Source organism: Streptomyces sp. NPDC001401 (genome assembly GCF_042895385.1).
Taxonomy (GTDB): domain Bacteria; phylum Actinomycetota; class Actinomycetes; order Streptomycetales; family Streptomycetaceae; genus Streptomyces.
Map to the genome: position 1 here is coordinate 57,672 of NZ_JBIAWI010000018.1, position 113,390 is coordinate 171,061.

At 69.6% G+C, this 113,390-nt stretch carries 103 protein-coding genes and 3 pseudogenes (2 of these 106 cut by a window edge); 51 read left to right on the forward strand and 55 right to left on the reverse strand.

Annotation, left to right across the window (positions count from 1 at the left end):
• From ACFY10_RS41775 to ACFY10_RS41795, 5 genes are all read right to left on the reverse strand, one after another.
• Positions 1–439: the 5' portion of an ATP/GTP-binding protein gene (locus tag ACFY10_RS41775; RefSeq protein ID WP_390670551.1), read on the reverse strand. The gene continues 167 nt to the left of window position 1, outside the view; only the first 439 of its 606 coding nucleotides appear in the window; the start codon lies at positions 437–439; the stop codon falls past the left edge of the window.
• A 96-nt stretch (positions 440–535) separates the two neighbouring features.
• Complete coding sequence (locus ACFY10_RS41780) at positions 536–949, reverse strand: DUF742 domain-containing protein (protein WP_390670552.1); 414 nt, start codon at positions 947–949, stop codon at positions 536–538.
• Positions 950–971: 22 nt separating this feature from the next.
• Positions 972–1,409: a roadblock/LC7 domain-containing protein gene (locus ACFY10_RS41785; RefSeq protein ID WP_390670553.1), complete on the reverse strand. Its 438-nt coding sequence runs from the start codon at positions 1,407–1,409 to the stop codon at positions 972–974.
• The gene (locus tag ACFY10_RS41790) at positions 1,406–3,928 is read right to left on the reverse strand and encodes a nitrate- and nitrite sensing domain-containing protein (protein WP_390670554.1); all 2,523 of its coding nucleotides are present in this window, start codon (positions 3,926–3,928) and stop codon (positions 1,406–1,408) included. The genes ACFY10_RS41785 and ACFY10_RS41790 overlap by 4 nt, the downstream gene beginning before the upstream one ends.
• 52 nt (positions 3,929–3,980) lie before the next feature.
• Positions 3,981–4,757, reverse strand: a complete 777-nt coding sequence (locus ACFY10_RS41795; RefSeq protein WP_390670555.1) for an MHYT domain-containing protein — start codon at positions 4,755–4,757, stop codon at positions 3,981–3,983.
• Positions 4,758–4,909: 152 nt separating this feature from the next.
• Between ACFY10_RS41795 and ACFY10_RS41800 the strand changes: the two genes are divergently transcribed.
• Positions 4,910–5,509 (forward strand): class I SAM-dependent methyltransferase, encoded by a 600-nt coding sequence (locus tag ACFY10_RS41800; protein WP_390670556.1) that lies wholly within the window; start codon positions 4,910–4,912, stop codon positions 5,507–5,509.
• A 4-nt stretch (positions 5,510–5,513) separates the two neighbouring features.
• On the opposite strand, the pseudogene ACFY10_RS41805 reads toward ACFY10_RS41800, so the two are convergent.
• Positions 5,514–6,160: pseudogene (locus ACFY10_RS41805) on the reverse strand (alpha/beta fold hydrolase).
• Between the two features lie 7 nt (positions 6,161–6,167).
• Positions 6,168–7,064 carry an oxygenase MpaB family protein gene (locus ACFY10_RS41810; RefSeq protein WP_390670557.1) on the reverse strand — a complete coding sequence of 299 codons (897 nt, stop codon included), beginning with the start codon at positions 7,062–7,064 and terminating at the stop codon, positions 6,168–6,170.
• Between the two features lie 99 nt (positions 7,065–7,163).
• Here ACFY10_RS41810 and ACFY10_RS41815 point away from each other — a divergent pair, with 99 nt between their 5' ends.
• The 3 genes from ACFY10_RS41815 to ACFY10_RS41825 all read left to right on the forward strand — a co-directional run bounded on the left by ACFY10_RS41815 (position 7,164) and on the right by ACFY10_RS41825 (position 10,295).
• Positions 7,164–7,460 carry a hypothetical protein gene (locus tag ACFY10_RS41815; RefSeq protein ID WP_390670558.1) on the forward strand — a complete coding sequence of 99 codons (297 nt, stop codon included), beginning with the start codon at positions 7,164–7,166 and terminating at the stop codon, positions 7,458–7,460.
• A 136-nt stretch (positions 7,461–7,596) separates the two neighbouring features.
• Positions 7,597–8,484, forward strand: a complete 888-nt coding sequence (locus ACFY10_RS41820; protein ID WP_390670559.1) for a hypothetical protein — start codon at positions 7,597–7,599, stop codon at positions 8,482–8,484.
• A 419-nt stretch (positions 8,485–8,903) separates the two neighbouring features.
• A complete protein-coding gene (locus ACFY10_RS41825; RefSeq protein WP_390670560.1) occupies positions 8,904–10,295 on the forward strand; it encodes a tannase/feruloyl esterase family alpha/beta hydrolase in 1,392 nt (463 codons plus the stop codon).
• 4 nt (positions 10,296–10,299) lie between these two features.
• Here ACFY10_RS41825 and ACFY10_RS41830 read toward each other — a convergent pair whose 3' ends face one another.
• Positions 10,300–10,482 carry a hypothetical protein gene (locus tag ACFY10_RS41830; protein WP_390670561.1) on the reverse strand — a complete coding sequence of 61 codons (183 nt, stop codon included), beginning with the start codon at positions 10,480–10,482 and terminating at the stop codon, positions 10,300–10,302.
• A 131-nt stretch (positions 10,483–10,613) separates the two neighbouring features.
• Positions 10,614–11,669: a fatty acid desaturase family protein gene (locus tag ACFY10_RS41835; protein ID WP_390670562.1), complete on the reverse strand. Its 1,056-nt coding sequence runs from the start codon at positions 11,667–11,669 to the stop codon at positions 10,614–10,616.
• 252 nt (positions 11,670–11,921) lie between these two features.
• Here ACFY10_RS41835 and ACFY10_RS41840 point away from each other — a divergent pair, with 252 nt between their 5' ends.
• Entirely contained in the window at positions 11,922–14,780 is a 2,859-nt protein-coding gene (locus ACFY10_RS41840) for a DEAD/DEAH box helicase (RefSeq protein WP_390670563.1), read from the forward strand.
• A complete protein-coding gene (locus ACFY10_RS41845) occupies positions 14,777–16,051 on the forward strand; it encodes an SWF or SNF family helicase (RefSeq protein WP_390670564.1) in 1,275 nt (424 codons plus the stop codon). The genes ACFY10_RS41840 and ACFY10_RS41845 overlap by 4 nt, the downstream gene beginning before the upstream one ends.
• A gap of 31 nt (positions 16,052–16,082) precedes the next feature.
• Here the strand turns inward: ACFY10_RS41845 and ACFY10_RS41850 are convergent, their stop codons facing one another.
• Positions 16,083–16,715, reverse strand: a complete 633-nt coding sequence (locus ACFY10_RS41850) for a class I SAM-dependent methyltransferase (RefSeq protein ID WP_390670565.1) — start codon at positions 16,713–16,715, stop codon at positions 16,083–16,085.
• A 162-nt stretch (positions 16,716–16,877) separates the two neighbouring features.
• On the opposite strand from ACFY10_RS41850, the gene ACFY10_RS41855 reads away from it, so the two are divergent.
• Positions 16,878–18,218 carry an esterase-like activity of phytase family protein gene (locus tag ACFY10_RS41855; protein ID WP_390670567.1) on the forward strand — a complete coding sequence of 447 codons (1,341 nt, stop codon included), beginning with the start codon at positions 16,878–16,880 and terminating at the stop codon, positions 18,216–18,218.
• A 7-nt stretch (positions 18,219–18,225) separates the two neighbouring features.
• Here ACFY10_RS41855 and ACFY10_RS41860 read toward each other — a convergent pair whose 3' ends face one another.
• Entirely contained in the window at positions 18,226–18,630 is a 405-nt protein-coding gene (locus tag ACFY10_RS41860; protein WP_390670568.1) for a hypothetical protein, read from the reverse strand.
• Between the two features lie 169 nt (positions 18,631–18,799).
• Entirely contained in the window at positions 18,800–19,966 is a 1,167-nt protein-coding gene (gene xylA, locus ACFY10_RS41865; protein ID WP_390670569.1) for a xylose isomerase, read from the reverse strand.
• 195 nt (positions 19,967–20,161) lie between these two features.
• On the opposite strand from xylA, the gene xylB reads away from it, so the two are divergent.
• From xylB to ACFY10_RS41905, 8 genes are all read left to right on the forward strand, one after another.
• Positions 20,162–21,604, forward strand: a complete 1,443-nt coding sequence (gene xylB / locus ACFY10_RS41870) for a xylulokinase (protein ID WP_390670570.1) — start codon at positions 20,162–20,164, stop codon at positions 21,602–21,604.
• Positions 21,605–21,614: 10 nt separating this feature from the next.
• Positions 21,615–22,823 carry an ROK family protein gene (locus ACFY10_RS41875; RefSeq protein WP_390670571.1) on the forward strand — a complete coding sequence of 403 codons (1,209 nt, stop codon included), beginning with the start codon at positions 21,615–21,617 and terminating at the stop codon, positions 22,821–22,823.
• A 95-nt stretch (positions 22,824–22,918) separates the two neighbouring features.
• A complete protein-coding gene (locus ACFY10_RS41880; protein ID WP_390670572.1) occupies positions 22,919–23,461 on the forward strand; it encodes an FABP family protein in 543 nt (180 codons plus the stop codon).
• 184 nt (positions 23,462–23,645) lie between these two features.
• Complete coding sequence (locus tag ACFY10_RS41885) at positions 23,646–25,145, forward strand: APC family permease (protein WP_390670573.1); 1,500 nt, start codon at positions 23,646–23,648, stop codon at positions 25,143–25,145.
• The gene (locus ACFY10_RS41890) at positions 25,142–26,155 is read left to right on the forward strand and encodes an acetamidase/formamidase family protein (protein ID WP_390670574.1); all 1,014 of its coding nucleotides are present in this window, start codon (positions 25,142–25,144) and stop codon (positions 26,153–26,155) included. The genes ACFY10_RS41885 and ACFY10_RS41890 overlap by 4 nt, the downstream gene beginning before the upstream one ends.
• Before the next feature lie 31 nt (positions 26,156–26,186).
• The gene (locus ACFY10_RS41895; RefSeq protein WP_390670575.1) at positions 26,187–26,786 is read left to right on the forward strand and encodes an N-acetylmuramoyl-L-alanine amidase; all 600 of its coding nucleotides are present in this window, start codon (positions 26,187–26,189) and stop codon (positions 26,784–26,786) included.
• A 127-nt stretch (positions 26,787–26,913) separates the two neighbouring features.
• Entirely contained in the window at positions 26,914–28,209 is a 1,296-nt protein-coding gene (locus ACFY10_RS41900; protein WP_390670576.1) for a GAF domain-containing protein, read from the forward strand.
• A gap of 115 nt (positions 28,210–28,324) precedes the next feature.
• On the forward strand, positions 28,325–29,848 hold the full coding sequence (locus ACFY10_RS41905) for an aldehyde dehydrogenase family protein (protein WP_390670577.1): 1,524 nt from the start codon (positions 28,325–28,327) through the stop codon (positions 29,846–29,848).
• Between the two features lie 200 nt (positions 29,849–30,048).
• Here ACFY10_RS41905 and ACFY10_RS41910 read toward each other — a convergent pair whose 3' ends face one another.
• From ACFY10_RS41910 to ACFY10_RS41920, 3 genes are all read right to left on the reverse strand, one after another.
• Complete coding sequence (locus ACFY10_RS41910; RefSeq protein ID WP_390670578.1) at positions 30,049–31,371, reverse strand: tyrosine-type recombinase/integrase; 1,323 nt, start codon at positions 31,369–31,371, stop codon at positions 30,049–30,051.
• Positions 31,372–31,420: 49 nt separating this feature from the next.
• Entirely contained in the window at positions 31,421–32,659 is a 1,239-nt protein-coding gene (locus ACFY10_RS41915) for an IS256 family transposase (RefSeq protein ID WP_390670579.1), read from the reverse strand.
• A 169-nt stretch (positions 32,660–32,828) separates the two neighbouring features.
• On the reverse strand, positions 32,829–33,026 hold the full coding sequence (locus ACFY10_RS41920; protein WP_390670580.1) for a helix-turn-helix transcriptional regulator: 198 nt from the start codon (positions 33,024–33,026) through the stop codon (positions 32,829–32,831).
• An 844-nt stretch (positions 33,027–33,870) separates the two neighbouring features.
• On the opposite strand from ACFY10_RS41920, the gene ACFY10_RS41925 reads away from it, so the two are divergent.
• A complete protein-coding gene (locus tag ACFY10_RS41925; protein WP_390670581.1) occupies positions 33,871–34,005 on the forward strand; it encodes a hypothetical protein in 135 nt (44 codons plus the stop codon).
• A 297-nt stretch (positions 34,006–34,302) separates the two neighbouring features.
• Here the strand turns inward: ACFY10_RS41925 and ACFY10_RS41930 are convergent, their stop codons facing one another.
• Positions 34,303–34,866, reverse strand: coding sequence for a GNAT family N-acetyltransferase (locus tag ACFY10_RS41930; RefSeq protein ID WP_390670582.1), 564 nt, complete (start codon positions 34,864–34,866; stop codon positions 34,303–34,305).
• A gap of 10 nt (positions 34,867–34,876) precedes the next feature.
• On the reverse strand, positions 34,877–35,755 hold the full coding sequence (locus ACFY10_RS41935; RefSeq protein WP_390670583.1) for a hypothetical protein: 879 nt from the start codon (positions 35,753–35,755) through the stop codon (positions 34,877–34,879).
• 67 nt (positions 35,756–35,822) lie between these two features.
• Between ACFY10_RS41935 and ACFY10_RS41940 the strand changes: the two genes are divergently transcribed.
• The 3 genes from ACFY10_RS41940 (at position 35,823) to ACFY10_RS41950 (ending at position 37,797) form a co-directional block, all read left to right on the forward strand.
• Positions 35,823–36,845 (forward strand): thiamine pyrophosphate-dependent enzyme, encoded by a 1,023-nt coding sequence (locus ACFY10_RS41940; protein WP_390670584.1) that lies wholly within the window; start codon positions 35,823–35,825, stop codon positions 36,843–36,845.
• A gap of 78 nt (positions 36,846–36,923) precedes the next feature.
• The gene (locus tag ACFY10_RS41945) at positions 36,924–37,514 is read left to right on the forward strand and encodes a nuclear transport factor 2 family protein (RefSeq protein ID WP_390670585.1); all 591 of its coding nucleotides are present in this window, start codon (positions 36,924–36,926) and stop codon (positions 37,512–37,514) included.
• Positions 37,515–37,629: 115 nt separating this feature from the next.
• Positions 37,630–37,797 carry a hypothetical protein gene (locus tag ACFY10_RS41950; protein ID WP_390670586.1) on the forward strand — a complete coding sequence of 56 codons (168 nt, stop codon included), beginning with the start codon at positions 37,630–37,632 and terminating at the stop codon, positions 37,795–37,797.
• 34 nt (positions 37,798–37,831) lie between these two features.
• Here the strand turns inward: ACFY10_RS41950 and ACFY10_RS41955 are convergent, their stop codons facing one another.
• Genes ACFY10_RS41955 through ACFY10_RS41970 form a run of 4 tightly spaced genes read right to left on the reverse strand, consistent with a single transcriptional unit; the run spans position 37,832 to position 41,902 of the window.
• Positions 37,832–38,599, reverse strand: coding sequence for an SDR family NAD(P)-dependent oxidoreductase (locus ACFY10_RS41955; RefSeq protein ID WP_390670587.1), 768 nt, complete (start codon positions 38,597–38,599; stop codon positions 37,832–37,834).
• A gap of 38 nt (positions 38,600–38,637) precedes the next feature.
• Positions 38,638–39,642 carry a transketolase family protein gene (locus ACFY10_RS41960; protein WP_390670588.1) on the reverse strand — a complete coding sequence of 335 codons (1,005 nt, stop codon included), beginning with the start codon at positions 39,640–39,642 and terminating at the stop codon, positions 38,638–38,640.
• Entirely contained in the window at positions 39,639–40,529 is an 891-nt protein-coding gene (locus tag ACFY10_RS41965; RefSeq protein WP_390670589.1) for a transketolase, read from the reverse strand. The genes ACFY10_RS41960 and ACFY10_RS41965 overlap by 4 nt, the downstream gene beginning before the upstream one ends.
• Before the next feature lie 20 nt (positions 40,530–40,549).
• A complete protein-coding gene (locus ACFY10_RS41970; protein ID WP_390670590.1) occupies positions 40,550–41,902 on the reverse strand; it encodes an MFS transporter in 1,353 nt (450 codons plus the stop codon).
• Positions 41,903–42,155: 253 nt separating this feature from the next.
• On the opposite strand from ACFY10_RS41970, the gene ACFY10_RS41975 reads away from it, so the two are divergent.
• Positions 42,156–42,785, forward strand: coding sequence for a GntR family transcriptional regulator (locus tag ACFY10_RS41975; protein WP_390670720.1), 630 nt, complete (start codon positions 42,156–42,158; stop codon positions 42,783–42,785).
• 237 nt (positions 42,786–43,022) lie between these two features.
• On the opposite strand, the gene ACFY10_RS41980 is transcribed toward ACFY10_RS41975, so the two are convergent.
• The 3 genes from ACFY10_RS41980 to ACFY10_RS41990 form a co-directional block, all read right to left on the reverse strand.
• Positions 43,023–43,724, reverse strand: coding sequence for a LuxR C-terminal-related transcriptional regulator (locus tag ACFY10_RS41980; protein WP_390670591.1), 702 nt, complete (start codon positions 43,722–43,724; stop codon positions 43,023–43,025).
• Between the two features lie 140 nt (positions 43,725–43,864).
• Positions 43,865–45,373, reverse strand: coding sequence for an MFS transporter (locus tag ACFY10_RS41985; protein WP_390670592.1), 1,509 nt, complete (start codon positions 45,371–45,373; stop codon positions 43,865–43,867).
• 101 nt (positions 45,374–45,474) lie between these two features.
• Complete coding sequence (locus ACFY10_RS41990; protein ID WP_390670593.1) at positions 45,475–46,521, reverse strand: lipocalin family protein; 1,047 nt, start codon at positions 46,519–46,521, stop codon at positions 45,475–45,477.
• A 229-nt stretch (positions 46,522–46,750) separates the two neighbouring features.
• Here ACFY10_RS41990 and ACFY10_RS41995 point away from each other — a divergent pair, with 229 nt between their 5' ends.
• Positions 46,751–47,419 (forward strand): TetR/AcrR family transcriptional regulator, encoded by a 669-nt coding sequence (locus tag ACFY10_RS41995; RefSeq protein WP_390670594.1) that lies wholly within the window; start codon positions 46,751–46,753, stop codon positions 47,417–47,419.
• An 89-nt stretch (positions 47,420–47,508) separates the two neighbouring features.
• Here the strand turns inward: ACFY10_RS41995 and ACFY10_RS42000 are convergent, their stop codons facing one another.
• On the reverse strand, positions 47,509–47,715 hold the full coding sequence (locus ACFY10_RS42000) for a hypothetical protein (RefSeq protein WP_390670595.1): 207 nt from the start codon (positions 47,713–47,715) through the stop codon (positions 47,509–47,511).
• Here ACFY10_RS42000 and ACFY10_RS42005 point away from each other — a divergent pair.
• Together ACFY10_RS42005 and ACFY10_RS42010 are read left to right on the forward strand one after the other, a co-directional pair.
• On the forward strand, positions 47,615–48,376 hold the full coding sequence (locus ACFY10_RS42005) for a fumarylacetoacetate hydrolase family protein (RefSeq protein ID WP_390670596.1): 762 nt from the start codon (positions 47,615–47,617) through the stop codon (positions 48,374–48,376). The genes ACFY10_RS42000 and ACFY10_RS42005 overlap by 101 nt on opposite strands.
• A gap of 601 nt (positions 48,377–48,977) precedes the next feature.
• Positions 48,978–49,751 (forward strand): IclR family transcriptional regulator, encoded by a 774-nt coding sequence (locus tag ACFY10_RS42010; protein WP_390670598.1) that lies wholly within the window; start codon positions 48,978–48,980, stop codon positions 49,749–49,751.
• Positions 49,752–50,191: 440 nt separating this feature from the next.
• On the opposite strand, the gene ACFY10_RS42015 is transcribed toward ACFY10_RS42010, so the two are convergent.
• From ACFY10_RS42015 to ACFY10_RS42035, 5 genes are all read right to left on the reverse strand, one after another.
• Positions 50,192–50,881, reverse strand: a complete 690-nt coding sequence (locus ACFY10_RS42015) for a type 1 glutamine amidotransferase domain-containing protein (RefSeq protein ID WP_390670599.1) — start codon at positions 50,879–50,881, stop codon at positions 50,192–50,194.
• A gap of 346 nt (positions 50,882–51,227) precedes the next feature.
• Entirely contained in the window at positions 51,228–51,977 is a 750-nt protein-coding gene (locus tag ACFY10_RS42020) for a TetR/AcrR family transcriptional regulator (RefSeq protein ID WP_390670600.1), read from the reverse strand.
• Between the two features lie 9 nt (positions 51,978–51,986).
• On the reverse strand, positions 51,987–54,326 hold the full coding sequence (locus ACFY10_RS42025; RefSeq protein ID WP_390670601.1) for a bifunctional 3-(3-hydroxy-phenyl)propionate/3-hydroxycinnamic acid hydroxylase: 2,340 nt from the start codon (positions 54,324–54,326) through the stop codon (positions 51,987–51,989).
• A gap of 148 nt (positions 54,327–54,474) precedes the next feature.
• The gene (locus ACFY10_RS42030) at positions 54,475–55,734 is read right to left on the reverse strand and encodes a DUF3500 domain-containing protein (RefSeq protein WP_390670602.1); all 1,260 of its coding nucleotides are present in this window, start codon (positions 55,732–55,734) and stop codon (positions 54,475–54,477) included.
• Between the two features lie 347 nt (positions 55,735–56,081).
• Positions 56,082–56,369, reverse strand: coding sequence for a putative quinol monooxygenase (locus ACFY10_RS42035; protein WP_390670721.1), 288 nt, complete (start codon positions 56,367–56,369; stop codon positions 56,082–56,084).
• Positions 56,370–57,273: 904 nt separating this feature from the next.
• On the opposite strand from ACFY10_RS42035, the gene ACFY10_RS42040 reads away from it, so the two are divergent.
• Genes ACFY10_RS42040 through ACFY10_RS42055 form a run of 4 tightly spaced genes read left to right on the forward strand, consistent with a single transcriptional unit; the run spans position 57,274 to position 61,174 of the window.
• A complete protein-coding gene (locus tag ACFY10_RS42040) occupies positions 57,274–58,569 on the forward strand; it encodes a CaiB/BaiF CoA transferase family protein (protein WP_390670603.1) in 1,296 nt (431 codons plus the stop codon).
• 17 nt (positions 58,570–58,586) lie between these two features.
• Positions 58,587–59,489 (forward strand): fumarylacetoacetate hydrolase family protein, encoded by a 903-nt coding sequence (locus tag ACFY10_RS42045; RefSeq protein ID WP_390670604.1) that lies wholly within the window; start codon positions 58,587–58,589, stop codon positions 59,487–59,489.
• Positions 59,486–60,301: an enoyl-CoA hydratase-related protein gene (locus tag ACFY10_RS42050; RefSeq protein WP_390670605.1), complete on the forward strand. Its 816-nt coding sequence runs from the start codon at positions 59,486–59,488 to the stop codon at positions 60,299–60,301. The genes ACFY10_RS42045 and ACFY10_RS42050 overlap by 4 nt, the downstream gene beginning before the upstream one ends.
• Positions 60,302–60,337: 36 nt before the next feature.
• The gene (locus ACFY10_RS42055) at positions 60,338–61,174 is read left to right on the forward strand and encodes an SDR family oxidoreductase (protein ID WP_390670606.1); all 837 of its coding nucleotides are present in this window, start codon (positions 60,338–60,340) and stop codon (positions 61,172–61,174) included.
• Positions 61,175–61,960: 786 nt separating this feature from the next.
• Here the strand turns inward: ACFY10_RS42055 and ACFY10_RS42060 are convergent.
• The 3 genes and pseudogenes from ACFY10_RS42060 to ACFY10_RS42070 all read right to left on the reverse strand — a co-directional run.
• Complete coding sequence (locus ACFY10_RS42060) at positions 61,961–63,031, reverse strand: lipocalin-like domain-containing protein (protein WP_390670607.1); 1,071 nt, start codon at positions 63,029–63,031, stop codon at positions 61,961–61,963.
• Between the two features lie 221 nt (positions 63,032–63,252).
• Complete coding sequence (locus tag ACFY10_RS42065; protein ID WP_390670608.1) at positions 63,253–64,026, reverse strand: SDR family NAD(P)-dependent oxidoreductase; 774 nt, start codon at positions 64,024–64,026, stop codon at positions 63,253–63,255.
• A gap of 391 nt (positions 64,027–64,417) precedes the next feature.
• A pseudogene (locus tag ACFY10_RS42070) lies at positions 64,418–64,570 on the reverse strand (response regulator transcription factor); the annotation flags it as partial.
• A gap of 719 nt (positions 64,571–65,289) precedes the next feature.
• Between ACFY10_RS42070 and ACFY10_RS42075 the strand changes: the two are divergent.
• Positions 65,290–66,780, forward strand: coding sequence for an MFS transporter (locus ACFY10_RS42075; RefSeq protein WP_390670609.1), 1,491 nt, complete (start codon positions 65,290–65,292; stop codon positions 66,778–66,780).
• Between the two features lie 252 nt (positions 66,781–67,032).
• Here ACFY10_RS42075 and ACFY10_RS42080 read toward each other — a convergent pair whose 3' ends face one another.
• The 8 genes from ACFY10_RS42080 to ACFY10_RS42115 all read right to left on the reverse strand — a co-directional run bounded on the left by ACFY10_RS42080 (position 67,033) and on the right by ACFY10_RS42115 (position 76,373).
• Entirely contained in the window at positions 67,033–67,734 is a 702-nt protein-coding gene (locus ACFY10_RS42080; RefSeq protein WP_390670610.1) for a GntR family transcriptional regulator, read from the reverse strand.
• Between the two features lie 210 nt (positions 67,735–67,944).
• A complete protein-coding gene (locus ACFY10_RS42085; protein ID WP_390670611.1) occupies positions 67,945–68,187 on the reverse strand; it encodes a hypothetical protein in 243 nt (80 codons plus the stop codon).
• 85 nt (positions 68,188–68,272) lie between these two features.
• Positions 68,273–69,490 (reverse strand): acyl-CoA dehydrogenase family protein, encoded by a 1,218-nt coding sequence (locus ACFY10_RS42090; RefSeq protein WP_390670612.1) that lies wholly within the window; start codon positions 69,488–69,490, stop codon positions 68,273–68,275.
• Between the two features lie 307 nt (positions 69,491–69,797).
• On the reverse strand, positions 69,798–71,051 hold the full coding sequence (locus ACFY10_RS42095) for a DUF3500 domain-containing protein (protein WP_390670613.1): 1,254 nt from the start codon (positions 71,049–71,051) through the stop codon (positions 69,798–69,800).
• A 634-nt stretch (positions 71,052–71,685) separates the two neighbouring features.
• The gene (locus ACFY10_RS42100) at positions 71,686–73,506 is read right to left on the reverse strand and encodes an acyl-CoA dehydrogenase (RefSeq protein WP_390670614.1); all 1,821 of its coding nucleotides are present in this window, start codon (positions 73,504–73,506) and stop codon (positions 71,686–71,688) included.
• 129 nt (positions 73,507–73,635) lie between these two features.
• On the reverse strand, positions 73,636–74,097 hold the full coding sequence (locus ACFY10_RS42105; protein ID WP_390670615.1) for an FAD-dependent monooxygenase: 462 nt from the start codon (positions 74,095–74,097) through the stop codon (positions 73,636–73,638).
• A 408-nt stretch (positions 74,098–74,505) separates the two neighbouring features.
• A complete protein-coding gene (locus ACFY10_RS42110; RefSeq protein ID WP_390670616.1) occupies positions 74,506–75,153 on the reverse strand; it encodes a response regulator in 648 nt (215 codons plus the stop codon).
• Positions 75,150–76,373, reverse strand: coding sequence for a sensor histidine kinase (locus tag ACFY10_RS42115; RefSeq protein ID WP_390670617.1), 1,224 nt, complete (start codon positions 76,371–76,373; stop codon positions 75,150–75,152). Before ACFY10_RS42115 ends, ACFY10_RS42110 begins: the two co-directional genes overlap by 4 nt.
• A gap of 179 nt (positions 76,374–76,552) precedes the next feature.
• On the opposite strand from ACFY10_RS42115, the gene lgt reads away from it, so the two are divergent.
• From lgt to ACFY10_RS42130, 3 genes are all read left to right on the forward strand, one after another.
• Entirely contained in the window at positions 76,553–77,419 is an 867-nt protein-coding gene (gene lgt, locus ACFY10_RS42120; protein WP_390670618.1) for a prolipoprotein diacylglyceryl transferase, read from the forward strand.
• Between the two features lie 217 nt (positions 77,420–77,636).
• Positions 77,637–77,870, forward strand: a complete 234-nt coding sequence (locus ACFY10_RS42125; RefSeq protein ID WP_390670619.1) for a DUF6069 family protein — start codon at positions 77,637–77,639, stop codon at positions 77,868–77,870.
• Positions 77,871–77,957: 87 nt separating this feature from the next.
• Entirely contained in the window at positions 77,958–78,647 is a 690-nt protein-coding gene (locus ACFY10_RS42130) for a siderophore-interacting protein (protein WP_390670620.1), read from the forward strand.
• A 30-nt stretch (positions 78,648–78,677) separates the two neighbouring features.
• Here the strand turns inward: ACFY10_RS42130 and ACFY10_RS42135 are convergent, their stop codons facing one another.
• Positions 78,678–78,860, reverse strand: a complete 183-nt coding sequence (locus tag ACFY10_RS42135; RefSeq protein ID WP_390670621.1) for a hypothetical protein — start codon at positions 78,858–78,860, stop codon at positions 78,678–78,680.
• 560 nt (positions 78,861–79,420) lie between these two features.
• Here ACFY10_RS42135 and ACFY10_RS42140 point away from each other — a divergent pair.
• From ACFY10_RS42140 to ACFY10_RS42160, 5 genes are all read left to right on the forward strand, one after another.
• The gene (locus ACFY10_RS42140; protein ID WP_390670622.1) at positions 79,421–80,356 is read left to right on the forward strand and encodes an ABC transporter ATP-binding protein; all 936 of its coding nucleotides are present in this window, start codon (positions 79,421–79,423) and stop codon (positions 80,354–80,356) included.
• On the forward strand, positions 80,353–81,207 hold the full coding sequence (locus tag ACFY10_RS42145; protein ID WP_390670623.1) for an ABC transporter permease: 855 nt from the start codon (positions 80,353–80,355) through the stop codon (positions 81,205–81,207). The genes ACFY10_RS42140 and ACFY10_RS42145 overlap by 4 nt, the downstream gene beginning before the upstream one ends.
• 87 nt (positions 81,208–81,294) lie before the next feature.
• Positions 81,295–82,641, forward strand: a complete 1,347-nt coding sequence (locus ACFY10_RS42150) for a sensor histidine kinase (protein WP_390670624.1) — start codon at positions 81,295–81,297, stop codon at positions 82,639–82,641.
• Positions 82,638–83,333: a response regulator gene (locus ACFY10_RS42155; RefSeq protein WP_390670625.1), complete on the forward strand. Its 696-nt coding sequence runs from the start codon at positions 82,638–82,640 to the stop codon at positions 83,331–83,333. The genes ACFY10_RS42150 and ACFY10_RS42155 overlap by 4 nt, the downstream gene beginning before the upstream one ends.
• A gap of 523 nt (positions 83,334–83,856) precedes the next feature.
• Positions 83,857–86,067: an MMPL family transporter gene (locus tag ACFY10_RS42160; RefSeq protein WP_390670626.1), complete on the forward strand. Its 2,211-nt coding sequence runs from the start codon at positions 83,857–83,859 to the stop codon at positions 86,065–86,067.
• Between the two features lie 271 nt (positions 86,068–86,338).
• Here ACFY10_RS42160 and ACFY10_RS42165 read toward each other — a convergent pair whose 3' ends face one another.
• Positions 86,339–86,752, reverse strand: a complete 414-nt coding sequence (locus tag ACFY10_RS42165) for a winged helix-turn-helix transcriptional regulator (RefSeq protein ID WP_390670627.1) — start codon at positions 86,750–86,752, stop codon at positions 86,339–86,341.
• A gap of 284 nt (positions 86,753–87,036) precedes the next feature.
• Here ACFY10_RS42165 and ACFY10_RS42170 point away from each other — a divergent pair, with 284 nt between their 5' ends.
• From ACFY10_RS42170 to ACFY10_RS42180, 3 genes are all read left to right on the forward strand, one after another.
• Positions 87,037–87,699 carry an NAD(P)-dependent oxidoreductase gene (locus tag ACFY10_RS42170; RefSeq protein ID WP_390670628.1) on the forward strand — a complete coding sequence of 221 codons (663 nt, stop codon included), beginning with the start codon at positions 87,037–87,039 and terminating at the stop codon, positions 87,697–87,699.
• A 211-nt stretch (positions 87,700–87,910) separates the two neighbouring features.
• A complete protein-coding gene (locus ACFY10_RS42175) occupies positions 87,911–88,264 on the forward strand; it encodes a hypothetical protein (protein WP_390670629.1) in 354 nt (117 codons plus the stop codon).
• A 138-nt stretch (positions 88,265–88,402) separates the two neighbouring features.
• Complete coding sequence (locus ACFY10_RS42180) at positions 88,403–88,777, forward strand: DoxX family protein (protein ID WP_390670630.1); 375 nt, start codon at positions 88,403–88,405, stop codon at positions 88,775–88,777.
• A 236-nt stretch (positions 88,778–89,013) separates the two neighbouring features.
• Here ACFY10_RS42180 and ACFY10_RS42185 read toward each other — a convergent pair whose 3' ends face one another.
• Positions 89,014–89,814, reverse strand: coding sequence for an IclR family transcriptional regulator (locus tag ACFY10_RS42185; RefSeq protein ID WP_390670631.1), 801 nt, complete (start codon positions 89,812–89,814; stop codon positions 89,014–89,016).
• Between the two features lie 173 nt (positions 89,815–89,987).
• Here ACFY10_RS42185 and ACFY10_RS42190 point away from each other — a divergent pair, with 173 nt between their 5' ends.
• The 6 genes from ACFY10_RS42190 to hmgA all read left to right on the forward strand — a co-directional run bounded on the left by ACFY10_RS42190 (position 89,988) and on the right by hmgA (position 96,871).
• Entirely contained in the window at positions 89,988–90,998 is a 1,011-nt protein-coding gene (locus ACFY10_RS42190) for a fumarylacetoacetate hydrolase family protein (protein ID WP_390670632.1), read from the forward strand.
• Complete coding sequence (locus tag ACFY10_RS42195) at positions 90,995–92,629, forward strand: bifunctional 3-(3-hydroxy-phenyl)propionate/3-hydroxycinnamic acid hydroxylase (RefSeq protein ID WP_390670633.1); 1,635 nt, start codon at positions 90,995–90,997, stop codon at positions 92,627–92,629. Before ACFY10_RS42190 ends, ACFY10_RS42195 begins: the two co-directional genes overlap by 4 nt.
• Positions 92,630–92,886: 257 nt before the next feature.
• On the forward strand, positions 92,887–93,600 hold the full coding sequence (locus tag ACFY10_RS42200) for a CoA transferase subunit A (RefSeq protein WP_390670634.1): 714 nt from the start codon (positions 92,887–92,889) through the stop codon (positions 93,598–93,600).
• Positions 93,601–93,655: 55 nt separating this feature from the next.
• Entirely contained in the window at positions 93,656–94,309 is a 654-nt protein-coding gene (locus ACFY10_RS42205; RefSeq protein WP_390670635.1) for a CoA transferase subunit B, read from the forward strand.
• The gene (locus tag ACFY10_RS42210; protein WP_390670636.1) at positions 94,309–95,496 is read left to right on the forward strand and encodes a thiolase domain-containing protein; all 1,188 of its coding nucleotides are present in this window, start codon (positions 94,309–94,311) and stop codon (positions 95,494–95,496) included. Before ACFY10_RS42205 ends, ACFY10_RS42210 begins: the two co-directional genes overlap by 1 nt.
• A 37-nt stretch (positions 95,497–95,533) precedes the next feature.
• On the forward strand, positions 95,534–96,871 hold the full coding sequence (hmgA, locus tag ACFY10_RS42215; protein ID WP_390670637.1) for a homogentisate 1,2-dioxygenase: 1,338 nt from the start codon (positions 95,534–95,536) through the stop codon (positions 96,869–96,871).
• A gap of 108 nt (positions 96,872–96,979) precedes the next feature.
• Here the strand turns inward: hmgA and ACFY10_RS42220 are convergent, their stop codons facing one another.
• From ACFY10_RS42220 to ACFY10_RS42230, 3 genes are read right to left on the reverse strand one after another with little or no spacing between them, the layout of a single operon-like run.
• Positions 96,980–97,714 carry a dimethylmenaquinone methyltransferase gene (locus ACFY10_RS42220; RefSeq protein WP_390670638.1) on the reverse strand — a complete coding sequence of 245 codons (735 nt, stop codon included), beginning with the start codon at positions 97,712–97,714 and terminating at the stop codon, positions 96,980–96,982.
• The gene (locus ACFY10_RS42225) at positions 97,711–98,496 is read right to left on the reverse strand and encodes an HpcH/HpaI aldolase/citrate lyase family protein (RefSeq protein ID WP_390670639.1); all 786 of its coding nucleotides are present in this window, start codon (positions 98,494–98,496) and stop codon (positions 97,711–97,713) included. Before ACFY10_RS42225 ends, ACFY10_RS42220 begins: the two co-directional genes overlap by 4 nt.
• The gene (locus ACFY10_RS42230; protein WP_390670640.1) at positions 98,481–99,266 is read right to left on the reverse strand and encodes a fumarylacetoacetate hydrolase family protein; all 786 of its coding nucleotides are present in this window, start codon (positions 99,264–99,266) and stop codon (positions 98,481–98,483) included. Before ACFY10_RS42230 ends, ACFY10_RS42225 begins: the two co-directional genes overlap by 16 nt.
• 136 nt (positions 99,267–99,402) lie before the next feature.
• Between ACFY10_RS42230 and ACFY10_RS42235 the strand changes: the two genes are divergently transcribed.
• The 3 genes from ACFY10_RS42235 (at position 99,403) to ACFY10_RS42245 (ending at position 102,112) form a co-directional block, all read left to right on the forward strand.
• Positions 99,403–100,173, forward strand: coding sequence for a fumarylacetoacetate hydrolase family protein (locus tag ACFY10_RS42235; protein ID WP_390670641.1), 771 nt, complete (start codon positions 99,403–99,405; stop codon positions 100,171–100,173).
• Between the two features lie 59 nt (positions 100,174–100,232).
• Positions 100,233–101,351, forward strand: a complete 1,119-nt coding sequence (locus ACFY10_RS42240) for a DUF3500 domain-containing protein (RefSeq protein ID WP_390670642.1) — start codon at positions 100,233–100,235, stop codon at positions 101,349–101,351.
• A gap of 86 nt (positions 101,352–101,437) precedes the next feature.
• Positions 101,438–102,112, forward strand: coding sequence for a GntR family transcriptional regulator (locus tag ACFY10_RS42245; RefSeq protein WP_390670643.1), 675 nt, complete (start codon positions 101,438–101,440; stop codon positions 102,110–102,112).
• Positions 102,113–102,121: 9 nt separating this feature from the next.
• On the opposite strand, the gene ACFY10_RS42250 is transcribed toward ACFY10_RS42245, so the two are convergent.
• The 5 genes and pseudogenes from ACFY10_RS42250 to ACFY10_RS42270 all read right to left on the reverse strand — a co-directional run bounded on the left by ACFY10_RS42250 (position 102,122) and on the right by ACFY10_RS42270 (position 106,515).
• On the reverse strand, positions 102,122–102,937 hold the full coding sequence (locus ACFY10_RS42250; protein WP_390670644.1) for an HpcH/HpaI aldolase/citrate lyase family protein: 816 nt from the start codon (positions 102,935–102,937) through the stop codon (positions 102,122–102,124).
• Positions 102,934–103,803 carry a hypothetical protein gene (locus ACFY10_RS42255; RefSeq protein ID WP_390670645.1) on the reverse strand — a complete coding sequence of 290 codons (870 nt, stop codon included), beginning with the start codon at positions 103,801–103,803 and terminating at the stop codon, positions 102,934–102,936. Before ACFY10_RS42255 ends, ACFY10_RS42250 begins: the two co-directional genes overlap by 4 nt.
• Positions 103,804–103,918: 115 nt before the next feature.
• Positions 103,919–104,503 (reverse strand): aldehyde dehydrogenase family protein, encoded by a 585-nt coding sequence (locus ACFY10_RS42260; protein ID WP_390670647.1) that lies wholly within the window; start codon positions 104,501–104,503, stop codon positions 103,919–103,921.
• Positions 104,460–105,386 (reverse strand): annotated as a pseudogene (locus ACFY10_RS42265) (aldehyde dehydrogenase family protein); the annotation flags it as partial. The gene ACFY10_RS42260 and the pseudogene ACFY10_RS42265, both read right to left, overlap by 44 nt.
• Positions 105,387–105,561: 175 nt before the next feature.
• Positions 105,562–106,515: a LysR family transcriptional regulator gene (locus ACFY10_RS42270; RefSeq protein ID WP_390670648.1), complete on the reverse strand. Its 954-nt coding sequence runs from the start codon at positions 106,513–106,515 to the stop codon at positions 105,562–105,564.
• A gap of 129 nt (positions 106,516–106,644) precedes the next feature.
• On the opposite strand from ACFY10_RS42270, the gene ACFY10_RS42275 reads away from it, so the two are divergent.
• From ACFY10_RS42275 to ACFY10_RS42285, 3 genes are all read left to right on the forward strand, one after another.
• Positions 106,645–107,844 carry a CaiB/BaiF CoA transferase family protein gene (locus ACFY10_RS42275; RefSeq protein WP_390670649.1) on the forward strand — a complete coding sequence of 400 codons (1,200 nt, stop codon included), beginning with the start codon at positions 106,645–106,647 and terminating at the stop codon, positions 107,842–107,844.
• A 43-nt stretch (positions 107,845–107,887) separates the two neighbouring features.
• On the forward strand, positions 107,888–109,057 hold the full coding sequence (locus ACFY10_RS42280) for an acyl-CoA dehydrogenase family protein (protein WP_390670650.1): 1,170 nt from the start codon (positions 107,888–107,890) through the stop codon (positions 109,055–109,057).
• Between the two features lie 236 nt (positions 109,058–109,293).
• The gene (locus ACFY10_RS42285; RefSeq protein ID WP_390670651.1) at positions 109,294–110,118 is read left to right on the forward strand and encodes an alpha/beta fold hydrolase; all 825 of its coding nucleotides are present in this window, start codon (positions 109,294–109,296) and stop codon (positions 110,116–110,118) included.
• 209 nt (positions 110,119–110,327) lie between these two features.
• On the opposite strand, the gene ACFY10_RS42290 is transcribed toward ACFY10_RS42285, so the two are convergent.
• From ACFY10_RS42290 to ACFY10_RS42300, 3 genes are all read right to left on the reverse strand, one after another.
• On the reverse strand, positions 110,328–111,518 hold the full coding sequence (locus ACFY10_RS42290) for a hypothetical protein (RefSeq protein WP_390670652.1): 1,191 nt from the start codon (positions 111,516–111,518) through the stop codon (positions 110,328–110,330).
• Positions 111,519–111,704: 186 nt separating this feature from the next.
• A complete protein-coding gene (locus tag ACFY10_RS42295; protein WP_390670653.1) occupies positions 111,705–112,592 on the reverse strand; it encodes an NADP-dependent oxidoreductase in 888 nt (295 codons plus the stop codon).
• A gap of 23 nt (positions 112,593–112,615) precedes the next feature.
• Positions 112,616–113,390: the 3' portion of an LLM class flavin-dependent oxidoreductase gene (locus ACFY10_RS42300; RefSeq protein WP_390670654.1), read on the reverse strand. It continues 284 nt past the right edge of the window; the window shows 775 of its 1,059 coding nt (coding positions 285–1,059); its start codon lies off the right edge, out of view; it ends in the stop codon at positions 112,616–112,618.

The window sequence follows — 113,390 nt, forward strand, 5'->3', positions numbered from 1 at the left end:
GGGCGCCCGTGAAGCAGTTGACGGCCACTACGAACGGGATGTGCCGGTGCTCGAAGTAGTCCACCGCGGGGAAGCAGTCCTCCAGGCGCCGGGTGTCGGCGAGGACCACGGCGCCGAGGGCCCCTTGCGACAGCTCGTCCCACAGGAACCAGAAGCGGTCCTGGCCCGGTGTGCCGAAAAGGTAGAGGGAGAGCCCGGACCTGATGGTGATGCGTCCGAAGTCCATGGCGACGGTCGTGGTGACCTTCTGGTCCACGCCGTCGGTGTCGTCCACCAACTGGCCGGCCTCGCTGAGCAGTTCCTCGGTGCGCAGCGGCCTGATCTCGCTGACCGCGCCCACCAGGGTGGTCTTGCCCACGCCGAATCCGCCAGCGACCAGAATCTTCAACGCCAGTGCGGCCGTCTCGCCGCCCTGCGCATCGGAGTGCTCGGAGACCATCGATCACTTCTCTCGGGAGTGCCGGTGTTCGCTCTTGATGTCCGGATGAGTACACGAGTCGGGGCTGTACGGGACCCGGTGCCGGTGAAGGTTCATCTACAACGCCCGCAGCCCCTCGATCACCTCGCGCAGAATCCGTTCGTCAGGAAGCTGCGCGGGCGGTACGGGACGGCTGACGGTGACGCAGCCGAGTTCCAGCAGGTCGCCGAGGAGGACCCGGACCACGCCCACGGGCAGGTCGGCTCCGGCGGCGAGTTCCGCGACCGACTGGGTCTCGGTGCGGCACAGGTCGATCAGGGCCCGATGTTCCGGCCCGAGCCCGGTGTCGTCGTCGACGCCGGGCGCGCCCTTGTCCAGGGTGACCAGCGCGATCAGGTCGAAGCGGACCCCGGTGGGGCCGGGCCTGGTGCGTCCGCCCGTCATGGCGTACGGGCGGACGAGGGGTCCGGCCTCGCTGTCGTACCACTGGCTGCCCGGCTCGAGCGGGGCGCCGGTGCTGTCCGCGTTCATGTGCGCACGCCGCCTTCACGCCTCATCGCGCGGCCGGTGGCCGCTCGGCGACGCGCGTCGGCGTGTACAGGTGCTCGCCGACACGCTTGACCAGTCGTGCCATCTCGTAGGCCACCAGGCCGATGTCGGCGGTGACGGCGGTGAGTACGGCGAGGCAGGAGCCGTCGCCCGCGGCGGCCACGAACAGGAAGCCGTCGTCCATCTCCACCATGGTCTGGCGCACACCGCCGGCGCCGAAGTGCCGCCCCGCGCCCTTGGCCAGGCTGTGGAAGCCGGAGGCCACGGCGGCGAGGTGTTCGGCGTCCTCGCGGCGCAGGTCGGTGGAGGCGCCCACGGCGAGTCCGTCGTTGGAGAGCACCACGGCGTGCCGTACTTCCCTCACGCGCAACACCAAGTCGTCCAGCAGCCAGTCGAGTTCGCCGGATCGCCGGTCGGCCCTCGTGCTCGGGTCCTGGATCATGCGCGGTCTCCTTCGCTGCTGTCGCTGCGCGATGCGGGATCCGGTCCCACACCGCGGCCGGGTTGCCTGCCGCCGCCGCGCGTCCAGCCGTCGCGGTAGGCCGCCATGCGATCCCGCACGATCTCGGGGGTGCGCCGCTCGTCGCCGGGGGAGGCCGGCGCGCGGGCGGGCTCCTCGGGGCGCTGTTCGCGCAGTTGGGGGGCGAGACTTGCCTGACGTACGCGGCGGGGCAGGTCGTCGGACTCTTCGGTGTCCTCCGCGGGACGGTGCAGACGCAAGGTGGTGACTCCGGGGGGTGGGGTGTCGGACGACGTCTCCACCGCGGCCGGTGCGTGGGCCACCAGCGCGGGCCGCTCGGCCGTTGCCGGGACGGACTCCTGGTGCGGGGCGGCGCCGGGCACGCGCGCGTATGCGCGTTCCGCCGGCCGCTGCGTGTCGGCGGCCTTGCCGGGGGAACGTTCCGCCGCGCCGCCGTGCAGCAGGGCGGTGGGCAGCAGGACGACCGCGGTGGTGCCGCCGTAGGGGGAGGTGCGCAGGTGCACCTTGATGCCGTGGCGGGCCGCGAGCCTGCTGACCACGAAGAGGCCGAGCCGGTCGCTGTCGAAGAGGTCGAGGGCCTCGGACTGTTCGATGCGGCGGTTGGCCTCGGCGAGGGTCTCCGTGCCCATGCCCAGGCCACGGTCCTCGACCTCGATGACATAGCCGTTGCCGACGGGCTCGCCGGTGATGCGCACGCGCGTGTGGGGCGGCGAGAACTGGGCCGCGTTCTCGACGATCTCGGCCAGGAGGTGCGTGAGGTCGGCGACGGCCGAGCCGATGACGGAGGCCTCGGGCAGCTGTCGCACCTCCACGCGCGCGTAGTCCTCGACTTCGGACACGGCCGCGCGCACCACGTTGGTCAGCGAGACCGGCATGCGCCAGGCCCGGCCGGGTGCCGCTCCGGAGAGGATGATCAGGCTCTCGGCGTGACGGCGCATGCGAGTGGTGAGGTGGTCGAGCCGGAAGAGGTCGCTGAGTTCGTTCGGGTCGTCGGAGCGGCGTTCCATGCTGTCGAGGAGGCTCAGTTGGCGGTGGACGAGGACCTGACTGCGACGGGCGAGGTTGACGAAGACCCCGGAGATGCCGCTGGCGAGTTCGGCGCGCTCGACGGCGGCCCGCAGGGCGGCACGGTGCACGGTGCCCAGGGCCTCGGCGACCTGTCCGGCCTCGTCCTCGGCGGGCGGTCCCGGCGGGGCCTCGGCCTGGATGTCGATCTCCTCGCCGGCGCGCAGCTTCCGCATGGCCTCGGGGAGGCCTCGGCGGGCGATCTCCAGGGCGCTGTTGCGCAGGCTGACCAGTTCAACGACGAGGCCGCGGCCGATGCGCACCGAGATGACCAGCGACGCGACCACCGCGGCCAGGCCGAGGAGCACCGCGGCGCCGGCCGGGGTGAGCAGGCCGCGGGTGAACGGGTCGGCGCGGTGCGCGACACCGCGCCCGGCACCCTGCTCGATCGTCCGCATGCCGTCCTGCACGCGCGTGTGCGCCGTGTTCCAGGTGGCGTCCGGTGCCGCGGCGATCGCCCGCCGGCCCGGGGCGGCGGCGAGCACCCGGTCCTCCGTGCTGCCCAGGGTGGCGTAGGCGCTGCCGTCGGCGAGATTGCGCCAGGCGGTGCGCTCGGGGCCGCTCAGGTCGGCGACGGCGGCCTCGGTGAGGGTGCGGCGGGTGTCGACGGCGCCGGTGAACAGCCGCAGCCGCTCGCCGCTGAGAGCACCGGCCAGGCGGGCGCCCGAGAGCACCGAGTCCTCCTGGGCCAAGGCCTCGCCCGCGCGGGAGAATTCGAGCAGCACGCGTGCGTCGGAGCCGAGGTCGGCGTCCTGGATGCCGGTGAGCGCGCCGCCCACCGCGAACGCGCCGTTGATGGTCTTGGTGTACTGCCCGTACGTCATGTCCCAGTCCGCGCGGCGGTCGAGCACGGCGGCGCGCAGGGAACGCAGCTGTTCGGTACCGGCGACGAAGGTCTTGAGCCGCTGGGCCACTCCGGAGGGCAGTTCCTCACTGTCGGCGACGGTGTTGTCGCCGCCGAGCCGCAGCTTTGCCACGGCCTGGTCGGTGCGGTCCGCGAGCCTCTTGTAGTCGCCGCTGCGCCCGGCCGACGGGGCGGTCGCACAGCGCACCGCGGCCGAGCGCTCGGCCTGCAGTGCGGCGACCGCCGTGGCGACCGGGGTGCGGATCTGGGAGTCGACGCGCTGCAACTGCCGTAGCCGGGAGACGTCCTGGGCGGTGCTGACGGTGGCGTACGCCCACAGGGCCAGCAGCGAGACGACCGGGACCATCAGCAGGCAGACGATCTTGGCGCGGACGGTGCGCGGCCGTATCCGCCAGCGGCCCCCGGGCGCCGGTGCGTCGCCCGGCACCGCGCCCTCGGGCTCGTCCGGGACCTCGTCGGCGGGCGGTCCGGCATGGGCGCGACGGCCGCGCGCGGCAGGCGGGGGCGGCGGCTCGGCGCCGGGGCTGGTGGTCCTACGGGGTGTACGCATGGCCTCCTCGCTCGGTCGGGAGTGAGTGGTTCGGGGGCGGGCCGGGCCGTCGTCAGCGGGCGACGGCGCTCTCGACCGGCCGCTGGGCCGAGGCAGATGCCTCGCGCTCCCCGGTCGTCGGCGACAGCGCAACGAAGGCCGAGGTCAAAAACAGGTAGGAGCCGAGGCCGACGGCGAGGGGGAAGATGAACTGCATCGCCGTGGCCCCGGGCAGGGCCTGGCCGGAAGGTGCGACGCGGACGCTCACCGCGAACATCGCGGTGTAGTGCATGCTGCTCACCGCGGCCCCCATGATCAGCGAGGCGATCGTGACGGCAATGGGCGACTTGATGTTGAGCCCCGCCCACAGGGCCGCCGTCGCCGCGACGACGGCGATCAGGACGGAGAGCGCGACGAGCGCCGGGTCGTAGCTGACGTGGCCGTGCAGCCGCACCGCCGCCATGCCCAGGTAGTGCATGCTCGCGACGCCGAGCCCGGTGGTGAGTCCGCCGAGGAGGAGCGCCCGGGTGCGGTCACGGCTGTAGCCGACGGCGAAGACGCCGACACAGACGACAATCATGGCGACGAGCAGGCTCACGATGGTGAGCGGCACGTCGTAGCGGATGTCGGTGCCGCTGACGCCGAAGCCGAGCATGGCCACGAAGTGCATCGTCCAGATGCCGGTGCCGATCGCGGAGGCCGCAGTGATGAGCCAGTTGCGGCGCGAGCGTCCGGTCGCTCCCAGCGCACGGACCGTGCAGCGCAGTCCCAACGCGGCGCCGATGCAGGCCATCACGTACGACAGCACGGGGGTCAGCCAGCCGAAGGTGGCGTGGTCCAGGTGTCCCATGGCCCCGGGACGCTAGTCCTGACAGGGGCGCGCAAAGGGCGCGCATTTCGAAACCTGTTGGAATATGACGCAGAGAGGTACCTGAACGATCGCGCCCCGCTCGAACATGTGCGCCGCAGCGTCATCCGTGTCGGTGAGGGATCATGCGGAACATGAGCGACGACCACACACATGTCCAGGAATTCTTCGGTGCCCGGGCCGCCGACTGGGACAGCCGGTTCCCCGACGACGGTCCCGCCTACGCCGCCGCGGTCGCCGAACTCGGGCTCCGCGAGGGCGACCGGGTGCTCGACGCGGGCTGCGGCACCGGGCGGGCCCTGACGCCGCTGCGCGCCGCCGTGGGGCCCTCAGGAGTGGTCGTCGGGGCCGATCTGACCCCGGCGATGCTCCAGGCCGCCGTACGGGCCGGAAGGGGTCGCGACGGGCAGCTGCTGCTCGCCGACGTCGCCGCACTGCCGCTGCGGTCCGAGGCGCTGGACGCCGTGTTCGCCGCCGGGCTCATCGCGCATCTGCCCCAGCCGGCCGAGAATCTGCGGGAGTTGGCCCGCGTGGTCCGCCCCGGCGGCACGCTGGCGCTGTTCCACCCCATCGGCCGGGCGGCACTGGCGGCACGCCAGGGACGCCGGATCACTCCGGACGACCTGCGCGCGGAGCCCAACCTCCGTCCGCTGCTGGCCGGTTCGGGCTGGCGGATGATCTCCTACGTCGACGAGGACGCCCGTTTCCTGGCAGTTGCCCTGCGGGAAGGCTGACGGCTCAGCGGCGGCCCGCGACCGCTGCCGCGAAGGCGTCGGGGTTGTCGAACGTGACGTTGTGCCCCCCGCCCCGGCCACGGTCACCACGCGCACACCCGCCGCCTCCAGGGCTTCCCTGCCCGCGAGTTCACCGCTCGGCTCGCCCTGCAGGTGGACGCGCTCGATCAGCAGCTGTTCGAGGATGCCGCGCATGACGGGCTCCGAGCCGCGCCGCAGGCTGATGGCCGAGCGGTGCAGGGCGCGCGGGTCGGCCAGCCGCATGGTCGCCGCCCACAGGGCGCCGACACTCTCCAGCACGCGCGCGTGGGCGCTGTCGACGAACGCGTCCTCCTCATGGGCGGCGATGCCGCTGCTGCCCGCGGTGGGCGGCGGGAAGGCGCCGAGGTTGGCCCCGGTGAGGACCAGCCGGGAGACCAGGTCGGGCCGCCGGCGAGCGAGCACGATGGCGACGGCGCCGCCCACGCTGTGCGCCACCAGCTCGGCTGCTGGTCGCGCACGCTGTACCCGGCGATCAAGCGCCCGGAGAAGGCGCGCCTCCTGGCGCGCGCCACGGAACCCAGCTCGACGACGCCGCGGCGCACGCGGCCGTGCTCCGGCGCAGGCCGGTCGGGCCGCGTCCGGGGCCGAACTCACGTGGCTGCGCGACACGATCCGCTCACTCGACGGCTGATCCGTTCACCCGGCGCACGGGACATCCACGTACGCCGGGAACCGGGCGGGTCCCCAGTTCGTTCAGCTCGTAGCCGTTGCGGTAGCCCTTGACCTCCCAGTTCTGCCGCGCGTAGTGGGGTGCGTGCCGCGGCGGAAGGAGGCGCACGACGCGTCCGCGCGCGCGGACCGCGCGGCGTACGAGTGCGCGGGTGACAGCGTTCGGGGGCGGGTAGCGGAAGGCGCTCAGGAGGTGGTCGTCGAGCAGGGCGAGGGTCGAGGTGCGCAGGAGGGGGGCGAGCGGGCGCGGGTACCAGGAGGCCATCAGCGCGAGGGTGGCGTCGGAGACCCGGCGTGCGCCCTCGTCCCAGTCGAAGTGGGCCTCTTCGTAGGCGTCGAGGCAGGCCTCGAACTCCTCGTAGGACTCGGGGACGGCCTGGATGCCCATGTGCCGGCCCAGGGTGCGGTAGTGGACGGCGGCGGCGACGGTCTCGTGGCGCGACAGCCGGCGCCAGCCGTAGGCGTCGATCCACCGCTTGGGCATCACGACGAACGTGCACAGCACGTAGCGCATGTCGTCGTTGCCGATGTCGTAGCTGCGGTGCATCTGGTTGATCCGGCGGATCGCGGTGTCGGCCTGCGGGCTGCCGAAGCCGTGCTCGACGACGGCGTCGAGCAGCAGGGTGGTGTCGTCGTAGCGCTTCTGGGTCCGCTGGGTGAGCTCCGCCGTCTCGGCGAGCAGCCGCCCGATGCTGGGTACGGCGTAGGTGCGGTACAGGGCCAATTCGAGGGCGCGGGTGAAATCCCACGGGAACTCGTAGGCAGCGCTGAGCCGGTAGATCTCGGAAGCGTCCTTGTAGGGGTCCATCCGCCGGATCTGTTCGAGCCGCTGGAAGCGCTTCACCGTAGCGTCCCCCTTCTGCCGCCGGAACTCCAACTCTACGTTGAACAGCAGAAGATGAACGATCGACCAGGGCAACCACGCAGGGGGAAGGTGGTCAGCATGTGGGGCAGGGTGCGCAAGTCCTGTGCAAGATTCCTCAACGCCGTTCGCGCGGACATCAGCAACGGCCGGGACAAACGTACACACAATCTTTTCGAGGCCGCCGCCGCGTACGTCTCGGCCTGCGCGGAGGACGACCAGGACCGGATCGAGGAGGCAGCGGGCTGGGTGTCGCCGGAGGCGCTGTCTTTCGGGGTCAACGAGCTGGCGTGCCGGGCTGTCATTGCCCTCGCGCGGGAGCGCGACGAGTCGCCGGGGACGGTGGCCCGCGCGCTTCTGGGGCTTCCGGCGGCCTGACGCGCCGGGTCAGGTGCGGTCGATTCGCCCCGTCCAGCCGGAAAACTGCAGCTCCGGGTGCGCTTGTGAGTCGTGACAAGCTGCTTCCGCTCGCACTAGGGTGCGCGCGATCGGATGAATCCATGGGGAGGCTGGGATGGCCGGGACGGACGAGGACGCCGTCGCCGCCGCGGACGATGCGCTTTATGTGCTGACGGCGGTACTTCTGACGCCGGCGAAGTTCCCGAGCGTGCTGGGTGACGACTATCCGGAGGCCTGCGCGGCGCTCGGCCTCGCGCCGCTCGCCGACGGATACGGCCTGGTGCTCGGCCAGGACGGTGACGGCGCCCGGTGGACCGTCGTGGTCGACGACGTCTCCCTGGTCGCCGTCGCGATCGCGTCCTGGGACTGCGGGATGGAGTACGACCTGTCGCCGGACGAGCGCTCGGTCGTCGCCGCGCTGCCGGGCTGGCCCCTCGCGGTCGCCGTGGCGGCTCCCGGCGTGCCCGAGCCGCACGATCCCGGCCCCGACGTCGTGGACGGTCCGCCGCTGGCGCCGCCGGACACCAGCAGGTGGGGGCCGGCCCAGCGGCGCCTGGGTGCCGACGAGATCGCACTGCAGTGGGCGGTGTGGCGGGAGCAGATCGACGACGCCTCCTTCACCGGCGCGAGCGAGCCCTCCGCGGCTGCCGAGGACGCGGAGGACGCCGCGGAGGAGGCTCAGGCCGAGACGGCCGTGCAGGACGAGCAGGGCGGCAAGGAAGAGGGGCAGCCGGGGCACGGCGGGGTCCGGCGGGTGCTCGCCGAGGCGCGCGCGTACGTGGACTCACCACCGCCTCTCGGCCGCGTCCGGTCGTCCTTCGCCCCGGGCGACGCGCGGACCCTGCGTGCCGACGGTCCGGGCTGGTCGCTCGTCGCCAGGACCGACGACATCGCGTTCGTGCTGCTCGACGCCGAGCCCGGCGAGGTACTGCCGGTCGGCCGCGGACCGGAGCTGCCGGGCCTGCTCGAGGCGCTCGACAAGATGGCCGTGCGCCCCAGCTGACTCCACGCGGACCGAGCCCCGCACGCGCTGCCGCGGCGGGGCGCGGGTCCTGTGGTCCGGGGCAACGACGGGCCACGTCGGGGTGCATGCCGGGCAGGGCGGGAAAACCAGGACCCTCAGGCGGGCGGACGAGTCCGGGGGGCGGGCCGAGCGTGAGGCTGTCGGGGCGGGGTCTGGGACGCCTCGGGGCCGCTCGTCGGCGCTGACCGTGAAGTTTGCACCCGCCTCCTTACGCCGATCTCCTTCCTCCGCACGGGACTTCACCTGCGGGCCCTGTTCTGGGCCGCCATGCGGTGGGCGTGTTCCATGTGGTTCCGGCCCATGGATGCCGTGGAGGCCGGACCGCACCATGGGGCAGCCGTCGGCGTCCGCTCCTGTGCGGGGCGCCGTTCCCTCCCGTCCTGCCCCGGAGGTCCGTCATGCGTCCGTCCCGCGGTGTTCCGCTCGCTGCCGCCGCGCTGCTGGCAGCAGCCCTCGCCCGGCCGTCTTCCGCCGCAGCCACGGCGGTCGGCGGGGATCACTGTGCCCGCCAGGAGCGGGTGCAGGTGGCGGGCGCCGCCTTCCAGCAGAGCGCCTGTCTGCCCGACCTCACCACGACCGGACTCGCCGGCACGCCGTACACCGACATGGCTGACCAGGCGGGACTGACGGCCAGGGCGACCCGCACCCCGTCCGGGGTTCCTGGGGTGCAGATCGACGGCTATTTCCCGGACTCCTCGCATTTCAACGCCACCCACGGCTGGCGGCACGACGCGCAGTTCGTGATCCGGTTGCCCGACCGCTGGAACGGCGGCCTGGTGGTCACCGGCGCACCGGGCACGCGCAGGCAGTACGCGACGGACACGGCGATCTCCGACGAGGTGATCGCCCAGGGGTACGCGTACGCGGCGACCGACAAGGGCAACAGCGGTGCCGACTTCTACCGCGACGGTTCCCGGCCCGGTGACGCGGTCGCCGAGTGGAACGCGCGGACCACTCAGCTCACCCGGGCGGCCAAGCGCGCGGTGGCCCAGCGCTACGGCCACGCCCCGCGCCGTACGTACATGACCGGTATCTCCAACGGCGGCTATCTCACCCGCTGGCAGTTGGAGAACCACCCCGAGCTGTACGACGGCGGCGTGGACTGGGAGGGCGCGCTGTGGACCGCGGACGGCCCGAGCCTGCTCACCTCGCTGCCGAAGGCGGTGGCGCGGATGCTGGGCTCGGCGGGGGACGAGGACTTGTACGCGGTGGGATTCGCGCGTGGCTCGGAGTTTCTGTGGCCGTACCACGAGAAGGCGTACTGGGGCGTGACGCAGAAGATCTACCGTGCCGAGTTCGACCCGGCGTACGACCCCGGCTGCCCCGGTGCGTCCGCCGGCAGCACCCCGGAGCAGATCCTGTCGCCGTGCCCCGCCGACGCGGTGTACGACTATGGGTCACGGCCCGCGTCCGTCCACCGCGCCGTGGCCCGCGTGGCGCTCACCGGGCGCATCGGCCGGCCGCTGATCACGCTGCACGGCGATCTGGACGCGCTGCTGCCCAAGGCCGCCGACTCGGACGTCTACGCGCGCATGGTCGCCGCGAGCGGACGGGGCCTGCTGCACCGCTACTACACGATCCAGGGCGGCACGCACGTCGACGGGTTGTACGACACCTATCCCGAACGGCTGCGGCCGATCCTGCCCTGCTACCGCGCCGCGTTCGACACCCTGGTGTCCTGGGCGGAAACGGGCGCGCAGCCGCCCGCGGACCATACCGTCGCACGGCCCGCGGACGGCGATGTGGTCGACTCCTGCGCGCTGGCCGACCGGGTCACTCCCGCGCGATAGTGCTTCAGCGGCCGAGCTCCTTGCGGGTGATGCGGCGCAGCCTGCGCCGCTGCGAGGGGTCCAGCGTGAGGTACGCGGCGGTCGGGACTCCCACGACTATCAGGACCACTGCCCAGAAGGGCAGCCAGATCCACAGGAAAAGCCCGAGCGCCACACCTCCTATGGCGATCTTCGCGTTCGTTGACATGTGCGTCGCCTCCTTCGCGGCCACTGCCGCTCTCTGTCCTGAAAACGGGCCCGCGCTCCCTGCAGTTCCGTACCGCGACCCTGAGACGACCCTGAGGTGCGACCCCGACTCGTCCCTGAGAACACTCTCCGTCATTCCGCCCTGAGCGGCTCCCCCACGTCGTGCAGGTGACGCAGGGCCTGCCGATAGGAGTCGACGAGCCCGGTCTCCGCATAGGGAATACCCAACTCCCGGCAGTGGGCGCGCACCAGGGGCTGGGCGAGCCGGAGATGAGGGCGGGGCATGCTGGGGAAAAGGTGGTGCTCGATCTGATAGTTGAGGCCGCCGAGGAACCAGTCGGTCAGGACGCCGCCGCGGATGTTGCGCGAGGTCAGGACCTGCCGGTGCAGATGGCCCCACCGCTCGCCGTTCGGGTCGGGCATCTCCATGCCCTTGTGGTTGGGGGCGAAGGCCAGTCCCAGGTGCAGGCCGAACAGCGCCTGGTGGAGGGTGGCGAACGCGAGGGCCCTGCCCGGGGACATCGAGGTGAGCAGCAGCGTCGCGTACGCGGCGAGGTGGGTCACGAGGAGCAGGCCCTCCACGGCGCGCTCCCGGGGCGTCTGCCGGCGCAGGTCCTGAAATCCGTGGATCTTCAGGGCGACGCCTTCGAGGAGGGTGAGGGGGAAGAAGAGCCAGGCCTGGTTGCGGGTCAGCCAGCGCCGGAAGCCCGACCGCTGCTTGGCCTGTGCGCCGGTGAAGACGAGGACGTCGGCGACGACGTCCGGGTCCTTGTCGATGTGGTTGGGGTTGGCGTGGTGGCGGTTGTGCTTGTCGTTCCACCAGGCGTAGCTCATGCCCAGGAGCAGATTGCCGTGGATCAGCCCGATGACACGGGCGGCCGTCTTGCCGGCGGCTATCTGGGAGTGGCCCGCGTCGTGGCCTATGAAGGCTGTGCGGGCGCCGAACACGGCAAGCAGTGGTGCCAGGAGCAGTGACCACCAGGAGTCGCCGGTCAGGATGATGCCCGTGACGAGGCCCGCCAGGGCGAGTGCGTTGGTGGCGATGCCGAGCGCGTACCAGGTGCGGCGCCGTTCCAGGAGTCCCTGGCCCCGGACCGTGCGCAGGAGGGGCGCGAACTCGCTTCCGGCGGTCGCTGCGTCGCGCGTGGCCCGCAAGGGTTCGGCAACGGCTGTGGTGGGCTCGGGCATGTCCGGTCTCCGGCTCTCTCGGGCAACGGGCTGACCTGAGGAAACGTACGAAGCGATGACCTGTTGCGACCATGGCGCCACCACCCGTGTCCGGGCGGGGGTCAGCCGGTGGCGCGCAGGGGGGTTGACAACACCCGGCAGCGAGACGGCGGGGGTGACGACCCGGCCGTGCCCGGTAGCCCGCCGATTGCTGTACCCTCGGCGACCCCGAGCCCAGTAGTCAAATTTGAGGAGTGCGGCTTCGCTGTGCAGATGATCCCCACGGCAACACCGTCCGAGATCTCCGAACTGGCCCGCTGCTGCGCCGTTTTCGTGCCCGGTGACCCGGCCCGCACCGGCCGGGTCGCCTTCTGGCGGGCCGACGGCACCGCCCCGCCGTCTCTTGCGGCCGGGTCCGCCGAGGATCTGGCCGTCGTCCTGCCCGGCGGCGACGGTGTCGAGCTGGTCGAGATTCCCGCCGTCCTGCTGCCGGTGCGGGCGGCGCTGCCGGTGCTCACGCGTGCGCGTACCGATGCGCACGCACACCAGGGGGCCGCCTTCTGGGGTGCGGCCGCTGTGCTGGCCCTGCAACTCCTCGCGCGGGGACTGCTGTTGCCCGGTCTGTCCCCCGGCGACCACGACGCCTGGCGCGTCGGCCCCCTGCCCCTGGACGACATCGACCGCATCCGCCGACTGGCCGCCGCGATGCCGCCCGAGGCGCACGCCATCCCGGTGGATGGCCCCGAGCCGCTGCGGCTGCCCACCCCGGAGGGGCTGCTGCGCGCCTTCCTGGACGCGGTGGCCGACACGCTCCCCCGCTCCCCCGCGGCCTCACTGGTGACGAGCGGGCCCGCCTATGCGGCACAGGCACCGCAGCACATGCCCGGGCAGCGCGCGTGGGCCGCCGATGTCGCCGCGGGCCACGACGCGGGCGTACGGCTCTCGCTGCGGATCGAGGTGCCCGGCCTTGCCGAGCTGACGCAGGACGACCCTGCGGTGCCGTTCCGGGCCGTGCTGCAGGTGCACAGCATCGGTGATCCGGCGCTCGTGGCGGACGCATCCGAGGTCTGGGGCAGCTCGGGAGACAGGGGCCGGGGTTTCGGCCCGCGCGCGCGGATGGACGCCCTGCTCGCGCTGCGCCGGGCGGCCCGGTCCTGGCCGCCGCTGACGCCCCTGCTCTCGGCGAGCGTGCCGGATGCCGTCGAACTCGGCGACGAGGAGGTGACCGAGTTGCTCGGAGCCGGCGCCCGGGCCCTCGCCGCGGCCGGAGTCGACGTGCACTGGCCGAAGGAACTGGCCCGCACGCTGACCGCCCGCGCGGTGACCGGCCCACCGGACGAGGAAGCGGTGGCCGACCGGGCCGCCTCGGCCGCACCGTCGTTCCTGTCCGCCGACGCGCTGCTCGCCTTCAACTGGCGGTTCGCACTGGGCGAGGAGCGCCTCACGCGCGCGGAGCTGGACCGGCTCGCCGAGGCGAACCGGCCCGTGGTGCGTCTGCGCGGCCAATGGGTCCTCGTCGACCCCCAGGAGGTGCGCCGGGCCCGCGCACAGCAGGACCGCAAGATCACACCCATTGATGCGCTGGGTGCCGCGCTGACGGGCTCGACCGAGGTCGACGGCCTCCGGGTCGAAGTGGAGCCCACGGGGTGGCTGGCGGCCCTGCGGGAGCGGCTCGCGGCCCCGGAGGCGCAGGAGCCGGTCGCGCAGCCCGCGGCTCTCGCGGCCACCCTGCGGGACTACCAGCGCCGGGGCTTGAGTTGGCTGGCCCGGATGACGTCCCTGGGCCTGGGCTGCTGTCTGGCCGACGACATGGGACTCGGCAAGACGATCACCCTGATCGCGCTGCATCTGCACCGGCAGAGCGACGCGTCGACGGCCGGTCCCACGCTCGTGGTGTGTCCGACGTCGCTGATGGGCAACTGGCAGCGCGAGATCGAGAGGTTCGCGCCCGGCACGCCCGTGCGCCGCTTCCACGGGGCGCGGCGCAGCCTGGACGCGGTGGCCGACGGGGAGTTCGTGCTCACCACGTACGGGACGATGCGCCTCGACGCGCGCCGGCTCGCCGGGATGCCGTGGGGCATGGTCGTGGCGGACGAGGCGCAGCATGTGAAGAACCCGTACTCGGCGACCGCGCGGGAGCTGCGTTCCATCGGCGCACGCGCACGCGTGGCGCTCACCGGCACCCCGGTGGAGAACAACCTGTCGGAGCTGTGGGCGATCCTGGACTGGACGACCCCGGGGCTGCTGGGCCGGCTCGGCACGTTCCGCGCGCGGTACGCGCAGGCCGTCGAGGGCGGTCGTGATCCGGCCGCCGCGGAGCGGCTCGCCCGGCTCGTACGGCCGTTCCTCCTGCGCCGCCGCAAGTCGGACCCGGGGATCGCGCCGGAGCTGCCGACGAAGACCGAGACCGACCGTGCCGTGTCCCTGACCAAGGAGCAGGCGGGCCTGTACGAGGCGGTGGTGCGCGAGACGCTCGCGGAGATCTCCGGCGCCGACAGCATGGCGCGGCGCGGGCTGATCGTGAAGCTGCTGACGGGGTTGAAGCAGATCTGCAACCACCCGGCGCAGTACCTGAAGGAGGAGCGGCCGCAGATCGCCGGTCGTTCGGGGAAGCTGGAGCTGCTGGACGAGTTGCTCGACACCATCCTCTCCGAGGGGGCGAGCGTCCTGGTCTTCACCCAGTACGTGCGCATGGCGCGCATCATCGAACGGCACTTGACGGCCCGCGGCGTCACCTCGCAGTTCCTGCACGGCGGGACACCCGTCGCCGAACGCGAGGCGATGGTGCGGCGCTTCCAGGACGGTGAAGTCCCCGTCTTCCTGCTGTCGTTGAAGGCCGCGGGCACGGGACTGAACCTGACACGGGCCGAGCACGTCGTGCACTACGACCGCTGGTGGAATCCCGCCGTCGAGGCGCAGGCCACCGACCGCGCCTACCGCATCGGCCAGAACCGGCCCGTGCAGGTGCACAGGCTGATCGCGGAGGGGACCATCGAGGACCGCATCGCCGACATGCTCGGCCGCAAGCGAGAGCTGGCCGACGCGGTGCTGGGCTCCGGGGAGGCCGCGCTCACGGAGCTGACGGACGCGCAACTGGCCGATCTGGTGGAACTGCGAGGGGGCGCCCGATGAACCGGCACGACGAGGACACGGAGCGCACATTCGCCGCGCTGCCGCCGGCACGCGGGCGGGGGTTCGCGGACACGTGGTGGGGCGAGGCCTGGCTGAAGGCCCTGGAGGACACGGCACTTGACTCGCAGCAGCTGAAGACGGGCCGCAGACTCGCCCGCGCGGGAGCCGTGGGCGCGGTGTCCGTGCGTCCGGGACGTATCACGGCCGTGGTGCAGGGCCGCGATCGTACGGCTCACCGGGCCGATGTGCTGCTGGAGGAGCTGGACGGCGAACAGTGGGGCCGTTTCCTGGACATGGCGGTGGAGCGGGCCGGACACGTCGCGGCGCTACTGGACCGCGAGATGCCGCCGCATCTCGTCGAGGACGCGGCGGCCGCGGGCGTCGAACTGCTGCCGGGCATGGGCGATCTGGAGCCGGAGTGCGACTGCGGCGCCTGGGACCACTGCGGGCACACGGCGGCCCTGTGCTACCAGGTGGCGCGGCTGCTGGACCAGGATCCCTTCGTGCTGCTGCTGATCCGCGGGCGGGGCGAACGCGCCCTGCTGGACGACCTCCAGGCCCGCAGTGCCACGCCCACGCCTGCGGAAGAGCCGGCCGAGCCCGAGGGGGTGGACGCCGCCGAGACGTACAGGACCGGCGGCATCCTGCCGCCCCTGCCCACCCCGCCGGAACTGCCCATGGCACCCGGCATACCGCCGTCCCTGGACACCGAGGCCCCGCCCGGACCGGGCGTGGACCCGGCCGCCCTGCAGTATCTGGCCGCCCGGACCGCCGCCGAGGCACATCGCCTGCTCGCCGAGGCTCTCCGTCCCGGGATCGAACAGCACGGCCCTGAACAGGAGTTGACGCTCGCGCAGGATGCGGTGCGGCTCGCCGCAGGAGCGGCTGAGAGTCCGGTGGTGGAGCGCCTTGCCGACGGTTCGGGACGGGACCGGGAGGGGCTGGCGCGCGCCACGCGCGCGTGGCGCCTCGGGGGTGCGGCCGCGCTGTGCGTGCTGGAGGAGGAGTGGACCGTCTCGGGCGAGGCTCTCGCACGCGCGCGTGCCGCCCTGGAGTCGGCCTGGGACGAGGACGAGCGGCCGTCGCTGAAGGCGAGCGGCAACCGGTGGACGGTCGTCGGCGCACCGGCACAGCTGCGCCTGGGGCGGGACGGGCGCTGGTGGCCGTATCGCAAGGAGCGGGGCCGCTGGGTGCCCGCCGGAGCCGCTTGCCGGGATCCGGCGACGGCTCTGGCCTCGGCGGAGCCTGCTCCCGGGGAGGAGCCCGCCTGAGACGCCCCGGGCGGAGCCCCGCCGGCCGGGCTCATACTGGCTGTGCGGGGCGACGGGCCCAGAACAGGGCGTGTCCGCCGTCTCCCTCGGGCACGAACTCCTCCCGTTCCACCATCAGCCCGGCCTGGGTGATCCAGGCACGGTTGGTGGCGGCGTCCGCATGACTCCACCACATCGGGGCCCCGCCGCCGAGCCAGTTGTCCTCGCTTCCGGTCCAGGCCCGGTGTCCGGTGGTGGCCAGGAACCAGCCGCCCGGACGCAGCCATCCGGCGATCCGTCGCAGCAGCGGTGGCTGCTCGGCCAGCGGGATGTGGATGAGGGCGTAGAGGCAGACGACCGCGTCGAAGGAGGCGGGTTCGAAGGCGGCGGACGTGGCGTCACCGTGGATGAACTCCGCCTGTGGCACCCGCTCCCGGGCTCTGCGGATCTGCACCCCGCTGATGTCCAGGCCGGTGACCCGGTGCCCTGCGGCCGCCAGACTCCGCGCGACCGGCACCCCGCTTCCGCATCCGACGTCCAGCACCGCGCTGCCGGCCGGGATCCGCCGGCGCAGATCGCCCAGCAGGGCCTCGTACTTGGTGTCGCCGCCGTAGGCGTCGTCGTAGCGCCGGGAGACGGCGTCGTAGCCGCGCCGGACGACGTCCTTGGGGTCTTTGATGTCCACGCTGGGAGAACGTAGCCAGCGCTCTGCGGCCTTCGCGATCGGATTTTGCCTGTGGGTGGGGCGCCGCAACCCGACGCCCCGTGTTCACCCGAGCGTCGCGACCCGTTCGCTGCGGTGCCCAAATCTGGCCGCTGTCAACGAACTTGTCCCCCAGGAGGCCCGATGTCCCCGCACGCCACCGGCCGGCTCCGCGTCCGACGCTCCGTCGCAGTGGGCGTTCCGCTTGTCGTGATCGCAGCCCTCGTGGCGGCCGGTCCGGACGCGAGTGCGTCGGACGAGGACGCGCATGTCGTCCGTACGGCAACCCTCGGGGACATTCCGCTCGGCACCTTCAGCAACGCCCTGCTGCCCGGGACGGTGGACGACGACCGGGGCATCGACCTCGGTGGTATCGGCAGCGACATCTACCCGGCGGGACGCAAGGGCGAGTTCTGGACGGTCACCGACCGCGGACCCAACGGCCAGATCAAGGTGTCCGGCACGAAGCGCCGTACGTTCCCGGTGCCGGGCTTCGATCCGGCGATCGTGAAGATACGGGTGGTCGGCGACACCGTGCAGGTGCTGGACGCGCTTCCGGTCACCACCTCCTCCGGCAGGGCCGTCACCGGGCTGTCGAACCAGGCGGGGCGCGACGAGGCGCCGTACTCCTACGACGCCAAGTCACCGCTGTCGTACAACCCGAACGGGCTGGACACGGAGGGCATCGTGCGGGCCGCAGACGGGAGTTTCTGGCTCGTCGACGAATACGGGCCCTCCCTTGTGCACGTCTCCGCGCGCGGGAAGGTGCTCACGCGATACGTGCCCAAGGGGCTGAACCTCACTGGCACCGACTACCCGGTGGTGGAGGCGCTGCCCGCGATCCTTCTGCACCGGAAGATCAACCGCGGCTTCGAGGGTCTCGCCCAACTGCCCGGCAGCGACCTGGTGCTGGCCCTGCAGAGCCCGCTGTCCCTGCCAAACCCGGCGGCGGGTGAGGCGTCGCGCACCACGCGTCTGCTGCGCTTCTCACCGAAGAAGAAGGCCGTCACCGCCGAGTACGCCTACCGCTTCGACCCGGTGAACGTGGTGGACCCGAGCGAGGACGACACCTCCGAGCTGAAGATCTCCTCGGTGGTCGCCGTGGGCGGCAACCGGCTGCTGGTCGAGGAGCGCACCGACAAGGCCGCGCGGCTGCAGCTGGTGAAGCTGGAGCGGGACGCGAACATCCTCGGTGGTCCCTACGACGACGACACGACCTCTCCCTCGCTGGAGCAGCTCGACGACCCGGCGGCCTCCGGCGTTCCGGTGCTGGACAAGCGGCTGGTCGTCGACCTGGGCACGGTCGCCGGGGTGCCCGGGAAGGTCGAGGGCATCGCGCGCGTGGATCACGACACGCTTGCGCTCATCAACGACAACGACTTCGGCATGACGGACGGTGCGGGCGCGTTCGACGCGCAGGGGCGTCTGGTCGACAGCGGCATCGAGACGAAGGTGGTCTACGTGCGGCTGCCGCACGGCATCTGACCTCGCGTCACGGCAGTTGTATGCCGGACGGGATCAGCGATTGGATCTCGCTGGGCAGCTTCGACGGCAGCTTGCTGGGCAGCTTCGACGGCAGCTTGCTGGGCAGTTTGCTCGGCAGTGCGGTCGGGATGCCCAGCGACGGCGAGGGTTTGGAGCTCGCACTGCTCTTGGCGGGCGGCTTCTTTCCGGGCGAGTCGTCACTCCCGGAGCTGGCCATCAGCATCACGACGCCGACGGCCACCATCCCCGCTATCACGACGAGCAGGATGTAGAGCGGGTTCCGTCGGCGCCTGGGCGGCTGAGGGGGAGGCTGCCAGTCCCCGTAGGCAGGGGGTGGTCCGAACCCGCCGCCGGGTGGCGGCATGTCCCCCGGCGGCCCGGGCGGCTGAGGCGGTACCGGCGGTGTGGCCATACCGTCCACAGTCGCCTCGCACCGGGCATGCGGCGACCCCCGCACGGGAGTTGATACGACCCCATGCCCTGGACCGTACGATTCCGGGGCATTCCGCGCGGGGACCGCTCGGGCACGCACGCGTGCGCAGACGGAATCAAGCACGCATGCGCACGCGTACGCGTGCCGTTCAGCCGCGAGCCCCCAGCAGGTGGTCCATGGCCAGCTGGTCGAGGTGCTCGAAGGCCATCCCGCGCGCGGCGGTCGCCTCGACGTCGAACTCCTCGAAGGCGCTGCGGTCGGCGAGCAGGGACTGCAGGCCGTCCGCGGCGGTCGGCTGGGCGAGCTGGTCCAGGCGCGAGGCACGCAGGGCCTCCTGCACCTCCGGGTCGGCGCGGAAGGCGGCCGCGCGCTCCTTGAGGATGAGGTAGTTGCGCATGCAGCCGGCGGCCGAGGCCCACACGCCGTCGAGGTCCTCGGTCCGCGGCGGCTTGAAGTCGAAGTGGCGCGGGCCGTCGTAGCCGGCGCTCTCCAGGAGGTCGACCAGCCAGAACGCGGCGCGCAGGTCGCCGGCGCCGAAGCGCAGGTCCTGGTCGTACTTGATGCCGGACTGGCCGTTGAGGTCGATGTGGAAGAGCTTGCCCGCCCACAGGGCCTGCGCGATGCCGTGCGGGAAGTTCAGCCCGGCCATCTGCTCGTGGCCGACCTCGGGGTTGACGCCGTACAGCTCCGGGCGCTCCAGACGCTCGATGAAGGCGAGGGCGTGGCCGACGGTGGGCAGCAGGATGTCGCCGCGGGGCTCGTTCGGCTTGGGCTCGATCGCGAACTTCAGGTCGTAGCCCTGGGAGGTCACGTACTCGCCGAGGAGGTCGAAGGCCTCCTTCATGCGGTCGAGGGCGACGCGTACGTCCTTGGCGGCGCCGGACTCGGCGCCCTCGCGGCCGCCCCAGGCGACATAGATCTTGGCGCCGAGCTCGGCGGCGAGGTCGATGTTGCGGATGGTCTTGCGCAGCGCGTAGCGGCGCACCTCACGGTCGTTCGCGGTGAACGCGCCGTCCTTGAAGACGGGGTGCGTGAAGAGGTTGGTGGTGGCCATCGGCACGGTCATGCCGGTCGTGTCGAGAGCCTGACGGAAGCGCTTGATGTGCGACTCGCGCTCGGTGTCCGAGGACCCGAAGGGGATCAGGTCGTCGTCGTGGAAGGTGACGCCGTAGGCGCCCAGCTCGCTCAGGCGCTGCACCGACTCGACCGGGTCGAGGGCACGCCGCGTGGCGTCGCCGAACGGGTCCCTTCCCTGCCAGCCGACGGTCCACAGGCCGAAGGTGAACCTGTCCTCGGGGGTGGGCTGGTAGCTCATGCCGCGGCTCCTTGCTTGTTTGCGACGATTGCTTACGGCTATTTCGTCATGGCGGTTTACAAATTAGTATGCGGACGCATCCCTGGGAAGGGACAAGATGTCCCCGAAGGGGTGAGGTTCCGGTTCACCATGGCCCGGGAACCCTCAAAACAGCAGGTCAGAGCCCGCAGAGCCGCGGAAAAAAGGGAGAGCCCGATGTCAGCAGCCGAGGGTCCGCTCGTCGTCGGCGTGGACACGTCCACCCAGTCCACCAAGGCGCTCGTCGTCGACGCGGCCACCGGGCAGGTCGTCGCGAGCGGCCAGGCGCCGCACACCGTCTCCTCCGGAGCGGGCCGCGAGAGCGATCCGCGCCAGTGGTGGGACGCCCTGTGCGAGGCGCTGCACCAGTGCGGTGACGCGGCGCACGAGGCCGCCGCGGTCTCGATCGGCGGGCAGCAGCACGGCCTCGTCACCCTGGACGAGCGGGGCGAGCCGGTGCGCCCGGCGCTGCTGTGGAACGACGTGCGCTCGGCGCCGCAGGCCCGCCGCCTCGTCGAGGAACTCGGCGGCCCGAAGGCCTGGGCGGAGCGCACCGGAAGTGTGCCGGGCCCGTCCTTCACGGTCACCAAGTGGGCCTGGCTGGCCGAGAACGAGCCGGAGGCGGTCCGCGCGACCAGGGCGGTGCGCCTGCCCCACGACTACCTCACCGAGCGCCTCACCGGGCAGGGCACCACCGACCGCGGCGACGTCTCCGGTACGGGCTGGTGGGCTTCGGGGACGGAGTCCTACGACGAGGAGACCCTCGCGCACGTGGGTCTCGACCCCGCGCTGCTGCCCCGGGTGGTCCGGCCCGGCGAGGTGGCGGGCACCGTGCGCGACAGCCACGACCTGCCGTTCTCCAAGGGCACACTGGTCGCTCCGGGCACGGGTGACAACGCCGCCGCGGCGCTCGGCCTCGGGCTGCGTCCCGGCGCCCCCGTGCTCAGCCTGGGCACGTCGGGCACGGTGTACGCCGTCTCCAGGCGGCGTCCCGCCGACCCGACCGGCACGGTGGCGGGCTTCGCCGACGCGCACGGGGACTGGCTGCCGCTGGCCTGCACCCTGAACTGCACGCTCGCCGTGGACCGCGTCGCGACGCTGCTGGGCCTGGACCGCGAGGCCGTCGAACCGGCGACCGGCGTCACCCTGCTGCCCTATCTGGACGGCGAGCGCACCCCCAACCTGCCGAGCGCCTCCGGTCTGCTGCACGGCCTGCGTCACGACACCACCGCCGGCCAGCTCCTGCAGGCCGCCTACGACGGCGCCGTGCACTCGCTGCTCGGCGCGCTCGACCTGGTCCTCGACGAGGACGCGGACCGCTCGGCCCCGCTGCTGCTGATCGGCGGCGGTGCCCGGGGCACGGCCTGGCAGCAGACCGTACGCCGCCTCTCGGGCCGCCCGGTGCAGGTGCCCGAGGCCAAGGAGCTGGTCGCGCTCGGCGCCGCCGCGCAGGCCGCGGGCCTGCTGACCGGAGAGGACCCGGCCGCGGTCGCGCGGCGCTGGAACACCGCCGCTGGCCCCGTGCTGGATGCCGTTGAGCGGGACGAGGCGACACTGGCGAGGATCGCCGGGGTACTCTCCGACGCGGCCCCGCTGCTGGAGCGGAGCACGGACAGCTGAGGACGGGGGCATGACCGCACCGCTGCACGAGGCCCACCCGGCCGGCCCGGGGCGGGTGCTGCCCGACACCCAGCAGGGCATGCGCCGCCGCAATCTCGCCCGGGTGATGCACACCGTCAGCGCCGAGGGACCGCTCTCCCGCGCCGCCGTCGCCTCACGCATCGGCCTGACCCGGGCGGCGGTGTCGACCCTGGTCGATGAGCTCATACGCACCGGGCTGCTCGAGGAGCTCGGCCCCGAGCGGCCGGGACGGGTGGGCCGTCCCGGCTCGGCGCTCGCCGTCAGCGGACACGGCCCCGCCGGCATCGGAGCCGAGATCGGCGTCGACCACCTCGCGGTCTGCGCGGTCGACCTGCGCGGACAGGTACGCGCGCGTGCCGTGCGGCACCGCGGCAACCGCGGCCGCGCCCCCCAGCCGGTGATCGAGGAACTCACCGATCTGGTGCGCCGGGTGGTCGGCGAGGCGGAGCGCGAGGGGCTGTGGCCCGCGGGGCTCGCGGTGGCCGTGCCGGGCCTGGTGGCGCGCGACGCCCGCACCGTCGTACGCGCCCCGAACCTGGACTGGCACGACACCGACATCGGCGCGCTGCTGCCCACCGACATCCCGCTGATCGTCGACAACGAGGCCAACTTCGGTGCTCTCGCCGAACTCTGGCTCGGCGAGAGCACCCCGCACGACTTCCTGCACGTGTCGGCGGAGATCGGTATCGGCGCGGCGGTCGTCGTGGCCGGGGGGCTGCTGCGCGGGACGCGTGGTTTCGCGGGCGAGCTGGGGCATGTGCCGGTGCAGCCGGAGGGGCCCGCGTGCCCGTGCGGCGGGCGCGGGTGTCTGGAGCAGTACGCCGGTGAGGAGGCGGTGCTGCGGGCGGCGGGGCTGGAGCCGGGCGAGGACCGGGTCGGGCTGCTCGCGGGCCGGGCCGCCGAGGGCAACGAGGACGTACGGGGTGCGCTGCGGGACGCAGGGAAGGCGCTCGGCATCGCGCTGACCGGGGCGGTCAACCTGCTGGACCCCGAGAGCGTGGTGCTGGGCGGCGCGCTGGCCGGGCTCGCGCCCTGGCTGCTGCCGTCGCTGGAGGCCGAGTTGGACCGGCGCACCGCGGGTCCGGCCTGTCCGGTGACCGTGTCGCGGCTGGGCCCCGAGGGGCCGCTGCTGGGGGCGGCGCACTCGGTGGTGCGGGCGGTGCTGGACGACCCTGCCGCGGTGGCGGAGCGGACCTGACCCCGGCGCCGAGGCCGTTGTGCCAGACCGGCGCCCTGCACGCGCCCTAGGCTTTCGCCCGGCAACGGCACCGGCACCACCCGAGGAGCGCAACCGTGTTCGACCCCGCAACGGAGTACCCGTACCACGACAGCCACCGGCCGGACGCGGCACCCGCACCGCACCCGCTGCTCGCGCCCGTGCTCGGTCTCCTGGGCACCTGGCAGGGGCGGGGCGAGGGCGGATACCCGACGCTCGACGGGGACTTCGCGTACGGGCAGGAGGTCACCTTCAGCCACGACGGCCGCCCCTTCCTCCGCTACGAGGCCCGGGCCTGGCTGCTCGACACCGACGGCGCACCGCTGCGCCCGGCGGCCCGGGAGAGCGGCTGGTGGCGGCTTCAGCCCGAGGGCCGGGTGGAGGCGCTGATCACCCAGCCCACCGGCATCGCGGAGATCGCGGTCGGCCGGGCGGGCGGGGGCACGGTCGACCTGTCCACCCACAACGTGGCGCTCACCCCCACGGCCAAGGAGGTCTCCGCCACCCGCCGCCGCTACACCCTCACCGCCGACGACACGCTCTCCTTCGTCTTCGACCTCGCGGCGGTCGGCCAGCCGCTGCAGCACCATCTCTCGGCACAGCTGCGCCGCACGCGATAGGCCGCTTCGCAGCCGTCGGCCTCACCCGTACGGGTGGCCGGGTATTCCACATTCGCGCCGTCGTCCACCGAAGCACGGTGTGCTCTTCTGCCCAACTCGCAAGCGCCGTACCGTGATTCACGCGAGGCACTCCCGCCGGGTCGGGCGGGGCCGGGCTTGTCGGCGTGAATTGAGGGGGATTCACATGTCGGGGGATGCAGCAGCAGATCGGGCACCGGTGGGGCTCAGGCGCGATGCGATCGGGCTGCGCGAGGTGCTGTTCCAGAGCATCACGGCCATGGCGCCGGCCGCCGCGGTCGCCGCATCCATTCCGTCCGGTGCGGCCTTCGCCGGCGGGAGTCTGCCGCTCGCCGTGCTGATCGCGCTGGTGGCCTGCCTGTTCACCGCCTCCAGCGTGGCCGAGCTGGCGCGTGAACTCCCGGCCGCGGGCTCGGTGTCGACGTATGCCGCGCAGGGCCTGCACCCGGCCGTCGGCTTCCTCGTCGGCTGGGGTTATGTGTTCGTGGAGGCGCTGGTCCCGCCGCTGCTGCTTCTGCAGCTCGGCTTCACGACGGCGGGCACGCTGCACCAGGAGTGGTCCTCGTATCCGGCGGACCTGTGGTGGCCCTGGGCGCTCGCGGGTGCGGCGATCATCGCGGCCGCGGGGTACTTCGGGGTGCGCGCGTCGGCCCGCTTCGGCACGGTCCTGGGCGTCTTCGAGGTCCTTGTCTTCCTGGTGTTCGCCGTCTGGCTGATCGGCAAGGCGGGAGGGGACAACACCCTTTCGGTGTTCGGCACCTCGCACACGGCCGCGGGGTACCAAGGGGTCAGCGGGGTCTTCGCCGGGTCGGTGTACACGGTGCTGGCCTTCGCCGGGTTCGAGGCCGCGGCGCCGCTCGCCGAGGAGACACGCAACCCGCGCCGGACAATGCACCGCGCGGTGCTCGGCGCGGCGCTCGGGATCGGCCTGTTCTACGTGGTCACGACCTACGCCATGACGGTGTACTTCGGGCCGGACCGGTTCGCGAGGTTCGGGGCCTCCGGCGAGGCGTCCTGGGAGGGCGTGGCCCGGGCGTCGTTCGGCCTGTTCTGGGTGCTGGTGTTCCTGGCCGTGGTGAACTCGACGATCGCCAACGCCAACGCGTGCGCCAATGTCTCCACGCGGACGGCCTTCGCCCTGGCCCGCATCCGCGTCCTGCCCCGCTTCTTCGCCGCGCTCCACCCAAGACACCGCTCCCCCGTCGCCGGAATCGCCGTGCAGACCGTGGTGGCGGTCGGAGCCGTGCTGGGGCTCGGCTTCGGCTACGACCCGGTGACCGCCTTCCTGCTGCTCGCCACGGTGATCGTCACGGTCGTGATCGGCGTGTACATCGTCGTCAACCTCGCCTGCGCCGGCTATTTCCTGCGCCGCAGACGGGAGTTGCTCAAACCGGTACGGCATCTGCTGCTGCCGCTGCTCGGCATCGTCGCGTTCGTGCCGGCGCTGCTGACCGCGGCGGGCCTGCCCGCCTTCGACTTCGTCACCGAGCTGACCGCGCCGGTGTCCTACGCAGGACCGATCGTCGCCGTGTGGATGGCCGCAGGTGTCGTAGCGCTGCTGGTGCTGATGCGGCGGCATCCCGAGCGGATCTCCGAGACCGCCCGCGTCCACCTCGACGACCCCTCCCCCACCAGCCCTGCGCAGAACAGAGCAGCACACCCATGAGCGACCCCCGCATCCTGACCGTCCGGCCCGAGCCGGGCGAGTACGCCTGGACGTTCGGCGGCGCACCGCCCGTGGCCCGCATCGCGCCCGGCACCGTCCTCGACCTGTACACGGAGGACTGCTTCGCCGGACGGGTGCGGTCCGAGAAGGACCTGGTGTCCGAGGTGTGCGAGTTCCCCTTCCTCAATCCGCAGACCGGCCCCTTCTACGTCGAGGGCGCCCAACCGGGTGACACGGTCGCCGTGCACTTCGTGTCCGTCGAACCGGCCCGCGACTGGGCCGCATCGACCACGGTGCCGCTGTTCGGCGCGCTCACCTCCACACACACCACGGCCACACTCCAGCCGCCGCTGCCGGAGACCGTGTGGATCTGGCAGCTCGACCGCACCCGCCGCACGGCGCTGTTCCGGGCCAAGGACAGCGACATCGAGGCCGAGCTGCCCATGGACCCGATGCACGGCACCGTGGGCGTGGCCCCCGCCAACCTCGAGGTCCGTTCGGCCCTGGTGCCCGACGCGCACGGCGGCAACATGGACACACCCGAGATGCGGGCCGGCGTCACCTGCTACCTCGGGGTGAACGTGGAGGGCGCACTGCTCAGCCTCGGCGACGGGCATGCCCGGCAGGGCGAGGGCGAGACCTGCGGGGTCGCCGTCGAATGCGCGATGAACACCGTGGTCATCGTGGAACTGCTCAAGGGGCTCGCCACGCCGTGGCCGCGCATCGAGTCGGACACGCACATCATCTCGACCGGCTCGGCACGCCCGCTGGAGGACGCGTTCCGGATATCCCAGCTCGACCTGGTGCAGTGGCTGGTGCGCGACTACGGCTTCAGTGAACTGGACGCCTACCAGTTCGCGACCCAGGCGGTCGAGTCCCCGCTGGCCAATGTGTGCGACACGAACTACACGTGCGTGGCCAAGCTCCGCAAGCAGTGGCTGCCCGCGCGCGAGACTCATCGGGGTGTGCACGCGCAGCTGCGCGAGATCGCGAGGACTTTGCAGGGCTGAGCCTCCCCCACCGATCGAAAGGCACGGCTTGATGGAACGGGCAAGACCGGGCACATCCAGACGGCGCTTCCTGAAAAGCGCCGCCCTGGCCGCCGTCCCGTATGCATTGCTTCCCGACGCGCGAGCCGGGGCGCAGGACCAGGCCGTCGACTACCCGGCCGCCGAGTGGCAGCCGGCGAGCGCGTCCAACTACACGGCGTCGGACCGCCCCATGTCCTCTCCCCTCGACTGCGTGATCATCCATGTCACGCAGGAGACGTACGCCAAGACGCTCGCCATCTTCCAGAACCCGGAGAAGAAGGTGACCGCGCACTACCTGGTGCGCTCGGCGGACGGGCATGTGGCGCAGTGCGTGCGGGAGGCCGACATCGCCTGGCACGCGGGGAGCTGGCACTACAACACACGCAGCATCGGCATCGAACACGAGGGCTGGGTGGACCGCCCCGAATACTTCACCCACGCCCTCTACGAACAGTCGGCCAGGCTCACCGCGGCGATCTGCACCAAGTACGGCATCCCGAAGGACCGGGAGCACATCATCGGGCACTACGAGGTGCCCGGGACGGACCACACCGACCCCGGACCCCACTGGGACTGGAGACGCTACATAAAGCTCGTCAACACCGCCTGACCGCGGAGGGAAGGCCGTTGGGCCCGGCGGGAGGGCCGTCGTTCGGGTGACCCGGTCGAAACGGTTGTCGGCGCGCGTACCCGGAGTGACGATGTCCTCAGCCACATCACCTCTCGGGGAGGCCGAGTTGACCGATCAGTGGGTGGCCCTGGAGCCGGGGGCCGACCCTGCCGAGCACGCGCGGATGCTGCGTCGCGCGCACGAGACGTTCACCGAGGTGGGCACGGTGACGCGTCCGGTGCGTTCGGTGGTGGCCGAATCGTGGCGGAGGTCCGCGCGGGCCGGGGTGGGGCCCGACGGCACGGCGAGCGTGGAGCTGGTGGACGGTGATCTCGGCGCCTACCGGGCCGAGCATCCGCTGGCGCGGGTGATGCCGCTGTTCCGTGAGCTGATGGGGACGTTCGCCGCCGACGGGGAGCATCTGCTGGCGGTGTGCGACGTGCACGGCAGGCTGCTGTGGGTCGAGGGCCATCCGGCCACCCGGCGGGATGCCATGCGGATGAACTTCGTGCCGGGTGCCCGCTGGGCGGAGACGGCGATGGGCACCAACGCGCCGGGGACCGCGGTCGCCGTCGACCGGCCGGTGCAGGTCTTCGCAGCCGAGCACTTCATCCGGCGTGTGCAGCCCTGGACCTGCGCGGCGGCTCCGGTGCACGATCCGCGCACCGGGCGGGTGCTCGGCGCCGTGGACATCACCGGCGGTGACGGTCTCGCGCATCCGCACAGCCTGGGCTTCGTGCAGGCGGTCGCGCGCGCCGCCGAGTCCCAGCTGGCGCTGCTCGTGCCGGAGCGGCCCGCCGTCGACACGCCCGAGCTGACGGCGCTGGGCCGGGACGAGGCACAACTCCTCACCTCCGGACACAGGATCAGGCTCAGCCGCCGGCACAGCGAGATCCTCGTCCTGCTGGCCCGTCATCCGGAGGGGCTGACCGGCGACGAGCTGCTGTGCGCGCTGTACGAGGACGAGTCGGTGACACCGGTGACGCTGCGCGCCGAACTGGCCCGGCTGCGCCGGGTGCTGGGCCCAGGACTGCTGGCCTCACGGCCGTACCGGCTGACCGTGCCCGTCGAGTGCGACGTGGCCGTCGTCGAGCGGCGGCTGGAGACCGGTGCGGTCACGGCGGCCGCGACAGCGTACGCGGGGCCGCTGCTGCCCGCTTCCCAGGCCCCGGCGGTGGTGCGGCTCAGGCACCGCCTCGCTGACGGCCTGCGCACGGCGCTGATCGCCCGCCGCGACCCCGACCTGCTGGCCGACTGGGCACACGCACCATGGGGCGAGGACGACCTCGACGTGTGGCGGGCGCTGGCCGCCGTCCGGCCCACGGCGACGGTCCGAGCCCGACTGGCCGCGCTGGAAGGCGAGTTGACGGCACCGGCCGACTGGCGCAGCGCTGCAGGCCGCCGGGGAGCCATACCGTCGTAGCGTCCGCGCGGCCGGTCCCCGGTGCTCACGGCAACGTAGTTGCAACGTCGCCGTCCCTAGCCTCCCGACGGGAGCTGCCCAACGGCGGGCAGCGCTTAGAAGGAGGCAGACCAGCATGACCCGTTACGCTGCGCCCGGCACCGAGGGCGCGATCGTCTCCTACCAGGCGCGCTACGACCACTTCATCGGGGGCGAGTACATGCCGCCGGCCCGCGGGCAGTACTTCGAGAACCCGTCGCCGGTGAACGGGCAGCCGTTCACCGAGATCGCGCGCGGCACGGCGGAGGACGTGGAGCGAGCGCTGGACGCGGCGCACGCAGCCGCGCCGGCGTGGGGCCGTACGTCGGTCACCGAGCGCTCCGACATCCTGCTGAAGATCGCCGACCGGATGGCGGCCAACCTCGAGAAGCTGGCGGTGGCCGAGAGCTGGGAGAACGGCAAGCCGGTGCGCGAGACGCTGGCCGCCGACATCCCCCTCGCCATCGACCACTTCCGCTACTTCGCGGGCGCGATCCGGGCGCAGGAGGGCTCGCTGGGCGAGGTCGACGAGGACACGGTGGCGTACCACTTCCACGAGCCGCTCGGCGTGGTCGCGCAGATCATCCCGTGGAACTTCCCGATCCTGATGGCGACCTGGAAGCTGGCGCCCGCGCTGGCGGCGGGCAATGCAGTCGTGCTGAAGCCGGCCGAGCAGACCCCGGCCTCCATCCACTACTGGTTGAGCCTGGTCGCCGACCTGCTCCCGCCGGGCGTCCTCAACATCGTCAACGGTTTCGGCGTGGAGGCGGGCAAGCCGCTGGCCTCCAGCCCGCGGGTGGCGAAAGTGGCGTTCACCGGGGAGACCACGACCGGCCGGCTGATCATGCAGTACGCCTCGGAGAACATCACCCCGGTCACCCTCGAACTCGGCGGCAAGTCCCCGAACATCTTCTTCGAGGACGTCACGGCGCACGACGACGTCTTCCGCGACAAGGCCCTCGAGGGCTTCACGATGTTCGCCCTCAACCAGGGCGAGGTGTGCACCTGCCCCTCCCGGGCGCTGGTCCAGCGCGGCCACTACGCCGAGTTCATGGAGGCGGCGGTCGCCCGCACCGAGCAGATCAAGACGGGCCACCCCCTCGACACGGACACGATGATCGGCGCCCAGGCCTCCAACGACCAGCTGGAGAAGATCCTCTCCTACCTGGACATCGGCCGGCAGGAGGGCGCCAAGGTCCTCACCGGCGGCGAACGCATCGAGCACGACGGCGAGTTGAAGGGCGGCTACTACGTCCAGCCGACCATTTTCGAGGGCGACAACCGCATGCGGATCTTCCAGGAGGAGATCTTCGGACCGGTCGTCTCGGTGACCTCCTTCGACGACTTCGACGACGCCATGAAGATCGCCAACGACACCCTCTACGGCCTCGGGGCCGGCGTGTGGACCCGCGACATCAACACCGCCTACCGCGCGGGCCGTTCCATCCAGGCGGGCCGCGTCTGGACGAACTGCTACCACGCCTACCCGGCGCACGCGGCGTTCGGCGGTTACAAGGGCTCGGGCATCGGGCGCGAGACGCACAAGATGATGCTGGAGCACTATCAGCAGACGAAGAACCTGCTGGTGTCGTACTCGCCGAAGAAGCTCGGCTTCTTCTAGGCACAGAAAAAGGGGCGTCTGACCAGGTCAGATGCCTGTCAGACGCCCCTCTCGGAGCACAACTAAACTGCGAGTCGAAAAACGCCCTTACTCCCGATATCTCCCACCCCTATCCCACCTGTGACCTGCAGTTCCGGGGCATTTCCGGGCCAAGGTTCCACTAAGACTCCCTCCGGGTCTTCGGCCAGGTTCTCCCAGCGCTACATGGAGTCCTCGATCAGCCGGTTGGCATGATTCCTCGTCTCGGCAAGGAACTTGGCGTAGTAGCGGAAGAGGACTTGGATGCTCTGGCCGGCTCGGCGCGCGCACTCCGCTGGGTCGACGCCGTAGGCCAACCAGAACGAGATGCCGGCGTGGCGCAGGTCGTAAGGGCGCTTCGCCAGGTTGAGGGATTGCTCGTCAAGAGTAAGAGCGGCCTCGCGTGCTCGCCCCCACGTGATGTTGTACGCCGAGGCATCGATGTAGTTTCCCGCCGTGTTGCGGAACACACGTCCGTCGGGAGCAACTCCGAACTGTCGTATGTGTTCGCGCAACATACGGACGAGGACGGGAGGAATCGGGACTGGTCGCGTGGCCTTGGCTGCCCGGCGCTTCAAAGAGTGGATCTCGTGTACAGCGCCGTCGTCGGTCCACTCCTTACCGGCGGTCACAACGCCGTCCTTCAAGTTCAGAAGTCCCCACCCAGTCGCCGGGAGCCGGCACTGTGACTTCTGGAGGTGTATGACCTCCGCCGGGCGCATGGCGGCGTAATACATGCAGCCGAAGAAGGCGTACAGGTGAGAGCCACGGCCGGGCAGGGCCTTCACAGCAGACAGCAGGCGAGCAACCTGAGCGGGATTCGGCACGCAGTCGGGGTCGACTTCGTCATCGACTTCCGGCGCCGACCAACGTAGGCCATTGAGCGGGTTGTGCGCGAAGTAGCCGCGTTCGACTGCTTCCTCGAACACCTCGTTGACCGCTGCCCTCTTTCGCTTCACGGTCTTCGCGGCAGCTGCCGTCCCATCAAGTTTCCGGCAGAGTCCGTCGAGCCCCCGCCTCAAGACGTCCCGCTCCTCCAGTTCACTGACAGGCAGCGAGTGGCGCTCCAGCCACTTGAGTGCGACCTGCCACTCTTCTCGGGGATCGTCCTGCCACGCGTTCTTGTTGAAGGCCCACGAGTACAGGGCTCGACGTAGTACGCGAGGTTCCCGGTAGACAGCGCCTCCCTCGACGAACATGGGGGTAATCGTGGCCAGGCCTTCCGCGATCGTGCGGCGGGTGTTCCCTGGAGTCCGCCCCCACCTCTGCTCAACGTATGCCCGAGCGAGGTCATACCACGTCGTACGCTGCTTTAGAGCCCGGATCTCGGAGGCCGGCAGGCCGGACTGGGTATCGAAGGGCTCGCCGTCGCGAGCGGCGGTCATCAGCTTGGACCGTCGACTCTCCGCAAGTCCCTTGGTCCGGAAGGACTCGGAGTTCTCCCGGCCGTTGACCGTCCAGCGGACCTCGAAACTCGAGCGACGATCGGTCCGCTCGCGGGTCACGTCCGCGGGAGTGGTGTATTGACGGCCACTCGGTGATCTCGTTTTGAGGCTATGCGGTGAGTTCGGTGGGCAGGGCGGTGTCGTCGGTTTCTGACTCGATCGGGTGGAGGCGGGCCTTGGCCAGCAGGTCGAGTCCCATGTAGCGGCGGGCCTCGGTCCATTCGTCGTTCTGCTCGGCCAGGACCGCGCCGACGAGCCGGATCAGGGCGGTGCGGTCGGGGAAGATACCGACCACGTCGGTGCGACGGCGGATCTCCTTGTTCAGGCGTTCTTGCGGGTTGTTGGACCAGATCTGCCGCCAGCTCTCGCGCGGGAACGCGGTGAAGGCCAGCAGGTCGTGCTGGGCGGTGTCCAAGTGGGCTGCGGCCTTGGGGAATTTGGCCTCCAAGGCGTCCAACACGTGCCGCATCTGGGCCTGGACAGCCGTCGTGTCGGGCTGTTCGAAGATGGTCCGCAGCAGGGTGGCCACCCACGGCTGGGCCGATTTCGGAACCTGGCTCAGCAAATTTCGGGCGTAGTGCGTGCGGCATCGCTGCCACGAAGCACCCGGCAGGACCGCGCCGATGGCATCGACGAGGCCGGCGTGGGCGTCGGAGATCACCAGCTGGACTCCGGAGAGACCACGGGCGATCAGCGAGCGCAGGAAGGCGAGCCAGCCGGCACCGTCCTCGGCAGTGGCGACGTCGATGCCGAGGATCTCGCGATGCCCGTCGGCGTTGACGCCGACCGCGATGAGCGCATGAACGTTGATGATGCGGCCGCCCTCGCGGACCTTCTGGGTCAGGGCATCGACCCAGACGAACGCGTAAGGCCCTTGGTCCAGAGGCCGGTTGCGGAACGCGGCCACCTGCTCGTCCAGGTGCTTGGCCATCGCCGAGACCTGCGACTTCGACAGCTGGGTGACGCCGAGGGACTCGGCCAGCTTCTCGACCCGGTGTGTACTCACGCCGAGCAGGTAGGCGGTGGCGACCACCGAGATGAGGGCCTGTTCGGCCCTTCGGCGTCGTTCGAGGAGCCAGTGCGGGAAGTAACTCCCGGACCTGAGCTTGGGGATGGCCAGCTCAACGGTCCCGGTCCTCGTGTCCCACTCGCGCGGGCGATATCCGTTGCGGTGGTTGACGCGTTCGTCGCTGACCTGCCCGTATTCGGCGTTGCAGAGAGCATCGGCTTCGGCGGACATGAGTGCGTCGCCGAACGTCTTGACCATCGCGCGCAGCAGATCGGGACTCGCCGCAGCGAGGTTGTCTTCCGCGAGAGCGTGCAGGGGCAGACTGTCTGGTGCGGTCATCGTGCTGATCTCCTTCGAGGCTTCGACACTTCGAAGATCAGCCGGTGGCCGTTCATCTATGCGGGCACCATCCCAACGCCGGAGCAAACCCCCGGATCAGGTTGAACCCGTACACCACTTCCCTGGACGCAACCCCGCTCGCGTATCTCCCAGAATCGAACCTTGTAGCTCATCGCCATTCAGGCGTATCCCTTTCACACGCATCCCACCACGCATCCAGATCGGCGCGACGGCAGCGCAGTTCTCCATTCGGCAACTTGATCATCCGAGGAGCCAGCCCTCGGGCCCGAAGGCGATAGAACGCGGACGGGCTCATGCGGATCTCCGCAAGGACTTCGGCAAGTTTGAGTGCAGGAGGACGTGGCATCGAAGTCTTCTCGATTGAGTGGGACGGAAGCGTTGAGCACCACGGTTGACAGAACTGCACTCGCGACCCAGGCCATGGGGTGGACGGCATCCGCCATCCGCCAAGGCAGCGCGGAGCATCTGCGTCACCGCAGTCAGCGAAGCGGGGGCTGCAGACCGACAGGAAACGGCTGGCGCTAGCCGCCCGTTTCCTGTCCTTCCATCTACCTGCCGCCTCGCTTAGTCCGTTGGGCTCCCCGGCCAAGCAAAGCCGCCACGAACGACTCAATGGTCTTCAAGATCGCCGGTTTGGCTAACCGGCGATCGTCGGCTATGTTGCGCCACCGCCTGCCAAGCGCCGACTCGAAGTCACGCCCGCGGCATTACCCCATCGATACTCATACTCAGCCTGCCAAACATGCGCCTCGCAAATGGCCCAAGGGACAGCGGCGGCCTACGCCCGGCAGCCAGGGCTGAAGTTGCGAGATTGAACGGCCAGTCGAAATAGGATGAGCACCTCGCCAAATCCACCGTCAAGCCACTCGTTGGCCTGTCTACGTGAGTGTTGTACTTTGACATAGGCCCAGAACGAGTTCCAGTCCTTCGAGGATCATTCTCGTCTGCCGTGAGCGAATGAGCGAGCATGGACCTCACCGTGGAGGCACATAACTCGGCCGATCTCGGGCATCTAGGCCTAGTGCCGCATCATTCGGCACCGTTCGCCTCTTCGGGCAACGACTGGCAGTGCGCCAGACGCCAGCGTCCAGTCGTAAGGAAGGGACTGCGTCGACCAGTACTCACTTACTGTCTCTAACAAAAGTGGTGGGATCATGCGACTGTCGGCTTGATCACTCGTTGATGAGGCCATGGGGAAGCGTCAGCCGCGGCCGTGGATCGTGTCGGACGAACTGGGGTCGCTCATCGAGCCGTTGCTGCCCGACCCGCTCCCGAAGCAGGTCGAGGGCAGACCTCGAGTGCCCGACCGGCACGGCGCCGCATAACGGTCGCGGCCTGCGACACCTGCCACGACCTGATCCACGAGGCACAGGCAACCAGATCATTCACGCCGTGATCACTGGAGAGCCGAGTGATAGCGAAAGCGTCAAGCCCGGTTCGACGGGAGGCCGCGAGGAAAAGGAGCTGCCACGGCAGACACCTCGCCGCGCGGCCAACCCAACTTCCCGGCTGCAGGGCTTCCGCCACTTACGGATCCGATGGGAACGACGCGACGACATCCACGCGGCATTCCTCGAACTCGCCGTCTGCCTGATCACTCACCGCCACGTCCAGAGGCTTTGCTAGGGCCAGTAAGTATGAAGCTCGCGCCACTCGCGTTCGAGCATGGCGTGTACGACGGAGTCTCTCCACTGACCGGCCTTGTGGATGTGCTCCCGGATGATGCCTTCTTCGACCATGCCCACTGCCGCCATGGTCTTTGCCGAGGCCCCGTTGAGCGGGGAGCGGGCGCCCCAGACGCGGTGTAGTTCGAGGTCCTCGAAGGCGAAGGCGAGCAGGAGGCGTACGGTTTCGACGCCGTAGCCGACGCCCCACGAGGTGGGGCGCAGCGCGAAGCCGAGGGTGACCGCGCGCTGCTGGTGCGGGTCCATGGCGAGCCGCCCGAACCCGATCAGTTCGTTCGTGTCCCGCTCAACGACGGCCAGAGCATATTCAACGCGCGGGTCCGCCGTAGCGGAGGCGATAGCCCGGTCCACGACCTGTTCGACCTGTTCGCGTGTACGCGGCGCGAACGACAGATGCTCCGTTGCCTTGGGACTGCCGTAAATAGCAAGTACCGCGTCGATGTCCTCGATAGTGAGTTCACGAAGAGCGAGCCGTGGGCTGGAGCGCGGGACCGGGTGCATGTTCGGGACTCTAGCCTCGGGGCAGCGCTGGCCGACTCACTGGGAAGGCTTCGATCTCCCCACGGAGGTCGCGAGCAGCAGCAGCTGTACGCGTGGGACTGACCATCAACTCTTGTCGAACACGTAGCGCCGAGACGACGATGCCGTTGTTCCGGTGAGAGACGGGCAGGTCCAGCACAGGGCGAATGGCGTCTGCGGCACCTTCCCCGTCGCCGCCGGAGAGACGGATGAGCGCCAGGTCGCACTGCGATCCGGCAAGGTCTCCGAACGCCCAGTTCGGGGAACCTCGATCGCTGAATTCCCTCACGGCCTGCTCCGCTTTGGCAGCGAGCTGTGTATCACCGTGCCCGAGGAGCGCCCCGGACTCCACTACGTAGTAGAGCTGCTTCTCCGGTGCATACGTGAACAGCCCTCCAAGCCGATCCAGGTCGTCGAGGACCACGTGTTCGCGCCGGTCGGCAGCTTCCTGGTTCACAGTGCGCACCGTCTCCTCGTCGCCCAAGACCGCGGCGGCGCGGGCTTGGAGGCCGAGTAGCCACAAACCCACAGTTCCGCTCAGCCCGTCTGCGGTCGCGGCGCCCTGGCTCGCGTAGTGGTAGGCGTCTTCCGGTTTATCCGCCCAGTAGGCGATCAGCGACTTCAGCCCGTCGGTGAGCGCGATGAGTCCCGTGTGTTCGGCGCTCCGGGCGAATGAGGCGGCGAGGCGGGTCATGGTCATCGCCTGGTGCGGGGACTCCATGTCATTGAAGCCCTTGGCGACGAGGAACGAGACAACGGCGCCCTTCACATTCAGGTCACGCAGGTGGGACAGCTTCCGAACCCTGCCTCCTTCAAGGAGGCGAAACACCTGGTCTTGGGTCTCAAGGAGGTCGTCCCAAAGCTCCGACAAGGGCTCACGTGGGTACGCGGAAACCAGTCGCTCTACCTCGTCGTCGAGGAGGTCAAGGGGCCGGGCGGTGCTGCCGGACGACCACCCGCTCTACGCGGGCGACATGAGCGGCTGGGGGTACTTCGGGACCGGCACCAAGGTGGCCGAGGAGGCCGACCTGTGGATCGCGGTCGGGTTCTCCTTCTCCCAGACGGCCACCCTGTCGTGGTCCCTCGCCAAGCCGGACAAGGTCGTGCACGTCGACATCGAGCAGTCCCAGCTCGGCCGGATCTTCCAGCCGACGCTGGGCGTCGTCGCCGACGCGAAGACGTTCCTCGGCCAGCTCAACGGCGGGCTTGACGCCTCCGGACTGAAGGGCCGACGCCACGCAGGTGAGGTGCGGTCAGCCGAGATCTCAACGGCGAAGGACTCCTACGCCGAGACGCTGAAGTCCTTCGTCGGCACCGACCCGATCATGCCGGCCGCGATCGGCCAGATCCTCTCCGAGGAGGCCCCCGCCGGGACCATCTTCGTCAACGACGAGGGTTTCCCGGTGCCAGGGATGGTGTACCGGGAGTCGAAGTACCCGGACGGCTTCGCCGCCCCACTGGGCTTCCACTACGCGGCGCTCGGGTCGTCCCTCCCGGTGGCGATCGGCGCCAAGCTCGCCGCGCCCGACCGCCTGGTCGTCAGCATCGGCGGCGACGCCGGCTTCTACTACGACTGCGGGGAGCTCTCCGTGCTCGCCGAGCGCAATCTCAAGGTCATCAGCATCGTCCTCAACAACGGTGGCCTCTACGGCGGCCGGCGCGGCCGCGAGCACGGGGGCCCCGGCTCGATACCGTTCACGCACTGGACCGACCTTCCCGAGACCGACTACACCGCCGTCGCCAAGGGTTTGGGCGTGCCGGGTGAGCGGGTGGAGAAGGCGGACGAAATGGTACCGGCGATCCGGCGCGCGATCGCCGCGGACGGCCCGTACTTCATCGAGGTCATCACGGCCGCCAGCACGATGCACCTGCACCTGGCCGGATGGCCCGACCCCGACCCCAAGACCACCTGCAAGGGCGGCCATGGCGACCTGTTCGTCGACGGCTCGTGGCCGAGCTGACGATCGACGCCGCGTCCCGTTTCGCGATGGGCCGGAGCGATTTGGAAACGTGGCTCAACCGATCCCAAGGAGGAGATCATGGCGACTCTTGAACAGCAGAAGGAAGCGACGCCGGCGGGGGCTCGCCTGCCTGACATGGCGAGGTTCATCGATTTTCTCGAGGCCCGGAAGGCGGAGACGGAGAATCCGAAACATGCCGCGATGATCGACTTGCTGATCGAGCACTCGGTCGCCGAGGTGCGGGATCACGACATCGACCGGACGATGGCGACGCTGGTGGAAGACTGCGTCTACCACAACTACGGCGACCCCGTCGTGGTCGAGCGGCAGGGCGGACGGGTCATCGACAGCGACGCGGTGCGCGCGAACTACATCGCGAACATGGCCAACGGCGCGCTGGAGATGGACGGCCTCGAAGTCGAGGTCGAGCACTTCTTCATCAACGATGACGCCATCGCCTGGGACGGCTACACGCGTGTTCGGCTGCCCGGCGCGGTGCTCGCCGAGGAGGGCGTGCCCTTGCCGGACGGGGGAACGGTCGACGACGTTTTCGTGCAGACGTCGAGAGCTGTCATCGTCATCCCGTTCCGCGACGGGCTGATGGTCGGAGAGGACTTCTACCTCGACGGCGGCGGCACCTTGGAGAAGGCGGCTTCCGGGAGTGTCTGATCACCGGCGGATCTGATGATCAAGAGAGGTTCGTGGTGACCGAGACCGCCGTGGAGTCGGCGTCGGCGCCTTTGAGCCGCAGATCGTCAAGAGGCGGCAGCGCCGCCTGACCCTCATGACGCCCGCGACGACCGTCCGGCCCACCCCCGGAACGAACGCCGCCGCGGTCCCCGCCGACGTGTGCGACCAGCGCCGTCGGCGGGAACGCGTGTTCCACCGCCGTCTCCCGCCGACCGAACGGGTCTTCCCCGTGGCGGCCGCCGACCGGGACGTGCGCACGTGATCCGCCGGTCGGCCTTCTCCCGGTCGGGGGCCGGTCAATGGATGTGGGACCCGCCGTTGACGTCGTACGTCACGCCGGTGAGGTAGCCGGACTCGGGCCGGGCCAGGAAGGCGATGACGTCGGCGACGTCCTCGACCGCGCCAATGCGGCGTACCGGAACATCCGCGATCATTGCCGCCTTGCGCTCCTCGTCCAGTTTGCCCTGGGTGATGTCGGTGTCGATCAGGCCCGGGGCGACGGAGTTGACCGTGACTCCGGATGAGCCGAGTTCGCGGGCGAGCGCCTTGGCGAAGCCCAGCAGGGCGGCTTTGGCCGCCGAGTAGGCCACTCCCCCGAACACCCCGCCCCCGCGCTCGGCCGAGACGGACGACAGGAAGACGATGCGGCCGAACCCGCGCTCGGCCATCCCGGCAGCCACGCGGTGGGTGACCAGGAAGCTGCCGCGGACGTTGACCTCGAGGATCCGGTCCCACTCGGTGGGCGTGACGTCGAGGAAGCGGGTCGGTGACGTGATCCCCGCGTTGTTGACCAGGGCGCCGACGGGCGGGAGCGCCGCTTCGACCGCCCCGATGGCGGCGTCGACGGCGTCGGCGTCGGTGACGTTCGCGGCAAGTCCCAGGGCTTCCACCCCGTGCCGGGCGGCGACTTCCCGGGCGGTGTCCTCAGCGGCCTCCTTGTCCAGGTCGAGGACGGCGATGTGGTAGCCGACGGCAGCCAGGGCGTGCGCGGTGGCGCGTCCGATGCCGCGGCGGGAGCCGGCGCCGGTGATGACGGCGGTGCGAGGGGTGGGGTCGATGGCCATGCGGTGCTCCAGAGAGGGGGAATGGGGGTGAACGCAGATCAGAGTTCGCGGCGGACGCGTTCCTTGATCGCCGCGACGGAGAGGCCGTAGCGATCGTGGAGCGTCGGCAGCGCACCCGCGGCGAGGAACTCGTCCGGCAGCCCGATCGGGACGATGCGTGCTCTCTGCTGGGCGAAGGCCAGGCAGGAGGCCACGGACTCAGCGAGGCCTCCGACGACGCTGTGGTTCTCGAGCGTTACCACGAGGCGTCCCTTGCCGGCCTCCCGCAGCACCGTCTCGCGGTCGAACGGTTTGATCGTCGGCACGTGGAGGACGGCGGCGTCGACGCGGTCGGCCGCGAGTTCGTCGGCCGCGGTCAGGGCACGCACCGTCATCAGGCCGGTGGAGATGAACAGGACATCGCGTCCGCCGCGCAGCGCCGCCGCCTTGCCGAGTTCGAACCGGTAGTCGTACTCGTCCAGGACCGTCGGTACGGCTCCGCGCAGCAGCCGCATGTAGGTGGGGCCGGGGTGGGCGGCGAGCGCCGGGACGGCCTGTTCGATGTCGATCGAGTCCGCGGGGTCCACGATCGTCAGGCCGGGCATGCCGCGCAGGATGGCCAGGTCCTCGGTCGCCTGGTGGCTGGGTCCGTAGCCGGTGGTCAGGCCGGGCAGGGCGCCGACGACGTTGACGTTCAGCTGCGGCTCGGCGATGTCGAGGCACAGGAAGTCGTAGGCGCGGCGGGTGGCGAAGACGGAGTAGGTGGAGGCGAACGGCGTCAGGCCCACCTCGGCCAGGCCCGCGGCCGCGCCCAGCATCGCCTGTTCCGCCATGCCCATCTGGAAGAAGCGCTCGGGGTGGGCCTCGCGGAAAACGTGCATGTCGGTGTACTTGGCCAGGTCCGCGGAGAGTCCGACGATGTCGGGTCGTTCGTCGGCGAGCCGGGCCAGCGCGTGGCCGAAGGGCGCCTTGGTGGTGCGCTGTCCCTCCTCGGCGATCGAGGCGATCATCGCGGAGGTGGTGAGTTTGCGCTGCGGGGCCTGGGGCGGTGCCGGGGTGTTCATCGGGCGGTTCCTTCGTTCTGGACGGCGGTGTGGTGAGGCTCAGTCAACTGGTCGCGGGCGAGCTGCCACTCGTGCTCCTCGACCCGCATGAAATGGGCCTTCTCGCGCGTCTCCAGCATCGGTACGCCGCATCCGATCCGGGTGTCGCAGATGACCACGGCCGGGGAGCCGCGGTGCCCGCGCAGGTCGTCGAAGGCAGCGACGAGTGCCTCGATGTCGTTGCCGTCCACACGGACCGCATGCCAGCCGAACGCCTCCCATTTGGCCGTGACCGGCTCGGTGCGCAGTACGCCCTTGGTGGGGCCGTCCGCCTGCAGGGCGTTGACGTCGACGATGGCGGTGACGTTGTCCAGGCCGTGGTGGGCGCAGGCAAGTGCCGCCTCCCAGGTGGAGCCCTCGTCCAGTTCGCCGTCGGAGAGCAGGTTGTAGACGCGTGCGTCGCTGCCCTGGTGGCGCAGGCCCAGGGCCATTCCGGTGGCGACGCCCAGGCCATGGCCCAGGGAGCCGCCGGAGATCTCCATGCCAGGTGTGTAGGAGGCCATGCCCGACATGGGCAGGCGCGAGTCGTCGCTGCCGTAGGTGGCGAGTTCGCCGACGTCCAGCACGCCGGCCTCGGCGAGCGCCGCGTACAGCGCGATCGCGTAGTGGCCGATCGAGAGCAGGAACCGGTCGCGCTGCGGCCAGTCCGGCTCGGCGGGACGGTGGTTGAGGACGTCCTGGTAGACGACGGCCAGGATGTCGGCCACGCCCAGCGCCTGTCCGATGTAGCCCTGGCCCTGGGTCTCCCCCATGTCCAGCGCGTGCATACGGATGCGGTAGGCGGAGTCCTTCAGGGCGCTGACGCGCCGGGTCGACGGAACCGCTGTTCCGACTGCCTGAGGGGACATCACGTTGATCCTCGTCTCTGTCAGGGGGTAGCGGGGAGAGGGGCTTGGGCGGACGCGGTCACCGCCCGGTCGGCTGCCCGGCGTTCGTCCACGCCCCATGTCTCGCGCGTCACCAGCGCCGCCACGAGGCCCAGCAGTCCGTAGCAGCTGAAGAGGATGGCGGGCCCGGTCCAACCGGTGGCGGAGTAGAGCGCCGTAGCGATCATGGGAGTGAACCCGGAGACCACGGCGGACAGTTGGTAGGCCAGGGAGGTTCCGGCGGTACGGGTCCTGGTCGCGAACAGCTCGCAGAACCAGGCTCCTTGGACACCCGCGAGGGAGTTCTGGCAGACGGCGTAGCTGATCAGGAAGGCGAGCAGGACAAGTGCCGCGGCTTCGGTGTTGACGAACAGGAAGAGCGGGAAGCCCCAGGCGACGCTCACCGCGCAGCCCAGCAGATAGACCGGGCGGCGGCCGATCCGGTCCGACAGGTGGCCCCAGAGCGTGGTGGCGGCGATACCGAGGGCCGCGGCGGTCACCAGGGCGGTGAGGGTGGTGGTGCTCGAGACGTCGGGGGCGTCGCCGTCGTCCAGGTAGGACAGCACGAAGGTGACCGAGACGGCGTACCCGGCGGTCTCCGTGATCCGCAGGCAGAAGGCCCGCAGGACGTTGCGCCAGTCCTCTCGGATCACGTCCAGCAGCGGGTTCTTGACGACTTCGCCGGACTCTTTGAGCGCCTCGAACTGGGGTGACTCGTCGATCTTGAGCCGGATGAAGATGCCGACCGCGATCAGGACGGAGCTGAGCAGAAATGGCACGCGCCAGGCCCAGGTGTCGTTGAGGGTGTGTCGGCTGAACAGGAAGGCGAGGTTGGCGAGCAGCAGACCGACCGGGAAGCCGGCCTGGGTGATGCCCGTGTACAGCCCACGCCGCCGCCAGGGGGCGTGCTCGAAGGTCATCAGGATGGCGCCGCCCCACTCGGCGCCGAAGGCGAGCCCCTGGATCACGCGCACCACGACCAGCAGCACCGGCGCCCAGATCCCGACCATCTGGTACGTGGGCAGGCAGCCGATCAGCACGGTCGCGACGCCCATCAGCAGCAGGGAGCCGACCAGGACGGGTTTGCGGCCGACGCGGTCGCCGAGGTGACCGGCGACGATGCCGCCCAGCGGGCGTGCCGCGAAGCCGATCCCCAGCGTCGCGAAGGACAGCAGGGTGGCCGAGAGCGGATCGGAGTCCGGGAAGAACACATCACCGAAATAGAGGGCGGCCGCCGTTCCGAAGCCGATGAAGTCGTACGTCTCGATCGTCGCGCCGACCCCGCACCCGACGGCGACCCTCAGACGCTCGGGCGACCCGTGCGCCGCCTGCTGCGGCGCCGTGAACTCAGCCATGCCGATCCTCCTTGATCGTAGGCAAGCGAGCCGTCCCGGGCTCACTGTTGACTGTCGACTGTTAACAGTCGAGGGATGATGCTGGGCCCGATGAAGAGACGTGTCAACCCTCCCGGCCGGTCGAACTGCCGACTGTCAACAGACGACAGCTGGTCTACAATGATCGCTCGCAGCGTTGAAAGGGGTATCGACCGTGTCCGGTCAGGCTTTGACCAGTCTCACCCGCTCGACGACGCTCCGGGAGCGCGCGCTCGTGGCTCTGCGGACGGCCATCACCACAGGCCAGTACCGCCCCGGCGACCACCTCGGAGAAGTGGAGATCGCCGAGCACCTGTCGGTGAGCCGCGGCACGGTACGCGAAGCCCTGCGCCACCTCCAGCAGGAGGGGCTCGTCACCGCGGGCGCCCGCGGCATGCTGCGCGTGTCCCAACTGACCCCGACCGAGGTGCGGGAACTGTTCCAGGTCCGGGAAGCGCTCGAAGGCCTCGCGGTGGCGCAGATCATCGCGTCACCCCGCAGACAGGACGCGGCCGAAGCCCTGCGCAAGGCCCTGGCAAAGCTCCACGACGCCTTCGAGTCAGGAGCGGACCTGGCCGCGAAGGTCGAGGCCGATCTCGGCTTCCACCTCCTGCTGTGCGAGCTCTCCGGCAACTCGATACTCCTCAAAACCTGGCGACAGCTCGAGGGGCCGATGCGCGTGGTGATCATGAGCGCAGCCGGCGAACGCCGCGATGTGGCCATGTCCGCGACATCCCACTCCCCCATCGCCGACGCGGTCGCGCGCGGAGACGCGGCAGCGGCCCAGGAGATCCTGCACAGGCACATGACCTCGGCGATCGAACAATTGGGCATCGGGTCGGAAGCCACACCCGAGATTGCCTGACCAACGACCTGGCGGGCGCACCTCAATACGGGCGAACGACCTCTGAGCTGCGCGGGCGTGTCAAGGTGCCCGAGGCTCGCGGATGGCAGTGACTCACACACCTACGGAGAGTCGAGCAACACCATGGCGCACGAGGTCGGCACCGGCTGAGGCCGCGAGCCCCGCCACTCGCCGCCTCGGTCGGTCCGGAAGAAGTCTCCGTAGCACCTCAGGACGGCCCCGGCGCCGATTCATGTGTCAGGCCGCCGGTTGTACCAAGCCGGACTCGTAGGCGTAGGCCACCGCCTGGACGCGGGAGCGGGCCTGGATCTTGGCGAGGATGTGGCTGACGTGAGACTTGACGGTGGTCGGGGCGATGGACAGCCGGGCGGCGATCTCGGCGTTGGACCAGCCGGAGGCGACGGCGAGGAGGACGTCGCGTTCGCGTCCGGTGAAGGTGTCGGACTCGGTGTGCTGCTCAAGGGGGTCGGGGGTGCGCTGTTGGCGGACGGTGTCGATGAGTGCGCGGGTCAGGCCGGGGGTGATGACGGCGTCTCCGGCGGCGACGATGCGGATGGCGGCGGCGAGTTGGTCTGGGCTGGCGTTGTGTGGGAGGAATCCGCCGGCTCCGGCGCGCAGGGCGGCGTGAGCGTGTCCCTCGCGGCTGGTTGAGGCCAGGACCAGGACGCGGGGCGGGATCCAGTCTGCTCTGGCGGAGTCGGGGACGTCGGGGAGAAGGCGTACGGGTCGGGTGATGCGTCGGATGGCCTCGATGCCGTCCGTGTCGGGAGAAGGGGTGGCCATCAGGACAACGTCGGGACGGAGTGCGGTGCTCAGGCGGACCGCCTCGGCTCCCCTGACTGCTTCGCCGACGACGGTCAGGTCGGGCTCGGCGGTCAGGAGCATCCGGAGGCCGATTCGCTGCAGGGACTGGTCGTTGACGATGAGGACGGAGACCATGCCGGTCGTTCTCCTTGCCGGGTGTGGGGGGATGCGACGTCATCGACGAGGGTGCTTGGGGTGCCGGGCCGAGACGGCCCGCCGGGTTTGCGGGCGGGCCGTCTCGGAGGGTGGGGGTCGTCGCGGGCCCGGGCTGGGTCTTACATATGGACGACGGGCGCTGCGTCCGGGTCCTGCGTGGGTACGCCGCGGCGGTACAGGACGATGCTGATGACCAGGCCGACGGCGAAGAAGACGGCCGACCACCAGTAGGCGGTGGAGTAGCCCTCCAGGCCGGCCTGGGCCTGGACGGCCGGGTCCGCCGGGTTCCTGCCGTCGAGGTAGTCGGTGACAGCGCTGGAGAAGAGGGTGTTGAGCAGGGCGGTGCCAAGGGAACCGCCGACCTGCTGCATGGTGTTGACGGCGGCGGAGGCGACGCCGGCGTCCTCGGCACCCACGCCCGCGGTGGCCAGGCTCATGGCCGGGGCCATCACCAGCCCGAGGCCGAGACCCGCCACGACCAGCGGGGGCATGATGTCGGTGGCGTAACTGCTGTTCAGGTCGAGGGCGGTGAGCCAGACCATGCCGGCGGCGGCGAGCCCCATACCCAGCGGCACGATCGCCTTGGGGCCTATACGGGGGATCAGCACGGTGGTGGCAAGGGTTGAAGCGAGCATGAGACCAGCGACCATGGGCAGGAAGGCCAGCCCGGTCTTGATGGGCGTGTAGCCCAGGCTCTGCTGGAGGTAGTAGGTCAGGAACAGGAAGACACCGAACATGCCGGCGCCGGTGATCAGAACGGAGATGAAGGAGGCGCCGCGGTTGCGGTCGAGCAGGACCCGCAGCGGCAGCAGGGGGTGGGCGGCGCGCGTCTGCCACCAGGTGAAGACGGCGAGCAGGACGGCTCCGGCGAGGAGGAAGGCCCAGGTCTGCGGGGAGCTCCAGTCATGGCTCTCGGCATTCGAGAAGCCGTAGACCAGGCAGAACAGGCCGCCGCCCACCAGGATGGCACCGGGGATGTCGAGGGTGGCGGACTTGTCGCGGGTGGTGCGCTGCAGCAGGAGCATGCCGCCGACGAAGGCGACGGCCGCGAAGACGAGGTTGACGTACAGGGTCCAGCGCCAGTCGAGGTACTCGGTCAGCACGCCTCCCAGCAGCAGCCCGATGGCACCGCCGGCGCCTGCGATGGCGCCGTACACGCCGAAGGCCTTGGCGCGTTCCTTGGCATCGGTGAAGGTCGTGGTCAACAGGGACAGGGCCGCCGGAGCGAGCAGGGCGGCGAACACTCCCTGCGCCGCCCGCGCGGCGACGAGCACCTCGAAGCTGCCCGCGGCGCCGCCCAGGGCCGAGGCGCCGGCGAAGCCGACCAGCCCGACCAAGAAGGTCATCTTGCGGCCGAAGAGGTCGGCGATGCGTCCCCCCAGCAGAAGCAGGCTGCCGAAGGCGAGGGCGTAGGCGGTGACGACCCACTGCCGGTCGCCGTCGGAAAAGCCCAGGTCCTTCTGGGCCGAGGGCAGGGCGATGTTCACGATCGTCGCGTCCAGCACCACCATGAGCTGGGCCACACCGATGACGACGAGGATCCACCAGCGGTGGCGAGGCGGTGCCTCGGCGGACGGGAGAACAGACACGGTGGCCGCGTCCGTCGTGTCGACGGTGGTTCGGGGCATGACGAAACTCCAGAGCCGGGTGAAGGGATGGGGCGGTCGGGCCGTGCGGGGAGAGGCAGGATGCTCTTGTGGCCGAGTCGTTGTGCAGCGGCCGTGGACGGCTACTGTCCGCCGGTGAGCTCGACGTAGGTGGTGCCGGTGACCGGGCGGTGGTCGTAGGTGCCGGTGACGGCGGCGCTGCCTTCGTAGCGGGGCCCGGGGACCACCAGTTCCTGGTCGTTGGCGTAGGTCTTGACGTTCAGCTTGGCGTGCTCGCCCGGGATCGTGACCTTCCAGCGGGTGGGGTACTTCTTGCCGGTGTGCGGGCTGGTCCAGAGGGTGGAGTTGTCGGGCGTGAGGGTCGCCTCGGCGACGGTCTGGGTGCCGTCGGGCTTCAGGACGGTCGCCCAGGTGTTCTCCTTGCTGTCCTTCGTCTTCCAGAGGCTGATCTTGTCGCCGTTGGACAGGTCGAGATTCATCCAGGACCACGAGGCCTTGCCCGCGGCGATGTCGGGAAGGGGTCCCCACTGGTGGTCCAGCCAGGACTGCCCGCGGACCTTCTCGGTGCGACCGTTGAGGGTCAGCGTGCCGGAGGTGTCCATGGTGGGGAGCGCGTACTCGTAGTTCGGGTACTTCGCGTCGCCGAACATGGGGAAGTTGCCCGTGCCCATGTTGTAGAGGACGTTGCCCTGGGGGCGGAAGGTGACGTCGATAGTGCCCTCGGGGACCTTGGCGCGCAGCTTCTGTTCCTTGGTGTCGCCGGTCCAGGTGATGTTGTCGGTGTGGATGTCCACGCCCTGCTTGTCGGAAAGGCCGGTCCGGGGAGGGAGAGCGATCTCCGACTTGGTGTACCAGCCGGTGTCCTCGTCGGTGATCGACACGGTCGAGAGGGTGTGCCCCTGCTTGGCGTCGCCGGAAGTCAGGTGATTGGCCAGGAATCCGTACCGGTGGCCCCCGGCGGTCACGTGTGCGGTGACGTACCAGGACTCGTTGAGCCGGTCGGGGTTGGCGGTGAGGTCGGCGGCAGGGTCGACGGCGACCGGAAGACCGGTCTGCCTCAGCCCCTGCCCGGAGGCTGTGGTCGCGGTGGCCGAACCTCCCGCGGCGAGGGTGAGCGAGGCGACGAGCGCGGCGGCGACGGCTGCCGCACCGACAGTGGTCTTGCGCATGATGACTCCTTGGGAAGGTGTCCTGCGGACCGAAGCGTACGAAACTGTTTCGTACTCTCGTTGGTCAAGGTGACGGACAGGAGGAAGGTTGCCGTACGGGACATGACGAATGCCCGGTCGAGCCACACGACGACTCGACCATCAAAGTGGAGAAGCAATCTCCGGTTGCTAACCCACCCTAGCACGAAAACTGGAGAAGTCATCTCCACATACGGGATACAGTGGATCCATGAGCCGCAGGACCGACCCCACCCCACCACCCCCGGAGCCACACCCGAGCCCCCTGCGGGCCGACGCGGAACGCAACCGGCTGCGCATCCTCGCCGCTGCCCGGGAGGCCTTCGCCCAACGAGGGCTCGATGTCACGATCGACGACATCGCGCGTCAGGCAGGCGTCGGCGTCGGCACCGCCTACCGCCGTTTCGCCAACCGCGAGCAACTCGTCGAAGTCGTCTTCGAAGAGGCCGCGGAGCATCTCGTCGCACTGGCCGAACAGGCGCTCACCCACGAAGACCCCTGGGACGGATTCGTCCACTTCTTCCTGACCACCGCCGAGAACTTCGCCGAAGACCGCGGTCTGCGGGAGGCCCTACTGGAGGGCTTGCACGGCAAGAAGCGGGTGGCCGCCGCCCGGGACCGCCTCATCCCCCCGATCAGCGCCCTCATCGCACGCGCCCAGCAGGCCGGCCAACTCCGTGGCGACTTCGAAGCCACCGACTTCCCCCTCATGCAACTCATGCTCGGAGCCGTCACCGAGCACAGCCGAAGCGTCGCCCCCGACGTGTGGAGGCGCTACCTCGTCCTCTTCCTGGACGGCCTGCGCCAGGACCGGGACCATCCGACTCCCCTGCCGCACCGCGCACTCGACAAGGACGAGTTCGACCGAACCATGGAGTAAGGGCCGAGCGAAACCGCTCAAGGTGCTGGCGACCAAGCCAGACACAGTCCGCCGGTAACGCCGGGCAGGAGACCGCGCGTCGCCCGGGGTCACGCTCGGCTACGCCCGTCCAAGAGTGCGCCAGAAGGCGCAGTGGTGTTGGGCCGCGAAGTCCGGCATCGTCGAGACGTTGTCCGGGCGAGCTGCACGATGCCGTTGCCGCCGCCCTGGTACGCCGGCCAGTCGGGTTGGCCGTGGCCGTTGGGGACGCCCCGCCCGGCGAACGTGTCCCAGTACCGCATGATCCTGTCGGACAACGCCGTCTGCGCGGGGGTGAACCGCGAGGGCTGCTGGGCGAAGCCGTCCTGGAAGAGACAGCACCCCACGCTGTTCGCGCGGTGGACGCGGTCGCTGACGGTCGGCGGGGCCGAGATCCCCGTGCCCTCCACCGAGGATGGTCTCGACTGGGAGGGCGAGATCGTGGCCTGGGTGGGCCGACGTCTGGTGGACGCTGACCCCGCCGAGGCGCTCGATGCGGTGGTCGGCTACTCGACGTTCAACGACGTCACCGCACGGCGGGCGCAGAAACTGACCTCACAGTGGACCCTCGGGAAGAACGCCGACCACTCCGGCCCGCTGGGCCCCCTGGTGCCCGCCGGCGAGGTGGGTGACCTGCGGGACGGACTGCGGGTGCGGACCCGGGTCAACGGCACGACCGTCCAGGACGCCTCCACCAGCCAGATGATCCACCACGTGGGCGAGACGCTGGCCCACATCTCGCGCACCCTCACGCTGTGCCCCGGTGACCTGCTGGCCACCGGCACCCCGTCCGGTGTCGGCTACGCCCGCACACCACCCTGGCTGCTGCGGCCCGGCGACGCGGTGGAGGTCGAGGTCGAGCGTCTCGGAATCCTCCGCAACACGATCGTGGGTGGGGACCACCGCCGGAAACCCCCTCTCGGGGATCCGCCCGGTTGAGGACGCACGGTGTTCCCGGGGTCGTCTCCGGGCAGGAGCAGCGGGGTGCTGGGCCCGCAGGCGACAGGCCGCCCGACCGCTGAGGGCATGGCCGGTGATCAAGTTGTGGATCTCCGAACCAGGGCGTGCTCAGCTGCTCGAGCCGGGATCCGGAGTGGTGGTGAGCGCCTGCCGGACCAGCTCGTCCTCGACTTGGCGCTGCCATCGGTGGCGGCTGCCCGGTGTCGTTCCTTCGGTCGCCCGAGCGCGGGCTCACGAAATGGACACCTCATCGGCCAGATCCTCTTTGACGGCCGAACCCGAGCTCGTAGCCCCCAACGGTGACCCCTCGCAGCCGGAGAGGAAACCGACGATGAGCCGCCCCGTCGCTCCGCTCGAAACGCATGGCAGGCACGGGCCAGCGCCTGCGGCCGGTCAGCCGGACTCTCTCTGGCTGCACACGTGGTTCCTCGTCGGTTCCCTGAGCACGAGTTCAGCGCAGAATCGACCCATTATGCGGTCAAGTGATCCACTATACGGACCGAAGGGCTCACGGCTACGATCAGAACCACTCCATGGCGCCCTCACTACGATGACGGGGTCCACCACCGAAGGAGAGAGCGTGAGTGAGTCGTCGGGCACACGGCAGGGAATGCAGTCGGTGCTGCGATCCCTCGATGTCCTCGAAGCCGTCGCCCGGTCACAACCCGTCGGAATCAGCGCCCTCGCGAGGTCGCTGGGAATCCCGAAGGCGACGGTCCACAGGATCTTGCGCACTCTCGGCGAGGCCGGCTGGCTGGCCCCGCAGGGAGCACCGGGAGAACAGCGCTGGGTCCTGACCGCCCGGGCGCTCGCAGTCGGAGCGAGGGTCATGACTCAGGACGACCTCCGAGAACGAGCCCGCCCCGTCCTTGAAGACCTCGGCCGGCGAACGGACGAGAACATCCACCTTTCCGTCCCGGACGGCGAGTCGCTGGTCCTGATCGACAAGGTGCCGTCGACCCGGCCCGTTCAAACGGTCGCGCAGGTCGGCGAGCGGGTGCCCATGGTCCTTACGGCGTCGGGCTGGGCCTACCTCTCCCGCCTCCCACTTTCGGAGCGGGCCGCCCGCATCCCGCCCGTCGTCGATCTGGCCACCGGCGCACGCCTCACCCGCAAGGAGGTTCTCGCGGAGCTGGAGGCCGTCGCGGCACGAGGTTTCGCAGTCAACCCCGGGCGGTGGCGACCGGACGTCTCCGCGGTCGGTTCGGCCATCAGCGATCGCCAGGGACAACCCGTGGCCGCCCTGTCGATCTCGTTGCCCAGCTACCGACTCACCGACGATCTCCACGAACCCTACGGACAGATGGTGATGGAGGCTACCGAGCGGATCTCGGCGGAACTCGCGCGTCGCTGACGAACGCCCGACGCCTGGCAGGTGCGTTCCTGAGGCGCTTGGCCTTCCGGCCGGTGTGGCGAGAGCGCGCGCCGGGGGGCGCGACACTCAGGAAGTTGCCCGGGTGGACTCGTAGACGCCGTCGAACGGGCCCGGCTCGCGCGCCGTCGGCAGTCGAGACCGCATCCCCTCGCCCACCGGCAACGTCGTCGCTTGCGCGAGATGACAAGCATCTTTGAATTGGCTGCAAGAGGTGCGGAGTCCCCCCGGTACGACGACTCGGCCAACCGCTCTCGACGGTGGTTACCGTCTCGGGGCTGTGCGGGAATGGATCGGCTCTCCGGCTCTTCGGGCAGGCATGGTGTCACCGCGTGCCCGCCCAAACCGCCCCGGCCGCGCCGGCGTACGGGGCCGACGCGGCCGGGGCGGTCACGCGCTGGCGAGCATGACGACGTAGGCGCTCACACGCCGCCCGTGTTGAGCAGCTCGATCAAGGCGTCGGCCGCGGGAGCCGAGGAGGCCGGGTTCTGCCCGGTGATCAGCAGACCGTCCTTGAGGACGTAGGGCTGCCAGTCGCCGGTCTTGGAGTAGACACCTCCGAGCTTGGTGAGTTCGTCCTCGACCAGGAAGGGGACGATGTCGGTGAGCTGGGCGGCCTCTTCCTCGGAGTTGGCGAATCCGGTGACCTTCTTACCCGAGACCAGGGGGGTGCCGTCCTCGTTGACGACGTGGCGCAGGACCCCGGGTGCGTGGCACACCAGCCCCACCGGCTTGCCCGAGCGCAGGGTCGACTCGATCAGCCGGGCGGAGACGATGTCCTCGGCCAGGTCCCACAGCGGCCCGTGCCCGCCGGAGTAGAAGACCGCGTCGAAGTCGCCGGCCGAGACCGAGTCGAGGCGCGCGGTATTCGCCAGTGCCTTGGTCGCCTCGGGGTCGGCCTCGAAGCGCCGGGTGTCGTCGGTCTGGGAGCCGGGCTCGTTGCTCTTGGGGTCCAGCGGCGGCTGTCCGCCCTTCGGCGAGGCGAGGGTGATCTCCCAGCCGGCCTCCTTGAAGCGGTAGTACGGCGCCGCCAGTTCCTCCAGCCAGAAACCGGTCTTAAGGCCGGTGTCACCCAACTCGTCGTGCGAGGTGAGGACGATGAGGACCTTCATGACACACTCCTTTGATTGATTGGACCAGTCAAATATTCAGATGAAGCGGATCTCCTGGTCGATCGGCCAGGAGGCACGGGCCTTCTACAAGTGCAGCAGCCTGCGGGTCACCGCTGCGGCGGCGGCGAGCGGCGCCAGGCTGCGATGGATCTTGCACATGACGCTGGCGCCGAGCCACATGTCGTACAGGGCCTGCGCGACGTCGCGGGCCTCGCCGTCGACCGAGAGGAGCCGTCCTCCAGGCCACTGGTGACGTCGCGAACATGTCGACGTCCGTCATGGGCGGGACGGTCACGATTCCTCCTCGAACTGAGCGGCGACGCGGCAGACCTGGCCTGATGTCATTTCACGCGTTTCCTGGCGACGTTTCCGACGAGTTCACCGCTCGCCGGGGTCCGCTATTTGCACCAGGTTCTTCGCCTCCCGAAGGCGGTATATCAGATCGACAAGACTTATGTGCCACGGCCAAGGGGACATGCTCATGACTCGAAGGGGGCGGAACGACAGGGCAGTTGGTCAGCAGCGCGGGCATGATCGCCAGGTCGATGTAACGCGTCGCGTAGTCCATGTCGAGGAAGGCGCCATCGGTCAGCGGCCGGGCCATCAGCATGACGAACAGCAACTGCGGCAGGAACTCGACGGCGGCCGGCCGGGCGGTCAGTTCGCCGCGCTGGACGGCCCGTTCCACGAATCCGTCCAGCGCGGCGGACTCGGGTTCGACCAGCGACGTGCGCATGGCCGACGCGAGTTCCGGATCGATGAGCACGGCGTGGGCGAGCGCCGCCAACAACTCGGTGTCCCGCTGCACATCCGCCACCAGTTGGTCGCACAGGGCCAGCAGGTCACCGCGTAACGTGCCGGTGTCGATCGCGCCTATGTCCACCCGCCGCGTGGCGTACAGCGCCGCCACGATCATCTGCGGTTTGCCGCGCCAGATGCGGTACAGCGTGGCCTTGCTGCAGCGGGCCCGGACCGCCACCGCCTCCATGGTCATGGCCTCGTAGCCGACCTCGCGCATCACGTCGAGAGCGGTGGTGAGCAGTTCGACCCACCGCTCGGCCGTCATTCGCTTGCGGCGGATCGGCTGGTCCGGCATACGAGGGCCTCACCGATTGCTCGTGGCGGAACCGACCCGGTCCGTGACGAAGGTCTCGACGAGATCGACGAATTGCTCTGGTGTGGTGTTCTGCAGGTCGTGCCGGTCACCGGGAATCAGCCGGAACTCCCCTTCGGGCAGGACGGTGCGGAAGGTCTCCTCCTGGGACGGCTTCAGGATCTCGTCGTCGGTGCCGAGCAGCCCCAGTACCGGGATCCCCCGCTCACGCACGACGGCGATCGCCTCGGTCGCGTCCATGTCCGGGGGAGTCAGCTGGATCATCCGCATCCGGTTCGCCATCTGGCGCGCGACGTACCCGGGGGTGGCCCACGGCTTGTCGGGGTGGATCGTAGGAACGCCTGCCGACAGAGGGCGCTGGTCCTCCGCTCGGCTCGGCGCCATGGACGCTTCGAGGATGATGCCCTGCACCCTGTCCGAGATCCTCGCGGCCATGTGCAGCGCGTTGGCGCCGCCCATGGAGGTTGCCAGCACGACGAACGGCCCGTCGACGAGGTGGGCGACCGCCTCGGCCAGCAACGCACCGACCTCGCTCTGGGACATCGGCCGGGACACGTCCGTCTGGTCGCCCCAGCCCGGGGGGTTGATCTCCACGACTCGGTACCGCTCGGCCAGACGGTCCTTGGCGGTGGACATCTCCAGGCCGGCGGAACCGGGCAGCGACACGATGGTGCCCAGGGGGGCCGCGGGGGCGGCTTCTGCATAGTGAAGGGTGAATCCGTCGACCGGCAGTGTCGCCAGGGCAAAGGCGGCTCCGGGCCGCGGGACGGGTGGCACCGCGGCGGAAGGGGCAGGGAGTTCGGTCCGGGTCAGCGCGGCGGCCAGGGCGTCGATGAGTGCGGGGAGGTCCTCGGCGGTCGCCGCTGTGCCGAAGAGGTAGAAGTCCGGGCGGCTGAGGTAGGCGACCAGGCCGTTCTCGTCCAGGAAGGACCGGTAGGTGCCGTCGACATCCTCGACCTGGTCCGGACCGAGGGCGACGACATGAACGCCCAGCCGCTCCAGCAGGCCGGTGTGGGCCGATGTGAGCAACTCCGCGACCGGAATCCGGCTGACCAACTGGAAGCCGAAGCCGACGAGATCGTCGAGCAGCCCCCTGCGCTCACCGATACGGACGCGCCCCTGCGGGCTCAGTGAGCCGGCCAGTGCAACCGGGCCGCCCTCGGCCGTGCTCTGCAGGAATCCGGTCGTCAGCGTCGGCATGGGCAGGAGTGGCACCTCGCCGGAGCGGAGGAAGGCGTCGCGGGCGGTGGCCTTGTCCGGGTCGGTCTCCGCGGTCAGGGTCCACGTCATCAGCGAACCCTGGATGAGGGGGGCAACGTGGGCGAGCCGCTCCGGGCCGTAGCTGTCGAGAACCGAGTCGGGTGCCCGGCCGTCGAGCACGAGGTCGAGACGCCACGCGAGGTTGATGGCCTCCCGCATCGCGCTGCACGATCCCTGCCCCATACCGGGGGTCATGAGATGGGCGGCGTCACCGCCGATGAAGACGTTGCCCGCCCGCATCCGGTCGGCGATCTCGGAGCGGAACCGGTAGGCGACCTGCCGCGTGACGCGTACCGACTGCGCTCCGATACCGGTCTTGTCCTGCAGGAAGCCCAGTGCGTGCTCGTGGGTGCGCACCTCGGCGGGGTCGTCGGGCAGCAGCCTCATGTCGATGCGGCATCGCCGGTCGCCGTTCGGGCCCCAGTAGTAGGTGCGGGGGGCTTCCAGATGGATCTCGGTCGGCGGGGTGGCGACCTCGGGATCGATGATGTCGTAGTCGGTCAGCATCCACTCGTCGTCATGGCATTGGAGCACGTCCATGTTGATGCCGACCGCCTGCCGGACAAAACTCGATCCCCCGTCCATGCCGATGGCGTAGCGGGCGTTCACGCGGATCTGCTCACCGTCCGCGTCCTTGACGGCGGTCACACAGACCCGGTTACCGAGGTCCTCCACACCGGTGGCGGGCGCCCCCCAGTGGACCTGCACCGTCGGGCAGACGTCCACGCGGGCGTGCATGGCGGCTTCGATGTTGGGCTGATGGAGGCTGAGGTGGAGGGGGTGGCCGCACACCGTCCTGTTCCAGTCGGCCACGAGAGCCGGCTTGCCGTCGGCACCGTAGATGCTGCCCGTTGCCTGGGGCACGGAGTCCTTGAGCGCTTCGGCGGGGTCGGTGGCGTGTTGCAGGACGCGGGCGATCTCGCCGTCGAGCGTGCTCATCCGGGGCAGGTTGTAGGGGGCCGGGAACTTCTCCAGCACGGCCACCTTGTGGCCTCGTTGGCCCAGGAGGGAAGCCAGCACGGCACCTCCCGGCCCGTACCCGACGACGGCGACATCGACATTGATGTCCATAGCGGCTCCTGCTGCGGCATGGGCGGTCAGGGGTTCCCTGCGGCCCGGGGGGTCGTGGGGTGCGGCTCAGTACACGCCGACGCCTGCGGTGTCCGGCTGGGTGCGGGCGGCAGGCGGTCGGCGAGGGTTCAGGTGGGAGCCGTTCTCCTCAGGTACGGGGCTTCCACAGCAGACGGCCGTAGTCGTTGCCGTTGGGCAGCCGCAGGACGGTGTGGATGTGGAAGCGGGCGGGGACCGGATTGGTCAGGAACATGCCGGCGTGGTGGTCGAACTCGACGAGCACCACCGGACTCTGCACCCGGTAGTAGAACGGCTGCTCGTCGTCGATGCCGCCGATCCAGGTCAGGTACGTCTCCGGGAGGTGCGCACGCACCTCGCGCATGCGGGCCGCCCGTGGGCCTTCGGGCAGCAGGTCGCTGTACTGCTCGATGACGGTTAGCAGCAACTGCTGCTGCTCGGCGTCCAGTTCGGTGGCCGGGATGCCCTCCACCGGGATCACACGGTTGTCCTGGAACGCGCCCGCGAGGAACCGCTCCTCCACCGGGTGCACCCGTCCTTCCGGCATCCGTGGATCGCGCACCTCCGGGTAGCTGCGAGCCAGGGAGAGCTGCCGCGGAGTAAGGCTGTTGACGAATGAAAGTCCGACCCGTTCACGGTCACCCAGCGGCCGGACGCCGGCCTCGGGGCCGACGTCGGTGCTGTCCGGCTCGGCACCGAGGAAGACCGGGCCGATCACCATCCGCTCCCCGGCCACCAGGGCGTTGACGCACACGTGGTGCCCGTACAGGTGCCAGCCCCACGGCTGGTCCGGGGATGGTTCGCCGAAGACGGCGAACTGGTAGCTGCCGGGATTCATGACCCTGGTCATGCCGGTGAGCTCACCGAGGAAGCCGTTGAGCCGCATCAGATGGCGCACCACGGTGTAGCCGTCCTCGCTCAAGGTCGCCCTTACCAGTCCCAGCAGCGCGTCCGCGGTCCGGTCAGGCACCTCCTCCAGGCGAAGGCCGTTGTCGTACAGCAGCACCTCGGGGTTGCTCCAGGTCCGCCACTGCGGGGTGTCCAGCGGATAGGTCAGCTGCTGCCACTGCTCCCGCGTGGTGTGGCGGCGGATCTCCTCGACCGCGCGGAGCATCGCCTCGGTGGGCGGGCGTTCGGGGGCGGGGACCGCCCCGAGTTCGTAGACGCCGTGGCGGACGCGGCCATCGGTGGTGATGCCGAGGTACGGATCGCCCGCGCTCTCGCGCCACTGGCGCGCCACCTCGGCGAGGACCGGAATGCTCAGCCTGGCGTCGGCGTACGTCCGAGCCGTGTGCTCGTGCAGACCGGCGACGCGCGGGTCGTCGGGAGCGGGAACGTAACGGCGGAACCGCGTGGCGTGCCGCACGTCGGTCTCAGGCGGTTTCGGCATGCTGACTCCTTCCTGCGATGCCCAGGTCGGCGAGGAGGACGCGTACGCCTCGCAGGAAGGCCGGGCCGTGCTCGGCGAACTCCGTCGTCGCTGTCATTGCGCCCTTCATTTCGCGTCGGTCCACAATATGGACCAATGAACCGCACTAAGGACCTCGGGCAAACTTAGGCCCGGCATTCCAGGAGCGTCAAGCAGGCGAGAAGGACGCCCCTGATGCCTGCGAGCCCGGGGTCTCGAACCAGATCGTGACCCACACGGCCTGCTGGGCGTAGGCCCTGGTCCGGCCGGCCGGCCGGCTCGTGATCGCCGGGAGTTTCGGGATCACGCCCGGCTCGCGGCGCCACGCTTCAGAAATCGAGCACGGTGGTGAATTCGTGGGAGCGGTCCGCCAACGCCGGAGCCGCCGGGCCGACCGCATACTTCGTGAAGTGCGGGTAGGCGCCGTGCGCCTTGAGCGCGTCCTCGTCGTCGTAGATCTCGAAGAACCTGAAGACCGTGGGCTGCTCAGGGTCCTGGTGAACGACGTATGCCCGGCATCCGGGTTCGGCGCGAGTGGCCGCGCCCAGTTTGGCCAGGGCATCGCGGACGACACCCTCCTTGCCAGGGTGGGCCGTCCAGGTGGCAGAGATGGCGATGGCCTTGGGACGTACTCCTCAGGGTTTCTTGTACAGGGGTGCGATGACGGCGACGCCGGTCGGGCCACCGGTGGTCGGAGTGTCGAGGTGGTGGTCGCGATGCCGGGGACGGCCGGGACAGGAGGCCACCGACGAGCGCGGTCGCCCGCTCCGCCCAGGATGTGCTCCCGAAGACGTCACCGCCGGGACGCGTGAGGGTGCGGTGGCGTCGCGCCGGCCAAGGAACCCTGCGTCTCGCGCCGGGTCGGCGAGGGTCCGCCGTGTGTTGCACGAGGCGGGCGATCCCGCCGTCCAGTGCGCTCATACGGGCAGCCGGTAGGGCGCGGGGCACCTCTCGAAGATCGCCGCACAGTAACCGGTCTGGCCCCGCCAAAAAGGCAACACCTCCCCGCCCGAACCCGACCACCGCGAGGTCAGCATCCGCATGTATCCGCGCTCCCGACCTTCGCGGGGCGGCCAGCGGATGCGTGGCCGGCGGCCGCCCCTGAGAAGCCACTCGGCGGCGTCGGAACGCACGGAGGCGTTCAAGAAGAACTATCCCCACCACGCCGTGGATCCCTAGTAGGTCCCCTGATCCAACATGCGGTCCACATTCAGCCGCCGGCCGCCCTTCATGGACGGCTCCGGCAGCACCGGCCTGCCCCAGCCCTCTGGATGACCCAAGCGGAAGCCGCTCTCGGCGGGACGCGCTGCTCGTCGACACCGGGCGCGCCCAGGAGTGCGAGGGCGCCGGATTCTGCCTGGCGGTGAGCCCGCGGTGTCGTAGTGCCCGGACTTTCGAGTCCCACGGGCGACCTTCCCGCCTGCTTGACGCTCCTGGAATGCCGGGCCTAAGTTTTGCCATAGGTCCTTATTACGGTCCACTGGTCCACATTATGGACCGAAAGTTGAAATGAAGGGCGCCATGACATCGACAACGGAGTCCGCCGAGCCCGGCCCGGCCTTCCTGCGAGGCGTACGCGTCCTGGATGTGACCGGGGCCCTGGCCGGCCCCTACTGCACGACCATCCTGTCCGACCTCGGCGCGGACGTCCTCAAGATCGAACCGGTCAGAGGTGACGGCATGCGCGCCCGGCGGATGGGTCCGGAGCGCAGGTCGATCCCCTTCGACCTGACCCACCGCGACAAGCAGAGCCTGGCGGTCGACATGAAGTCCCCCGCCGGCGCCGAGATCGTGCGCTCCCTGGCACGACGCAGCGACGTCCTGGTGGAGAACTTCCGGGTGGGCGCCATGGCCCGGCTCGGCCTGGGCTACGAGGACCTGCGGCCACAGTGCCCCGACCTCGTCTACTGCTCCATCTCCGGCTTCGGGCAGTTCGGCCCGATGCGCGACGCGAAGGGCATCGACCTGATCGCACAGGCCTACAGCGGGCTCATGTCCGTGACCGGGTCGGTCGACGGGCAACTGGCCAAGGCAGGCTTCCCCATATCCGACGTGGGCACCGGCATGTGGGGAGCGATCGGCGTCCTGGCCGCCCTGCTGCGCGCACGCGCCGGTGGCGGCGGCACGTACATCGACGTCGCGCTCGCGGACTCGGTGGCCGCATGGTCGCTGTGGGAGGTCGCCGACTACGTGGCGACAGGCGTGGAACCGGCCCCGCTGGGCACGGCACACCGACTGGCCGCCCCCTACGAGGCGTTCACCTGCCAGGACGGTGCCACCCTCGTGCTCGGTGCGGTTGACCGGGCGTGGGAGGCACTCTGCGCCGTCCTGGAGCTCGATCTGCGCGACGATCCACGCTTCGCCACGGAGTACGAACGCTTCCAGCACCGGGCGCCCCTCGCGGAGATCATCCAGGCACGTTTCGCCACGGCTCCCCGGGATCACTGGATGGGCGCGCTGCGAGCGGCAGGGGTCCCCTGCGGTCCGGTCAACGGCATCAGCGACATCCTCACCGACGAGCAGTTCGCCGCGCGCGGCCTGTTCGTGCACGACGAGGAGCGCTTCGCGGAGCCGACGATCGTGAACACTCCCATCGTCGCCGACGGGGCGCCGCGCGCCCGGGGCCGCGCACCCGAACTGGGCGCGGACACGATCGCGGTCCTGGCCGAACTGGGATACGACGACGACCGGATCGCCGCCCTGGTCGAGGACGGCGTCGTCGGCGTGCACGATGCCGGCGACGCCGCGACCGGCGACGCTCACGCGAGGACGGAGGCGGCCACCCGGGCCGCCCTCGGCGCCGAGGCGCGGAAATGAACCAGGAGGGCACTTTCATGATGACTGCGGCACACACGTCACCGGTGGACTGGACGGACGGTCTCGGCCTTGCCCGGGTCCTGCACGGCAGCGGACCCGTGGTCGCGCTGCGGCGGGACGGGGCGGCCAAGGCACGCCTGGCCCTGGTGGACAAAGACGTCTTCGACGACCTGCCCGCGCTGCTCGAAGCGGCCGGGGGCGACCTGGCCGCCATCGAGGCCGGCGCCGTGATCGACGCGCCGGATCATCAGCTTCTGAGCCCGGTAGGACGTCCCGGCAAGGTCATCTGCATCGGCCAGAACTACCTCGCGCACGTGCACGAGGGCGGCCGTGAGACGGGACCGGCTCACCCCGATCTCTTTCCGAAATGGCACACCTCACTGGCGGCGCCCTTCGCCGACGTGGCACTGCCACCGGAATCGGATCAGATCGACTACGAGAGCGAGCTCGCCGTGGTCATCGGCACCCGTGGACGACGCATCGCGCCCGAAGACGCGGAGAGCATCATCTTCGGGTACACCGCGGCCAACGACGTCTCGGTCCGCGACTTCCAGTTCCACACGACGCAGCGGGTCGCCGGCAAGGCATGGGACGGTCTCACCCCTCTCGGCCCGGTTGTCGTGCCCGCCGCACAACTCGGCGGCGTCCAGCCCGACCTCGCCATCACGGGCACGCTCGACGGGGAGGTGCTCCAGGACGACCGCACCTCCTCGCTCCTGTTCGGTGTACCGAAGCTGCTGGCCTACATCACCACTGTGATGACCCTGGAGCCGGGTGACCTGATCCTCACGGGCACCCCCTCCGGGGTGGGCTTCGTGCGCGAGCCGAAGGTCCTGCTGCGCGAAGGCTCGGAGTTCGAAGTGCGCATCGAGGGGATCGGCGCGCTGCGCAACCGCTTCGTGGCAGAGAAGGCCGAATGACCGGGGTCACCACCTCACCACGCATTCGCACAGAGGTCCGGAACGCGGTCGGCACCGTGGAGATCAGCAACCCGTCCCGGCGCAACGCGTTGTCCGTGGCGATGATGACCGAACTCGCCACCGCGCTACGGAAGATGGACGAGGACCAGGCGGTACGCGTGGTCGTCCTCCGCGGCGCCGGCGAACAGGCCTTCGTATCCGGCGCGGACATCAGCGAATTCCCCGGCCGGCAGGACGATGTGGCACGGCAGGCGGCGGACGACGCGGCCACGACCCTGTTCACGCAGCTGTCGGCGCTCTCCGTGCCCGTCGTCGCCCGCATCCACGGCTACTGCCTGGGCGCGGGCATGGCCCTCGCCCTGGGCGCGGACCTCCGCTACGCGGACACCCGCAGTGTCCTGGCCATACCGGCCGCCCGCCTGGGCGTCGGCTACCCCTTGGCGCAGACCGCCGCGCTCGTCCAGACCGTGGGGCCGTCGGTCGCGAGCGACCTGCTGTTCACCGGACGCCGCCTCCCGGCCGCCGAGGCCCAGGCCGTGGGCCTGGTGGACCAGGTCGTCGAACCCGACGAACTCGGAAAGGTCGTCGACGAACTCGCGGCGACCATCGCGGCGAACGCCCCCCTTTCCGTCCGCGCAGCGAAGGCGTCCGTACAAGCCGTCCGCCGCCTGAGCGAGGGCGACGAAGCGGCAGGCGGCGTCGCGCTGGGCCGCGCGATCGAGGCCGTCGCCCGCTGCCGCACCTCCGACGACCTCCGCGAAGGCGCCCTCGCCTTCCTGGAGAAGCGACCCGCGCGCTTCACCGGCCGCTGAGACCCAATGCACGATCGACGACAGGAGCACCCCGGCATGGGGACATCACTGAAGGGCCGGACCATCGTGATGTCCGGCGGCAGCCGTGGCATCGGGCTCGCCATACTCACCGCCGCGGCCCGCGAGGGCGCCAACGCGGTGTTCCTGGCCAAGACCGACACGCCGGATCCGAGGTTGCCGGGCACCGTGCACACGGCGGTCGCCGCGATCGAGGCCGCTGGCGGATCCACCGTCGCGGTGGTCGGCGATGTCCGCGAGGAGGCCGACGTCGAGCGCGCGGTCGCCACCGCGGTGGACCGGTTCGGGGGCGTCGACATCTGCGTCAACAACGCCAGTGCCCTCGATGTGCGGGGCACCGAGGAACTACCCGTCAAGCGCTTCGACCTCATGCAGTCGATCAACAACAGGGGAACCTTCCTGCTGACCCGGGCCTGCCTGCCGTACCTGAAACAGTCCGACCACGCCCACATCCTGACCCTGTCACCACCCCTCAACCTCGCCCCGCGCTGGCTCGGCGCCCACCCCGCCTACACCCTGTCGAAGTACGGAATGTCGCTGCTCACGCTCGGCTGGGCGGCCGAGTTCGCGAAGGATGGCATCGCCGCGAACTGCCTGTGGCCGCAGACCATGATCGCTACCGCCGCCGTGGCCAACGTCCTCGGCGGCGAGACCCTCGCCTCCAGGTCGCGCAGCCCCGAGATCATGGCGGACGCGGCCCTCGCCGTGCTCAACCGCCCGCCGCACGAACAAACCGGCAAGACCCTCACCGACGCCGACGTCCTGACCGAAGCCGGTCACACGGATCTCACCAGGTACGGCGGGGGTCCGGAACCGGAGCTCGACCTCTTCGTGGATCCGCCGCAGGCCGGATGACCGTTCGAGTGTGAGGGCGGAACCGGGGAACCGGACCACGCGCCCGGCAGGATGCCGACGGACGTCGCGCCACGCGTACACAACGATCCACGTCTGCGCCGGGTTCGTCCATGTACCGCTTTGGACACACCGGAGCAGGCCCTGTTCAGCAGCACGGGCTGCCGCGCCATGGAGCAAGGACGCTGCCCGCGACGCCCGTGCCGGTCGGCGTTCGAGGACGTGCCGATGGTGATCATCGGCTGGTCATCGCGCACCGGAACTGGGCGCCGGCGCAGATCGTCCTGGCTGGCCGCGAGCGACGACGGACGCCGCCCGGGGATCGGCGAAGAGCGGAGGGGGAAGGTGAGCACGGCGAATCGGCCCTACCCGCGAGGTCGAGGGTCGAGACGCTCTCTTCGTGCCGTGTGGGAGGCAGACCTGCGGCGGGTGGACAGCGGCAGCGTCCGGCGACAGGGGGCTCGGGGTCTCGCGTGTACTCGTGGAAAGAGGTGCCGTCGTCGCCGACGGGACCGAATGCGTGACGCTCCCCCATCTCCACGCCGTGGCCGTTGAGCCGGCTCCATCCGTAAGCCAAGCCGATCGCCTCGCTGGGCGGCTGGAGTTCGCGGTGTTGCCGCCAGTCCGTGTGGCGATCTCGGCGCTCATGTCCTCCATGTCCAGGTCGCGGGGCATACGCCGCGGACCACGGCCGCGCGGGCGCTGGTGGAGCGCCTGCGCGGCCGTGGTCTTCATTGCGGTGCCGGGAGTCTTACGCGGGGCGGGCAGGAAGGGTTCGCCCGTCGTCGTTCAGCGGCCGGTGACCTCGATGTAGGTGTCCCCGGTGACCGGGCGGTGGCCGTAGGTGCCGGTGATGCCGGCGCTGCCTTCGAGGCGGCCCTGCACCAGTTCCTGGTTGTCGGCGTAGACCTTGACGTTCAGGTTGGCGTGCTCGCCCGGGATGGTGACCTTCCAGCGGGTGGGGTACTTCTTGCCGGAGTCCGGGCTGGTCCAGAGGGTGGACTCGTCAGGCGTGACGGTTGCCTCGGCGACGGTCTGGGTGCCGTCGGGCTTCTGCACGGTCACCCAGGTGTTCTCCTTGTTGCCCTGCGTCTTCCAGAGGCTGATCTTGTCGCCGTTGGACAGGTTGATGTTCATCCAGGTCCACGAGGCCTTGACCGTGGTGAAGTTGGGAAGGGGCCCCCACTGGCGGTCCAGCCAGGCCTCTCCGCGGACCTTCTCGGTGCGCCCGTTGAGCGTCAGCGTCCCGGAGGTGTCCGTGCTGGGGAAGGCGTACTCGTAGTTCGGGTACGTCGTGTCGCCGAACATGGGGAAGTATCCCGTCCCCGCGTTGTAGAGGACATTGCCCTGGGGCTTGAGCGTGACGTCGATGGTCCCCTCGGGGACCTTGGCGTGCAGCTTCTGCTCCTTGGTGTCGCCGGTCCAGGTGATGTTGTCGGTGTGGATGTTCAGGCCCGGCTTGTTGTCGGACAGGCCCGTCCAGGCAGGCAGAGCGACATTCGACTTGGTGTACCAGCCGGTGTCCTCGTTGGTGATCGACACAGCCGAGACGGCACGCCCCTGCTTGGCGTCACCGACGTTCAGATAGTGGGCCAGGAGTCCGTAGCGGTGGCCGCCGGCGATCACGTGCGCGGTCACGTACCAGGACTCGTTCTGCCTGTCAGGGGTGGGAGCGAGGTCGGCGGCGGGGTCGACGGCGACCGGAAGATTGGTCTGCCTCAGCCCCTGCCCGAAGGTGGTGCTGTGCGCCGAGGCCGGGCCGGCGGCGGTGGTCGCGGTCGCCGATCCTCCCGAGGCGAGGGCGAGTGAGGCGACGAGCGCGGCGGCGACGGCGGTCGCGCCGACGGTGGTCTTGCGCATGATGACTCCTTGTCAGGATGTCCTGTATGGGATGTAGGCAGCAAATAAATGAACGAAACTGTTTCGTACTATCGCTGGATGCGATGAGAAACCGAACCGTTCGATGGAAGGGAGTTGGTCCTGCTGCTGAGACTGGGTCCCTTGGCACAATCCGGCGGCTGCGCGGAAAGAACCATGGCCTGCTCGGCTTCGGGCGGTAACCGCCGTGCGGTTCCTGGCGGTTACGCGGTGGCGTCGGCCTGCGGAGTGAACGCGGGGGCGACCGCCTGCGGGGTCAACTCCACCGGGTAGGCCTGCTCGACGCGGTCACGCCGGGTGTACATGTCCCAGTAGTGCCCGGCGAGTTCGTCCGGGTGGACGACGGGGACCTCCACGCCGGCGTTCGGAAGCTCGATGTCACCCTTGGCGGTTGCCTCGGCCGCCTCGCTGCCGGTGATCAGGGCGGCGATGGTGAGGGTGCCGGCGTAGACACCGGTGCCGGCGAGTTCGCCGTTGAGCGAGTACACATAGTTGCGGGCGGCAGCGGTTACCGGGGCCGAGCCGCTGATGTAGGGCATCGGCTGCACGGCCGAGTAGCCCGTGGTCATCAGAAGGGCACCGTCGCCGCGGTCGGTCATCTCCGGCAGTACGGCGCGGAACACCTCCACCGGGGTCAGGAGGAGCACCCGGGAGATCCTTTCCAGCGTGGCCGCGTCCAGTTGGGCGGCCGGGGTGACGACCTGGTCGGCGCCGATCGGCCCGTACTCGACGACATCGATCCGGCCGAAGCGGCTGCGGATGGCCTCCAGCAGGGCGGGCACCCGCGCGGGGTCGGACAGGTCGGCAGGGAAGGCGGCGGCCTCGACGCCCTCGGCGGTGAGTTGTGCGACGAGGGCGTCGAGCCGCTCCTTGCGACGGGCCACCAGAGCGACGCGGAACCCTTCCCGGCCGAAGCGGCGGGCGACAGACAGGCCCAGGCCGGTACCGGCACCGAAGACAGCGATCACTTTGGACATGGGACTTCACTCCTTAGTGTGAGTTGCGCCTAGGGACCCTGCCGGGCTCCGTCACTAGAAACGCTAGGCGTCTGGGAACCGTGAATCTTGGTACCCAGGGGAGCAATGATGCGGACGGGGTGGTACCGCGGTACCACCTGGAGTCCCATTCGGCCCGTGTCTCGCCGGCGGCGGGCTGGAACGCACACTTGGAGACTGCCTCTGCTGCCTCGGCACCCGTACCGACAACCAGGTACTGGTGGTCCTCGCGGGAACCGACTCGCTGCGCCCACCTGCCGCCGATCGCTTGCCCGGCGCCACTCACCAATTCGCGGCGCGCCATGGCATCGCGGACCGGTGGGCGTCGAGGAGAAGGGCCTGCGCGTACGGCGGCGGACCATGCGCCGGTGGTCGGCGGCGCCTTACTCGGGTGGGTTGCGAGGATGACGGCCTGGATGCGGTCGCGGGCTTCCAGTTTGGCCAGGACGGGGCCGGCGTATGTCTTCACGGTGGAATCCGACAGCACCAGGCGTTCGGCGATCTCGCCGTTGGTCCAGCCTCGGCCAGCGGGGTGCGGCTGGATGGAATCCCGTACGACCAACTGCGTGGCCCATCGAGACCGCCCGGCGGCGTGGCCTGCGCGTACCGAACGACCTGAGCATCGTCGGCTTCGACAACCGATGACGGCCGGGTGCCCGGCGTAGCGCAGGGGTGCACATGCCTGTCCCTCAAAGGGTGTGGCAACTCAACGGCTGGTTGCGGTTGTTGAGGTGTGCGTTGTTGGTCGAGGGCGAGGGCCCACGCAGTGGCCGCGCGCGGTCACCGAGTCGAAGAGCCGCGGCCTCGACGACGTGCTATCGCTGGTCTGTGACGGGCCAAAGCTCCTCGTTCCAATTACGCCGCCCGTCGCTGGGACAAGAGGGCCAGAGCCCTGAAGCCCGTCCGCACCGCATCCAGCGAGGCCCCGACGGGCAAGGGCCGTGCGCCCCTCCGCGGCTCGGTGCAGGAGGTGGCCGAGACAGTCCCCTCCGTCGGTGTCCTCGAAGCCGGAGCGGCCGGAGAAAACCAGGAAGTCGCGGACACGACGACGGGAGAAGCCACAGGTCACCAGGCCCAGCCGCGCCACTCCACGTTCGCGCAGGGGATCGCTCAGCAGCGGAGGCATTTTGAGATGTCAGAACTCGCATGACAAGAGGACGACCGGACCAGTTGACATAGCAGAACATTCACCTGATATTTCAAGGGCACTCACGGCGTTTCAATGATGAGCGTTCGGAGGACCCCTTGAGCTCGTCCACTCCCGCCCCCGCCGGTGCGGGCTCCTTCCGCAGTGCCGGATGGACTCCGCGGCTTGTCCTGTCCCTGATCTCCCTGCTCTGTCTCGTCGAGTCGTCGGCGTTCGCCAACATAGCCACCACCACCGCGGTCCCGCGGATCATCGGACACTTCAACACCACCCAGGGCGGCTGGCTGGTGACGGTCACTTCGCTGGCCGGAGCCGCCTCCTCCCCACTGTTCGGCAAGCTGGCCGACGTGCACGGCAAGCGCCGGGTGATCCTGAGTACGCTGGTCCTGGGCGGTCTGGGCGAGCTCATCGCAGCTGCCGCTCCCTCGTTCGGGGTGATGATCGTCGGCCACGTTCTGATCGGCGCGCTCACCGCCCTGCTGTTCCTGTGCTACTCGCTGATCCGGGATGTCTATCCGAAGAAGCTCGTTCCCTTCGCGGCGAGCGTGTCGGTGACGGGCCTCGGGCTGCTGCTGATCGGTGCGCCGTTCCTGATCGGCGCGCTGATCGATCACTACGGGTTCCGTTCGGTATACGTGTTCAACCTCGCGTGGCTGGTCGTGATGGGGGCGGTCCTCGTGCTCACCACGCCGGAGACGAAGGTGCGGCAGCCCGCCCGCATGGATCTACTCGGTGTGCTGCTGCTGTCCGGCGGTGTCACGTTGATCCTCCTGCCGGTGAGCAAGGGCGCGGAGTGGGGGTGGGGCTCGGCCCGGGTCATCGGTCTGCTGATCGGCGGGGTGGTCGTGCTCGGGGCATATGTTTTTGCCGCGCTTCGGACCCGGGAACCAGTGCTGGACCTGCGGGTTCTGTCCCGCCGGACCGTCCTGTTCGGGGTGCTGGGCGGCGGTATGGGCAACGGTCTCGCTCCAGTGATCTCGACCCTGCTGGCGTTGCTGGCGATGACGCCGCGGCAACTGGGCGGCACCTACGGCCTGGGCTACTCGGCCAGCAAGTACGCCTTTGTGACGGCGCCGTTCGCTTTCGCCAGTGTGGTGGCCGGCGTCGTGGTCGGTCTGGTGGTTTGGCGGGTCGGCCCCCGGCTGCTGATGTATCTGGGCCTCGCTCTGTTCTCCGTCGGCGCACTGGTGCTGATGTCCGCGCACGACACGGTCGGGAAGCTCCTCGCCGCGTGTGCGATCGCGGGTCTGGGGAGCGGTCTGGCGGTCGGCGCCATGCCGAACCTGGTGATGGCAGGCACATCGGTGTCGGAGCAGGGTTCGATGTCGTCGGCCGGCGGGCTAAGCGCGGGCCTCGTCGGCGCCATCATGTCCACCTCGGTGTTCGCCATCATGACACCCACCGCGAAATCCCCGGCGCCAGGTGTGCTCATCTACGGTGACTCCGGTATCACGACCGCCTTGTTGACCGTCGCCGCTGTCGCCTTCGCTTCCCTGCTCATCGGTGTGATCTTCCTTCGCCCCCGCGACGGAGGTGTGGCAGAGAAGCAGGTGGTGGCACCAGTCGAGGATGCCGCGCTACCCGCGTAAGGCAACCGGCTCGGCCGTGCCGGTCATGTGACCGGCACGGCCGAGCCGGTTGCGCCCCGTCCGCAGAGGCGAGCACCCGGTGCGTCGGAACCGGCGGCTCGCTCTCCAGTCGGCCACTCGCCCAGAGCGAGCGTGGCCAGACCGGGCTGGAGGGCCGACTCGGGCAGGCTGAGAGCGGATGAACTCGGCGGGCGGTGGGCTGCCACCGCGATACGGACCAGTGTCTGTGTACCGGCCGTGCCTGGCTGTGAGTCAGCCGTGTACCGGGGTGATCTCGCTGGCGACGACGGACGGCCAGCGGGTCAGGATTCTCAGGACGCGCGCGTGCAGGTCGCCGATGCAGTCACGAGCGCGGGCGGCGGCGGCATCGCCGTCGCGGTGTTCGACGCACTTGACCAGCTCCGCGTCGATCGAGGAACCGGGCATCGAGGTGGCCTCGGCGGTGATGAGTGCCAGGACCCGGGTGATGTCGTTCTGCAGCCGTTCGTGGATCCTGATCAGGTAGTCGTTGTCGGTCGCCGCAGCAAGGCAGGCGAAGCCCGAGGCGGCCGCTTCGACCCGCCGCATGGGCTGCTCGTCGGCTTCGTCGCTGCCGCGTACCGCCGTGGAGAACGCGGCGACGATCTGCCGACGCTGTTCGGCAGTGGCGTCCTGCACGCCGAGCCGGACGGTCTCGGGCCCTAGGATCCGCCAGAGCGTGAACAGATCGTCCACGGACTTCAGGGTGAGCGGGGTGACCTGGTAGCCCTTGCGGGGCAACGTCCGGACGAGGCCCTCGTGGCTGAGGCGGGTGAGCGCGTCGCGGATCGGGGAGATGCCGAAGCCGGTCGTCTCGGCGAGCGAGCGTTCGGTGAGGCGCTGGCCCGGGGCGAACCGGCAGGACACGATGTCGGCCCGTAGCTGTCGGTAGGCGGCGTCGCCAAGGGACAGGGGTTCGGACGAGGGCACTGACACGTTGGCCGCTCCCGCGATCGAGGAACTCGGTGATATACCAGCAAGCCGATGATACCGCTCACCGATCGAACACCGGGCGGGTCCTGTGCAGATGCGGCATCCGACGACGTGGTGGTGCGGCGCGGGGTGGCGTTCGGCGCCGCAGTGGAAGCACTACGCAATCGCCGGCCTTTGTCCGGTCACTCAGCAAGCGCAGCACCGACGCGCGGGCTACGCGGCGGCATGGCGGGTCGGTCGCGTGCCCTCGAGCGCGTCGCGACCGTCGATCACCGAGTCCCATGACACGCCTGCGGCGAGGAGTACGTCGACGCACTCGGCCGAGATGAGGACCCAGGTCAGGACACGCCACATCTCGAATGAGAGCAATCGGTAGACCTCGATGAGCAGGTCGTTGACCGACTTCGGGGTGAGCGGGGTGATCCGGTACGGGTTCGGGTCGCGTATTCGGTGCATCGGGTCACGCCGACGTGACCCGAAGCGCGATGCCATGAAGGCGTTTCTGAAGTGTCACAAATACCTTTGTGAAGTGTCAGTGCAGTCACGGGGTGTGTGATGTGAACCGGCGCAGTTCACGGCGCGCCAAGGACATCTTGTGGACCTCGTCCGGCCCGTCGGCGATACGCAGCATGCGGGCCTGGGCGTAGAGCTCGGCCAGGGGAAAGTCCTGGCTCACGCCACCGCCGCCATGAGCCTGGATCGCATGGTCGATGACCCAGGTGGCCATCCGCGGTGCGGCCACCTTGATACCTGCGATCTCGACAGCCGCACCGCGGTTGCCCACGGTGTCCATCAGCCATGCCGTCTTCAGCACCAACAGGCGGGTGGTCTCGATGCGTATGCGTGCTTCCGCCACCCAGTCCTGCAGGACACCCTGCTCGGCGAGTGGCTTGCCGAAGGGGGTGCGCTGGTGGGCCCGGGTGCACATCAGGTCAAAGGCGCGTTCGGCCATGCCGATCAGGCGCATGGCGTGGTGGATCCTGCCGGGGCCGAGGCGGGCCTGGGCGATCGCGAAACCGCCGTGCAGTTCGCCTAGGAGGTTCTCCCGGGGGACCCGGACGTCGTCGTAGACGATTTCGGCGTGACCGCCGTGACCGCTGTCGGAGTATCCGAACACACTGGTGGATCGCAGGACGTTCACGCCGGGGGTGTCGAGCGGGACCACGACCATGCTGTGGGTGCGGTGGTGTTCTCCGCCCGGGTTCGAGCGGCCCATCACGATGGCCACCTTGCAGGCGGGGCTCATCGCGCCGCTGGACCACCACTTGCGGCCGTTGATCCGGAAGCCTTCTGCGTCCTCGGTGATGCGGGTGTCGATGTTGTTCGCGTCGGAGCTGGCGACCAGGGGCTCCGTCATCGAGTAGACGGAGCGGATCTCACCGGCGAGCAAGGGCTCGAGCCACCGCTTCTGAACCGACGGCGTGGCGAAGTGCGCGAGGATCTCCATGTTGCCGGTGTCGGGCGCGGAGCAGTTCAACGCTTCCGGCATGATCCACGGACTTCGGCCGGTGATCTCGGCGACATGCGCGTATTCGAGGTTGGTCAGGCCGGCGCCCCGATCTCCGGGAAGGAAGAGGTGCCACAGGCCACGGTCGAGGGCGGCCTTCTTGAGCTCCGCCATGACCGGCGGGGTCTCCCACGGCCCGATCTCGGTCTTCTGCTGCGCGTAGACCGGTTCCGCGGGGATGACGAACTCGTCCAGGAACCGGGTGGCTCGTAGCTTGAGATCCCGGATCTTCTCGGTCTCCGTGAAATCCATGGCTGTTCCGTCGTGTCCTTTCGAGCGTGCCCGTATCGGATGAGCTCTTCGGGCGTCACCGTCGCGCCCGGCTACGGGGCGGTCTCGCCGCGGGAGGCGCCGGAGACTCCCTCCCCCGCCACCTCCCGGATCGCCGGGTGTGTCTGCAGCGGATCCTCGACTTCTCTCCGTTCGCCGCCGCTGCCGACGTGGTCGTGCCAATGAGGTCCTCGCCGTCGGTGTGCCATCGTCACGTGGCAGGTGGCTGGGCGCCTGTCCCCCGTGAGGGGCCCACATCGGCCGGGTCGTGCACCGGGAACTCCCTGCCCTAGACGGGTCCTTGGAGACGGTGCGGAGTCCCTGTCGCGCGTCGGACGAGTTCGGCTCCGTAGTCGTTGCCGTTCGGTGTTCGGACGACAGTATGGGTGTGGAACTTCTCGGGCTCTGTGTTCGCCAGGAACACGCCCGCGTGGTGGTCGAACTCCGCGAGGATGACCGGGCTCTGTACGCGGTAGTAGAACGCGTCCTCGTCACCGCGTCCGCCGATCCAACAGAAGTAGGTCTCGTCGAGATGGCGGCGGACGTCCGCCATCCGTGCCTTCCTGGGCCCGTCGGGCTGGTAGTCGAGGAAAAGAGCCACCAGATCGATGAGCGCATCCCGCTGAGCCGGATCGAGGGCCGCGCCGGGGACCCCTTCGTAGGGAATGACCCGGTTGTCCTGGAAGGCGCCGGCCAGGTGGAGTTCGTCGGCGGGGTGCAGGCGCCCGGCAGGCAGGTCCGGGTCCCGCTTCTGGTGGAACAGCACCGCCCGCTCGGCCTGGCCGGGCGTCAGGTTCCTGACGAAAGCGAGTCCTGCGCATTCCTGTTCGTCGAAGAGTGACAGTCCGTCGTGCTCACCGCTGTCAACGAGGTTCGGCTCGGCACCGAAGAAGACCGGCGTGAGCACCTGCCGGCCACCGACCAGCAGGCAGTTGACGGCCAGGTGGTGCCCCCAGAGGTTCCAGCCCCACGGCTCGGTCACGGACGGGGTACCGAAGATGTTGATGTTGTAGCTGTGCTCGTTGAGGATCCGGGGCAGATCGACGAGTTCGCCCAGGAACCCGTTGATCCTCATCGTGTCCCGGACCTTCCGGTAACCCGCTGGGCTCAGACACGCCGCGACAAGCCGGAACACCTGATCGCGAACCTTCTCGTCGACCTCCTCCGGCCGGATGCCGAAGCGGTTGAGACAGAACTCGGGGTTCAACCAGGCCCGCCACACCCGGCTGTCGAGGGGATGCCGGATGCGGGTTTGTTCATCGGTGCTGAGCAGGCCCAGGAGCACGAGGGCGGCGTCGACCGCCGCTCCGTTGTCCGCGCCCTCGTCCCCTTCGGCTTCGAAGAGGTCGAGCACGGGTCGGCCGTCCGTGGTGAGCCCATGGAATTCCGTGTTCTCGAACAGTGCCGTCCATGCCGAGACGACCTCGTCGGCCACCGGGTTCTGCCGCACGGCGTTGACGTAGGTGTACGGATCGCACGATCGGAACGTGCTCAGGCGCGGATGGTCGAGCGGGAAGAGGTGGTCGCGGAAGTCACTGGACATGTCGCCTCCGAAAGTGGGGTGCGAGACAGCACCGGCTCGCGGATCAGGGGCACCCGGCTCACCCTCTTGGCGGCCCCGGAATTCAGATATCCAACCCTGCCACAGGTCCTGTCCGCGGTCCACTGGTCCGCATTGCAGACCGATGCGAATGAAGGGCGCACCGACAGCGACAAAGAAGCCCGCCCCGGCCCGGCGCATGATCACCGGCAGGTCATCGGCCCTCGTAGAGGTCGCCGTTGCCGGTGCCGTCGCGGAGGAACGAGGCGACCGTGTCGCAGGTCGTCAGTGGCGAAGAGGACACCGGAGCACGTCGGTACGGCGTCGTCCGCGGGCCGCACACCGTGGCGGACCGCCGCGTCGCGATCAGTCGCTCGGCCGCCGCGCGACACTGACGGTCTCCGCGAAATGGGCGCAGGTGGGGCCTCCGCAGAGCAGCGCGCGTGCTCCCGTGCAGCTTCGGCGAAGCCTCCATCGAGAGCCCGATGAACCGTGCCTGGGCGATGCGCAGCCGCCGCCACAGCGACACGACCTGGCGCAGCACCCCGCACCTGGGCTTTCCGCGATCGCGGCGAACACCGCGAGACCACCGTCGCTGTCGTACTCGATGCGGACCGGTGATGTCATCGCAGTCCCCTCAGAACCATGTGTCATCGGCATCCAGCGTCGTCGTGTCCAGGCGCGCGAGGATGTCGAACTGCCCTGCGGTACGGGGCAGTTCGTAGCGGTAGAAGTAACGGCAGGCCTGCTGCTTGCCCTGCCGGAGGGCATCGTCGGCGTCGCCGGTGGCGAGGAACTGCTCCAGCCAGATCCAGGCCACGACGACATGCCCGGCGGCCTCCAGGTACAGCGACGCGTTGGCCAGGCGAACGTCGGCGGGGACGTGGGCGGTGTGAATCGTCCGGGTCACCTCGACAAGCCGGGCGAGGGCACGATCGAGAGCGGCTCCGAGATCACGTGCTTCTCCGCCAACCGCACAGGCCCGCTCGATCGTGGCCCGGACGAGCGCTTCGAGCGCGGCAAGGCCGGCCCCGTCGTCCATGACGACCTTGCGGCCCAGCAGGTCCAGGGCCTGTATTCCATGGGTTCCCTCGTGGATGGGGTTGAGCCGGTTGTCCCGGTAGTGCTGCTCCACGTCGTACTCGCGGGTGTAGCCGTAGCCGCCATGGATCTGGATCGCCAGGTCGTTCGCGTGCAGGCACCACTGGGAAGGCCAGCTCTTCGCGATCGGCGTGAGGACCTCCAGCAGCAGGCGGGCACGCGCCCGCTCCGTCTCGTCGGCCGCGCTGCGCTCCTCGTCGAGGAGTCTGCCGCAGTACAGGACGAGTCCCAGCGCCCCTTCCACGTAGGACTTCTGCGCCAGCAGCATCCGCCGCACGTCGGCGTGCTCGATCAGGGGCACGGGCGGTGCGGTGGGGTCCTTCGCCCCCGCCGGACGTCCCTGGGTGCGCGTCCGGGCGTAGGCGAGGGACTTCAGATAGCCGGTGTATCCCAACGCCGTCGCCCCTGCTCCGACGCCGGTCCGCGCCTCGTTCATCATGTGGAACATGGCGACCAGCCCCTGGTGCGGCGCGCCGACCAGGTGGCCGACGGCGCCCGGCTCGCCGCCGGGCCGGTACCTGCCCTCACCGAAGTTCAGCAGCGTGTTCGTCGTGCCGCGGTATCCCATCTTGTGGTTCAGCCCGGCGAGGGCCACGTCGTTGCGCTCGCCGCGCGAGCCGTCCGCTTTCACCAGGTACTTGGGTACGACGAGGAGGGAGAGGCCCTTCACCCCGGGTGGACCGCCCGGGATCCGCGCCAGGACCAGGTGGACGATGTTCTCACCCAGCTCGTGGTCTCCACCGGAGATCCACATCTTGTTGCCGAAGATCCGGAAGGTGCCGTCGTCGCGGGGCTCGGCGCGGCAGGTGAGGTCGGCGAGCGAGGATCCCGCGTGCGGCTCGGACAGACACATGGTGCCGTGATAACGGCCCTCGATCATGGGTCGGACGTAGGTGGCGACCTGCTCGTCGGTGCCGTGGGCGAGCAGCAGGTTGGCGTTGGCGACCGTCAGCATGGCGTACGCCCACGTGCTGATGTTCGCCGCCTGGAACCAGAGGAAGCAGACGGTCTGGACCACCTGCGGGAGTTGCAGGCCCCCGACGCGAGCGTCCATGCCGCCGCTGAGGAGTCCGGCGTCCGCGACTGTGTCGAGGGCGGTCTTGATGTCGGGCGGTACCACCGCCCGACCGTCGACGATCTGCGGTTCCTGCTGGTCGTTCAGTCTGTTGTGCGGAGCGAAGCGTTCTTCGGCGATCTCCGCACAGAGGTCCAGCACTGCGTCGAACGTCTCCCGCGTGTGGTCGGCGTACCGTTCGCGCCTGGCGAGTGTTTCGACGTCGAGCCAGTCGTAGAGCATGAACTCCAGATCACGGCGGGACAGCAGGAGTGAACGGGGGGCAGAGGATGGGGCTGTCATGGAGCGCTCCCGAGGACAGGGCTGATGACAACGGAACCGCGCCGCATGTGAGCCGCCGTCATCGAAGACAGGGGTGGTAGCTGACCGCGGTCCGCGCCTGGAGGCGGAGGCGTTGGTGTTCGGGCCGGTTCAGTGGCATCGCTTCGGGGTGACGGTTCTGGCTCGTTGCCGGACGCGTACCGCACCTGACGGCTGGCGGCTTGCGCGTCGTGGCAGGTGCAGCAGCGCCTCACCGGCGCGGCCAAGGAACGGGAGGGCGAGTTGCCCCGCCAGGTTGCAGGAGCGCTGGACCACGGTGTCGCTGCCGAGTCCGCAGGGCAGCGGATGACCGTGCGCCGCGTGGCCGGCCGGTAAGACCCGGCCCATACGGCACCGCTCGGCCACCACGTGGCCGACCTGCCCCTGCCCGAGGTGCTTGACAGCGGACTCGACGTTCGTGGGGAAAGAACGGCGGGCATGGGGATCGTGCGGGTTCGTACGGACGGCCTCGCTCGCTTGCGGCGGTTGCATCATCGCCATCCTTCGATCGCTCCCAGTCGAGCACCGCCAACCGAGACATAAGGCGGTCCGCGATGCGGACCGGTGGACCATAATGGACGGGGCAGGACGCTAACCCCCATCCCGTAGATGGTCAAGAGCGAAGCGGCGCAGGGGCCTGCCTGGTAAGCCGACCCACGGCGGTTCCAGTCGCTCTGTCGCAGACCGAGTGCGTTGCTCGGCTCGGCGGTCCCGGCCCAGGGAGACCTGCCGCCGTGTGCGTGGCAGCGCGCGGAGTGCGTACCGGCCGAACTGCAACACATCCGGGAGGTGCGCCGCACCTGCCAGGATCACACGGCGCATACGATCATGAACGGCCGTGCGAGAGTCGGTGTCCGCTCACCCACAGGGCGGTGTTGACGGCGTGACAGGTCGGGCGGTTCCACACGCGGGGAACCTGCCTGTCAGCAGGCGACGCTCGCGGGACACCGAAGGCAACCCATACGACGACGTCTCGGGCCGTCAGTCCATGCGGATGATTCCCCGGCCCAGTGCGGCGGTGACAGCGGCGGTCCGGTCGCCGACGTCGAGCTTGGCGTAGATGTGCAGCAGATGGGTCTTGACCGTGGCCTCGGACAGGCGCAGGGCGCGGGCGATCTGCTTGTTGCTCTGCCCGCGGGCAACGGCGGACAGGACTTCGAGTTCCCTGCCGGACAGGCCGGCGCCCCGGTCGCCTCGCATGTGGGCAAGAACCTTGGCGGCCACCGTGGGCGACAGTGCTGCCCCACCCCGGGCAGCGGTACGGACGGCCTCACACAGTTCGTGTCGTCCCGTGTCCTTGAGCAGGTAGCCGACCGCGCCGGCGTCGACGGCGGCAGTGATGTCGGCGTCCGTGTCATAGGTGGTCAGAACGAGTACCCGCACCTCGGGGTGGGTGGCACGGATGGCCGCGGTCGCGGCGGTGCCCTCCATGCCGGGCATCTGCAGGTCCATCAGCACGACGTCGGGTGCGAGCGCGGCGGTTTGCTGCAGTGCCTCGGCGCCGGTGCCGGCCTGGCCGACGACCGTGAGGTCGGGCTGGGTGGAGAGCATGGCGGCAAGCCCGTCGCGCACCACGGGGTGGTCGTCGGCGAGGAGGACCCGGATGGTGGGACCGGTCGAAGTCCTCATGACGCCGGTGCCATCCGCTCGGTGCCGGACACGGCTGAGGGTTCGGGGGACGGAGGCTCGGTCGGGAGCGGCACCGTGACGGCGACGGTCGTACCCTCGCCGGGGGCGCTTTCCACCGCGAACGTGCCGTGCAGGGCGGCGATGCGCTCCCGCATGGTGGTCAGGCCGACACCCGCATGCCGGGAAGCAGGCGCGAAACCCGTGCCGTCGTCCTGGACGTCGATCGCCAGGACATCGCCGAGGTACGAGAGCGTGACCGCCACGCTCACGGCGCGGGCGTGCCGCCGGGCGTTGGTCAGTGCCTCCTGCACGACACGCAGCAACTCGCCCTCGGTACTGGGCGGCAGGGCGACCGGTCGGCCGGTCACGACCGAGTAGGCCTCGGTGCCGGTCTCCTCCGCCAGCCGGGCGGTGAGCTCGCGCACGGCGTCCGCCAGGTGCGTGCGGTCCAGCGGCGCCGGGCGAAGGGCGTGCACGAGGCGGCGGCTCTCGGCGAGGTTGTCCCGGGCCGTCCGCATGGCCTGCTCGACGCGACGGGCCGCAGGGGAGTCGACCGGCAGTTCGTCGCGTGCGGCGTCCAGCAGCATGGCGATGGACGCGAACCCCTGGGTCAGCGTGTCGTGGACCTCCCGGGCCAGGCGCTGGCGTTCGGCCAGCGTGCCCGCCTGGCGTTCCGCTGCCGCTCGTTCGGCCTGGGTGGCGGTGAGCTCGTCCAGGATCCGCTGCCGCTTGTGACTCTCATGGTCGAGGGTGGCGACGTAGCAGGTGATGGTGACCCCCACCGCGGTGCCGAGCACGCAGCCCGTGAGCGCCCGCACGTCGACGGAGCCGTCCGCGGTGAGGCTCTGCAACGACCATGCGGCGCCCAGTACCAGCACCCCGCCTGCCGACCACCAGGCCCGCCGCAGCCAGTACGGGCTCAGCACCGCCACGGCGACCGGGAGGAACGCGGAGTCCACCACGGCCATGAACGCCCACCCGATCAGGGCCCCGACAAGGTAGGGCAGCGGCGGGCGGTCGGCGCCGCCGCGCAACGCGATCCAGTAGACGTACCAAAGGGCGAGTCCCACCGCCGGGCCGATCCGCGACAGCGCCGCGCCGGTCGTCATGTCCGCCCCGGCCAGCGCACCCGGCAAGCACAGGGCGAGCACGGTGGCGAAGAAGGCGTGCTGCCCCATGGCCTTCCACCGCTCCCACTCCCACGCCTGATGCAGTGCCATGCCCCTCAGAGTAGGCGCAGCCGCGTAGCGGGTGGATCAGCCGGCCGGTGGGGGTGGGTCCACCGATCGGTCGACGAAAGGCGCGACGATCGGTCGATGTGCGGGAAGGGCGCGGGCGGCGACGATCGGCCCCGCGGCCGACGGCCTGCTGCTCTCCCGCCCCTCGTGAGGAACCACCAGTGCCCCTGGCCTTCATCCCCAGCGCCGCCATCGGCGAGGTCCACCTGGGTCCGCTGCCGCTGCGCGGCTACTCGCTGATGCTGATCCTCGGCATCACCGCGGCGGTGTGGCTGGGCGGCCGTCGCTGGGCCGCACACGGCGGAGAGAAGTCCGTCGTGACGGACGTCGCTCTGTGGGCGATCCCGTTCGGCGTTGTCGGCGCCCGCATCTACCACGTGATCACGTCCGGCGAGCCGTACTTCGGCACGGACGGCGATCCCGTCAAAGCCCTGTTCATCTGGGACGGAGGCATCGGTATCTGGGGCGCCATCGCCGGCGGTGCAGTCGGAGCCTGGATCGGCTGCCGCCGCAAGGGCCTTGCCCTTTCCGCGTTCGCCGACGCCGTCGCTCCCGGCATCGCCCTGGGCCAGGCCATCGGCCGCTGGGGCAACTGGTTCAACCAGGAGCTCTACGGCCGGGCGACCACCCTCCCCTGGGCGCTGGAGATCAACCCCGCACACCGGCCCGCGGCCTCCCCGAACCTGGCCACGTATCACCCGGCGTTCCTGTACGAGTCGTTGTGGTGTCTCGGCGTGGTCGCCCTGGTCCTGTGGGCGGACCACCGTTTCCGTCTCGACCGAGGCCGGGCGTTCGCGCTGTACGCCGCCGCGTACACCGTCGGCCGCTTCTGGATCGAGTACCTGCGGGTGGACGAGGCCCACCACATCCTCGGCCTGCGCCTGAACGACTGGACCGCTCTGCTGGTCCTCACCGTTGCCGTCGGCTACCTCGTGGCTACGACACGGCGCGCGGCCGCCAGGCATGACGGCATCGACATCGACCGTCCCCTTCAGCTCGTGAACGCCAGCAGCAGCCGCGAGAACTGACCACGATCCCTCTCACGACCAGGAGTTGCCATGCCCCGTGTCTCTGAGACGCTCCCCTCACGTCGGGGTCCGCTCCTGGTGGCGGGAGGCGTGTTCGTCGCCATCCTGCTGTCCTCTGCGGCGAACGCGTTGATCGCCGTGCCGGCGCGCGCTGGGAGCACCGGATGACTTCAACCCGCTCAAGCCCTCGTCGTACGTCTTTCTGACCGCCCTGGGAGTGCTGGCGGGATCCGCCGGATGGGCCCTCGTCCGCAGACTCTCCCGCGATCCCGAACGGCTGCTCCGCCGGCTCGTCCCCTCGGTTGTCGTGTTGTCCTTCGTTCCGGACCTCTTCGAGTTCGACGAGGGCAAGGTGACCGGTGTGGTGGCGCTGCTCCTTATGCACGTCGCGGTCGCGGCGATCGCGGTGCCGACGTACCGCAGAGTCATGCCACTGAGCTCGGTGCGCTGACCACGCGCCAGTCCCGCCTCCACCCGAAAGCGTCAGAACTCCCCTCCCTCGTCGCCCGGTCGCCCCTTATCTCACCTGGAGCCCGTCATGCCCGCCCTGCTGGATCCCGTCCTCGACCTGCTGACACTGCGCGGAACCGTCACGGCCACCGAACCGATCACCGCCCGTATGCGTCGGCTCCGCATCGAGGGCGACACACTCGCCGGGCTGACGGTGCGGCCCGGACAGCAGGTGCGGGTGCTGGTGGGCAGTGGGCTGACCCGGCGTACGTATTCGGTGTGGCGCTACGAACCCGCCGGTGCCGTCGAGTTGTGCGTGCTGGACCATCCGGGCGCAGGGCCCGGCGCCCGGTGGGGGCGGACCGCCGAGGTGGGGGACCAGGTTCGGCTGAGCAGGCCGGAGGGCTCCTTCGTGCTGCGCCCCGACGCCACGCACCATTTCTTCGCCGGGGACGAGACCGCAGCTGTCGCCTTCGGCGCGATGCTGGCGTCGCTTCCCGCGGGCGCGCGGGTCTCGGGCTGCGTGGAGACGGAGTCGCCGGCGGACCAGCTGCCGCTTGTCCACGGTGACCGCCTCGACTGGCTGGTCAGGGGCGATACACCGCTGCCGGCCTCGGTACGGCGACTCGCTCCCCCGCCCGGCGGCATCGCGTATGTCGCCGGGGAGGCACGGACCGTGCAAGCGGTGAAGCAGGTGCTCGTGCGGGAGGCAGGCTGGGACCGGCGGTCGGTCCTCACCAAGCCGTTCTGGGCGCCGGGCAAGCGCGGACTCGAGTAATGACGGGGTCCTACGCCGAGCCTTCAAGGTCTACGGACAAGAGGCGCCCCTTGGGGAAATGCACGACTCCGCGGTCGTGAGCGACTCGCGGACCAAGTCGGAGGACAGGTCGTCCGGGCCGATGGAGCGGGTCGCGCACAGCTTGCCGCCGCCCACCTGAACGCGGTGGTGGATGATCTGGCGGGCGCCCAGCCGGGCCGCGGGAGCAGCCATGGCCGGGGGAGGTTCTCGGCGCGGGAGGTCACTGTCCGCCGCGCCACACGGAACCACCTCCCCTCGGGTCGATGTGCAGGGGCACGACGATCCTGGTGCGGTGGTAGACGGTCGTGATCGGGCCGACTCCTGGTTCGTCCTGCACGGCGGGAGAGTCGGTGGCGCCGCCGCTGCGGCGGCGCCGTGGGCGGTTGACCTTTTGCCGTGGCCGGTGGCGAACGCGCTTCGCGCGCGTGCCGGGACCCCTGACTCCGAGAGCACACGAGAGGTTGCTCCATGACGAGCGTGTCAGCGAGCGCCTGACCTCGAACCGCCTTCACAGCCGCGGATGTCGCGGTCAGTACGCGCAGGGCGGTGCCGACCAGTACCAGCACGACACTCGGTAGCGACCGGACAAGGGCCGCGGGGCCGGTACGGAGGTTCCGGGCCGGGTGGTACTGCGGTACCACCGCATCCGCGTCATTGCTGCCCTGGGTATCACGATGCGCGGTTCCCGGACTTCTAGCGTTTCTGGTGACGAAGCCCGGTAGGGGCCCATAGCCAGATGCGAGGTAGCGACCATGATCGAAGCGCAGCAACTGACGAAACGGTACGGCGAGAAGACGGCGGTCGACCGTCTGGACTTCGTCGTCATGCCCGGCACCGTCACCGGGTTCCTCGGCCCGAACGGTGCCGGCAAGTCCACCACGATGCGCATGATCGTAGGACTGGACGCGCCCTCCGGCGGCAGTGTGACGGTCAACGGCAAGCGTTACGACCGGCACTCGGCGCCGTTGCAGGAGATCGGCGCGCTGTTGGAGGCCAGGTCGATCCACCCGGGCCGGTCGGCGTTCGACCACCTGATGGTGCAGGCCCACACCCACGGGATTCCGCGCCGCCGGGTGGAGGAGGTCATCGAGCTGACCGGGCTGCAGGCGGTGGCGAAGAAGCGTGCCGGTGCCTTCTCCCTCGGCATGGGCCAGCGCCTGGGCATCGCCGCGGCGCTGCTGGGTGATCCGGCCACCGTCATGCTGGACGAGCCGGTCAACGGGCTGGACCCCGACGGTGTGCTGTGGATTCGTAACCTGCTCACCCAGCTCGCCGAAGAGGGCCGTACCGTTTTCGTCTCCTCGCACCTCATGAGCGAGATGGCGTTGGTCGCCGATCACCTGATCATCGTCGGACGCGGACGTCTGCTGGCCGACACCACCGTGCGGGAGTTGGTGCGCAAGCACGGCGGGGACGCCGTGACGGTGGCCTGCGACCGGCCGGCCCGTCTGCGGGAGGTCCTCTCCGGACCCGGTGTGGAGATCACCGGCGAGGTCGGCTCCGAGCACCTCAACGTCACCGGCCTGTCCGCGCGTGCCATCGGTCTGAAGGCCGCCGAGCACAACATCCCCCTGTTCGAGCTCAGCTCCAGGACCGTCTCCCTGGAGCAGGCGTTCATGGAACTGACCCACGACGCCGTCGAGTACCACGGCGCCTCCACGATCGAAACCCCTGGGAGGGCGGCATGACCACGATGACCGAGACCCGCAGCGCGACCGCGTCCTCGCCCGAGGCAACCCAGCAGGCACGTCCCCGATACAAGGTCACCGGGTTTCGGGTGCTGCGCTCGGAGTGGGCCAAACTGTGGACCCTTCGCTCCACCTGGATCACCCTGGCCCTTGGCCTGGCGTTCCTGATCGCGTTCGGTGTCATCTCCGCCTGGCAGTACCAGTCCGGCGGCAACTCCGACGGCAACGGCCCGGACCTGGCCGACGCCACCGCGCTCAGCCTCACCCTGTTCGGTGTCTTCCTCGCGCAGATGGCCTTCGGGATTCTGGGAGTGCTGGTCACCGCCGGCGAGTACTCCACCGGCATGATCCGCTCCACGCTCGCCGCCGTCCCGCGCCGACTGCCGGTGCTGTGGTCTAAATCGGCGGTGTTCGGCCTGGTCACGTTCGCCCTCGCCACCATCGGCGCCTTCGCCACCTTTCCGATCGCGAACCAGCTGGTGTCCGGCACTGCGGCGGAACTGGCGCTGTCCGACTCCGGCGTCGTCCGCGGCCTGCTGGGCGCCGGTGTGTACCTGGGCCTGATCGCCGTGATCGGCACCGCGCTGGGCGCCCTGCTCCGCTCCGTCGCGGGCGGCATCGCCACCCTGGTCGGCATACTGATGCTGGTGCCCAACCTGACCTCGCTGCTGCCCGACTCCTGGCAGGACGACGTCAGCAAGTACCTGCCCAGCAACGCGGGTGAGTCGATGTACTCGCTGACCCACGACGCGGCGAGCCTCTCGCCCACCGCCGGGCTCCTGGTCCTGCTCGGCTGGACCGCTCTGGCGCTGGCGGGCGCCGCGTACCGTCTGGTGCGCACCGATGCCTGACGCAACCCTTCCGCCCGGGCGGTGCGTACCGGCCTGGTCGGTACGCACCGCCCGGGCGCTGTGAGCCACGATGGACAGGGGATACCCATGAGCAGCGACAACATCACCCCGCCGGGGACGGCCTTCCACCCGTCCCCGGCAGGAGTCGAGGCCATGTGGGATCACCCGCTGGTCCGGCGGGCGTCCTGTGTCGGGCAGCGCCTGAGGCGGATCGACCGGAGCCGTCCGTGGTTGGTGGACGCCGGTGTGGTCCTCGCCCTGATCGCCTTGCTGTGTCTGCCCGACCTGCTGTCCCCCAGCCGCCCGCTGGAATTCGACGTCGACTTCACCCGCCTGTCCTGGCCGGGGATGATCGCGCTGCAGGCGGGCCTGCTGCTGCCCCTGCTGTGGCGGCGCAGAAAGCCGGCCACCACGTTCGCCGTGGTCGCCGCGGTGTTCCTCGTCCAGTGCGCCTTGGGGGTCTGGCTGCGCGCCGGCATGGCCGTGCTGGTCGCCGTCTACCACCTCGCGCTGCGCGGGCGGCCGCGCCATCTGCCCGTCGCCTGCGCCGTGCTGGCCCTCGCCCTGGGCCTGATCGCCCTGCGCCTGCCGGGCGACGTGTCGATCGTGGACGGGCTGTTCTTCCTGTTCACGACCGTCGTCGCCGCGGTCGCGCTGGGTCTCGTCGTCCGGGTGCGGCGTGCCCAGCTGGCGGCCCTGCACGACCGCGCGGCCCGCCTGGAGATCGAACGTGACCAGCGCAGCCAACTGGCCACCGCCGCCGAACGCACCCGGGTCGCCCGTGAGATGCACGACATCGTCGGCCACAACCTCTCCGTCATCATCACTCTCGCGGACGGCGGCGCACGGGCGGCCGACCTGACCCCCGAACGCGGCAAACAGGCTCTGCTCATGATCGGAGACACCGGGCGCCAGGCACTGGGTGAACTGCGCCGCGTGCTCGGCGTTCTGCGCGACCCTCACGCCAACGCCGACCCCGCGCAGCTCAGCCCGCAGCCCCGCCTCGCGGACATCAACGCCCTGTGCACCCGTATCCGCGCCGCCGGCCCGCAGGTCGTCTACCGGACCAGCGGCGAGTTGGACAGCCTCGACCGTGGTGTCCAGCTGACCGTCTACCGTATCGTCCAGGAAGCACTCACCAACGCGCTCAAACACGCAGGCCGTGACACGCGCATCGACCTGACGGTGACCGCCGGGGACAGGGAACTGCGCATCGACGTCCACAACACCGGCCCGGACCCGACGGCCGCCGGGCCACAACCACCCCGCGACCAGGGACAAGGCCTCACCGGTATGAGAGAACGCGCCGCCCTGTACAACGGAACCGTCACCGCGGGGCCCGCTTCCGGCGGAGGCTGGGCGGTGCGGACCGTCCTCGACCTCACCCCGATCACCGGTCTCCCCCAGCCGTCCCACGTCGGCGGTGCGCAGTGACCACCGTGCTCATCGTGGACGACCAGCCGCTGCAGCGCTTCGGCTTCCGCATGCTCCTGGAGAGCTCCCCCGGCACCGAGGTCGTCGGCGAGGCGGAACACGGCGCCGAGGCCGTCCGCATGGCCGCCGAACTCCGCCCCGACGTCATCCTCATGGACGTCCGGATGCCCGGCATGGACGGTATCGAGGCCACCCGCCGCATCATCGCCGCCGGCGAACGCTCCCGGGTCCTCGTCCTGACCACCTTCGACCTCGACGAGTACGCCCACGCCGCCCTGCGCGCGGGCGCCAGCGGCTTCCTCCTCAAGGACGCCCAACCCGATGAACTCCTGGCCGGGATCCGCGCCGTCGCGGGCGGCGACGCCGTCATCGCCCCGGCCCTCACCCGCCGCCTGCTGGACACCTACGCCCATCACCTGCCCCAGACCTCACCCGGCCGCACCCCGGACGACGACCCCCGAATCCGCTCACTGACCGAACGCGAGCGCGAGATCTTCACCGCCATCGGCCAGGGCTGGACCAACGGCGAGATCGCCGAACGCCTGGTGCTGTCGGAGTCCAGCGTGAAGACATACGTCGGCCGCGTCCTGGCCAAACTGGAAGCACGCGATCGCGTCCAGGTCGTCATCCTCGCCTACGACCTGGGACTTACCCACCCGAACCCACCCGAGCGAGAGACCGGGGAACTGTGACGTCCAACGCCTGACCCAGCCGAGAACGCCGGCGCCAGGTGGACGCCGTCCCACCCCCGTTCAACGCCCGGGAGGACGCGCTGCGCAGCTCCCCGACCCCGGCAGGCGTCGATCGGACGGGACCCGGACCGGTACGGACGTTTCCCTTCCTGTAGTACCGCGGTACCACCGCGTCCGCGTGATTGCTCCCCTGGGTACCAAGCTTCGCCGTCCCCGGACTCCTAGCGTTTCTGCTTACGAAGCCCGGTGGGGGCCCCGGAGATGCGGTAGTGACCATGATCGAAGCACGCCAATCCACGCAGCGGTACCGCGAGAAGACGGCGGCTGACCACCCGCGATTCTTCGGTCAGTCGACGCCGAGGTTTCGGAACGCCTGGTACGGCGACGCCGTCGTCGCCGAGAGCCACCTGCCAACCCCGCAGCCTCCCGCACGGCGCAGGGGGCGTCGCAGCCGGGCAGCGCATCGGCCTCTTCCCTTCGTCGGCGCCCGCCGACTCACCCACCCCTGAACGTGGAGCCCACATTGTCCACTCTCGCACGATGGTGCTACAGACACCGGATCATCGTCGTCGTGCTCTGGCTCGGCCTGCTCATCGGACTCGCCGCCGTGTCGCAGGGCGCCGGCAGCAATTACAGCAACAGCTTCTCCCTGCCGAACACCGAGTCCACCCGTGCCCTCGACCTGCTGAAGTCGTCCTTCCCGGCGCAGGCAGGTGACACCGACACGGTGGTGTGGCAGGTCGACTCCGGTTCCGTGCGCGACAGCGCGACGAAGGAGCGGATGACCGGCACCCTGGACAAGATCCGCAAGCTGCCCGAGGTGAGCGGTGTCACCAGCCCCTACAGCGCGCAGGGCGCGGCCCAGATCAGCAAGGACGGCCGCACCGCCTACGCCCAGGTGAACTTCGCCAAGGTCCAGCAGGAACTCGACAAGTCCGACATCCAGCGGGTGATCGACACCGCCGAGGCGGCGCGGACCCAGGGCCTGAAGGTCGAACTGGGCGGCCAGGCGATCAAGAGCACCGAGCAGACACCACCGGCCACCAGTGAACTCGTCGGCGTGGCGGCTGCCGCCGTGGTGCTCTTCCTTGCCTTCGGCTCGCTGTTCGCCATGCTCCTGCCGATCCTGACCGCGGTCGCCGGCGTCGGCACCGCCATCCTCACCACCGGTCTGCTCAGCCATGCGGTGACCATCGGTGAGATCGCCCCGACCCTGTCCGCCCTCATCGGCCTCGGCGTGGGTATCGACTACGCCCTGTTCATCGTCACCCGGCACCGCAAGGGCCTGCAGTCCGGGCTCGACGTCCAGGAGTCCCTGGCCAGGGCTGTGAACACGTCGGGGCGTGCCGTCCTGTTCGCCGGCGGCACCGTCTGCATCGCCCTGCTCGGCATGTTCGTCCTGCAGACCAAGTTCCTGAACGGTATCGCCATCGCCTCGGCGCTGACGGTGGCGTTGACCGTGCTGGCCGCAGTGACCCTGCTGCCGGCCCTGCTGGCGCTGCTGGGCAAGCGGGTGCTCGGCCGGCGGGCACGGCGCCGGCTGGCCGCGGGCGAGCCGCTGCCCGAGAACGCCATGTCCGGCCCGTGGGCCCGCTGGGCCGCCGTGGTGGAACGGCGCCCCCGCGCACTGTCCCTGATCGCACTGGCCGTGATGCTCGTCCTGACCATTCCCGTGCTCTCCCTGCGCCTGGGATCGTCCGACTCAGGCAACGACCCTGCGTCCAACACCACCCGCAAGGCCTACGACATGCTGGCCGACGGATTCGGCCCCGGCTTCAACGGGCCGCTGCAACTGGTCGCCCAGGCCCCCACGGCCGCGGACAAGGCCGCCCTGACGAAACTATCCGCCCAGCTGGAGGACGTCCACGGGGTCGCGAGCGTCGTCGCGGCGCCCATCCGGCCCGGTTCCACGGTGGGCATCGTCCAGGTCTTCCCCACCACCTCGCCCCAGGCCAAGGAGACCTCCGACCTGATCGATCACCTGCGTGACGATGTGGTCCCCGCAGCCGAGAAGGGCACGACCCTCAAGGTCTACGTCGGTGGATCGACCGCGATATTCGACGACTTCGCAAGTGTGCTCTCCGGCAAACTGCCGTTGTTCATCGCGGTGATCGTGGTCCTCGGCGGGCTGCTGCTCCTGCTCGCCTTCCGCAGCCTGCTGATCCCGGTCACCGCGGCGGTGATGAACCTGCTGGCCGCCGGAGCCTCCTTCGGTGTCCTGGTCGCGGTGTTCCAGTGGGGCTGGGGCTCCGACTCCCTGGGGCTGGGCAGGGCCGGCCCGGTGGAGGCCTTCCTTCCCGTGATGATGATCTCCATCCTGTTCGGTCTGTCCATGGACTACCAGGTGTTCCTGGTCAGCCGGATGCACGAGGAATGGGTGCACACCAAGGACAACGCCCGAGCGGTGCGGGTCGGCCAGGTGGAGACCGCGCGGGTCATCACCGCCGCCGCCGCCATCATGGTCTGCGTCTTCATCGCGTTCGTCTTCGGTGGCCAGCGTACGATCGCCGAGTTCGGCATCGGTCTGGCGACCGCGGTCGCCTTGGACGCGTTCATCCTGCGCACCATCCTGGTCCCGGCCGCCATGCACCTGTTCGGCAACGCCAACTGGTGGCTGCCCTCCTGGCTGGACCGCAGGCTGCCCCACCTCTCCGTCGACCCGCCGGACGAACCCCTCCCGGCCCCTGCGGCGGACAGCGCGACTCCCGAACCCGAACCGTCCGCCAGTTCCTGACAACCGTCCTGCGGGGCGAGACGGAACAGGCATCCGTGTGGGGCGTCCACAGAGGCCATGAGCCAGGACGCCCCACCAGAATTCGCCTACGGAACACCCCGTACGCCCCGCACAGCCTGGTGACTGCCGCCGACTGTGATGACGAGCGGTCGCGACATCTCCCGCCTCGTCGGGGGGGCGCTCCGGCGTCGAAGCCATCGCGAGAGAACTGCGCGCACGCTCACCGACCGAGCCTGCTGCGGAGTGCCGCAGATGCTCAGGGAATCCCTGGTCAACGCGAGGCCGCAGCGTCCTCGGCGGCGGCTCGGGCCCGGTGTGCCCGGATCTCCTCGTGGTGGTCGGCGGCCCAGCCGAACAGCTGCTTGACGATCTCGTGCAGGCCGCGGCTGAGGGGGGTGAGCGCGTACTCCACGCGCGGTGGCACCTCCGCATAGGCGGTACGTGTCACCAGCCCGTCCTGCTGGAGCTGACGCAGGGTGAGACTGAGCATGCGCTGCGAGATGCCCGGAACGTTTCGCTGCAGGTCGGTGTAGCGCAGGGGGCCGTCCTCCAGGCCGACGATGATCAGCAGGCTCCATTTGTCGCCGACGCGATCCAGCACCTGGCGGATGAATTCCATGTGCTCGGCGGGGACCGTGCAGGACCCGCGGCCTGCGACGGCGCCTGATCCGACTGTGTCCTCCATGGCGCACATTCCTCTCCGGCACGCACATCGATGTGCGTTTTGTACGGCCAACGATACTGACCCATCATGGCGTTACGCACAGACAGTCGGAACTGGCGTTCGCCGTGCGGGCAGAGATCCGAGCCGAGGCGCCCCACCCGGGCACCATGGCCGTCGGCCTTACCGATCTCCGCCCGTGGTTTCCGCGCCCGTCCCCGATGCGCCTGGTCGCACCGAGTCCACGGCCCCTGCCGATCGACACCGAAACGGCATGGGGTGTCTGCCCTCTCCACCAAGGTGACACCATGACCGACCTGCTCGTTCTCGGCGGCAGTGGCCGCACCGGACGCCATGTGCTCACTCAGGCTGTCGCACGCGGCCACCGTGTCCGCGCGCTGGTGCGCCAGCCCGACGCGGTCCAGGCCCCGCACGGCGTCGAGCTGATCCAGGGCACGCCGTCGAACATCGACGACCTCCGCAAGGCCGCCCAGGGCAGCGAGGCGGTGATCACCGCGCTCAACAACTCCCGTGCCTCCGACAACCCCTGGGCCAAGCCCGTCAGCCCGCCCATGTTCATGACCGACGCCACCTGCAACACCCTCACGGTGATGAGCGAGCAGAACCTCCGCCGCATCGTCGTCACCTCCACGCAGAACTCCGGGGACGGCCGGGCCGCTCTCAACCCGGTCTTCAAGGCCCTCGTCAAGCTCTCCAACCTCAAGGCCAGCTTCGACGACCACGACGGTGTGGACGAGGTGGTACGCGCCTCCGACACCGACTGGACCCTCGTCCGGGCCGTCCTCCTCGCCGACGGGCCCGTCGTCACTCCGGTGCGGGCCGCCGAGGCCGGGACCGAGAAGCCGGGCACGCGGCTCAACCGCGCCGACCTCGCCGGCTTCCTCCTGGACACCGTCGAGCAGGGCACATGGATCCACAAGGCGCCGCTCGTCTGGAACATGCGGGGCTGAACACCCCGCCGTCCACCGACCCCGGCACCTCCACGAACTCGATCGGACCGAGCCGGCTGACCTGTTCGTGGATGCGGTGGTGGAAATCCTCTCGTCAATTTCCGCCCGAAGCTGCCCAGTTGCCCGTTCGGGGGCTGTCAGGTGGGCGGTGCTCGGGCTCTGGGTGGCAAGCATCCGGAGTCGTGATCGGGAATCGAACCCGGGAGACACCATGCGAAACGGTGGGGCGCTGACGCGCCGAGTGGTCGGCGGTTTCAACACGGGGGTGGTGAAACTCCGTTCCTCACGGCGGTGGGGACGGTTCGTCTCTCGCCATCTCACGGTCGTGACGTACACGGGGCGCCGGTCGGGACGATCGTTCAGCACGACGGTGGCCTACCGGCGCAGCGCAGAGGTCATCACAATCACCGTCGCCTTCCCGGACGCCAAGAACTGGTGGCGCAACTTCACGGGGGACGGTGGCCCGATGTCGCTCGAGCTGGACGGGGCGAACCGAGAAGGCCATGCCGTCGCCGGACGAGACGCCAAGGGGCGCGTCCTCGTCACCGTACGGCTGAACGACTGAGTGCCGTAGCAAGGCACAACGACCGGTTCGGAGCGCCCTGTCGGGTCGCGCCGGCATCACTCAAGTGCCGGTTGCCCCACTTCCAACAAGTCGTCGCGCTGGTGGCTGACTGCCGGCGCTTACCCCCTTGAGGTCCTCGTGAATGTGCTGCTGTGGGTTTTCCAGTCCTACCTTGCCGCCTCATTTGTCGCATTCGGAGCCATGAAGATCGTGCGCGACAGAGCGGAGCTCGCCCGAACCGCCTTCGGCTGGGTCGAAGAGTTCTCCGACAACTCCGTGAAGGTCATTGGGCTGCTTGACGTGCTGGTAGGCCTCGGTCTGATCCTCCCGGGTGTCACCGGTATCGCGCCGGAACTGGTTCCCTGGGCCGCTCTCGGCGGTGTCGCATTGGCCGGAGGCGGGTCCGTAGTCCACCTCCGTCGCTCCGAAACCGCCAAGGCTGCCGTGAACCTCCACTTCATCGCCTTGCTGATCGCGGTCGCGTGGGGTCGATTCGGGCCGTACCAGCTTTGAACCACGGTGACGTCGAGACGCCGATCCCGCTTCGGCGCTGGAACAGGGCTTCCTCGCGGGGCACAGTCGATCCTCGGGCAGCAGGTCCGCCGGGTACGGGTCTCCGCACCGACCCGTACCCGGCGTGTTTCGGCGATGCCGCTGACTCTTCTCCGAGAGGACACGACACGTGCGCCGGCTCGAGAACCGGGGACGGACGAGGCTACGGGCCGGCTACGTCAGCGTCCGTCGACATCTCAGGGAGACCCTCGACTCGGCCCGCCCCGGGGCCCGAGTACGAAGAGCCGATTCTGGATGTGGCCGACGGCGCGTCCCAAGGCGTCCGCCACGTCCCGCACCCGGGCCGTCGGCATGCGACTGACCGGTGCCGCGACACCGACGCTGCCGATCGGTTGTCCGAACAGGTCGAGGATGGGCATGCCCACCCCGGCGACGCCGGGCGTGATCTGGTCCTCGATGTGGGAGAAGCCCTGGCGTCGCGTCTGGGCGATGAGCTCGTCGAGAGTCTGCGGGGTGATGCCCCAGTCGAGCTCGACCGGTCCCAGGACGTCGCTCAGCACGTCGTCGCGTTCCGGTTGCTCGATGGCCGCAAGAATGGCCAGACCGGCAGCGCCCACACCGAGCGGACGGCGGCTGCCGATGCGCAGGGTGACGACCTGAATGGGCGCCGGGCCGCTTTCCACTTCGAGACAGACCGCCTCCGACCCGCTGCGCATCATGAGGAAGACGGTGTCGCCCAGTTCGGTCGCGAGTGAGATCAGGGCGGGCCGGCTGCGGCCCCGGATGTCGAACTGCTGGGCGGCGGCGACGCCGAGTTCGAAGGCAAGCGGCCCGAGCGAGTAAGCACCGTCGGGGGCGTCCTGATGCACCAGATGAGCTTCCCGGAGCTGACTCAGGACCCGGTGCGCGGACGAATGAGGCAGGCCGCACCGCGCCGCGATCTGAGTCAGAGCGAGACCGCCGGGGCCGGCGCTCGCCAGAGCCTTCAGTACGACGACTCCACGCTTGAGCGAGCCCACGGCTCCTGTCGGCGGCATAGTCCGGATAGTGGATCCCGTGGACATCCGAAGTCAAGGATCGCCGACAACTCCGGCTGTCAGCCGCTAAAGGCAAAAGAATTTCCATTCCGATAAACGGAATCGGCTCCTGACAGTGGTGCGGCCTGACTCTTCAATGGGCCCATAGCCGACCGACTGGGAAGGACCGCACAGTGAAGCTGGGCAGTTTGGTTGAAGGAGGCCGTGACGGCACTCTCGTCGTCCTCGATCGCACACTGACCCGTGCCGTACCGGCGACCGGGATCGCCTCGACGCTCCAGGCCGCGCTCGAGAACTGGACCGAGGTGGAGGAGCCGCTGCGGAAGCTGAGCGAGGCTCTAGACGGGGACGGCGTCACCGGCGCCCTGCGCGTCGCCGACCTCGAGATGGCAAGTCCGCTTCCCAGGAGCCACCAGTTCCTCGACGGCTCCGGCTACCTCGACCACATGCGCAAAGCGCGGGCCGCTCGAGGGGCGGAAATGCCGCCGAACTGGGAGACGGAGCCCCTGATGTACCAGGGCCTGTCCGACCGTTTCCTCAAGGCCCGGGACGAGATGGTGATCCCCGAGGAGGAGCTCGGTCTCGACTACGAGGCCGAGATCGCGGTCGTGCTCGACGACGTCCCGATGGGCACCACCGTCGAGGAGGCGGCGGCCCACATCAAGCTGTTCGTCCTGCTCAACGACTACACGCTGCGGACCCTGACGCAGAGCGAGCTTCCCAAGGGCTTCGGGTTCCTCCAGGCGAAGCCGACCAACGGGTTCGCCGTCGCGGCGGTGACCCCCGACGAGCTCGGCGGCAAGTGGGACGGTGAGCGCGTCCACCTGCGGGTGCGGACCAGCCGCAACGGATCGATCGTCGGCGAACCCGACTCGGGCACCGGCATGTACTTCACGTACCCGCAGTTCATCGCTCACGCCGCTCGTACGCGCGACCTCGCCGCGGGCACCATCCTCGGCGCGGGCGCGGTCTCCAACGAAGGCGCCGAGAGCGGGCACGGATGTCTCGCCGAGGTGCGCATCTGGGAGACCGCGACCTACGGCGCCGTACGCACCCCCTGGCTCCTTCATGGCGACGTGCTCGAAATGGAGGCCTTCTCCGACGGAGAGTCGGTCTTCGGCCCGCTCGAGCACCGCATCACGGCGCTGAACAAGACGGGCGAGCCCGCGGGCGAGCGGCGATGAAGCGGTACGACGCGGTGATCGCGGGCATGGGCCCGACCGGGGTCACTCTCGCCAACCTCCTCGCGCGCAGAGGGTGGAGGGTCCTGATCGCGGACCCCGCGCACGAGGTCTACCCACTGCCCCGGGCAATCACCGCCGATCACGAGGTGATGAGAACCTTCCAGGCCATCGGCGTCGCCGATGAGGTCGCCCAGGAGTGCATCCCTCACCCGGGATCGGACTACCTCGGTGTCGACGGTGAGCTCATCAAGACGTTCTACCCGGCTCCGCCTCCGAACCCGCTCGGTTGGGAAGCCAACTTCCTCTTCTACCAGCCGCGGCTCGAAGCCCGGTTGAGGCGGGAGCTGGAGCGCTACCCGAACGTCGAACAACGACCGGGGACCTCGCTGGTCGACGCGGCCGAGAACGCGGACTCCGTCGTGGTCGTCCTGGATCGCGACGGAGAGACGGAACAGGTCGAGGCGGAGTTCCTGGTCGGCTGCGACGGCGCGAGGAGCCGGACCCGCTCACTCGTCCAACCCACGATCACCGATCTCGACTTCGACGAGTGGTGGGTGATCGTCGACACCAACCTCGTCGCCGACACCGACCTTCCCTCCAGGGCCACGCAGTACTGCCAGCCCTCCCGGCCGGGCACCTTCATCATCGGACCGGGCTCGCTCCGGCGCTGGGAGATCAAGGTGCTTCCGTCGGAAGACCCCCAGGACTTCAAGGACCAGGCCGTGCTGAGAAGGGTCCTGTCCCACTTCGTCGATGTCGACGCGCTCGAGATCGCGCGGGTCGCTGTCTACAGGTTCCACGCCCTGGTCGTCGACAACTGGCGGCGCGGACGCATCCTGCTCGCCGGCGACGCGGCTCATCAGATGCCGCCCTTCCTCGGGCAGGGCATGTGCGCCGGTATCCGGGACGCGGCCGGGCTCGCCTGGAAACTCGACGCCGTCGCCAAGCGCGGCTGGCCCGAACAGGTGCTGGACACCTACGAGGCCGAAATGCGTCCGCACGTGGCTGAGGTCGTCGGGCTCGCGAAGTCGTTCGGCGAAATCATCGGCGAACTCGATCCGGACCGCGCGAGGGCTCGGGACACCCGGCTCCGTGAGGCACGACGACTGCGTCCGGACCCCACACGGCAGCAGGTCATCCCGCCGTTGTCGGCAGGGCTGATCGCGTCGCCGCCGAACGTGGCGGCCGGCACCCAGTTCCCCCAGCCGTGGGTGAGGGACGCGAGCGGTGACCGGGTCCGCCTCGACGAGGTACTGGGCGACTGGTTCGCCGTAGTGAGCATCGAGAACGACAACGCCTCCCGGGCCGGCGCAGGCGACGACTCCGGGCGGTTCTTCGAGAGCGCGTGCCGAGCACTCGGTGCCCGACACGTGGCCGTCAGGAGATCGACCGGTGGCGAGAACGGCCGTACGGCGACCAGGGCGGGGGACGCCGAGGTGGCGGACGTGGTCGACCTCGACGGCACCCTCGTGGACTGGGCCTCCCGGCTGGGGATCTCCTGGGCGGTGGTCCGGCCGGACCGTTACGTCTATGGCACGGCCACCTCTCAAGGCGCGGCCCTCGGGCTGGTGGAGGAGCTGTGCCTGCGGGGAGAGGTTCTCGCGTCCGAGCCGGTCGTCGAACGGCACTGAGCGCTCCGCTGGAAGAACGGTGCCAAATCCACGGGCCAGTGGGGGCTGGTCGCTCCCCCACTCTCGGCTTCGCTCGAGCGGGGGGACCCCCATCGCGGCGGAGCCGTATATCGATACAGCCCCGCGCCCCTTATGGGGCGCGGTACCGCGCCGGACTTCGCCAGAACCGCTGAGATGTCTCCCCCTTCGCCCAAGCCGATCCTCAACTCCCCCGTCCCTCCCGCTCTGCCGACGAACCGGCCGTGAAAGGAACCGACATGGCTGTCATTCACCCCACCGCCACCGAGGCGCTGCGCGATCTGCTGTCCGACGGGATGACCCTGGCCGTAGGCGGGTTCGGCCTGAGCGGCATACCTGACGACCTGATCGCGGCGGTCCGGGCGTCGGGCGTCCGGGATCTCACCGTCATCTCCAACAACATGGGGGTGGACGGGATCGGCCTCGGCGTGCTCATCGAGGGCGGTCAGGTCCGCAAGGTCATCGCCTCCTACGTGGGTGAGAACAAGCTCTTCGCCCAGCAGTACCTCGACGGGGTGCTCGAGGTGGAGTTCAACCCCCAGGGCACCCTGGCCGAACGGCTCCGTGCGGGCGGCGCCGGGATCCCCGCCTTCTACACCCGCACGGGAGTCGGCACCGAGGTCGCGGCAGGCAAGAAGACCGAGGTCTTCGACGGAGTCGAGTACGTGCTCGAACGGGGCCTGGTCGCCGACCTCGCGCTGGTGCGCGCCCACCGCGCGGACACCGCCGGCAACCTCGTCTACCGCTACACCGCCCGCAACTTCAACCCGGTCGTCGCGACGGTCGGCCGGGTCACCGTGGCCGAGGTCGACGAGGTCGTCGACGAGGGCGGGATCCATCCCGACCACGTGGTCACGCCGAGCATCTACGTGCAGCGCGTCGTACGGACGTCGAGCCGGGCCAAGCACATCGAGCAGCGCACTACGCGGCAGCGCACCGAGACGCCCGCGTGAGCGCATACCGCGCAAGCCGTAGAAGGAGAGCCGCGTGCGAAGAAGAGGAGCTGTCATGACATGGTCCCGCGACGAGATGGCCGCCATCGCCGCTTCCGAACTGAGAGACGGTGCCTACGTCAACCTCGGCATCGGCATCCCCACCCTGGTCGCCAACCACCTCCCCGAGGGCGTGAAGGTCACCCTCCAGAGTGAGAACGGCCTCCTGGGCATGGGCCCGTTCCCCTACGAGGGGGACGAGGACGCCGACTTGATCAACGCGGGCAAGCAGACGGTCACCGTGCTGCCCGGCGGCAGCATCTTCGACTCGGCCGCCTCCTTCGCGATGATCCGCGGCGGGCACGTCGACCTGACGATCCTGGGAGCCATGCAGGTCTCCGGCTCCGGAGACCTCGCCAACTGGAGCATTCCGGGATCCGTCGTCAAGGGCATGGGCGGAGCGATGGATCTGGTCGCCGGGGCCCGCCGCGTGATTGCCCTGACGACCCACCTCGCCAAGGACGGATCCTCCAAGATCGTCCGCGAGTGCACCCTCCCGCTGACCGGTGTCGGCGTCGTGGACCGTGTCATCACCGACCTCGCCGTCTTCGACGTCGTCGAGGGCGGCCTGGTGCTGGCCCGGACCGCCCCGGGGGTGACGGTCGACGAGCTCCGTGCCACCACCGAGGCCGAGTTCACCGTCGGCTCCGCGTACGAGGCGGCTGCCTGATGACTCTCGCCCAGACCTTCGGAACCGACATCGTCATCTCCGGTTGGGGGCACACGCGCTTCGGCTCACTGCGCGACCAGTCCCTCGAAGACCTCGTCGTCACCGCCGCCCGCGACGCGATCGCCGCCGCGGGGATCGACGCCGGGGACGTCGACGAGATCTGGTTCGGCCAGTTCAACTCGGGCCTGTGGCCACTGGCCTTCGCCTCGTCCCTGGCTCTCCAGATCTCCGACAACCTGTTCGGCGTACCGGCCACCCGCGTCGAGAACGCCTGCGCATCAGGCTCGGCGGCCGTCCACGGCGGTGTCAGGTCCCTCCTCGCAGGCACCGCCCGGACCGTCCTGGTGATCGGCGCCGAGAAGATGTCCCACGCCCCGGCGGAGCAGGTCGGCGCCGCCCTGCTCGGGGCCGACTACGAGCTTGCCGGCCAGGAGTCCCGCACGGGATTCTCCGGGCTGTTCGCGAAGGTCGCCGAGGCCTATCAGCAGCGTTACGGCGCCTTGGACGACGTACTCGGACAGATCGCCGCGAAGAACCACCACAACGGCCTGGCCAATCCGTGGGCCCACCTCCACAAGGAGCTCACCCCCGAGTTCTGCGCCACGACGTCACCCAAGAACCCTGTCGTCGCCGGTCCCTTGAGGCGCACCGACTGCTCGCCGGTCTCCGACGGCGCGGCTGCCCTCGTCCTCACGACCGCGCCGAGCGGCGGCGCGGCCCACAGCCCGGTCCGGCTGATCGGCTTCGGCCAGGCGAACGACTTCCTGCCCGCCGGCAAACGCGACCCGGTCGAGTTCGCCGGCAGCGCCGCCGCCTGGAACCGCGCGAAAGGCATGGCCGGCGTGGAACTCGGTGACCTCGACCTGATCGAGCTGCACGACTGCTTCACCATCGCCGAGTTGGTGATGTACGAGGTGCTCGGGATCGCACCTCGGGGGAAGGGGCGCGTCGCGCTCGACGAGGGCACCGTCTTCCGGGGCGGCAGCCTGCCGGTGAACCTCTCCGGCGGGTTGAAGAGCAAGGGCCACCCGGTCGGCGCCACCGGCGTCTCCCAGCACGTGATGGCCGCGATGCAACTCTCCGGCACCGCCGGTGACATGCAGCTGCCGGGAGCGCGTCGCGCCGCCGTGCACAACATGGGCGGACTCGCGGTGGCCAACTACGTCAGCGTCCTGGAAGCGACCTGAGCCCGTCCCAGGCCCCGAACACCTAACGGAGGTACTCATGACCACAGTTGACAGGTCACTCACCGACATCACCGCACCGGCTTCCGCCCGCGACCTCGCGTATCTCTCGGGTTTCGGCAACCAGCACATCACCGAAGCCGTCCCGGGGGCCCTCCCGCAGGGCCGCAACAGCCCGCAGAAGGCACCGCTGGGCCTCTACGCCGAGCAGCTGAGCGGCACCTCGTTCACGGCACCGCGCCAGGACAACGTGCGTACGTGGGTCTACCGCATCCGACCGTCCGCGAAGCACTCCCCGTTCCGGCAGGTCGATGCCGGCGGCCTGACGGCGAGCCCGATCGCGAACGCCGCCCCCGCACCCAACCGCCTGCGGTGGGACCCTTACGAATTCCCCGCCGAGCCGAGGACGTTCGTCGAGTCGCTGTTCACCATCGGCGGCAACGGCGATGTTCGCGCGCAGTCGGGTGTCGCCATCCACATGTACGCCGCAGCCAGGTCTATGGAGCGCGAGTACTTCGTCAACAGCGACGGTGAGATGCTGATCGTCCCGCAGCAGGGCGGTCTGCGCGTCGCCACGGAACTCGGCATCCTCGCGGTCTCTCCCGGCGAGATCCTCGTCCTCCCCCGCGGCCTCCGCTTCAAGGTGGAGCTGCCCGACGGTGTGGCTCGCGGGTACGTCCTGGAGAACTACGGCCAGATCTTCAGGCTGCCCGAACTCGGCCCGATCGGTGCCAACGGCCTGGCCAATCACCGGGACTTCCTGTACCCGACGGCGGCCTTCGAGGACCGGGACGAGGAGGTACAGGTCTTCAACAAGTACCTCGGCAACCTGTGGGTCTCCGACTACGGCCACTCCCCCCTCGACGTCGTCGGATGGCACGGCAGCCTTGCGCCCTACAAGTACGACCTGAGCAACTTCATGGTGATCGGCACGATCTCGTTCGACCATCCGGACCCGTCGATCTACACCGTGCTGACCTCGCCCAGCGGAATCCCCGGGACGGCGAACGCCGACTTCGCGATCTTCCCGGACCGCTGGCTCGTCGCCGAGAACACCTTCCGTCCACCGTGGTTCCACCGCAACGTCATGAGCGAGTTCGTGGGGCTCGTGCACGGCACCTACGACGCAAAGGCCGAGGGCTTCCTCCCCGGCGGCGCCAGCCTGCACAACTGCTTCGCCTCGCACGGCCCCGACCGTGAGACCTACGAGACCGCCAGCACGGCGGAGCTCAAGCCGCGCAAGATCGACAACGGTCTCACGTTCCTGTTCGAGACCCGACTGCCCGTCATCCCGACCGCCGCCGCCCTGGCGCTGCCGACGCTCCAGGAGGACTACGACGCGGTCTGGGACGGCCTCCAGCGTCACTTCCAGGGTTGACACCGCCGTACGACACATCTTCCGGCCCGCATCCCATGGCGGGCCGGAAGCACGTGTGAAGCCACCAGCTCGGGATGGGCAGTCAGCGTCGCCGGCTGCCCGGCATCGTCAGTGACTCTCGCGCCACGTGTCGAACTCCTGCTTCCAGCGACCAGTAGGAGGGAACAGCCCCTCGACGGGATTCCCTTCCGCGATCCGCTGCGCCACCCAGGCGTCCTGTTTCTCCTGGTCGGCCGCGGCGTCGGCCACCTCTACAACGAGGTGTGCGGGGATGACGACGACACCATCGTCGTCTCCGACCACGATGTCCCCGGGCTGGACCGCCACTCCCCCGCACGTGATCGTGGTGTCCATCTCCCAGGGGACATGACGGTGGCCGAGGACCGCGGGGTGAACCGACTGGGTGAAGGTGGGAAGGCCGATGCCGGCGACGGCGGCCGAGTCCCGAACGCCCCCGTCGCTGACGATCCCGGCAGCCCCGAGCACCTTGGCGCGCAGGGCGAGAACATCGCCGAACGTCCCCGTGGAAGGATCCTGGCGCGCCTCGATCACCAGCACGTCGCCGGCCTGGAGATCGTCGAAGGCTTGTTTCTGGGCGTTGTAACCGGATCCGTACTCATCGGAGAGGTCGGGCCGGTAGGCGACGAAGCGGAGCGTTCGCGCAGGGCCGACGAGCTTGCTGCCCGGCAAGCGGGAGTGAACGCCGTCGATGGACATGTCCGGGTAGCCCCGCCGGCGCAGTTCCCCGCTGATGGTGGCAACGGCGGTGTGCATCAACTTGTCCCGCACTTCGGCGTCCAACATGGCTCGGGTGCCCTTCGCGACTCGGTTTCCCCCGTTCACGACGTGCCTCCTCCCGTGTAGGCGGACATCAACCGCTCACTGCCCCGCGCCAGCAGGTCGACGTCGGCGCCGACGAGGATGAAGTCGGCGCCCGCTTCGATGTACCGCTGGGCGAGGGCCGGGGCGAACGCGTTCACGCCGACCTTGCTTCCCGCACGCCTCGCCGCCGTGATGCAGGTGGTGACTGCGTGTATGACATCCGGGTGATCCTGCTGGCCCAACAACCCCATGGATGCCGCCAGATCGGACGGGCCGACGAAGATGCCGTCGATGCCGGGTGTGGCGGCGATCTCCGCGACGTTCTTCACCGCGGTGTCGGACTCGACCTGCACGTACAGCGAGACCGTTTCCCGGGCCTGTCCCAGGTAGTTCGGCACCCGGTTCCAGCGCGACCCGCGGGCCAGCGCACTGGCGACGCCCCGGATCCCCTCCGGTGGATAGGTGACGGCTCGTGCCACTTCCCTGGCTTGCGTACCGTCGTCGATCATCGGAATCAGCAGGTTCTGGACGCCGAGGTCGAGATACTGCTTGATCGTGACCGGGTCGGCACTGGGGGGCCGTACCACCGAGGTGACCGGGTAGGCGCGGGCGGCTTGCAGCTGGCCCAGCAGCGTCATGAGGTCGCTGGGACTGTGCTCGGTGTCGATGAGCAGCCAGTCGAGGCCGCTGCCGGCGCAGATCTCGGTGACAAGGGGGCTGCCGCTGCACACCCACATGCCGATCAGTGTCCGGTCCGCCTCGGCGAGCACCGAAGCGAAGGGCGGGTCTAGACGATGCGGCATGTGACCGCCCCCAGGTCTCCGTAGTCGGCATGGATCGTGTCACCGCGCTCGACCCACAGGGGACGGGTGAAGGATCCCGAGAGCACGATGTGGCCGGCGCTGAGCGTGGTGCCGTGATGGAACAGCTTGTTCGCCAGCCACGCGACTCCGTTGGCAGGGTTGCCCAGCACGCCGGCGGCGAGGCCGGTCTCCTCGATGGTCTGGTTGCGGTAGAGGAGTGCGCCGACGCGCCGCAGGTCGATGTCGCCGACGGGTACGGGACCACCACCGATCACCATGGCTCCCATGGCCGCGTTGTCGCTGATCGTGTCGACAATGGTTCGTCCGGCGAGCTCGATGTGCGAGTTGAGGATCTCGATCGCCGGTACGACGTACTGGGTTGCGGCAAGAACGTCGAAGACCGTGCAGCGCGGTCCTGTGAGGGGCCGACTCAGCACGAAGGCCAGCTCGACTTCGATTCGCACGTTGGAGAAAGCGTCGTGCGGGATGTCGGCACCGCTCTCCAGCACCATGTCGTCGAAGATGACGCCGTAATCGGGCTCGGTGATGCCGGTCGCCTCCTGCATCGCCCGGGACGTCAGGCCGATCTTGTGTCCGACGATGGTGTGACCTTCCTCTTCACGCCGCCGCGACCACAGTCCCTGCACGGCGTAGGCGTCCTCAATCGTCATTCCCGGGTTGCGGGCCGCCAGCAGTGGCACCACCGTGCGGCTGTGACCCGCTTTGGCCAACTCGTCGGCGATCTCCTCGATGCGCGCATGTTCGAGCATGTACCCTCCCAGCCAATCGCGAGGTAACATCATATACGATTAACGATATGAAACCATGCATGACAGCGGGACGGTCCGGCGCGGACCGGGTGCACCGGCCCACCCTCGGTGGCTGTGACGACGAAAGGACGCTCTGGTGATCAACCCACTCCACGATCGACCTTCGAAGATGGTGGCCGTCCACCTCAACTACCGAAGTCGCGCTGATCAGCGCGGCAGGACGCCCGCGTTCCCGTCGTACTTCCTCAAGGCGCCCTCAACCCTGGCGCCCTCCGATTCCGTGCTCGGCGTGCCCGCCGACTGTGAACTCCTCGCCTTCGAGGGAGAGATCGCCCTCGTCATCGGAGCCGAAGCGCACCGCGTCAGCCGTGAGACCGCGTGGCGACACGTCGGCGGGGTGACGGCGGCGAACGACTTCGGCCTGTACGACCTGCGCTATGCCGACCCCGGGTCGAACGTCCACTCCAAGGGCCTCGACGGATGCACCCCGATCGGGCCGGCAGTCCTGGACGCTGCACAGCTCGACCCTTCGAGCCTGCACCTGCAGACCTACCTGAACGGTCGGCTGGAGCAGGACGCGCGAGTCGCGGACGACATGCTCTTCGACTTCGGCTACGTGATCGCGGATCTGTCACGGTTCATGACGCTCCAGCCGGGTGACGTGATCCTGACCGGCACACCAGCCGGCTCCTCCGCCGCACAGCCCGGGGATGTGGTCGAGGTCGAAGTGTCCGCCACACACGTGAACGGACTTCGCACGTCGACCGGCCGCCTGTGCACGTCGATCGCCAAGGACGACTACCGCGTCGGATCGCTGCTGCCGGCTCCACAGGCCGACGCGGCCGCGAAGGCTGCGGCGTACGGGCACCCCGCCCCTCAGGCCACGGGCCCCACCCCGCGCGGGTAGCCGTCCCCGACTGCAGGACCGACACCATGTCAACCCCGAGAAGCCAAGGAGTCGCCCAGGTGACTGCGCCGTACGAGGCCCCCGACACCATTAAACGGATGCTGTTCGCCACGTGGGCGCTCTTGAACTCACTTACGCCCGAGCAGCGCGCCATCGCTTCCTATCCCATGTCCGATCCCCGGCGCCTCGACTGGGACTTCATCCCGAAGCCCGACCGCACCGGAATCGCGATGTCGGCGCTGCACGGGCACCAACGAACCCTGGCCCAGCACCTGCTGGCTTCGGGCCTGAGCACACGGGGCTACAGCCAGGCGCTGCAGATCATGGCCATGGAGAACATGCTGCGTGAGAAGGAGGTCCATGAGCGCGGCCTCGGCGTCATTGCGGGCGACTTCCGCGATCCCGACAACTACTCCTTCTCGTTCTTCGGCCGCCCAGGCTTCGAGGACACCTGGGGCTGGAGAGTCCTCGGCCATCACCTCTCCTTGAGCTACACGATCATCGGTCAGCGCTATCTGACGGTCACGCCGTGCAACATGGGTGCGCAGCCGGTTCCTTCGGGTGTCTTCCACCCGCTCAGGGACGACGAGGAACTCGCCTTCGAACTGCTGCACGGCATGTCGGACGCCCACCGCAAGGCGACGGTGATCCACGACGTGGCGCCCGCCGACTACGTCACCCGACAGGTGCCACGCATCGGCCGCGTCGAGCTGCCCGACCACGTCGACCTGGGCATCCCGAGCTACCGCATCTCGGACGCGGACCGAGAGGCGCTGAAGTTCGAGGCCGACCGGCCGCGCGGGGTGGCCGCATGCGACCTGGACAGCCGCGGGGCCACGCTGGTCAAGGACCTCATCCGGACCTACGTCGGCCGCATCCCCGACGAACTGGCCGACACCTATCTGCGCATGCTCGACGCCACGAACGACGACAAGATCTTCTTCTGTTGGGCAGGCGGGACGGAGCACGGAACGTCGCACTACTACCGGATCCAGACCGACACGTTGCTCATCGAGTTCGACAACGCGATCGACAGCGGCAACCACATCCACTCGGTCTGGCGGGACTACCGCAACGACCTGGGACACACATTGCTGATCGACCACTACGAACAGTCGAAGAACAGCGATCACCATCTGTCCCGCCGGACTCGGTCCACCGTGCCCGCAGAGGGATGACATGCTGAGGAACGCCGGTCCCCCGCCTGCCAGCCGGCTGTGCCCCGTGTACGTTCCAGACCAGACCCACCGGCGAGGATGAACCGATGCCTTCCCCCGATGCACAAACGACCCGCCTGTCGAAGTCACAGCTGGTCTATCGCGCACTTCGCGAGCGCATCATGGACGGCACCTACAGCCCGGGGTACCGCCTGGTCCTCGAACAACTGGCTCGTGAGTTCTCGGTCAGCGCCGTCCCGGTACGCGAGGCGGTACGGCTCCTGGAAGCCGAGGGCCACGTCACCTTCGAGCGGAACGTCGGCGCCCGGGTCGCGATCGATGAGACGAAGTACGAGACGGCGGCGGAAGCGCTGGCGGTGGTCGACGGTGCCGCAGTCGGGCTCAGCGGTCCGCTCCTGACCGAGGACGACCTCGAGGCGGCCCGCGAGGTGAACGAAAAGATGCGCCGGAGCCGCGAATCCTTCGACCCGGTCGGCTTCGCCAGGCTGAACGGCGAGTTCCACGCCATCCTGCGCAGCAGGTGCCCGAACACCGACCTGCTGAACATGGTCGACAAGCAGCTGCAACTCCTCGACCGGATCAGAAGGTCCCCCTTCGACTTCGTACCGGCACGCTCGCTCCAATCGGTCGAGGAGCACGAGGAGTTGCTGTCGCTCATCGAACGGGGTGCGGAACCGGACAAGGTCGAGCGCTACGCGCGGCAACACAGGCTGAACACCTTGCAGGCGTTCATCGAGCAGCGCAGGCAAAGCGCCGAGTGAGCGCACGCCCTACGCGCGGGCTGCGAGTGCCAGGAGACGCCGTGCGCGTTCCAGGACCGGCCTGTCGACCATCTGGCCGCCGACGGTGGTGACGGAGTCACCGGCCTGGAGTACGGCGCGGGCCCAGTGCAGTTCGTCCGCGGTGGGGGCGAATCCGTCGGTCACGTACGAGAGTTGGTACGGGTGGACGCACAGCTTGCCGGTGAAGCCCAGGCGTCGGGCGTGGGCGATGTCGGAGCCGAGGGCTTCCCCGTCCCGTACGGCGGTGGTGACGCCGTCGATCGGCGGGCTGATGCCGGCGGCGGCCGAGGCGAGGACCAGCCTGGAGCGGGCGTAGGCCAGTGCCGTGTGGTCGTCGTGGGCGACGCCGAGCTGGGCGGCGAGGTCGACGTTGCCGAAGGCCGCCCGGACGACACCGGGGGTGGCGCACACCTCACGGGCCCGCTCGACGCCGAGGGCCGTCTCGACGAGCGCCACGAGAGAGCACCGTCCGGCCGTACGGGCGGCAAGTTCCGCCAGCACCGTCGGATCCTCGGCCTTGGGCACCATGACCGGGCAGCCGTGGTCGGCGGCCACGGCGAGGTCGCGCTCGGACCAGGGGGTGCCAGGTGCGTTGATCCGTACGACCGCCGGGTTGCCGAGGGCGAGCCAGGCGGTGGCGTTGTCCCGGGCGCGGTCCTTGTCCTCGGGGGCGACGGCGTCCTCCAGGTCGATGATGACCAGGTCGGCGCCGGAGGAGGCCGCCTTGTCGAAGCGGTCGGGCCGGTGCCCTGGGACGAACAGCAGGCTGGTCGCGGTGGCGATCCGGTCGTGGGGTGCGGTCATGCGAAGGTCACCTCGGCGGTGGCGTGCCGGTCCTCCCGGTGGGTGGCGACGTGCAGTTCGGTGCGGCCGTCCGCGGGGGTGCCGCAGGCGATGAGGTGTTCGCCGGCGAACACCGGCCGCCGGAGCCGGTAGGACAGTGAGCGCACGGGCCGGTCGGGGGCATGGCGCCGGGGCAGTTCGAGCATGAGCAGGGCGAGCAGGGGGCCGTGGACGACGACTCCGGGGTAACCCTCCTCGTCCCGGCAGTACGGGGCGTCGTAGTGGATGCGGTGGGCGTTCGCGGTCAGGGCGCTGAACCGGAACAGCAGGGCGGGATCCGGGCGCAGCTGAAGCTGCCAAGGGCTGTCGGAGTGGGGGAAGGCGGATGGGTCGAGGGCGGCCGGGTGCTGTCCCGCCGTGCGCCCGGACCGGTAGACGATGTCCTGTTCCTCCACCAGGCAGACGCGGCCGTGCTGGCGGAACTCACGGCGTTCGGTGACGAAGAGCATCTCTGCGGTGCGGCCCTGCTTGGCGGTCACCGAGGCGAGGCTGCTGACGCGCTCGGCCGGCTCGCCCAGGCACAGTGGCCGGGTGATCTCGCAGCGGCCTCCCGCCCACATGCGCTGCCGCTGCGGGACGGGCGGCAGGAAGTGGCCGTCGAGGGGGTGTCCGTCGGCGCCGAGATCCCGCCCGGCGGGCCAGCTGAGGAAGTACAGCCAGTGCCACAGCGGGGGGAGCAGATCCCCGGCCTTCGCGACCGGGCCGGGCAGGTCCAGGACCGCCGAGAGGGCGGCTACCGGCCCGGTGGCGAGGGGGTCCTCGTCGGTGACCGGCCCGGGAGTCCAGGACTCCACGTATGCGTCGAGTGGGGGCGGAGTGGGCTGCATCGTCCTGCTGTCCTACGGTCCTTGTGTCCTTGTGTCCTTGTGTCCTTGTGTCCTTGTGTCCTTGTGTCCTTGTGTCCTTGTGTCCCGCTGTCTTTGTCGGCCGCCACGGGTTCTCTCAGCGCAGGACGAAGGGGTTGCCGGTGGGGGCGCCGGTGTTGATCCAGACGGTCTTGTCCTCCAGGTAGGAGGTGAGGGCGGCGATGCCGTTCTCGCGGCCGAGGCCGGAGTCCTTGAAGCCGCCGAAGGGAGCCAGGTAGCTGACCGCGCGGTAGGTGTTGACCCAGACGGTGCCGGAGCGGATGCGGTCGGCCATGCGGAAGGCGCGGCCGATGTCGCTGGTCCACACGCCGGCGCCGAGGCCGTAGCGGCTGTCGTTGGCGATCTCCACTGCTTCGTCCTCGTCCTTGAAGGGGATGACGGACAGGACGGGGCCGAAGATCTCTTCCTGGGCGATGCGCATGCCGTTGCTCACGCCGGTGAAGACGGTGGGTTCGACGAACCAGCCGCCACGGTCGGCGGCCTTGCCCCCGAGGACGAGTCGGGCGCCCTCCTGCCGGGCGATGTCGATGTAGTCGAGGACCTTGGCGTACTGGGTGGGGGGTGGTGATGGGGCCGACCTGGGTGGCCTCGTCCATGGGATCGCCCATGCGTGCGGTACGCGCCAACTCCACGAGCCTGTCCACGACTTCGTCGTGCACATTCTCCTGCACCAGCAGCCGGGAGCCGGCGATGCAGGTCTGCCCGGTGGCGGCGAAGATGCCGGAGACGGCGCCGTTGACCGCGGCATCGAGGTCGGCGTCGGCGAAGACGACGTTGGGGGACTTGCCGCCGAGTTCGAGGCTGACGTGCTTGAAGTCGCGGGCGGCGGCCTCGTTGATACGACGGCCCGTGGCGTCCGAGCCGGTGAAGCTGATCTTGCGGACCAGTGGGTGCTCGACGAGTGCCGTGCCGACGTCGTGGCCGAAACCGGTGACGACGTTGAACACGCCGGGCGGCAGCCCCGCATCGTGGAAGAGCCGGGCCAGTTCGAGAGTGGAGGCGGAGGTGAACTCCGACGGTTTCACCACCACCGTGCAGCCCGCGGCGAGGGCCGGAGCGATCTTCCAGGCCAAGAGCAGGAGCGGGGAGTTCCAGGGCGTGATGACGGCGACGACCCCGACCGGCTCCTTTTTCGTGAAGGCGAAGTAGCCCTTCTTGTCCAGCGGCGGGACGGTGCCCTCGACCTTGTCGGCGAGCCCGCCGTAGTAGTGGAACCACTGTGGGATGTAGGCGACTTGCCCGTGCATCTCCGTGAACAGCTTGCCGTTGTCACGGACTTCAAGTTCGGCCAGGTGCCGGGCGTTCGCGGCGATGGCGTCGCCGAGCCGGCGCAGCAGGGCGCCGCGGGCGCTGGCGGTCAGTTCGGCCCAGGGGCCGGTGTGCAGGGCGTGTTGTGCGGCGCGGACCGCGTCGTCGACGTCCTGGGGCGTGGCCTTGGCGATCTCGGCCCACGGGGTGCCCAGGTAAGGGTTGTCGGTGGGGAACCATTCACCGCCGGCCGCCTCGCGGTTCTCTCCGTCGACGAACAACTCGTAGCGCTGCATGGATGGGGGATCCCGTCGGCTAGAGGTCGACTCACGTCCTCAGCATCGTGGGTGCTGATGGGCATGGTTGGAAAATAGAAAGACGTGATGCCTGTATGCGCCGCGCGCATGCCGAGCGGTTGCGACCTCGTGACCCGCGCCGGGGAGGACATGCGTGGACGTGGCCGCGGGCAATTCACTCGCCCGCGGCAGCAGCGTCGTCTCCCTGGACCTGGGCCGAGGGCCATCTGCCCTGAGCCACCGCGGAGTTGATCTGGCGGACCAGCTCCCGTGCGACGACCTCCACGGCGGGCGGGGTGCGCCCGAACCGCGGCGTGCCGAGGACGACGGAGCGCCACACGTCGGGCTCGCTCAGCGGCGCGGCGCTCAGCGCGCCCCGCGCGACGTCCTCGGCGATGCCCACCCCGGGCAGAACGGTCCAGCCGTGCCCCGCCTGGACGAGCTGCTTCTGCACCCGCATGGAGTTGGTCTGCACGGCGACGTCTATGGCGGCCCCGGACCGCACGGCGGCCGCGTCGATCAGCCGGCGTAGGGCGTGCCCCGAGGTGGGCATGACGAGCCGGTGCTTCGCCGCTTCCAAGAACGGCACGGGATGGTCGGCCCGGAGACGTTCCGACGAGGGAGCGACCGCCCACAACCGCTCCCGCACCAGCGGACGCGCACTGAGGGAGGGCGTGCTGTCCAGGTTGTAGAGCAGGGTCAGGTCCAGGTCACCGTCGTCGAGCCACTGCTGCAGATGCCCGGAGTAGGCCGTCATCAGGCGGAGTTCGACGCCGGGGTGGTCACGGGCGACCGCGGTCACGAGCGGTTCGGCCAGCAGGTCGCTGGTGCTCTCCAGCAGCCCGACGGTGACGATGCCGGTCACCACGCCCGGGGTCGGCTGCACCTCGGCGCGGGCCCGCTCCAGCTCGTTCAGGGCACGCTCGGCCCGTTCGACCATGATCGCCCCGGCCTCGGTGGGCCGCATGCCCGTCCTGGTCCGTTCGAAGAGGGGGATGCCCAGTTCCTGCTCCAGGGTGCGGATCTGCCGGGTGACCGCGGGCTGCACCAGGTGCAGCAGCTCCGCGGCGCGCGTGACGCTGCCCACCTCGGCGACCGTGGCGATCGCCTTGAGCTGCTTGATGTCCAAGGCGTTGTTCCTTCCGGTGCCATCCGAAGGCCGCATGGGCGTATGACGCATTGCTATTTCACCTACGCCGTCATGAGTGTTCATGATGGCACTACGGCACGGGGTCCACACCCTCCTGGAGGTCACCTCATGACCGAGCTCCCGGCGGCACCGCCGCTCTCCGGCATCACCGTCGTCAGCGTCGAACAGGCGGTGGCCGCTCCCTTCGCCACCCGTCAGCTGGCCGATCTCGGCGCACGGGTGATCAAGGTGGAGCGGCCCGGCGGGGGTGACTTCGCCCGTCGGTACGACACCACGGTGCACGGCGAGTCCAGCTACTTCGTGTGGCTCAACCGCTCCAAGGAGTCGGTGACGCTGGACCTGAAGACGGACGCCGGCCGCGCGATCCTGGAGCAACTGCTCGCCGACGCCGATGTGTTCGTGCAGAACCTGGCCCCGGGCGCGGCCGCCAGGATGGGCCTGGGCGCCGAGGCCCTCGCCGAGCGCTTCCCCTCCCTCATCCCGTGCTCGATCTCCGGCTACGGCTCCACCGGCCCGTGGGCCGACCGCAAGGCGTACGACCTGTTGGTGCAGTGCCAGACCGGTCTGGTCTCCCTCACCGGCAACGAGCACGGTTCGGCGCGGGTCGGTGTGTCGATCGCCGACATCGCGGCCGGTATGTACGCCTACTCGGGCATCCTCACCGCCCTGTTCACCCGGGCCACCACCGGTGTCGCCCGGGCCGTGGAGGTCTCACTGTTCGAGGCGCTGGCCGAGTGGATGAGTCAACCCGCCTACTACACCCGGTACGGCGGCACGCAACCCCCACGCCTGGGCACCCAGCACGCCACCATCGCCCCCTACGGCGCCTACACCGCCGCCGACGGCAGGGCCGTGCTGTTCTCCGTCCAGAACGAGCGCGAATGGGCCGCCCTGTGCGAACGCTTCCTGGGCCGACCGGGGCTCGTCACGGATCCGCGTTTCGCCACGGGCTCGGCCCGGGTGGCCCACCGAGAGCAGTTGAACGCGATCGTGGCCGGGCGTTTCGGCGAACTGGACAGCGACGAGGTGACGAAGCTGCTGGACGCGGCGGGCATCGCCAACGCCGGCGTCAACGACTTGACCGACTTCCTGGCACACCCGGTGCTCAGCGGCAGGGACCGCTGGCGGGACGTACGGATCCCCGGCGGAGCCGCGGTGTCCGCGCTGCTGCCGCCGGCGGACCTGGCCGGAACGACCGCGCGCATGGACGCCGTACCCGCCGCCGGGCAGCACACCGACACCATCCTGGCCGACCTGGGATACGGCCCGGCCGACATCGAGAGCCTGAAGGCCGAGGGCGTCATCTGAACCGCCCTTCGTCACCCGTCACTTCAGCAAGGAGCACCGCCGCATGGGCACCCTGGACCTCCTGTCCGAGGACGAACAGCTCGTCGTCCGTACCGTGCACGACTTCGTCGACAAGGAAGTGAAGCCCGTCGTCCGGGAATTGGAGCACGCCAACACCTACCCCGAGGCCCTCATCGAGCAGATGAAGACCCTCGGGATCTTCGGCCTCGCCGTACCCGAGGAGTACGGCGGCACCCCGGTCTCCACCCCCTGTTACGTCCTGATCACCGAAGAGCTGGCCCGTGGCTGGATGAGCCTGGCCGGCGCGATGGGCGGCCACACCGTGGTCGCCAAGCTGCTGCTGCACTTCGGCACCGAGGAGCAGAAGCGCCGGTACTTGCCGAGGATGGCCACCGGCGAGATCCGCGCGACCATGGCCCTGACCGAACCGGGCGGCGGCTCGGACCTGCAGGCCCTGCGCACCGTCGCCCGCAAGGACGGCGACGGCGGATACGTGGTCGACGGGACGAAGACCTGGATCACCAACTCGCGGCGCTCCGGACTCATCGCGCTGCTGTGCAAGACCGACCCGGACGCCACTCCGGCGCACAGGGGCATCTCGATCCTGCTCGTGGAGCACGGCCCGGGCCTGACCGTCTCGCGCGATCTGCCCAAGCTCGGCTACAAGGGCGTGGAGAGCTGCGAGCTGTCCTTCGAGGACTACCGGGCGCCGGCCAACGCGCTGCTCGGTGGCGTGGAGGGCAAGGGCTTCGCGCAGATGATGAAGGGCCTGGAGACTGGACGCCTCCAGGTAGCCTCCCGCGCGCTCGGGGTCGGCCGTGCGGCGCTGGAGGACGCCCTCGCCTACGCCCAGGAACGCGAGTCGTTCGGCAAGCCGATCTGGAAGCACCAGTCCATCGGCAACTACCTGGCCGACATGGCGACTTCACTGACTGCGGCCCGGCAACTCACCCTGTACGCGGCACGGGAGGCGGACGAGGGCCGCCGTGTGGACATGGAGGCCGGCATGGCCAAGCTCTTCGCCTCCGAGACCGCGATGCAGATCGCGCTCAACGCCATCCGCATCCACGGCGGTTACGGCTACTCCACCGAGTTCGACGTCGAACGGTACTTCCGCGACGCCCCGTTGATGATCGTCGGCGAGGGGACGAACGAGATCCAGCGCAATGTCATCGCGAGCCAGCTCGTCAAGCGCGGAGGGCTGGACGGCTGAGGCAGCAGGTCTTCAAGGGAACAGACCTGTGATCCGACGCGGCAGCCCGCCAGATGCTTGACACTTTAGAACTCAATTGAAATATTTGCGTAAGGTCATTTAAACATGTCTCAATGGGGCCTACGAGGCCTCTGAGGCCGTCTACTCCACGGAACCCGTCGTCTGGAAGGACGGCCGGCTCCGAGGATTCACGAGCAGGATCACCCAGCTTCCATGTGATCGAAAGTTGGCCCCGAATGACATCCGCATCCGCAAAGTACGGTTCCGCCTTCGCCGAAGGCGTCGCCCAAGCCGACGGCCACCCCATCCGTTACTTCCGCGCCGGCACCGGCGACACCCTCGTCGTCATCCACAGCGCCGCCGGCTTCCGCTTCTCCCCCATGCTGGACCGCCTCGCCGAGCAGTACGACGTCATCCTCTTCGCACTGCCCGGATGGGGCGACGAGCCCGACGACGGCCGGGACCGAACACTCACGGAACTGGCCGACACCGTCTACCAGGCGACCCAGGACCTCGGACTGAAGAGCTTCCACCTGCTCGGAAGCACGCTCGGCGGCGATGTTGCCCTGAACGTCGCCCTCGATCACCCGGAACGGGTGGCCTCACTGGTCCTCGAGGCACCCGGCACCTTCCGCGAAGGTCTCGACCCTTCGGCGCAGGCGGACGTCACGCCCGAGGAAGCCCTGCGCAAGGTTCGCGTCCACCCCGAGCGGGCGCCGGTCTTCGTACCGCCTCACCCCGACTCCCAGGCTCGGATGTTCGCGTTGATCTCCAGGCTCGAGGGAGCGAACCCCGACTACTCGAAGCAGGTCGCGGAACGTCTGCCTGGAAGCTCCGTTCGCACGCTTGTGGCTTTCGGCGACCAGGACGGCTTCATCCCGCCCCAGAACGGCCGCACTTTCGCCCGTCTCATGCCCGACTGCCGCTTCGTCCTCCTTCACGATGCCGCACACGACCTGCAGGGCGACCGCGCCGAGGATCTGGCCGCCCTCGTCGCGGACTTCCTCGCTCACGGACCGGACTTCCAGCTTCCTCCGGACGCCACCCTCGTCACGCCGTGAGTCAAGCCATAGCGCCATGAAATGGGCGGTTGATTCGGGGTCCCGAACCAACCGCCCATTTCAGTGCACGGCCCCGGGCGATGCAGTGGCACCGCCCCGGACACGCGACGCACCGTAACGCGCGATCAGGAAAGGCGACCCCCGCACGTCGAGTGCGGAACGTCGCCAGTCCTGTCACTGATCAGGCCGCCACTTCATGCACGGCGCGGTCACAGACCAGGAGGTACGACAAGTGCCGTTCCCATCCACTGCAGCTCCGGCGGCGCGCCGACGAGTTCATGACCGATGTCCGCCAGCTGACTGCGGCTGATCACCGCGTGCTGACAACCGGAGATGGCGTCGCGGATGATGCGCTGAAGAATTCCGGCGCGCAGTGCGGTGCCTCCGCCCTTGTTGAACGCCCACAGGGCGAGATCCCGACAGATGTCGTGCATGTGCACGCTGGCGCCGGCAAGCAGACTGGTCTGCCGACGGCTGAGGGGCTCCCCACGTGCCGCCGAGGCGTCCACCTCGGCGAAGACTTCGGCCCCGAATGCGCGAGCGGAGCGGTAGGCCAGTTCGAAGTCCGCGTACTCGGTGCGGAAGACCGGGTTGTCCGCGAGCCGGGGCGCTCCGGGCTTGGGGTCACGGCTCGCGAAGGCGGCGATCTCATCGAGGAGGCGACGGGCGGTGCCGGACGCCCACGTCTGGCGCCCGAGATGAACCACTGCCAGCAAGCCGGCGGCGGTGTCGGGAAACAGCGGGACCGCGTGGTGATCCGGAACGAAGTAGTCGGTCACGGTGAAGTCGACGGAGCCGGTGCCGCGGAGCCCGATCGTGTCCCAGTTGCCCCGGAGGGTGACCTCCGAGGCCGGTACGAGGAACATGAAGGGCGGGCCGGGGACGGGCTGGTCACCATCGAAGACCAGGGAGTTGCACAGCACATAATCCGCGTTCGGAAGCCCGCTGCAGTACGAGTAGGACGCGGTGAGCCGGTAGCCGCCCTCGACCCGGACGGCGCGCCCGCTGGGGTAGGCGGTTGCGGAGAAGTTCGGCACCCCGTCGGCGAAGAGTGTTTTCTCGACGGCTCTGTCGAAGAACGCCGACATGAAGCCGACGCCCGCGAAGATTCCTCCTGTCCAGCTGATCGACCCGTCGATGTAGGCGAAGCGTTCGAGGACCTGAGCCGAGTCGCCGGGAGTCACCGCCAGGCCGCCCAGGTCCTTGCTGACGTACATCAAGCCGAGGCCGCTGTCTCGCAGCAACTCCATCGTGCGATCCGTGAGCTTGCCCGCGTCGTCACAGGCCGGGCCTTCGGCCTGCAGGTCGTCGGCAATCGCGTCCAGGGCGGCGAGCAGCCGGTCGCGGCCGGCGGCGGAATCGGTGTCGGCCACATCGGCCAGGCCAGTAGTGGTGGTCATGGGAACCTCGATCAGGGAGAACGGTACTGTCAGGACGAGGGCCGCGAGAACGGTCCTCCTGTGTTCGGCTCGGCCGAACCCTTCCGTCGTGCGATCTGCAACACGTGCCCGGCCGGTGTCCCGGGGGGCGAATTCCCGGCCGGGCAGGAGATCCGCCAGGCCGTCAAGGGTGCGGAGGACCAAGCGTTACGAGGGCAGCAGCACCAACCGCCCCCGCACCCCGCCCTCCGCGAACCGGGCGTGCGCCTTGGCCGCGTCGTCCAGGGCGTAGGTCCCAGCCACCCGAGGGGTCAGCGCCCCCTCGTCCGCGAGCCGGACCAGTTCGGCCAGGCTCGCCCCGTCGGCGTTCACCTCGACACCACTGATCCGCACGCCACGCTCCGCCGGCGGCAGCAGGTGCGGCAGGAGGCCGACGAAGGCGCCGCCCTCCCGAACCCAAGCGAGGGCCTTTTCACCGAGGATCGCCGCGTCGAGGACCGCGTCGAAGCTCTTCCGCACTCCGCTCGTGACGTGCACCGCCCCCAGCGACCGTACGAACTCCTCGTCGCCTTCCCGCGCCTGTCCCGTCACCACGAGCCCGCGGCGGACGGCGAGCTGCACGGCGTACGCGCCGACCGCGCCCGCGGCGCCGGTCACCAGGACCGACTGTCCCTCCGTCAACTCCAGGAGGTCCAGGGCCTGGAGCGCGGTCAGCGTGTTCAGCGGCAGAGTCGCGGCGTGCGCCGAGTCCACCGTCGTGGGCGCCTTGGCGACGGCGTCCGCGGGTACGACGACGTATTCGGCATGGGTCCCCAGCGGCTTGACCAGGCCGAAGAGGAGCGCCACGACGTTGTCTCCGACCTTCCAGTCACTCTGCTCGCCGACCGCGTCGATCGTCCCGGCGACGTCCCAACCGAGCCCTATCTGCTGTCCCTCTCCCCCGTAGACCCCGGACCGCGCCGCGACGTCGCACGGATTCAGCGCGGCCGCGGCCACCTTGATCCGCACTTCCCCCGCCGCAGGCTCGGGCACCTCGGTGTCCACGATCTCCACGACCTCGGGTCCGCCGAAGCTGTTCACAACTGCAGCACGCATGGCATGTCTCCTGAACTCATTGATCACTTGTCTGAATCGGCGGTGTCGGTGGGGTGCTGCCAGGCCCGGAGTTCGGGCATGACGTGTTCGGCGAACAGGTCCATGGAGTGGCGCACCGCGGCCGTGTCCATGAACACCTGGCGGAAGGACAGGGCGAGGTTCGTGTTACGTGCCGACCGGACCCGCCGGAGCAGCGACTCGGCCACCTGGTCGGGTGTGCCGACGTGGTACGGGATCGGTGAGTCGGCGGCCCAGTCGCGCAGTTGGGCGGGTTCGGGCACGTCGAGTCTGCCGCCGGTGAACTCGAGCCCGACCCATTCGTGGCCGGCGAGGAACGTGAGCCAGTGGTGGACTCCGCGGGCGGCCTCGGCCCACGCCCGGTCCTCGTCGTCGGCGACATGCACCATGGACAGGAGCCCTGACCCGTGGTCGGCGGGGTTGTGACCATGGGCGCGCAGCTCGCTGTCGAACAGGTCGATGAGCTGCGGACCGAATGCGGAGGCGCCGGCGACGTTCAGTCCTCGGCGCGCGACACGCTTCACTCCGACGGGACCACTGGCGGCGACCCAGACCGGCAGCCTCTCCTGCAGCGGTTTGGTGGTCATCCGCACGCCGGGGAACCTGAAGTACTTGCCCTCATGGCTGAACTCGTCCTCGGTGAAACACTTGAGGATGACGTCCAGCCCCTCGTAGAGCCGCCCGAAGCGTTCGGCGGCGTCGACGTCGTAGGAGCGGAACTCCTCGTAGAACGACCCTGCGCCCACGGTGAGTTCGAATCGGCCCCCGGAGAGGATGTCG

Bases quoted from the DNA above. Each gene is read 5' to 3' on its own strand.
- ACFY10_RS41890 (WP_390670574.1), top strand. From the start codon at position 25,142: ATGAGCGACCCCCGCATCCTGACCGTCCGGCCCGAGCCGGGCGAGTAC.
- ACFY10_RS42020 (WP_390670600.1), bottom strand. From the start codon at position 51,977: ATGCCGGACCAGCCGATCCGCCGCAAGCGAATGACGGCCGAGCGGTGG.
- ACFY10_RS42295 (WP_390670653.1), bottom strand. From the start codon at position 112,592: ATGCGTGCTGCAGTTGTGAACAGCTTCGGCGGACCCGAGGTCGTGGAG.
- xylA (WP_390670569.1), bottom strand. From the start codon at position 19,966: ATGAGCTACCAGCCCACCCCCGAGGACAGGTTCACCTTCGGCCTGTGG.
- ACFY10_RS41860 (WP_390670568.1), bottom strand. From the start codon at position 18,630: ATGGCCACACCGCCGGTACCGCCTCAGCCGCCCGGGCCGCCGGGGGAC.
- ACFY10_RS42230 (WP_390670640.1), bottom strand. From the start codon at position 99,266: ATGCTCGAACATGCGCGCATCGAGGAGATCGCCGACGAGTTGGCCAAA.
- ACFY10_RS42090 (WP_390670612.1), bottom strand. From the start codon at position 69,490: ATGGATTTCACGGAGACCGAGAAGATCCGGGATCTCAAGCTACGAGCC.
- ACFY10_RS42085 (WP_390670611.1), bottom strand. From the start codon at position 68,187: ATGCACCGAATACGCGACCCGAACCCGTACCGGATCACCCCGCTCACC.
- ACFY10_RS42165 (WP_390670627.1), bottom strand. From the start codon at position 86,752: ATGGAGGACACAGTCGGATCAGGCGCCGTCGCAGGCCGCGGGTCCTGC.
- ACFY10_RS42245 (WP_390670643.1), top strand. From the start codon at position 101,438: ATGCCTTCCCCCGATGCACAAACGACCCGCCTGTCGAAGTCACAGCTG.
- ACFY10_RS41825 (WP_390670560.1), top strand. From the start codon at position 8,904: ATGCGTCCGTCCCGCGGTGTTCCGCTCGCTGCCGCCGCGCTGCTGGCA.
- ACFY10_RS41930 (WP_390670582.1), bottom strand. From the start codon at position 34,866: ATGCACCCGGTCCCGCGCTCCAGCCCACGGCTCGCTCTTCGTGAACTC.
- ACFY10_RS41875 (WP_390670571.1), top strand. From the start codon at position 21,615: ATGACCGCACCGCTGCACGAGGCCCACCCGGCCGGCCCGGGGCGGGTG.
- ACFY10_RS41840 (WP_390670563.1), top strand. From the start codon at position 11,922: ATGATCCCCACGGCAACACCGTCCGAGATCTCCGAACTGGCCCGCTGC.
- ACFY10_RS42130 (WP_390670620.1), top strand. From the start codon at position 77,958: ATGCCCGCCCTGCTGGATCCCGTCCTCGACCTGCTGACACTGCGCGGA.
- ACFY10_RS42015 (WP_390670599.1), bottom strand. From the start codon at position 50,881: ATGAAGGTCCTCATCGTCCTCACCTCGCACGACGAGTTGGGTGACACC.
- hmgA (WP_390670637.1), top strand. From the start codon at position 95,534: ATGACCACAGTTGACAGGTCACTCACCGACATCACCGCACCGGCTTCC.
- ACFY10_RS42260 (WP_390670647.1), bottom strand. From the start codon at position 104,503: ATGTGCACGACGAAGTCGTGGACAGGCTCGTGGAGTTGGCGCGTACCG.
- ACFY10_RS42050 (WP_390670605.1), top strand. From the start codon at position 59,486: ATGACCGGGGTCACCACCTCACCACGCATTCGCACAGAGGTCCGGAAC.
- ACFY10_RS42065 (WP_390670608.1), bottom strand. From the start codon at position 64,026: ATGTCCAAAGTGATCGCTGTCTTCGGTGCCGGTACCGGCCTGGGCCTG.
- ACFY10_RS42150 (WP_390670624.1), top strand. From the start codon at position 81,295: ATGAGCAGCGACAACATCACCCCGCCGGGGACGGCCTTCCACCCGTCC.
- ACFY10_RS41780 (WP_390670552.1), bottom strand. From the start codon at position 949: ATGAACGCGGACAGCACCGGCGCCCCGCTCGAGCCGGGCAGCCAGTGG.
- ACFY10_RS41990 (WP_390670593.1), bottom strand. From the start codon at position 46,521: ATGCGCAAGACCACTGTCGGTGCGGCAGCCGTCGCCGCCGCGCTCGTC.
- ACFY10_RS41830 (WP_390670561.1), bottom strand. From the start codon at position 10,482: ATGTCAACGAACGCGAAGATCGCCATAGGAGGTGTGGCGCTCGGGCTT.
- ACFY10_RS41985 (WP_390670592.1), bottom strand. From the start codon at position 45,373: ATGCCCCGAACCACCGTCGACACGACGGACGCGGCCACCGTGTCTGTT.
- ACFY10_RS41820 (WP_390670559.1), top strand. From the start codon at position 7,597: ATGGCCGGGACGGACGAGGACGCCGTCGCCGCCGCGGACGATGCGCTT.
- ACFY10_RS42145 (WP_390670623.1), top strand. From the start codon at position 80,353: ATGACCACGATGACCGAGACCCGCAGCGCGACCGCGTCCTCGCCCGAG.
- ACFY10_RS41885 (WP_390670573.1), top strand. From the start codon at position 23,646: ATGTCGGGGGATGCAGCAGCAGATCGGGCACCGGTGGGGCTCAGGCGC.
- ACFY10_RS42290 (WP_390670652.1), bottom strand. From the start codon at position 111,518: ATGACCACCACTACTGGCCTGGCCGATGTGGCCGACACCGATTCCGCC.
- ACFY10_RS41835 (WP_390670562.1), bottom strand. From the start codon at position 11,669: ATGCCCGAGCCCACCACAGCCGTTGCCGAACCCTTGCGGGCCACGCGC.
- ACFY10_RS41970 (WP_390670590.1), bottom strand. From the start codon at position 41,902: ATGGCTGAGTTCACGGCGCCGCAGCAGGCGGCGCACGGGTCGCCCGAG.
- ACFY10_RS42045 (WP_390670604.1), top strand. From the start codon at position 58,587: ATGATGACTGCGGCACACACGTCACCGGTGGACTGGACGGACGGTCTC.
- ACFY10_RS41965 (WP_390670589.1), bottom strand. From the start codon at position 40,529: ATGTCCCCTCAGGCAGTCGGAACAGCGGTTCCGTCGACCCGGCGCGTC.
- ACFY10_RS41905 (WP_390670577.1), top strand. From the start codon at position 28,325: ATGACCCGTTACGCTGCGCCCGGCACCGAGGGCGCGATCGTCTCCTAC.
- ACFY10_RS41855 (WP_390670567.1), top strand. From the start codon at position 16,878: ATGTCCCCGCACGCCACCGGCCGGCTCCGCGTCCGACGCTCCGTCGCA.
- ACFY10_RS41845 (WP_390670564.1), top strand. From the start codon at position 14,777: ATGAACCGGCACGACGAGGACACGGAGCGCACATTCGCCGCGCTGCCG.
- ACFY10_RS42140 (WP_390670622.1), top strand. From the start codon at position 79,421: ATGATCGAAGCGCAGCAACTGACGAAACGGTACGGCGAGAAGACGGCG.
- ACFY10_RS41800 (WP_390670556.1), top strand. From the start codon at position 4,910: ATGAGCGACGACCACACACATGTCCAGGAATTCTTCGGTGCCCGGGCC.
- ACFY10_RS41955 (WP_390670587.1), bottom strand. From the start codon at position 38,599: ATGGCCATCGACCCCACCCCTCGCACCGCCGTCATCACCGGCGCCGGC.
- ACFY10_RS41960 (WP_390670588.1), bottom strand. From the start codon at position 39,642: ATGAACACCCCGGCACCGCCCCAGGCCCCGCAGCGCAAACTCACCACC.
- ACFY10_RS42095 (WP_390670613.1), bottom strand. From the start codon at position 71,051: ATGTCCAGTGACTTCCGCGACCACCTCTTCCCGCTCGACCATCCGCGC.
- ACFY10_RS41925 (WP_390670581.1), top strand. From the start codon at position 33,871: ATGGGGAAGCGTCAGCCGCGGCCGTGGATCGTGTCGGACGAACTGGGG.
- ACFY10_RS41815 (WP_390670558.1), top strand. From the start codon at position 7,164: ATGTGGGGCAGGGTGCGCAAGTCCTGTGCAAGATTCCTCAACGCCGTT.
- ACFY10_RS41980 (WP_390670591.1), bottom strand. From the start codon at position 43,724: ATGGTCTCCGTCCTCATCGTCAACGACCAGTCCCTGCAGCGAATCGGC.
- ACFY10_RS42250 (WP_390670644.1), bottom strand. From the start codon at position 102,937: ATGACCGCACCCCACGACCGGATCGCCACCGCGACCAGCCTGCTGTTC.
- ACFY10_RS42285 (WP_390670651.1), top strand. From the start codon at position 109,294: ATGACATCCGCATCCGCAAAGTACGGTTCCGCCTTCGCCGAAGGCGTC.
- ACFY10_RS42030 (WP_390670602.1), bottom strand. From the start codon at position 55,734: ATGCCGAAACCGCCTGAGACCGACGTGCGGCACGCCACGCGGTTCCGC.
- ACFY10_RS42040 (WP_390670603.1), top strand. From the start codon at position 57,274: ATGACATCGACAACGGAGTCCGCCGAGCCCGGCCCGGCCTTCCTGCGA.
- ACFY10_RS42205 (WP_390670635.1), top strand. From the start codon at position 93,656: ATGACATGGTCCCGCGACGAGATGGCCGCCATCGCCGCTTCCGAACTG.
- ACFY10_RS42175 (WP_390670629.1), top strand. From the start codon at position 87,911: ATGCGAAACGGTGGGGCGCTGACGCGCCGAGTGGTCGGCGGTTTCAAC.
- ACFY10_RS42275 (WP_390670649.1), top strand. From the start codon at position 106,645: ATGACCGAGCTCCCGGCGGCACCGCCGCTCTCCGGCATCACCGTCGTC.
- ACFY10_RS42110 (WP_390670616.1), bottom strand. From the start codon at position 75,153: ATGAGGACTTCGACCGGTCCCACCATCCGGGTCCTCCTCGCCGACGAC.
- ACFY10_RS42115 (WP_390670617.1), bottom strand. From the start codon at position 76,373: ATGGCACTGCATCAGGCGTGGGAGTGGGAGCGGTGGAAGGCCATGGGG.
- ACFY10_RS41920 (WP_390670580.1), bottom strand. From the start codon at position 33,026: ATGCCACGTCCTCCTGCACTCAAACTTGCCGAAGTCCTTGCGGAGATC.
- ACFY10_RS42210 (WP_390670636.1), top strand. From the start codon at position 94,309: ATGACTCTCGCCCAGACCTTCGGAACCGACATCGTCATCTCCGGTTGG.
- xylB (WP_390670570.1), top strand. From the start codon at position 20,162: ATGTCAGCAGCCGAGGGTCCGCTCGTCGTCGGCGTGGACACGTCCACC.
- ACFY10_RS42135 (WP_390670621.1), bottom strand. From the start codon at position 78,860: ATGGCTGCTCCCGCGGCCCGGCTGGGCGCCCGCCAGATCATCCACCAC.
- ACFY10_RS42280 (WP_390670650.1), top strand. From the start codon at position 107,888: ATGGGCACCCTGGACCTCCTGTCCGAGGACGAACAGCTCGTCGTCCGT.
- ACFY10_RS41950 (WP_390670586.1), top strand. From the start codon at position 37,630: ATGACGCCCGCGACGACCGTCCGGCCCACCCCCGGAACGAACGCCGCC.
- ACFY10_RS41915 (WP_390670579.1), bottom strand. From the start codon at position 32,659: ATGACCGCACCAGACAGTCTGCCCCTGCACGCTCTCGCGGAAGACAAC.
- ACFY10_RS42195 (WP_390670633.1), top strand. From the start codon at position 90,995: ATGAAGCGGTACGACGCGGTGATCGCGGGCATGGGCCCGACCGGGGTC.
- ACFY10_RS41945 (WP_390670585.1), top strand. From the start codon at position 36,924: ATGGCGACTCTTGAACAGCAGAAGGAAGCGACGCCGGCGGGGGCTCGC.
- ACFY10_RS42105 (WP_390670615.1), bottom strand. From the start codon at position 74,097: ATGGTCCACCGGTCCGCATCGCGGACCGCCTTATGTCTCGGTTGGCGG.
- ACFY10_RS42255 (WP_390670645.1), bottom strand. From the start codon at position 103,803: ATGCAGCCCACTCCGCCCCCACTCGACGCATACGTGGAGTCCTGGACT.
- ACFY10_RS42100 (WP_390670614.1), bottom strand. From the start codon at position 73,506: ATGACAGCCCCATCCTCTGCCCCCCGTTCACTCCTGCTGTCCCGCCGT.
- ACFY10_RS42055 (WP_390670606.1), top strand. From the start codon at position 60,338: ATGGGGACATCACTGAAGGGCCGGACCATCGTGATGTCCGGCGGCAGC.
- ACFY10_RS42200 (WP_390670634.1), top strand. From the start codon at position 92,887: ATGGCTGTCATTCACCCCACCGCCACCGAGGCGCTGCGCGATCTGCTG.
- ACFY10_RS42060 (WP_390670607.1), bottom strand. From the start codon at position 63,031: ATGCGCAAGACCACCGTCGGCGCGACCGCCGTCGCCGCCGCGCTCGTC.
- ACFY10_RS41785 (WP_390670553.1), bottom strand. From the start codon at position 1,409: ATGATCCAGGACCCGAGCACGAGGGCCGACCGGCGATCCGGCGAACTC.
- ACFY10_RS42025 (WP_390670601.1), bottom strand. From the start codon at position 54,326: ATGGACATCAATGTCGATGTCGCCGTCGTCGGGTACGGGCCGGGAGGT.
- ACFY10_RS41790 (WP_390670554.1), bottom strand. From the start codon at position 3,928: ATGCGTACACCCCGTAGGACCACCAGCCCCGGCGCCGAGCCGCCGCCC.
- ACFY10_RS42185 (WP_390670631.1), bottom strand. From the start codon at position 89,814: ATGCCGCCGACAGGAGCCGTGGGCTCGCTCAAGCGTGGAGTCGTCGTA.
- ACFY10_RS41795 (WP_390670555.1), bottom strand. From the start codon at position 4,757: ATGGGACACCTGGACCACGCCACCTTCGGCTGGCTGACCCCCGTGCTG.
- ACFY10_RS42170 (WP_390670628.1), top strand. From the start codon at position 87,037: ATGACCGACCTGCTCGTTCTCGGCGGCAGTGGCCGCACCGGACGCCAT.
- ACFY10_RS41895 (WP_390670575.1), top strand. From the start codon at position 26,187: ATGGAACGGGCAAGACCGGGCACATCCAGACGGCGCTTCCTGAAAAGC.
- ACFY10_RS42225 (WP_390670639.1), bottom strand. From the start codon at position 98,496: ATGCCGCATCGTCTAGACCCGCCCTTCGCTTCGGTGCTCGCCGAGGCG.
- ACFY10_RS41995 (WP_390670594.1), top strand. From the start codon at position 46,751: ATGAGCCGCAGGACCGACCCCACCCCACCACCCCCGGAGCCACACCCG.